Genomic DNA, 85197 nt, shown 5'->3' on the forward strand with positions numbered 1-85197 from the left:
GAGCTGCGGGCATGGTTCGCGATCAGCACGTCAACGTGCCCGAACCGCTGGACAGCCTGCTCGATCACCCACGCCGGCTTCAGCGGATCGGCGAAATCGGCCTGGACATGCGCCAGCCGGTCGCCCAGGCCGCCCAGGGCCTCGAGCACGCCGGCCATCCCCGCCGGGTCGCTGCCCCACGGCTGACCAGCGTCATGAGGTGTCCATGACTGCACCAACACCCTGGCACCGGCGGCCAGCAGCTCCCGCGTCAGGGCGAACCCGATCCCGGCCTGCCGGCTCACGCCGGTCACCACCGCGACACGGCCAGCCAGAGGACCTCGCTGCGCGCTTGCGCTCTCTTCGATGGTCATCTGGCGATGATCGCTGGTCCGGCTGAACGCCACCACTCCTTTATCGTCAGACAACTCGGACCTCGGTGCGGCAACGCGGCCAGCACACTTGCCTGACATGCCTTACAAGCCTTCGTGCGGCTGACCAGCTACTTCGCTTGAGAACACTAGATAACCATCGAACACGACCCCACCGCCCGCCGGCGCTCCCGCTCACTTCACCTTCGGAAAGCGGCGCTGACCAGGGCTTACGACCCTCGAATGTACTTCGTCGCAGCGCTGTTAACGACAGGCCATCTTCCCCAGCCCACGGCTCATCAGCGCAGCGTAAGTGTTGAGGCGTTTCGGCGTGCACCGCCTCAACACTCACCGCCCTCGGCCCACTTGCCTAACGTGCCTTAACCCTGACCAGGCCGCTGAACTGCAGGTTCACTTGAGAGCCCAAGATAAGAGCGGAACCATCGAGATCAATCTGACACGCCCGAGTGCGCTTGGAACGCCAGGAGCCGCCGATGTGCTTCCTTCGCCGCTGCGGCGAAGATCTGGTTGAGCCTGTCGCGGTTGCGGCCCTGGGTGACCAGGCCATGGCAGTTGCGGCACAGGGCCAGCGCGGCGACAGGGTGGTCGCGCGCTCCGCGGGCGAACGCGGCGGTGGGATCGCCATCGGTGTGGTGCACCTCCAGCAGCGCTTCACCAGCATCGGTGACGTCCTGCTGGTAGCCGGTGTCGGTACAGGTGGGATTCTCACACCGGCGGCCACTGCGCTCCAGCAGTGCGGCGCGGGTGCGTTGCTCTCTGATCCGCTGCTCACGGATAGTCAGTTTCCGCCGTTGATCCTGGCCGACACGCTCGGCCTGTTCGATCTGAAGGCACCACTGCCGATACCGGCTCGGCGCCGTGGCGGCCATCGCTGTCAGTGTCTCCCTCGCCGCCTTCGCACGCTCGATCGCCCGGGCCGGTTCGGTCACCCGGTCGACAAGGTTGGGCTGGCATCGGTTGTCCCACTGGCCGGCGAATCGAGAGCGGGCCAGGCGCAGGCAGGCGAACCGGGCACGGCTCCACCTGTGGAGCATAGCCTTGTGGTCGGGTACCAGCATGCCGTTGCCTTCGGGTGGGTAGCCGCCGTTGGCGCACAATTCCAGTTCGCAGAACAACACGCCGTAGGTACGGGCTCGATCGAGGCACACCACCTGTCGTCCCCGCAGCATCGCGGCCACCGTGGCATGGACTTCGCGGAAGGCCGGGGCGGCTCGCACCTGCTTGGGCGTGACGTGGTGTCGTGCGAGATCCGCGGACGGAAGAACGTCACCGGGAAGTGGATTGATCAGCGTGTCCAGCAATGTCTCGCCCGTGCTGCTGTAGATCGCCAAGTCGCACAGCATGGCCCGCTCGTGCTGGTTGTCGACGGGCTTGTCGATCTCCCCCCAGGTGCCGACCTCCAGGATGACGCTACCGGGATCGGCAAGGACGTTCGTCGCCCACGTGGCCGCTTCCCAGCGATCCTCAGCGCGTTCGGCTGCTGTGGGCGGCCGGTCGTGGGGCAGCGCCTGGTCGTGTCGATACAGGGCACGTACGGGATACCGGTCAACGACGGCGGGAAACTCGCCGGGGATGCCCAAAGATGCGGCCACGAGAAGATGGTGGTCGTCGATGAGGGCGTTCTGTACGGATTGGGGCACGGAAGCTGGACGACCGTTCACGTGAGCAGGGCCGATGAGAAACGCGTCGGGACGCAGCGCGTTGCGCGGACGTAGGTCGCACCCGGCCAGATGCTCGGCGGTGGCCAGCTCGGCCGGTACGGCCGGCCATAGCTTCCCGTAGTGGCGTTGCGCCTCGTGGACCACCCAGCCCTTAAGGTCGGCCGAGAAGATCGGCACATCCCATCCGGTGGGCAAGCCCCACCACAAAGGCTGCCAGCCTGACGGCTCAGGCGGAGCAAGCGGCATGGCGAGATCGGCATCCGTCCATACAACCGAAGGGCGCATGCAGCCGATTCCACTGCGCTGGGATCGTCTGTGGGGCGAAGTGCTCAACTCGTGATCTGATGCTCCTCCCTGGCGCAGGGATCACGTACGGGACAGGACCGTGGGGGTGCCGCCGATCGCTTCCGTGCCGCCTACCAGTCGGCCCCGGACGCCGCGACCCTGCGCCGCGCCCGCGGATGGGCAGTGCTCCGTGCCTTCAACGGCATCCTCATCGGCGAAGCCAGCGTCCGCGCGGGACGCGTCCGGCCGCGGGCGGTGTTGCATGGGTCGCCCATGAAACAAGCCGCAAGCAGGGCGGTTTCTTGCGGGACGCTCCGGGTGCCCTGGTCGACGTCCTAGCGGTCGCGGGCGGCCAGGCCAACCAGCCGCCCGGCGGCGTACAAGTCGCTGTTGTCGGCGCGGGCGCGAAGATCATTCGCCGCCGGGAGACCTTATACTCCTTCAATCTTGCAATCTTCATACAATATTCTTGTACTCATGCAAAAAATGTTGCATGCTTCTCGTATGACTTCACGGGAGATGCTTACTGATCTCGCGGCGATCCGCCACCCGATGCCGGTCGCCACCGAGCACGACGAGACCACATCCGAGTCGTTCGACATTGCGGTCGCCGGTGTCGAGGAAGCTCGCGCCGCGTTCGTCGAGAGCCTGGACGCGGCATGGGACGCCAGCGGCCCCGGGTTCGATCCCCTGCTGACCGCCATCGAGGATCTGGTCGCGGTCAAAAAGGATGCCGACACTCAGATCCGGCTCCTCCTCGCCTACGGCCGCGCCTACGTCACCCCACGCCCCTACACCCTGGAAACCCTGGGGCAGGCCGCCGACCTCAGCCCCTCCGGCGCCAGCCGCGCCTTCGGGGCCGACGAGGTCGTCGAGGTTGGCGACCGCACCGGCCTGCGCCCACCCGCCGCCAAAATCGAGGACTACGACCCCGACGATCCCCGACTCGGCAGGGCCAGCCGCACCCGCTGCACCTGGGGCGGCGGCGACCGCAACAACCCCTGCCCCAACCACCCCAAATACACCGTTACCGACAAGTCCGGCACCCGCTGGGCCTGCTGTGACGATCACCTCCCCCGCTACCTCGCCTCCCGGCCCCCGCGCTGAACCAATACCAGGGAAGCCGAGCGGGCAGCTCGGGCGGTCTCCCCGGCCGCATACAGACCTGGGAAGAGTCCAGGATTTCGTGGGGTGGCCGCGATCGCAGAGGCTGACCAGACCAACCCCAGCCCCTGAGAGCGGCCCGACCGGCATCGCGAGCTCGGCCGAACTGAATCGCCCCGGATTTGATGGAGACCTCAGCGGTTGATTGCGATGGGTTCGTTGGGGTGGTGTTGAGCGTAGTAGAGACCTTCGAACTCCTCTGGTGGTAGGTGACCGATCGCTGAGTGCAGGCGGGTGGCGTTGAACCAGGCGACCCATTCGGCGGTGGCAAGCTCGACGTCGGCCAGGCTGCGCCAGGGGCCTCGGGGCTTGATCAGCTCGGTCTTGTAGAGGCCGATCTGCGATTCCATCAGGGCGTTGTCGAGCGCGTCGCCGACGGTGCCGATGGAGGCGTCGATCCCGGCCGCCAGCAGGTGCGTGGTGAACCGGAAAGACGTGTACTGACTTCCCGCGTCCGAGTGATGGATCAAGCCCTGCTCGACCGGATGGCCGGCGCGTTCGCGCCGCCACAGGGCCATGTCCAGGGCATCCAGTACGAGGGTGGTGTGCTTGGTGAGTGAGGCGGCCCAGCCGACGATCGCCCGCGAGTAAATGTCGACGACGAACGCCACGTAGACCACCCCGCACCAAGCGGAAACGTGGGTGAAGTCGGCGACCCAGGCAGCGTTCGGCCGCTGGGCGGTGAAGTCGCGCTGCAGCCGGTCGCCGGCCCGCTCATGCCCGGGGTCGGGTGTCGTGGTTCGCACCTTCTTCCCGCGACGGGCACCTTGCAGGCCCAGGACACGCATGCGCCGCTCGACGGTGCAGCGGGCCACCCGATGCCCCTCCCGCTGCAGCTGGTGCCATATCTTGCGGGCACCATAGACGCCGTAGTTATCAGCGTGGATGCGAGCGATGTGCTCGTCCAACTCGGCGTCCCGCACCGCCCTGGCCGAGGGCGGTCGGTTCTTGGCGGCGTAGTACGTACTGGTGGAGATGGAGCAGCCGTGCTCGGTCAGGACACGGCAGATCGGCTCGACACCGAACACCTCGGCGTGCTGGTCGATGAAGGTCACGAGTGCGTGTGTGGCCGGTCGAGCTCGGCCGCGAAGAAAGCCGACGCGGCCTTCAAGATCTCGTTCGCCCGCCGCAGTTCGGCGTTCTCCCGGCGCAGCCGCTTCAGCTCGGCCGACTCATCCGTCGTGCGGCCTGGCCGGCTGCCCTCGTCGGTCTGGGCCTGGCGGACCCAAGTGCGCAGTGTCTCCGCAGTGCCGATGCCGAGCTTGGTCGCCACCGCGTTGATCGTGGCCCACTCGGTCGGGTAATCCGGCCGTACTTCGGCGACCATCCGCACCGCTCGACGGCGCAGCTCGGCGGGATAGGGAGACTTACCTGGCATGGACTCGATCCTCTCAAGAGATCAAGTCTCCACCGAACCCGGGACGATTCAAACACCCTGGCACGCCTTCGATGCAACGTGCCTTCGAGGCCGGTCCACGTGCCTTACGTGCCTGACAAGATCATCGATCTCTGACCTGCGGGAAGACACCAAAAACCCAAAATAACCATCGTAGTGCGAGCACAACATCACGTACAGCGACTTGACGCGACAGAACATCACGATTCGGCGCTCGGGCAGCCTGGCGCGGCGATCCCTTGAGCAGACACGCATCCGCCGCATACCACGTCGCGGACGCCAGCCCATGTGCCTTTACGTGCCTGACAAGATCATATGGCTTAGACCTGTGGGAAGAGGTCGACAACCCAAGATAACCATCGAGGCGCCCTGTCCGGCGAGGCCTTCGCCGGACGTATCGGTAGGGGCCTGGCGGTCGTCGTGGCGGTCGTCGAAGGGCGGGACCTGAGCCCGGGCCGGTGCGGTGCGCCGGTTCGCGGAGCTCCGACTCGCGCGCCGGGCTCGGTGGACGCCGGACGCGGGGCCGGGTTCGGCAGCCGGGCGGGTGTGTCGCCGCCTGCAGGGCCGTTGCCTGCGGGCTCCTGGAGGACCTGTTCGTCGAGTTCGTCACGGTGACTCGGTTGAACTCACCGCCTGAGGGCGGCCAGATCTCTACCGAAGGCACAGACAACAAGCCCGCTGTCCGTGACGGCAACGCCTGAACACTCACTCGGCAGATGAATGACGTCCGCAAGGTGCCGCATCTGCAGGTCCCAGATCCGCATCGTGTGGTCGTCGGAGCCGGTGACGGCGACCGGGCGGCCGTCCAGCACCGTGCACGCCACCGCGTCCACCGAGCCGGTGTGGCCGGTCAGCGGATCACCGACGAGCCGGCCGGTGGCCAGATCCCAGACCCGCACCGACTGATCGCGGGAGCCGGTGACGGCGACCGGGCGGCCGTCCAGCACCGTGCACGCCACCGCGTCCACCGAGCCGGTGTGGCCGGTCAGCGGGTCACCGACGGATTGACGGGTGGCCAGATCCCAAACCCGCACCGAGTAATCGTCGGAGCCGGTGACGGCGACCGGGCGGCCGTCCACTACCGTGCACGCCACCGCGCCCACCGGGCCGGTGTGGCCGGTCAGCAGATCACCGACGGGCCGGCCGGTGGCCAGATCCCAAACCTGCACCGACTGATCGCGGGAGCCGGTGACGGCGACCGGGCGGCCGTCCACCACCGTGCACGCCACCGAGCCGGTGAGGGCGGTCAGCGGGTCGCCGACGGGCCGGCCGGTGGCCAGATCCCAGACCAGTACATCGTAGGAGCCGGTGACGGCGACCGGGTGGCCGTCCACCACCGTGCACGCCACTGCCATCACGGGGCTGGTGTGGCCGGTCAGCGGGTCACCGACGGATTGACGGGTGGCCAGATCCCAGACCCGCACCGAGTGATCGTCGGAGCCGGTGACGGCGACCGGGTGGCCGTCCACTACCGTGCACGCCACCGCGCCCACCGGGCCGGTGTGGCCGGTCAAGGGGGCGCCGACCGGTTGGCCGGAGGCCAGATCCCAAACCCGCACCGTCTTATCTTGGGAGCCGGTGATGGCGACCGGGCGGCCGCCCAGCACCGTACACGCCACCACCCTCACGGGGCTGGTGTGGCCGGTCAACTGTCGGCCGATCGGCTTGCCGGTGACCAGATCCCACATCCGTACCGTCTCGTCGCGGGAGCCGGTGACAGCGACCGGGCGGCCGTCCAGCACCGTGCACGCCACCGCGTTCACCGCGCTGGTGTGGCTGATCAGCGGGTCACCGACCTGCTGGCCGGTGGCCAGATCCCAGACCCGCACCGTCTTATCAGTAGAGCCGGTGACAGCGACCGGGCGGCCGCCCAGCACCGTACACGCCACCACCCCCACGGGGCTGGTGTGGCCGGTCAACTGTCGGCCGATCGGCTTGCCGGTGACCAGATCCCACATCCGTACCGTCTCGTCGCGGGAGCCGGTGACAGCGACCGGGCGGCCGTCCAGCACCGTGCACGCCACCGCGTACACCGGGCCGGTGTGGCCGGTCAGCCGATCACCGACGGGCTGGCCGGTGGCCAGATCCCAGACCCGCACCGTCTTATCAGTAGAGCCGGTGACAGCGACCGGGCGGCCGCCCAGCACCGTACACGCCACTGCCATCACGGAGTGGGTGTGGCCGGTCAGCGGATCACCGACGGGCCGGCCGGTGGCCAGATCCCAGATCCGCACTGTCTCATCGGCAGAGCCGGTGACAGCGACCGGGCGGCCGTCCAGCACCGTGCACGCCACCGCGTACACCCACTCGGTGTGGCCGGTCATGGTGTTGCGTGCCGGTCGGGACAACTCTGTTCCGGTCGCCCATACCGGTTTCCAGGCGTGCGGGCCCGCCATGCTGTTGAGGGCGGTCAGTAGGGCGGGGATGTTGTAGCGGGCGGCGTCCAGGGCGAGGATCTGGCGGCGGGTTTCGGGGGTGGCGTGCCGGTGGGTGCCGATCGAGGCCTGGTAGACGGCGGCGTGCTGCTCGGCGACCGGAGTGTGCACGGTGTGCAGGTGGGGGATCAGGGTGTCGGGATCGGCGTGGACGAGGTATTCGGTGTCGGTGATGAGGTCGTCCAGCAGTCCTGCGCGGGCGGCGTGGGTGGCCAAGTGGTGGTGGCTGTAGGGGTGGGCGCGAGCCCAGTCGTGGTCGCCGTCGGCGGTGTAGGGAACGCGCTGGGTCAGGGCGCGGGTGAAGGCGGTATGCACGGCAGCCTCACCGATACCCTCGCGCAGGTGTTCGGCCAGGGCCTGGTGGTACAGCCGGTAGGCCGACCGGCCGGATTCGATGGCCTCGACCACGTAAGAGCCGGCCGCGCGTCTCAGCCAGTGCAGGTCGTCGTTGGTGTAGGTGCGGCCGGCCATCTCGGTGGCCATCTCGGTGGCCACTGCCGGCCACACGTCTTCCCAAGGCAGGCCCTGCCCTTCGGCGAAGGCCAGCGGGCGCAGCAGGTCTGCGGCGCGTCCGGCGTCCGGGCCCAGGCGGCGTTCCAGGTCCTGGCGCATGGCCTGGGAGGGCAGCCGCGGCAGGCTCGCCCGCCACGCACCATCATCGGGGTCGGGCAGGCGCTCCTCGGCGGCCAGGGTGCCGGCGGTGATCCGGGCGACCAGGAATGACGGGTGCGCGGCGGTCGCCACCGCGGCGGCGATGCGGGCGCGCAGCGGGCGGTCGCAGTCCCAGTAGGGGGAGTCGTGGCGGGCCTCCATCAGGTTGCGGATGGTGTAGACCTTCAGGGCGTGCGGGTCGGCGTAGCGGTCGGCGTCCAGATCGATCTGCTCCTGCCGGCGCAGGCCCAGCCGCTCCAGCAGGTGCGGGCGGGTGCCGAGCAGCAGCCGCAAGCGGCCGCCGGAGTGCTTGATCAAGGGCCCCAGGACGCGGTCGCACAGGCTGTCGGGGGTGGCGGCCTCGTCGAGGGCGTCGATGAGCACCGTGAACGGCCGGGCCCGGCGCCCGGCAGGGGGGAGCGCGTTCAGCAGCTGCCCGACGCTCTCGGCCTGCACGTGCGCGGCGGCGGCGATCCCGGCCAGGACCTGCTCGTCGGTCAGGCTCTGGGCGTAGATGACCACATCCACGTCCCCCACCGCCGGAAGGACGTGCCCGGCCAGGCCGATGCTGTCGATCGGGACGCTTCGGCGGTGTTCGGGGTGGGTCAGCGTGGCGATCAGCCCGAGCACCGCCGTCTTGCCTGAGCCAGGCCCTGCCGTGACGGCCAGGGCCGCATGGTCGCCGGGGGAGGCGTCCGGGGCCGGCGGGAGGCGCTCCGATGCCGTATCGGGCCGGCGCAGCCAGCCGGTGATGTCGGCGACGACTTGCTGCCGACCGGTGAACCACCAGCTGTGGCCCTTGCCGGCGCTGCCCATCGCCCGCACCAGCAGGCGGGTGCGGAACTCGATCTCACGCCGCTCGGCCTGGGCATCCCACTCGGCGGCCTGCTGGATCGCCAGGTCCACCTCCGTCAGCCGGGCGTCATGGCGAGGATTGAGCAGGAAGCCGGGGATCGTGCCGGTGAGCCCGACCAGGTTCAGGCCGATGTGCTGGTGGCCCGGCCGGTCCGGATGCTCGGCCATGTGCTGCACGACCGCGTCCAGCGGCAGGCTAGCCGGACCGTGCCCGGCGGTGGCCCGGCTGGTGACGGCCTGCTCGAGCAGGTGAGGCAACGCGCCGGTGCGGGCGAGCTCGTTGGGCTGGGCGGAGGTGATGACGGCGAACCCGGTACCGCTCTGCTGCCCCCATCGGGTGTCGAGCTGGGCCAGGGCGCGGGCGGCGGCCTGGTTGCCGCCTTGGCCGGAATAGCAGGTGTCCAGGATCAGCAGCAGCCGGCGCACCCGGGTTTTCTGCAGCATCTTCTTGGCCAGCGTCAGGGTCGGCAACGCGTCGGCGACATCGTCGGGGTCTGTGTCGGAGGTCAGCAGCACGTGCTCGCCGATGTCGTCAAGGACCTCGCCGTGCCCGGCGATGTAGACCGCGATCAGGTCGTCCTCGCGCCGCTCGGGCGAGATGCAGAACGCGCGCAGCTGGGAGGTGAGCTGCTCGGCGGTCGGATCCAGCCCCAGACCGGTGACGTGCTGGTAGCCGAGCTGGCGGGTGAACAAGCCGATGATCGTGTCGCGGGCCTGCACGAGATCGGGCCGGTCCCAGCCCAGGTCCGCCGGTGCTTTCGGGTAGCGGCTGATCACCGTGGCGATCAGATACCGGCGCGCCTGCCTCTCGCCCCCATCATCTCGGGAGGAGGATGAGCGGGCGGTGGCCGGCGCCGCGTCGTCAGGGCCGGTCATTGCAGGCCTGCGCGGATGGCGGTGCCGGTGCGCTGGTCGGTGAGGTAGCGGGTGGCGTCGTGGGCGTGCGCCCCGTTGTGCACCACCTGCCCGATCACCCGCTCACCGAAGTACGGCCGCAGGTCCTTCACCAAGGCCACGACGTCGCCGTGATCGACCACGTTCGTCCACACCAGCCCGTCACCGCCGGGCCAGCAGCCGACCGGATCTGGTCCGGGCTGCAGCCGATCGAAGATCATGCGCATGCCCAGCGGGGAGCCTAAGGTGACCAGCGCGCGCACCCCATGCCCGCCGCCCTTGTGACCGCCCTCGTGACCGCCTGCGTGCTCGTCCTGGCCGGCGGCCAGCGCGCACAGCGCCTCGTAGGCGATCACCGAGCCGAGCGAATGCGCCACCACCACCCGCGTGTCCGGCCCGATCAGCGCCGCCACCCGGTCCCGGGCCGCCTGCCGCAGCCGCGGGTCGGTCAGATACCGGCGCACCTGCTTCAGATCGAACACCAGCGCCCGCAACGCCAGGTCGGCGAAGAAACGTGAGGTCTGCAATGCCCGCAACGCGGCCTGCACCGAACGCGGCGTCCGGGCCAGGGTGTCACCCCCGGGCGGCGCAACTTCCGGATCGACCTCGGCGGCGGCCTGCCACCAGGCCAGTAGCAGATCGGTCTCCAGGCCGTCGTCCACGTCGGCGGCAGTAAACAGTGGGTCCCCCACCGCCAGCGTCTGGCCCGGCGGCCGGAACAGGTCGCCGTAGAACGCCATCGCCACCTCGCTGTCGGCCGGCGCCGGGCCGCCGGCCCGGCGTAGCCCGTCCAGCAACGCCGGCCGCCACTCCTTCAGCAGCGACCGCTCGCCGAGCAGTTGCTTGCCCACCCCGTGCACCGCCACGATCCGCGCCATCGCCCCTGCCCGCGCTCGTCTCGCACACCCGCCTGAGCCGACGGTAGTGCGATCACAAGGTCACGTACAGCGACTTGACGCGACAGAACATCACGATTCAGCGCCCGGGCAGCCTGGCGCGGCGATCCCTTGAGCAGACACGCATCCGCCGCACGCCACGTCGCGGACGCCAGCCCATGTGCCTTACGTGCCAGACAAGATCATATGGCTCTGACGTGCGGGAAGAGGTCAACAACCCAAGATAAGCTCTGCGGCCTGCGCCTTCGCCGCGCTCCTGTTCAAGGTGGTCAGCAGCCCAGAGGTACAGGAGATGCTGAAGTCCCTCATAGACCGAGCGCTCAAGATGACCGGATGACCCTCCACCAGACGCGGAACGCCGCCACCAGGAATCGGTCGGCATCACGCGGTTCGGTGACGGCCGAGACCGCCGCCATGCTGCCCGCGCTCATGATCGTCCTGGCAGCCGCGCTCTGGGCCATACAAGCGGTGAACGTCCAACTGGAATGTGTAGACGCAGCCCGAGCGGCAGTGCGCGCCGCAGCCCGAGGTGAGCCGCTGGACCAGGTCCGCGAGCTCGCCCGCTCGGCCACTCGCCCAGACGCCCACGTAGGGATCACCCGCGACGCAGAGTTCACCCACGTAGAGATCGCAGTAGATGTACGACCAGCTTGGGGCGTTTCGCTACCGGCCGTCCCCGTGTCGGCCTCGGCGACAGCCGCCACAGAACCATGACGTCACGCAGGTACTCGCCGAAATGAGATCTGCCAGGAGGACATGAGCCCTCGTGTCCTCCTGGCAGTCGGGGGGCGAAATCTCCAACCCCTACGGCGTCTTCTACCCACAAGAAGAGACAACAACTCCGCGACGCGGCACGGAGATCGTCCGTGCGGGAGGCGCAGAAGCGTCTCAAAGCCGGGCGAAGCGACGAGCTTCACCGATCAATCACTCCGAGGACAAGGATGATCAAGCACAAGGAACGAGGGTCGGCGACCTTATGGGGAGTGGCCCTCATGGGGCTCCTGATGGCGGTTGCCGGAGGGTTGGCCTCCGTGGGGGCGGTTCGGGTGGCTCGCCATCGGGTTGACAGCGCGGCCGATCTGAGCGCTCTGGCCGCTGCCAGAGCGGCGATCATCGATCCGGAGGGCGCTTGCGGCAGGGCGGCCGCGTTGGCCAGAAGGAACGGCGTCCGGCTGGCGGCTTGTGAGATCACGGGAGAGATCGCGGATGTCCGGACCTCTCTGTCGATCACCTTGCCGATCGCCGGAGCACACACTCTTACGGGCAGGTCTCGCGCGGGGCCGGTCACGATGTCACCTGGGTAGCAACCGTTGCAGCAGTCGGCCGTCAGGCCACCGTCCTGGGCCTTGGGGGCGCGTGACCGACCGCGACACGTGCAAGCCTGGGGGCGTGTCGCGCGAGTCCGGCGACCGGCTCCTCAGGCTGAGAAACGCGTGCCGGCGTCGTGGCCCACATGCGTGCAGTCTCTATGGCCGCCCGCTTCGACCGTGATTCAAACTGACGGCGTTGCGCCAGACGCGCTGATCGGGAGAAGGGGCGGCGCGAGCCGAGATGTCGATTCGCCTGCGCCAGCCCCGGTGTTCACTCTGCTGTCAGTCCCTCGACCAGGCCGGTGGTTGGCCTGCCGAGGAGTCGAGGAAGATCGTCACCGACCCGAGCGAAGACTCCGGCGGCGATGGTTTCATCGAGACGTGCCAAGAAGCCGGCCAGTTCGCTGTCCATCCCCGAGTTGATGAGCGCTGCCTGCAATTCTTCGGGAGTGACAGGCCGGTAGGTGACCTCGCGCTTCAGGACGACCGACATTGCTTCGGCTATGTCGGCGTAGCTGAAGTTCGTGTCGCCGGAGAGGCTGTAAGTCACATTGTCGTGCCCGTCTGTGGTGACGACGGTGGCCAACGCCTCAGCCAGGTCCTTCCGGCTGGCTGGGGCAACGACGGCGTTGCCGGTCGCGGCGGCCAGAACGCCGGAGAAGCGGGGGCCTGCCAGCGCCTGGATGTAGTTCTCGATGTACCAGGTGTTCCGCAGGATCGTGTACGTCACGCCGGAAGCGGTGAGAGCGTCCTCTGTCGCTCTGTGGTCCGCGTTGATCTCGAAGCGGTCGTCGTCGGCCCGGACTCCGCTGGTGTAGTAGACGTGTCGGACCTTGGCGTTCTTCGCCGCCTTGACGATCGACTCGTGCTGAGCAAGGCGGTTCGGGTCTCTGTCCGAGATCAACACGATGTCGGAGTGCCTGGCAACCAGCGCTGCGACGCTGGCCGAATCCGACAGGTCGACGGCGGCGGTGCCGAACCCGGTGGAAGCAAGTTCCCCGAGGCGCGCTTGGTTCCGACCGGCCGCGGTGATCGTTCCTGGGCTGGTTCCCCGAGCGACCAGCGCGTTCAGGACGTGGCGACCGAGTGCCCCGGTGGCCCCGAAGACGAGGGTGCTCGCCTCAGGCGCGGTCATGGAGGGTGATCTGGTAGCCGTCGGGGTCGGCGAAGGTGAAGGTGCGGCCGAAGGGGCCGTCGATCGGTGCGGAGACGATGGTGTGACCGTCGGCGACGAGGGCGTCGTGGATGGCCTGGACGTCGGTGGCGTGGAGCCAGATCGCGGCACCGATGCCGGGCTGGGGAACGGAGGCGAGATCGGTGCCGGGAACGACCTCGCGGAGTGCGAACGCGATCGGCTTCGTCTCGAAGACGACGGCGTGCGGAGGACCGGCCTGCGAGCGGACGAGGCCGAGGTACTGCTCGTAGAACGCCTGCGAAGCGTTGAGGTCGCGCGCTTGCAGGGAGATGAAGTCGGGGCCGGTGACGGGCATGGTGATGCTCCTTGTCGTCATGTCAGTTAGCTGACACGTCGCAATGTATGTCAGAATACTGACATGAGTCAAAACGGTGCCGGCGTCGACCTGGACAAATCGCTGGGCTACCTGCTGAAAGAGGCTTCGAGCGCCCTGCGCGCAGCCATGGAGGAGGTGCTGCGGCCACTCGGGATGACCGTGACGCACTACTCCTGCCTGGAGTTGCTGGCTCAACGACCGGGCTTGTCGAACTCCGAGCTCGCGCGTGGCGCGTTCGTGACCCGGCAGTCGATGAACGTGCTGCTCCAGACCCTGGAACGAGACGGCTACGTGACCAGGCCAGCGGAGGCGCCCGTCGGAAAGGCTCTTCCGGCGCGGCTCACGCCTCGCGGACGACGGAGTCTGGAGAAGGCGAGCGCGGCGGTCCGGTCCGTCGAGGTCAGAATGCTGGCCGGCATGACCGACGCCGAGCAGTCGGACGCGTTCCGGATTTTGCAGAGCATGATTCATTCGCTGCGCGATGGTGACGGCGGTGCCTAGTCGTTTCTCGGTGCACGACTCGCCGCGTCGGGTCAGGGGTGCGGGCGGGCGTGGAAATCTGTGCGAGTGACCTCGAAAACCGGCACCTTGTTCTGCGATTGAGTCGATAAATCGTCAGGCGAGCGAATTAGTGAAGGCCCGTGTGGGGGCGAGGCGGAGCCCAGGGTGGCGAAGGTGCCGGGTGGGGCGTCGGGGGAGGCGCCGGTTGTTCTGCCTATCCAGCTGAGCGTGCAGGACTTACGCGCGGCCCAGGAAGTACAGGAGTCAGCCCGTCATGGGGCTCGGCCGGAAACGGGCCGGGAAACGGCGGGGGAGACAGGGCGGGATGTGCGGCAGGAGCCGCCGTGCATCGCATTGCCCAGCTGAGCCGTCACGGACGTTCCCGAGCCCGGCCCGCTGTCCCACCCGCCACCCCTGGAGCAGCGATGGGACGACTACCTGCCCCCGTCGCCCAGGTGCATGGAGGACAGCGGCTTCTGGGAGCGTCCGCTGCCGGGCGCCGGCGACTTCTGGGCCGCCGACGATGACGATGACGCCTACGACGACGAAGCAGAGCGGATGCGTGCGGGGCGTCGGCCGGAGAAGGGTGACAGTTAGGACAGGGGGCCGGGGGTGAGGAGGATGTCCAGGAGCTGGAGCGCGCCGCGTTTGTGCAGGGGCTCGTTGCCGTTGCCGCACTTCGGGGACTGGATGCAGGACGGGCACCCGCGCTCGCACTCGCAGGACGCGATCGCCTCACGCGTGGCCGTCAGCCAGTCGGTGGCCCGCGCGTAGCCGCGTTCGGCGAAGCCCGCGCCGCCTTCGTGGCCGTCGTACACGAAGACGGTGAGCAGGCCGGTGTCGGCGTGCAGTTCGGTGGAGACGCCGCCGATGTCCCATCGGTCGCAGGTGGCGAACAGGGGGAGCAGGCCGATCGAGGCGTGCTCGGCGGCGTGTGCGGCGCCGCCGAGGTCGATGTCCGCCGCCGCGAGCGGCGCGACCGCCGTGGCGGGCAGGGTCCACCAGACCGCGCGGGTGCGGAGGGTGCGGGGCGGCAGGTCGAGGGGTTCGTCGCCGAGCATCTCGCCTGACTGCAGGCGCCTTTTCAGGTACGAGACCACCTGCCTGGTCACCTCCACCTCGCCGAAGTGCAGCGTTCCCGGGCCGAGGGAGCGGGAGCGCTGGGTGGCCAGGATGGAGATGTCGGTGATGTCGCGGGCGAACGTGGAGTAGTCGGGATTGGCGGCCTCGACCAGGGCGACTCCGGAGTCCAGGTCGAGGGTCTCCACGAGGAAGGTCTCGCCCTGGTGGATGTAGACCGCGCCGGTGTGGACCGTGGTGTGGGCGGACGGCTCGTCCACGCTGCCGAGCAGGCGGCCGGTCGAGGACTCGACCACCTGGATCGGGGCGCCTCCGCCGCCTCTGATGTCGGCGAGGTCGGTGGCGCGTTCGCGACGGGTCCAGAACCAGCCCGCGGGACGGCGTCTCAGGAGGTTCCGGGCGACCAGGTCTTCCAGGACGTCGGGGGTGGTGGTGCCGAAGACGGGCAGGTCGTCGTCCGTCAGCGGGATCTCGGCGGCGGCGGCGCACAGATGTGGGCCCAGGACGTACGGGTTGTCCGGGTCCAGGACGATCGCCTCCACCGGCCGTCCGAACAGGGCCTGCGGGTGGTGGACGAGGTAGGTGTCCAGGGGATCGTCCCTGGCGATGAGCACGGCGAGGGCGTCCTGGCCGTCGCGTCCCGCCCGGCCGGCCTGCTGCCAGAGGGAGGCGCGGGTGCCGGGCCAGCCGGCGATCAGTACGGCGTCCAGGCCCGAGACGTCCACGCCGAGTTCGAGGGCGTTCGTGGTGGCCAGGCCCATGAGGGTGCCGGCGCGCAGGGCCTTCTCCAGGAGACGGCGGTCCTCGGCGAGGTAGCCGGCGCGGTAGGCGGCGACCTTGTCGGGGAGGGCGGCCAGGTCTTGGACGTCGTCGGGGATCGCCCAGGTGAGCGGGCTCGCGGGGATGGGGTGGCGCGGGTCCTGGGCGCCGGAGGCGGCGCTTCCGGTGCGGGAAGCGGAGTCCTGAGAGGTCGAGGAGGAGGCGAGCGGCGGGGGCTCGGCGCTGGGGGAGAAGTCCGCGGGAGCGGTTTCGGGGGTGGCTTGGGGAGGCCAAGGCGCGGTGACGGAGAAGGCGACGTCGGCGAGTTTGGCGCGGGCGGACAGGGCGACCGTCTCCGCGCCGCGTCGCGAACGCACGAATGCGAGCGTCCGTACGTTCGCCAGAACCAGGTCCGCGAGGAGGTCAGCGGTCTCCGCGGTCGCCGTGCGACGCACAGGAGCCCCTCCCTCGCCCCGCAGATCCGTCAGGGGCGGTTCCCAGAGCGCGATGGTCGTGGAACCCTTCGGCGAGGCATCGGTGGTCACCTCGTCCATCTCAAGCCCCGTCAGCCTCATGGCGAACACGCCGGGCTCGCTCGCGGTGGCCGAGGCGAGCACGAACGTGGGGCGCGAGCCGTACCGGGCGCAGACCCGGCGCAGGCGGCGCAGGATCTGGGCCACGTGCGAGCCGAAGACGCCGCGGTATCCATGGCACTCGTCCACGACGACCATGCGGAGGCGGCGGAAGAACGAGGACCACTGCGCGTGCCGGGGCAGGACACCGCGGTGAAGCATGTCCGGATTGGTCAGGACGTAGTTGGCGTGCTGGCGGACCCACGTACGTTCCTCGAAAGGGGTGTCGCCGTCGAAGCAGGCGGCGCGCACCTGCGTGATGCGCAGTTCGCGCAGGCCGCGGAGCTGGTCGGCGGCCAGGGCCTTGGTCGGCGTCAGGTACAGGACGGTGCCGCCGTCGAGGCAGGAGGCCACCGCCGGCGTGAGGTACGCCAGGGACTTGCCCGAGGCCGTTCCCGTACTGATGATCACGTTTCGGCCACGGAAAGCCAGGTCGGCGGCTTCGTACTGGTGGGGCCAGAGTCCTGTAACTCCACGGTTCGCCAAGCGCGTAACCAGGACTTCCGGAGCCCAGTCCGGCCAACGGGCTTGACCCGCCTGACGTGCTGGAACATGCTCCACATGGGTGACACGCTCATGACGTGCGGGAACTCCGAGCAGGTGGGCGAGGAGTGGACCTGCCTGTTGTGGGGAGGATGCCGAGGAAGTCACTGTTTCCAGTCTTGCATCGATGGGCAAAGTCGCCGGGAATCGTGATTTCGTATAGACACAAGCCAGACGCGTGGTTGAATGCCGCGCGTCAGGGTCGGACAGTCTGGGGCCACGCTCCAGATTGCCAGGCCCGCAAGAGTACTTTCGCAGGCGAGGCGCTGGAGGATCTGTGGATCTGAAGTTGGATCACCGCACCGAAGACCGACTCACCATCGTGGAGGTCGAGGGTGAGATCGATGTCTACACGGCGCCGAGATTGCGTGAGCTCCTCATCGACCTGGTGAACAAGGGCAACTTCCACCTTCTGGTGAACATGGAGAAGGTCGACTTCCTCGACTCCACGGGGCTGGGAGTGCTCGTCGGAGGGCTCAAGAGGGTCCGGGCGCACGACGGCTCGCTTGAGCTGGTGTGCACCCAGGAGCGCATCCTCAAGATCTTCCGCATCACCGGTCTGACCAAGGTCTTCGGGATTTACGCTTCCGTCGACGAGGCCAAGGAAGCTCACGGCAAAGACAAGTAGCATGGCTACCGTCGAGCTGACGTTCAGCGCTCTCCCCGCGCACGTGCGGACCGCCCGGCTGGTGGCCACGGCGATCGCCCGGCGTACCGGCGTGGAGGAATCGCTGCTGGACGAAGTCAGGCTCGCCGTGGGTGAGGCATGCTCCCGGGCGGTCGAGGCGCATCGACTTCACTGCCCGGGCGAGCCCATCCGCATCGAGCTACGTGACGACTCCGGGCGTTTCGAGGTCACGGTCAGCGATCTGGCCCCCAGTGACGAGATCAAGCAGGAGCAGCCGCTCGATCTGGGCATGCTCTCTGACTCGTTCATGTCAGGCTTCGGCATCGCCGTCATCTCGGGTCTGGCCGATGACGTCGAGGTCTTCCCCAGCCCCAAGGGGACGAACATCCGGATGAGCTGGCCCGCCTCCAACGGGGTGGGTTCCTGACCTGACATCGCTTGGATCGGTCCCTTGTCTCCCTAGGGGCGTGTTCGAGCTGGTCGGGTGTGGTTTTAGGGGCGATAGACGGGGATGAGGGGATGTTCGGTTGTGGCATGCCTTCATCCCTGTCGAGTCGCGCCATGTTTCCGCATGTCCTGACGAGGTCGCTGAGTGCCTCGTTCTGTCGGCATGCCCGGACGGCCTGCGCCGCTCTGCGACAAGCGGCAGCGCGTGTGCGCGCGGACGTCGGACGGCCCGGCCGCCGGATTCGGCCACGCCCGGTGCGAAGCTCGGCGAAGTCTGGTGCAGGGGTTCGGCTGGAGCGGTTCAGCGAGCTCCGGTGCAGGGCTCGGTGCCGCAGGGACTTCGGCGTGTACCGGCCGAAGCGGCTCAGGGCGGTCCGGTGCGGGGCCTGGAACGGCGTCGAAGCAGTGTGAGGGGCGCACGCCTCTACGCCTGACGCCTCTACGCCTGACGCCTCTACGCCTGACGCTTCTGCGCCTGACGCTTCTACGCCGCACGCTTACGGAGCTTTGGCCTCGGAGCAGGCCAGAGCCCGGCTTCGCACGTTCAACCGCTGTGTCGTGCGGCGAGACGCCCAGGTTCCGATCGGGCGGTTGCTCAGGGGGCGGACTGCGGGCCGGCTGTGCAGGCGGCTCCGCAGGGCGCGGGTCAGTGGCTGGGGTCGAAGGGCCAAGGTCTACGGCGGCAAAGGCCGAAGGTCAGTGCGGCGAACGCCTCGGCTGAGGGCTGAAGGCTCAGTCGCTGCGAAGGCTCCGCGTGGCGCGGTCGCGACCGAGGGTCGAAGGCCAGGGCGGCAAATACGGCCTGGGCCTGCTTGGGGTGTTCTGGTGGAGCGATGCGACTGCCCCATAGGATCTTGCTCCCCCAGTGGTGTCTGTGGAAGGTGGCGAGAGTTATCCACAGGCTGTGGATGGGCGGGGGATAGTCAGCCGGGTCGTCATGAGGCCTCGCGGTGGGGCGGCAGGGGCATGGGGTTGAGGTGGGTGACTGGCGGCGACTGGAAGGAAGGCGTGGCGGCCGCACATGGGGCTGTCAGGACCGACATCCGGAGGGCCGCGTGGGAGCTCCAGGTCGAGATTGAGGCATCGGGTTTGGCTATTGGCTGGCGTAGCTTCTCGGCCGCCGCAGGGGCTTTGAGGCGGTGTAGAGCCTTTCGGGCCGACGCGCGAGCTGTCGGCTGTCGGGGAGGTGGCCTGAAGGGGCGGGGCGGTGTCGGCCAGGGGCCCGATCGGCGCCCGGCCGGAGGTCAGGGACGGCGTACGGCTCCAGGAGGCGGTGGGTGGCCGGGTCGCCGGGCCCGCGTCGGTTGGCCGCGTCCGGTGGGCCGTGTCGCGGGAGGCGCGGCGGCCGGGCAGCTCCGGCGGGCCATGTCATCGGGCTGCGTCGGCCGGGTGTCCCTGCGAGGCCGTGTCATCGAGCCGTGTTGGCCGGGACGTGTCCTGGCGGGCTGTGTCATCGGGCCGCGTTGGCCAGGGTGCGTTCGGCGGGCCGTGTTGCTGGGGCGCGTCCGTCGGTCGTGGTGCCCCGCCGCGTCTCGCGGAGGTAGCACGGAGGTGGCGCGCGGAGGTAGCGGGGAGGTGGCACCTGGCGGTCGCGCCTGGAGGTCGCGCCTGGAGGTCGCGCCTGGAGGTGCTGCCAAGCGGTGCTGCCATGCGGTGCTGCCATGCGGTGCTGCCAAGCGGTGGTGCCGGGGTGCTGCGGGGGGGGCTCGGGTGGCCGGTGGGGAGTGTGGGTGGGGTGGGTCGGCGTGTCGTGGGGATTAAATCTGGGTTTCGGGCGGTCCGATTTGTGGGGTTGTCATGCCCGTAAACCTGAGGAAATTTCGCCTGTCAGATCTCAAACCGGCCCGCTGTCAGGGGATTACTGAACGCCCGCGCAAATAGCCGCCCCGAGAGCCTTCATATCCGTTCAGTGCCTGCGTAGACTCCCGGCACCGGCCAAGGTGATCCGGCGGAACCGCGGATTCAACCGGAAGCGGCACCCACAACCCGGATGGTGCCGCACCCGCCCGCCGAGAAATCCGCAGCACCGTTCGGGCAGGACGACCGGTCTTGCCGAGGAGAACGATGAGCAGGCACATGCTGGCATTGGCGCCAGCGCCCAATCTGTCCCTGAGCGGTAACAATCTCACCATCGTGATCGTGGTCGCCGCGGTCGCGCTGATCGCGCTAGCCGTCGCCGGCGGCCTCGTACGCGAGGTGCTGTCCGCCGGCCAGGGCACCGAACGCATGCAGAACATCGCGCGAGCCGTGCAGGAAGGCGCGGCTGCCTATCTCACGCGCCAATTCCGCACACTGGCGGTCTTCGTGATCGTCATTCCCTTCCTGTTGCTCTTGCTGCCGGGCGAAATGGACGTACGCGTCGGTCGCTCGATCTTCTTCGTGGTCGGTGCGGTGTTCTCCGCATTGACCGGATTCATGGGCATGTGGTTGGCAGTGCGCGGAAACGTGCGCGTCGCCGCCGCGGCCAACGAGTCGGGCGAGAAGCGCGCCATGCGCGTCGCCTTCCGCACCGGCGGCGTCGCCGGCATGTTCACCGTCGGCCTCGGGCTGCTCGGTGCGGCCGTGGTCGTCTTCATCTACCAGGGCGAGGCGCCCCACGTTCTCGAAGGCTTCGGGTTCGGGGCGGCGCTGCTGGCGATGTTCATGCGAGTCGGCGGCGGCATCTTCACCAAGGCCGCCGACGTCGGCGCCGACCTGGTGGGCAAGGTCGAGCAGGGCATCCCCGAGGACGACCCGCGCAACGCCGCGACGATCGCCGACAACGTCGGTGACAACGTCGGCGACTGCGCGGGCATGGCGGCCGACCTGTTCGAGTCGTACGCGGTCATGCTGGTCGCCAGCCTCATCCTGGGCAAGGTGGCCTTCGGCGAGCAGGGCCTGATCTTCCCGCTGATCGTGCCCATGATCGGCGTGCTGACGGCGATCATCGGCATCTTCGTCACGGGGCTGCGCGACCGCGACCGCAGCGGCATGGCGGCGATCAACCGCAGCTTCTTCATCTCGGCCGGGATCTCGGCGGTGCTGGTCGCCGCGGCGGCCTTCTGGTATCTGCCCAGCAGCTTCGGCGCCCTGTCGGGCTCGACCGTCACCTCCGACGCCGACCCGCGCCTGATCGCGGTGGGCGCGGTGCTGATCGGCCTGGTCCTGGCCAGCGCGATCCAGCTGCTGACCGGCTACTTCACCGAGACCAACCGCCGTCCGGTGCGCGAGATCGGCGAGAGCTCGGCCACCGGGCCGGCCACCGTCATCCTCGCCGGCATCAGCGTCGGCCTGGAGTCGGCCGTCTACTCGGCGCTGATCATCGGCGGCGCGGTCTACGGGGCGTTCCTGCTCGGGTTCGGGAACGTCACGATCGCGCTGTTCGCGGTGGCCCTGGCCGGCACCGGCCTGCTGACCACGGTCGGCGTCATCGTCTCCATGGACACCTTCGGCCCGGTCTCCGACAACGCCCAGGGCATCGCCGAGATGTCCGGCGACGTCGAGGGCGAGGGCGCGCGGGTGCTCACCAGCCTCGACGCCGTCGGCAACACCACCAAGGCCATCACCAAGGGCATCGCCATCGCCACGGCCGTGCTGGCGGCGACGGCGTTGTTCGGCGCGTTCCGCACGGCGGTGGAGGACCAGCTCTCCAAGGCCGGCCAGGACATCAAGGCGGCGCTGGGCGCCTTCTCCACCTTCAGCCTCAGCATCGACCAGCCGAACGTGCTGGTGGGGCTGATCGTCGGCGCCGCGGTGGTGTTCCTGTTCTCCGGCCTGGCGATCTCGGCGGTCGGCCGCGCGGCCATGCGGGTGGTCTTCGAGGTACGCGACCAGTTCCGCAACAAGCCGGGCATCATGGACGGCACCGAGAAGCCCGAGTACGGCCGCGTCGTGGACATCTGCACCCGCGACTCGCTCCGCGAGCTGGCCACGCCCGGCCTGCTGGCGGTGATGACCCCGATCGCGGTCGGGTTCGCGCTCGGCTACGCGCCGCTCGGCGCGTTCCTGGCCGGCGCGATCGCCTGCGGCACCCTGATGGCCGTCTTCCTGGCCAACTCCGGTGGCGCCTGGGACAACGCCAAGAAGCTGGTCGAGGACGGGCACCACGGCGGCAAGGGCTCCGAGGCCCACGCCGCCACGGTCATCGGCGACACGGTCGGCGACCCGTTCAAGGACACCGCGGGCCCGGCCATCAACCCGCTGATCAAGGTGATGAACCTGGTGGCGCTGCTGGTCGCGCCGGCCGTCGTCCTGTACGCGGGCAACGCCGCGCTGCGGATCGGCATCACGGTGGTGGCGGTGGCGGTGGTCGTGGCAGCCATCGTCGTCTCCAAGCGCAGGTCGGTGACGAGCGAGCCGGCCAACAACGACCGCGAGCACGAGCCCGTGGCCTCGTAACGACCGATCGACGAGACGCCCGTCCCGGCCAGGGGCGGGCGTCTTCGCATGCGGGCGGGTGGCGCGGGGGACGGCGGGGGCGCGGTGGGAAACTGGGCGGGTGGAAGAGGACAACCGGCCCTCGGGCGGGAAGACGCTGGGCCTGATCCTGCTGGCGATGCTGGTCATCCTGGGCGTGATCATCGGGCTCGGGATCTGGGCGTCGAAGGGATGACGTGCCAGACGATGACATGCCCGATGACATGCCCGATGACGTGCCAGATGATGACGTGCCGGGTGATGACGTGTCGAGGGGATGACGTGCCGAGGTGATGACGTGATGCGGACCCTGATACTGCTCCGCCATGCCAAGGCCGCGCAGGTGCCCGGTCTGGCCGACCGCGAACGTCCGCTGACCGAGCGCGGCGAGCGGGACGCCGGCCGGGCCGGCGACGAGATCAGAGCGGCCGGGCTGAGCCCCGACGCGGTGCTCTGCTCACCGGCGCTGCGGACCAGGCGCACCGCCGAGCTGGCCTTCCCCGGCATGGAGATCAGCTACGAACGCGACATCTACCAGGCCTATCCCGAAGAACTGCTCGAACTGCTCCGCAGGACCGACCCGGAGCTGGGCACGGTCGTGTTGTGCGGGCACAATCCCGCGGTGCACGAGCTGGCCCTGCAACTGGGCGGCGGCGACTACGGCTTCCGGCCGGGGGCGTTCGCGGTGATCCAGGTGGAGGCGGCGTGGGTAGACCTGTGGCCGGGGGAGGGACGCCTGGTCACGCACTGGGATCCCAAGGAGCACTGACCGGGGACGACGCCTATGCGGGGGGCCGCCAGAGCGCTGCGTGACGGCTTCTCGCTGCCCGCGCGCCCGCCCTGGGGGTACGGGCTGCTGTGCGGGCTCGCGGTGGCCGGGCCGCTGCTGGCCGGGGTGCTGGCGGGCCGGCCGCAGTCGGGGGCGTTCCTGGCCCTCGGGGCGTATCTGACGGCGTTCGGGGACATGTACGGGCAGCCGTACGCGGCGCGGGCGCGGTCCATGGCCATCAAGATCGTGCTGATCGCCGGCGGGTGCTGGCTGGGCCTGTACCTGGCGGATCGGCCCTGGTGGGCGGTGCTGGCGCTCGGAGCGGTCGCCGCGGCGGGCGGCCGGTGGCGCACGGTCGGGACGCCGCCCGCGTTCGCCCTGGTCACCGGGTTCTACCTGGCGGTGCCCGCGGGGTTCGGGCCGCCCGAGCTGATGGTGCTCGGCGGCCTGCTGTACGCCGTGCCCGCCCTGGCCCTGTGGCCGTTGCGCCGGTTCGACCCGTTGGCGACGGCGCTGGGCGAGGCCGTCCGCGGCGTGGCCGGGCTGCTCGACGGGCTCGCCGGCGACGACTGGGACGTCCGCAGGGAACGCGCGTCCAAGGCCCTGGAGACGGCGGCCACGGCGTCGGCGTCGTTCGAGAGCATGGACGCGGCCGGCCGGTCCGCCGACGCGTACGTCGAGGCGCTGGTCCGGATCTTCCACGAGACGGTGGCGCTGCGCGCCCTGCGCGCGGCCGCCCCGGACGAGCAGGACGGGATCGACGACGTGGCCACGACGCTGGCCGCGGACCTGCGGGAGGCCGCGGACGGGCGGCGGGCCGGGGTGGTGGAGGCGCTGGCCGTCACCGCCGACTACGCCGAGCGCCTGGGCGCGCGCGAGCCGGGCGCCGACCCGGCGGCGCTGCGCAGCGGCGCGGTGCTCGGGCAGGCCCGGCGCTGCCTGGACCGGATCGCGGTGGGGGTGCGCACCGTCGGCCTCCTGGCCGCCCGGCACGTGCCCCCGGCCGGCCGCGGGCTGCTGCCCGGATTGCCGGGAAAGCCTCCGGCGGGCCGCGGGCTGCCGGCGGGGTTGCCGGATGAGCCTGCGGCGGGCCGCGGGCTGCTGCCCGGGAAGCCTGCGGCGGGGCGCCGGCTGTTCGCGCGGCTGCCGTGGAAGCCGCCGCCGGGCGGTTCGGGGCCCGAGCACGCCGGGCGGCTGGGGCTCACCGCCGCCGTGGCGATGGCGCTGATGCTGGGGGTGCACGAGCAGTACGGCAAATGGTTCGTGTTCACCGTGCTGCTGGCGGTGCGGCCCACCTACGGGGACACCGTCGAGCGGGTGGTGGTGCGGGTGGCCGGCACCGTGGCGGGGGCCGCGGCGGCGGCGCTGATCCTGGCGGCGGTGCCGGGGCCGTACACGATCGTGGGGACGGTGCTGGTGTTCGGCACGCTCGGGTTCGCCCTGCGCGAGGTCAGCTACGGCTACTGGTCGATCTTCGCGACGCCGCTGGCCATGATGCTCACCGACTTCTCGACCCGGCTCGACTGGGAGGCGGCGGGGATCAGGCTGGCGCTCACCGCGGGCGGCGGCGTGCTGGCGCTGGCGGCGGCCCGCCTGCTGTGGCCGCGCGGCCAGGCGGGACGGCTGCGCGGCCTGGCCGCCGAGCTGCTGCGCGAGCACGCCTGCCTCGTCCGCGCGCTGGCCGAAGGCGACCTGGACCGGCTGCCCGACCGTACGGAATCGGCCGGGACGGCGGCCGACCGGCTGCGCGAGTCGCTGGACAAGCTGGACAAGGAGCCGGGCGGCAGGGCGCCGGCCGAGCTGCGGGCCGCGCTGACGCTGGCCAGGAAGCTCAGGGACGACGCGATCCTGCTCGGCGCCGTGCTGCGCGGGGCCGAGCCCGGCTCGGACGCCACCGCCGGCGTGCTCGACGCGGTGGCCGACCGGCTGGACGCCGTGGGGCAGGCCGTACGGGAGCGCGAGCCGCCGCCCGCCGCCGACGCGTTCGAGTCGCAGCTCGACGAGGTGGCGCGGGAGGTCAGCTCGCTGATGGAGGAGGCGGCGGCGGGCGTGAGCACGGCCGTGCGCAGGCGGCTGCGGCACGCGGTGACCGCCCACCCGGCGCTCAGGTCGCTCTGCAAGGACGCGCTCGACCTGGCCGCCGAGGTCACCGCCCGGTTCAGGACGTGAGCACGCCGTCCTCGGCGTCGGCGGCCTCGACCTCGTCCCTGGAGATGCCCAGGAGGTAGAGGATCGAGTCGAGGTAGGGCGTGTTGACCGCGGTGTCGGCCGCCTGCCGGACGACGGGCTTGGCGTTGAAGGCGATGCCCAGCCCGGCCGCGGCGATCATGTCGAGGTCGTTGGCGCCGTCGCCGATGGCCACCGTCTGGGAGATGGGCAGCCTGGCCTCCCTGGCGAACCGCTCCAGCGCACGGGCCTTGCCCGGCCGGTCGACGATCTCGCCGACGACCCGCCCGGTGAGCTTGCCGTCGATGACCTCCAGGACGTTCGCCGCCGAGTAGTCGATGCCCAGCTCCTCGACCAGGGCGTCGGTGATCTGGGTGAAGCCGCCGCTGACGATGGCGAAGCGGTAGTCGAGGCGCTTGAGCGTACGGACGAGGGTGCGGGCGCCGGGGGTGAGCACGACCTCCTGGCGCACCTGCTCGAACACCTCGGCCGGCAGCCCTTCGAGCAGCGCGACGCGGCGGCGCAGCGACTCGGCGAAGTCGAGCTCGCCGCGCATGGCCTGCTCGGTGACCCGGGCGACCTCGTCGAGGCAGCCGGCGTGCGCGGCCAGCAGCTCGATGACCTCGCCCTGGATGAGGGTGGAGTCGACGTCCATGACGATGAGCCGCTTGGCCCGGCGGGACAGGCCGGTGCGCTGGACGGCGACGTCGACCTCCTGGGCGGCGGCCTCGGCGGCCAGCTCGACGCGCAGGGCGGTCGGGTTGGCGCCGGAGACCGACAGCTCGATGCAGGTGACGGGCCACTGGGCGAGGCGTTCGATGCGGTCGATGTTGGCGCCGGCGGCGGCGATGCGGCCGGCGATGCCCGCGATGGCGGCGGGCTGGAGGGTGGCGCCCAGCACGCTGACCGACAGGCGGCCGCGGCGGCGCTGTTCCTTGGCCTGGGAGCCGGTGGAGAGCTCGACCTCCATCCCGAGGTCTTCGGCCACCCGTTCGACGGCGGTCCACATCGCGCCGAGGGTGGTGCCCGTGCCGGTGGACGGGCCGCCGGCGTAGGCGACGAGCACGCCGAGCGTGAGTCTGCCGCGGATGACGACCTGTTCGATGTCCGCGACCGTCACCGGGAACCCGGACAGCACGGAGAAGAGCCTGGAGGTGACACCGGGCCGGTCGGGGCCGGTCAGGGTGATCAGGAGGGTGCGCTGGTCCACATCCAGCCACGGTACTGCGCCCGGTCCGGTGCCCGCGCAGCAGGCTCGCCATTCGGACACGGGCGCAGCGGCCGCGGGACTAGCGGACGATCTTCGTCTTGGCGGTCTTGGCGTAGCCGTGCTCAGGGATGCCGAGGCGCTCGAGCTCCTCCTGGGCCAGGGACCACGTGCCCTTCTCCTGGTCCCACATGCCCTGCTGGACGTCGTAGGTGACCACGCCGAGGGTCGCCTTCTGCGTGCCCACGGCGCTCTTCTTCAGCTTGGCGTAGAACTCGAGGCGGACCCAGTCGTCCTTCTCCAGGACGTAGGGGACGCTGCAGTACAGGGCGCGGCCGTCGAGGGCGCAGATGGTGCCCTTGGGGGCGCTGTAGCGGATCTTCCGGAGGTCCACGCCCTTCGGGAACTGGCCGCCGACGAACCAGGCGTCGGCCGAGTACGGGCCGGTGTTGGTCGCCTGGAGGCTGTACTTGATCTGGCCGCCGGCCTTGGCCGTCTTGGACGCCTTCAACTTGATGTCGAAGACCGCGAAGGGGGCGTCGGCGGCCTTGGCGGCCGTGGCGGTGTGGGCGGCGGTGGTCGTCGTGGCGGACGCGGGCACCGCCGGGACAATCAGTGCACCGGCCAGCAAAGCCAGCGAGGCGACCTTAGTGAGGGAGTTGCGCATTAACGTCTCCGGAGAGGAAGTGGCACGGGGACGCGCTTGAACAAGCCCCCGTAAATGTCGGCTGTTCCTATCACGAGGGCAAAATGTGTGTAAAGCTTATTTATCCAGAATCAGGTGCGTGTCGCCGAACTCGTGCCACAGATATCCCTTCCGCAGCGCCTCTTCGTACGCGCGGGCCAGCGCCCTCTCGCCGGCGATCGCCGTCAGCATGAGCAGGTGGCTGGAGCGAGGTTCGTGCAGGCCGGTGATGAGCCCGGTGACCGCCCGTACCCCGGTGGCCGGGGTGACGACGTGGCCGGTCCAGCCGGAGGCGGCGCCGACCAGGCCGTCCGGGCCCACGGCGGTTTCCAGTGCGCGCACGACGGTCGTCCCCGCGGCGATCACCCGGCCGCCGTTCCGCCGGGTCAGGTTGACCAGCCGGGCGGTGGCGGCGGGCACCTCGTACCGCTCGGCGTAGGGCCGCTCGTCCTTCTCCGGCGAGGCCACGCCGGTGTGCAGCGTGACGGGCGCGATCGTCACGCCCCGCGAGACCAGCGCGGTGACCAGCTCGGAGGTGAACGGCCGGGCCGCGCTCGGCATCTCCGCGCTGCCCGGCACGGTGGCGAACACCGTCTGGTAGGCGTCGATGGGCCAGTCGGCCGGCACGTACGAGTAGCGGATCGGACGGCCGTGCTCGCGCAGGTACGGCAGCACGTCCCGGTCCAGCCGCGCCCGCCACAGCCGCGGCGTCTCCCGTTCGATCAGCCGCAGCGTGGCCCGGCCGGGCAGCGGCAGCCACTCGCCCGGCTCGCCGCCCCCGTACGGCTCGGACGCCTTGGCCGTCCTGCGGCGCAGCTCGACCAGCCAGGTGCCGTCCTCGCGGGCGGTGGAGAAGTGCACCGCGAGCCGGTCGAGCCGGACCGCCGCGGGCAGCGTCGCCGAGTTGTTGACCACGATCAGGTCGCCGGGGTCGAGCAGTCCGGGCAGGTCGCCGAACCGGTGGTGGGCGGGCTCGGCCTCGCCGCGCGAGACCATCAGGCGCACCGCGTCCCTGGCCAGCCCGCGCGCCTCGGGCGGCTCGTGGGCCGACAGGTCGTCGGGCAGCGCGAAGTCCAGCAGCGCCGTCATTGCAGGCTCACCTTCCCGCCGGCCGGACGGGACGTGACCAGGTCGCGCAGCGCCGCGGCCACCTTGGCGGGGTCGGTGGCCGACGACGCCTCCTCGGCCCCGACGGCGTCGGCGAGCATGCGGGTGTTCATCTCGCCGGGATCGGCCCACCAGACCCGCAGGCCGGGCTCCTCGGCGGCCAGCACGTTCGACAGCTGCTCCAGGGCGGCCTTGGTCGCGCCGTAGCCGCCCCAGCCCGCGTAGGCGCCGGTGGCGGCGTCGGAGGTGATGTTGACCACGGCTCCGCCGGCCGCGCGCAGGGCGGGCAGCGTGGCCTGGATGAGCGCGAGCGGCGCGGTCACGTTCGTCTCCAGCAGGACCCGGAACGCCTCCAGCGGGTAGCCCGCCAGCGGCGGCAGCGGGGTCACCCCGAGGTCACTGGCGTTGTTGACCAGGAGGTCCAGCTCGGGCACGGCCCGTCCCAGCCGCGCGATGTGCTCGGGGTCGGTCACGTCGCCGGGGATCGCGGTGGCGCCCAGCTCGTCGGCGATCCGGCGCAGCTCGTCGGCGCCGCGGGCGGTGAGCACGAGGTTCCAGCCCGCCTCCGACAGGGACCTCGCCAGGGCGAGGCCGAGGCCGCGGGAGGCGCCGGTGATGAGAGCGGTGTTCGTCATGACATCGACGCTAGGATCGGCGCGCCGCGCCGGCATCGGGCGCAGGGCCCGCTCCCGCCTGGGCACATCGTCCTAGGACTCCGGAGCGGGACCCTAGAGTGGGTCCGTGAGCTCATCGGACCGGGACGAGATCCTGCAGGCGGTGAGTTCCGCCGTGCTCGCGGTCACTCGCCATCTGTCGGTCCGCGAGGTGCTCCAGGTCATCGTACGGTCGGCGCAGCGCCTCCTCGACGCCCGCTACGCCGCGCTCGGCGTGCCCGACGACGACGGCTCGTTCGCCGAGTTCGTCGCCGAGGGCCTCACCGACAAGCAGTGGGCGGCCATCGGCCCGCTGCCCAGGCAGCACGGCATGCTCGGCGCGATGCTCCGCGAAGGCACCCCGGCCCGGCTGCCCGACCTGCGGGAGGACCCGCGGTTCGAGTGGTGGCCGAAGGCGCACCCGGTGATGAAGGACTTCCTCGGCGTCCCAATCCGCGACGCCGACCAGGTGATCGGCATCATCTTCCTGGCCAACAAGCGCACCCCCGGCGGGTTCACGCAGGAGGACCAGGAGCTGCTGACGCTGTTCGCCGCGCACGCCGCCATCGCGCTCACCAACGCCAGGCTCTACGAGCGCGGGCGCGAGCTGGCCATGCTGGAGGAGCGCAACCGGGTGGCCCGCGAGCTGCACGACGCGGTCACCCAGAAGCTGTTCTCGCTCCGCCTGACCGCCCAGGCCGCCGCCACCATGCTGGACAAGGCCCCCGAGAAGGCGCACGCCGAGCTCGAACGCGTCCAGCGGCTGGCCGGGGAGGCGCTGTCGGAGCTGCGCGCGGTGATCGTCGAGCTGCGCCCGGCCGAGCTCGACCGCCACGGGCTCGCCGAGACGTTGCGCAAGCACGTGCGCATGCTCGACCGGCTCCACCCCTCGCTGGTCACCTTCGAGTGCGACGAGCTGCCGCCGCTCGACTCGGCGGTGGAGGTGGCCGTGCTGCGGGTGGCCCAGGAGGCGCTGCACAACGCGCTCAGGCACTCCGGGGCCTCGCGGGTGTCCGTGCGCCTGGTCCTCGACGGGGGGACGCTGGCGCTGACCGTCCACGACGACGGCGACGGCTTCGAGCAGGGGGAGTCGCACGGCCTTGGCCTGGTGTCGATGCGCGACCGGGCGGAGTCGGTCGGCGGGGCGATGACGGTCTCCTCGGCCCCCGCCCAGGGGACCACCGTACGCGTGGAGGTGGGCGTGTGATCCGGGTGCTGATCGCCGACGATCATCCGGTGGTCCGGCAGGGGCTGCGGACGTTCCTCGACCTGCAGGACGACATCACCGTCGTCGGCGAGGCGGCCGACGGCGCGCAGGCCGTCGAGCTGGTCGGCGAGCTGACGCCCGACGTGCTGCTGCTCGACCTGAAGATGCCGGTGCTCGACGGGCTCGGCGCGCTGGAGCGGCTGGCCGGCTCGGCCACGCGGGTGGTGGTGCTGACGTCCGTGAGCGACCGGTCCGACGTGGGCCCGGCGATGCGGGCGGGGGCCGCGGGCTTCCTCTACAAGGACGTCGATCCGTCCGCGCTGGTCCAGGCCGTGCGGGCGGTGCACAACGGTCAGGTGCTGCTCGCGCCGGAGGCGGCCGAGGCGATGTTGTCCGCCCCGGCGCCCGTGGCCGTCGTGCCGGGGCCGGCGCCGCTGACCGAGCGCGAGCGCGAGGTGCTCGCCCTGATCGCGGCCGGGCGGTCCAACAGGGAGATCGCGCGCAGCCTCGCCGTCGCGGAGAAGACGGTCAAGACCCACGTGTCGAACGTGCTGATGAAGCTGGGCGTCCAGGACCGGACCCAGGCCGCGCTGTACGCCGTGCGGCACGGCCTGGCCTGATCAGCCGGTCAGGTGTCCTTCTTCTGGTTGGACTCCTCGTGGCTGGCCGGCGGGTTGTACTCCTTGACGGGCGGCGGCGGCGTCCAGTGCTTGGTGGGCTTGCGCGGCGGGACCACGATCTTGGTCTTGGCCGTCCTGAGCCAGGAGTAGCCCTTGATGCCGAGGCGCTTGAGCTCTTCCTTGTCGATGTTCTCCATGCCCTGGTCGACGTCGTACGCGATGACGCCGAGCTTGGCGACGGCCACGCCCCTGGTGCCCTTCTTCAGGGTGACCTGGAAGTTCAGCCAGTCCGTCTTGCCCTTCGGCAGGACGAATTTGCCCCAGCACCAGAACCAGCGGCCCTCCCAGGTGCACTTCGTGCCCTTCGACGCCCCCCAGCGCAGCGTGGGCACCACGCCCTTGGGCACCTGTCCGCCGATCCAGTAATAGTCGGCGTAGTACGGCCCCAGATTCTTCGCTTTGAGGTAGTAAGTTATCTTTCCGCCGCTTCTGGTGCGGTTGTTGTACTTAACGGAGATCTTGAAGTTCGAGAACGGCTTGGCCCTGGCGGCGACGGCCTGCGTCGTCGCGGTTGTCGCGGTGGTCGCGGTGGTCATGGCCTCTGCCTGGGCCGGGGCCACCAACGGCACGGCGGCCAGGCCGCTGACTAAGAACAGGCTGAAGCTCTTGCGCATGTGACGGCTCCCCGTACGGTGCTGGAAATCCCCGATCTTCTCCGTGATTATTGCGTAGGGCAAATTTTTCGCAAAGAGCGATGATCTTTCGTGACTTGGGATGGCTTGCGGGCTTTTCGCATGGTTCATCACGCTTCGATCGGGGGTCTCAGCGCAAGGGGAGGACCAGGTGCCGGAGACGCACCCATTACAGCCCGGCGATCCGCGATCTCTGGGCGCCTACCGGCTGCTGGAGCGCCTCGGCAAGGGGGCCCAGGGGGTCGTCTTCAAGGCGGCGGGGCCCGACGGGCGGCTTGTCGCGATCAAGCTGCTGAACACGCTGCTCGACCGGCCCGGACTCGACGGGGAACGGTTCCTGCGTGAGGTCGCCGCCGCGCGCCGGGTCGCCCAGTTCTGCACCGCGCAGGTGCTGGGGGCCAACCTGGACGGCGAGCAGCCGTACATCGTGAGCGAGCTGGTCGACGGGGTGTCGCTCCAGGTCGTGGTGCAGCGGGAGGGGCCGCGCCAGGGCGGGGCGCTGTACCGGCTGGCCGTCGGCACCGTCACCGCGCTGGCCGCCATCCACCGGGCCGGGATCGTCCACAGGGACTTCAAGCCGAGCAACGTGCTGCTGGGGCCCGACGGGCCGCGCGTGATCGACTTCGGCATCGCCAGGGCGCTGGACTCGGCGATGACGATCAGCAGCGGGGTGGTCGGGACGCCGGCGTACATGTCGCCCGAGCAGATCTCGGGCGAGCGGGTGGGGCCCGCCGGCGACATGTTCAGCTGGGCGCTCACCATGCTGTACGCCGCCACCGGGCGGCCCGCGTTCGGCCAGGACAGCCTGCCCGCGGTCATCTACCGGGTGATGAACGAGGAGCCCGATCTGTCGGCGCTGCCCGGCGAGCTGCGGCCGTTGGTGCAGGCGTGCCTGAGCAAGCGCGCCGAGGACCGGCCCACGGCGGCGGACGCGCTGTTCGCCCTGCTGGAGAACCAGGGGGCGGCGGCCCAGCGGGACGCCGAGGTCGCCCTCAACACCGGCTCCCAGCTCGCCGCCGACCACCCCCAACCCGCCGCCGACGGCCCCGGCCCTTCGGTCCCGCCGCCTTCGGGTCCTTTCGCTTCGGGTTCCCGGCCCTCGGGCGCCGGGCCGTCCGGGCCCGCGCCCGCCGGCGGAGTGAGGGATCCGGGGCCCGTGGGGGCTCGGGGGCCGCAGGGGGCGCCCGCGCCGACCGGGTGGGCCAATCCGTCCGGGGCGTCCTACACCCCGCCGCCGCCCGCCGCCCGCCCGGCGGTCCCGGGCCCACCTGCGGCGGGTGGGGCCGGGGGAGGGCCGGTCGGTCCCGGGGCGCCGTTCGGAGGGGCTGGGGCGGGCGGCGGGCAGGAGGGGGTCACGCGATACGTCCGGCAGGCGCCTGCGGGACCCTACGGGCAGCCGCCGCGGCTTCCGCCGCCGTACCCCATGGGGCCGCGGCAGGCGCCGGGCGGGAGCGGCAACGACGCGTTCTTCAGGCACGCCCCCGCCGTCGAGCCGCCCGGGGAGGTCAGGGCCAGGCGCAGGCGGGCGATCATGGTGGCCGGCGCGCTCGCCGTGGCGCTCGCGCTGGCCGGCGGCGTGCTGTTCCTGGGGCCGAGGATGTTCGGCCCGGAAAACCCGCCGAGCCCGGGCGCGGCGGCCGAGGCCACCACGTCTTTGGCCCCGAGCCCCGGTCTGCCCACCGTCCGGCCCACGGCGCCGCTGCCCGCCACCGCCACCGCCACCGCCACCGCCACCCCGCCGTCCACGCCGGTCCCGAGTCCCACCGTCACCCCCATGCCCACACAGACGGTCCCGCCGCCGCAGGCCGTCGCCGCCATCGGCAAGCAGGACGGCAAGTCGCTCAAGGGCCACACCAAGGGCGTCCAGACGATCTCCGCCCTGTCCCTGGGCGACGGCAGGACCTGGCTGGTGTCCGGCGGCCAGGACGGCCGCGTCCGCCTGTGGGACCTGGGCAGGCACAAGCCGCTGGCCACCATGAGGGGCCACAGCGAGGAGGTGTACGCCGTGGCCGCCGTCATGATGGGCAAGACGCCCATGGCGGTGTCCGGGGGCTACGACGGCAGCGTCCGCCTGTGGAACCTCAAGACGCACAAGGGCAAGGTCCTCGGCTGGCACGGTGACGCCGTCTACTCGGTCGCGCTGACCAAGGCGGGCGGCAAGTGGATCGCCGTGACCGGGGACGCCAACGGCTGGCTGCGCTTCTGGGACCTGAAGAGGCGCAAGGCCACCGGCAGGGCCGTCAAGGCCCACCGCACCTCCGTGAACTGGCTCAACGCCACCCACCTCGGCGACCGCGCGATCGTCGTCTCGGCAGGCGAGGACGCGACCCTGCGCCTGTGGGACGTGGCCCGCCACAAGCCGTACGGAAAGGCGTACAAGGGGCACGCGAAGGGCGTGTACGCGGTGGCCACCGGCAGGCTAGGAGACCGGACGGTGGTCGCGTCCGGCGGCAAGGACCGGAAGATCCGGATCTGGGACCCGAAGACCGGCAAGACCATCGGCTCGCCCCTGTCGGGCCACAAGAAGATCATCTACTCCTTGTCCTTCGGCACGCTGGGCGGCCGCACGGTCCTGCTGTCCGGCTCGACCGACGGGACCATCCGGCTCTGGGACCCCGACACGCACAAGCCTCTGGGCAAACCGGTCAAGGCCCACAAGCGCGGCGTGTACGCGGTCGGGATCGTCCCCTCGGACGGGGGCCCGGTCGTCGTGTCGGCCGGCAAGGACAAGGTCATCCGCGTCTGGAAGCCGAAGGAGGAGGCCGGGTCCTGAGCCGCCTACGAGTGGCGTACCGGCTCGAAGATGGCGTGATGGGCGGCCACCAGGGCGCGGCGGACGGCCCGGTCGAGCTCCCGCAGGGCCGTGGCCCTGGCCGCGACCTGCGTCGAGGTGAGCCCGCGGTCGTCGGCCAGGACGAGGACGGCGGCCAGCCGGGTGGCCAGCGTGGAGACGCGGTGGGCGCGGGCCGGGTAGCCGGGGGCCAGCTCGCCGCCGCCCTGGGGCCGGTCGGGCCGGGCCTGGGCCGGGCCTTCGACGCCGGTCAGCGCCTCGGTGGCGGCGCGCATGGCCGACGACAGCTCGTGCTCGGCCTCGGCCAGCGAGGGCAGGTCCTGGCGTACGGGCCCGGCGTCGTGCACCTCCAGGCGGGTCCCCACGTACGAGGAGCCGCGCCGGTCGGGGACGGGCACCAGGCCGAGCCGCCGGTCGCGCAGCACGGCGACCGCGGCCTGCCCGGCGTCGACGGCGGAGGAGTTGAACGTCGCCGGCCCGGACAGCCCGAGCGGGTCGCCGGGCGCGGGAAGGGCGAGCCGGAACTCGTGCAGGCCGTCGGACCGCAGGTTTGCGAGGTATTTACGCAGCGGCACGTCACCGGCGACGACGGGCCCCGCGACGGCTTCCACGTGGTCAGCCGCCTCGTCGAGGCCGACGTGACCGGAGAGCCACGCGTTGCCCCAGGCGACGAGCGAGGGACAGACAGGTGATTCAGGGTGCACCGATCCACGATAAGCGCTCGCCCTGCAATAGGTTTGTCCCCAGGGTGACTCCAAAGGTCCCCAGGGTGACTCCAAGGGAGGGAACGGGGATGGGTGGTCAGGTGCTGCGGCTCCAGGACGTCGCCGTCAGGCGCGACGGAGCGGCCCTGCTGCGCGGCATCGACTGGACGGTCAACGAGGACGAGCGCTGGGTCGTCATCGGTCCCAACGGCGCGGGCAAGACCACGTTGTTGCAGGTCGCCGCGACGTTGCTCTATCCGACCGAGGGCGTGGTCGAGGTGCTGGGGGAGCGGCTGGGGCAGACCGACGTGTTCGACCTGCGGCCGCGCATCGGGCTGGCGAGCGCCGCGCTGGCCGAGCGCATCCCGCCGGAGGAGAAGGTCATCGACCTCGTCCTGACCGCCTCGTACGCCATCATGGGCCGCTGGACGGAGGAGTACGACTCCAACGACGTGACCAGGGCCGTCGAGCTGATCGACATGATGGGCGCGGCCCACCTGATCAGGCGGCGGTTCGGCACCCTGTCGGAGGGCGAGCGCAAGCGGGTGCAGATCGCCCGCGCGCTCATGCCCGACCCTGAGATCCTCCTGCTCGACGAGCCGGCCGCCGGCCTCGACCTGGGCGGCCGGGAAGACCTGGTGCGCCGGCTGTCGGCGCTGGCCGGCGACTACCGCTCGCCGACGCTGGTGCTGGTGACGCATCACGTCGAGGAGGTGCCGAGCGGGTTCACGCACGGCCTGCTGCTGCGGCACGGGTCCGTGGTGGCGCAGGGGCCGCTCGACCACGTGATGACGGCCGACAACCTGTCCCGTACGTTCGGGGTGCCGCTGACGCTCGACCGGAGTGCCGAGGGCCGCTGGTACGCCCGGGCATACTGACCTCACTGGATCACCATTTATGCGGATATCGGTCGCCTAAAGGTGAAACGAAATATCATGCACCGAGTCGGTCCCCTCGACTCCGGAGCTTCGCCATGTCGACCGAGCAGCTCGTCGTCGCCCTCGTCGTGGTCGCGGCGATGGGCTTCGTGGTGGCCCGCAGCATCCGCATCATCCCGCAGGCCACGGCCGCCGTCATCGAACGGCTGGGCCGCTACCACCGCACGCTGACGCCCGGGCTCAACATGGTGGTCCCGTTCGTCGACCGCATCAAGGGCCTGATCGACCTGCGGGAACAGGTGGTCTCGTTCCCGCCGCAGCCGGTGATCACGTCCGACAACCTGGTGGTGTCGATCGACACGGTGATCTACTTCCAGGTCACCAACCCCAAGGCGGCCACGTACGAGATCGCGAACTTCCTGATCGGCGTCGAACAGCTCACCGTCACCACGCTGCGCAACGTGGTCGGCGGCATGGACCTGGAACGCACGCTGACCTCGCGCGAGGAGATCAACACCGAGCTGCGCGGCAGCCTCGACGAGGCCACCGGCAAGTGGGGCATCCGGGTCAACCGGGTCGAGCTGAAGGCCATCGACCCGCCCGTCTCCATCCAGGACTCGATGGAGAAGCAGATGCGCGCCGACCGGGACAAGCGCGCCGCCGTGCTGGCCGCCGAGGGGCAGCGTCAGGCGGCGATCCTGGCCGCCGAGGGCGACAAGCAGGCCGCCGTGCTGCGCGCCAGGGGCGAGGCGGAGGCCGCCGTGCTGCGGGCGCAGGCGGACGCCGAGGCTCAGGCCATGCGCGCCAAGGGCCAGGCGGACGCGATCGGCATGGTCTTCAAGGCCATCCACGACGGGAAGCCCGACCAGCGACTCCTAGCCTACCAGTACCTCCAGACCCTGCCCGAGATCGCCAAGGGCGACGCCAACAAGGTCTGGATCGTGCCCTCGGAGATGGGCAAGGTGCTGGAAGGGCTGGGCGGGCTGTTCGCCCCGCCCGCACCGAAGAACCCCGAAGAATAACTCAAACACATGTACGGATAAATACCGGCCTAAGTGGGTATAAATCAGTACATGAAGGGTGATCGGGTGGAGATCGTCATCGACGCGGGCGGCTCCCCGCGAACCTACGAGGTCACGGCCACCCGCGCGGGCCGGCGCGTCGAGGTGGCCAACCGGCGCGGGCTGGTGGAGGTGAGCGAGGTAACCCGGAGCGGCACGCCGGTGCGCACGGCCCGCTTCATGTCCAGCCGGATCCTCGCCCTCGTGGAGCATCCGGCCGACGAAGCCGCCGGGGACGACTAGCGGAAGTCCGCCACGTGGTCCTCGGCCCACTGGCGGAAGGTCAGCGCGGGCCGGCCGAGCAGCCGCTCCACCGTGTCGGTCACCCGCTCGGGGTTGTGCACCGCCGCCCCCCAGCCCTTCAGCGCGGCCTCCACGAACCCGGGATCGCCCCAGGCGGCCGTCAGGTGCTCGCGGGCCTCGTCCAGCGGCTGCTCCTCCCAGCGCACCTCGTGCCCGGCCACCTCGCCGATGATCCGCACCTGCTCGGCCTGGGTGAGCTGCTCGGGGCCGGAGAGCACGTACTTGCCGCCCGTGTGGCCGGCCGAGGTGAGCACGTGCGCGGCCACCGCGGCGATGTCCTTCTCGTGGATCAGCGCCCTGACCGCCTGCCCGAACGGCCAGCGCACGACGCCCTGCCGGATCTGGGCGGCCCAGCCCAGCGTGTTGGCGGCGAAGCCGCCGGGCCGCAGGAACGTCCAGGCCAGGCCGGAATGCCGGATCAGCCGCTCGACACTCTGGTGGAACAGCGTCGGCTCCTCGCCGTCGGCCAGGTCCTCGACGTCGGCGGACAGGTAGACCACGCGGCGGGCGTGCCTGGCGAGGATCGTCACCGCGCCCGCGGTCGCCGCCTCGGAGTAGCCGGGCCACAGCAGGAAGACGCTCTCGACGTCCCGCAGCGCCGGTTCAAGGGTCTCGGGCACGGTCATGTCGCCGCGCACGGCCTCCACGCCCTCGGGGAGCCGGGCCTTGTCGGGGTTCCTGACCAGGGCCCGCACGTCCAGGCCCGCCTCCGCGAGCTGGGAGACCACATGTCTGCCCACATTGCCGGTCGCGCCGGTCACCAGAATTTTGCTCATGGCCCCGACGGTAGGACCTCAAGTTAAGTTCAGGTCAATCCCGGCCGTACCTGGATCGTGCCGTCGCGGCGGACGCGGGTCTCGAACATGGGCGCGGGCGCGGTCGCGGGACCGTGCTTCACCGAGCCGTCGGCCAGCCGGAACGTGCTGCTGTGCCACGGGCAGACCACGCACGCCTCGCCGTCCTCCATGACCAGCCGGCCCTGGTGCAGCGGGCCGGCCAGGTGCGGGCAGCGGTCGGCCAGCACGGTCACCCCGTCGCCCTGGCGCAGCACGAAGAGCTGGATGTAGCCGAGCCGGCGCGCGACCGGCCTGCCGTCGGGCAGGTCCTTGAGCGGGCACAGGTCGTGCCAGCCCAGCGGTACGAGATGGGCGACCTGCGGCGCGTGGTTGGCCCCCGCGGCCTGCCGGTAGGCCATGTGGCCGCCGAGGTAGCCGCCCAGCCCGCCCAGCCCGAGCCCGACGTAGGACAACACGCGCCCGGCCCGCTCGGCGCCGCGCAGCCGGGCCACCAGCGAGGCCGACATCAGGCCCAGGGCGGTCATGTTGGCGGCCATGTGCACGAAGCCCACGCGCTGCTGCTCGCGGTGGAGCGAGGACCAGTCGGTCAGCCCGGCCGCCGCCGTGGGCAGCGCGTTGACGATGCCCGTGGCCAGGAGCAGCCTGCTCGCCCTGGGGTCGGCGTGGGCCAGGTCGAGCACGGCGGCCGACAGCCAGCAGCCGAGCGTGACCGTGGCCAGCGGCGGGTGCAGCGGTTTCCCCGTGGGCACGCCGTGCAGCAGGTCGCGCAGAGTGCCCTGACGCAGGCGCTCGCGGACGACCTTGGCCAGCCCCCGGATCGGTTTGTCCATCGCCTTCGACTTCTCAAGTCGATCGGCGAGGTCAACCGGACCGACGAAACCCCGCAATTGCCGACGTCTCGCTCGCACTGTCTCTTTCACGACAAGTCCCCTACCCCGGCCTTGACGGGATCACTCGGAGAGGTGTCCCCTGGCCACGGAGAGTTCTACCAGCTCCAGCGCGTACGCGCCGAGAGAGGCCGATCCCTCCTGGATGATCCGCACCTTCTCCCTGACCTCGCCGGCCGTCACCTTGAACAGCGGCCACGTGCCGCCCTCGGTGTGGTGGTTGGCCAGGATCGGCGCGAACCGGTCGAGCGCCTTGGCGAACCTGGCCTCCGGCGTCTGCCTGGCCTCGAACTCGTCCCAGAGCTCCCGCAGCCGGGCGCCCTGCTCCGCGGGGAGCAGGCCGAAGATGCGGTCGGCCGCGGCGGTCTCGGCGGCGGCCTGGGCGGCGACCGCCACGTGGTCGTAGACGAAGGTGTCGCCGGCGTCGATCTCGACCAGGTCGTGCACGAGTAACATCGCCACCACCCGCTGGAGGTCCGTTCCGGGCGGGGCGTGCTCGCCGAGGACCATCGCCAGCGTGCCCACGTACCAGGAGTGCTCGGCGGAGTTCTCCCGCCGCGACCCGTCGATCAGATGGTTGCGGCGGATGATCCGCTTCAACTTGTCGATCTCGACGGCGAACGCGATCTGGGCGTACAGGCGGTCCTCTTCTGGCGCGATAGTCACGCGCGACACCCTAATGTGCGGTGATCACCCCGGTTGGTGAAATCGTGACCGGAACTCCGTTGAACACTGCGTTACCACTTGGGATATCCAGGGCGGATTCGTCCGTCAGCACGTTCGTGTTGACACCGGCGTGTTGGGCCGCCACCTGCTGCGTGCTGCCCGCGTGCCCCCAGCCGTGCGGCAGGCTCACCACGCCCGGCATGATCGTGTCGGTGGGCTCCAGCGTCACCGTGAGACTTCCGGTGGCCGAGGTGACCACGGCCTGGCCGGCCAGGCCCAGCCTGGCCACGTCGGCGGGGTTGATCTGCAGCGTGCAGGTGTTGGTGCCGCCGACCAGCGGGCCCACGTTGTGCAGCCAGCTGTTGTTGGAGCGCAGGTGCCGCCGCCCGATCAGCACGATGTCCGGCGGCTCGGCCGCCAGCCCGCCGCGCAGGCGCTCGATGTCGTCGAGGAGCTGCGGCGGGGCCAGCTCGATCACGCCGGAGGCGGTCTTCAGCACCTCGGGCAGCCGCGGCTCCAGCGCGCCGAGGTCCAGGCCGTGCGGGTGGTCGAGCAGCTTGCGCAGCGACAGGTCGCCCTTGCCGGCCCATTCGCCGTACGGGCCGAGCCGGAGCATGAGGTCCAGCCTGCGCTCGGCGCCCGTCTCGCCCTCCAGCGCGGCCCGCAGCGCGGCCACGTCGTGTCCCTCGACGCCGGAGCCGGGCGTCTGCACGGCCTTGCGCAGCATCTCGCCGATCAGGAACTCGTCCAGGTCCGCCGCCGGCCCGTCCGGCCCTCCCGGCCCTTCCATGCCGGACGCGATCACGGCCAGCCTGGCCAGGATCCGGGCCTCGCTGGGCCGTCCGTCCAGCGGCAGCGCGGGGCGCGAGTAACGGGCGTAGTTGCGTACGGCGAACCCGAGCAGCGCGAAGTCGTAGTGGCCCGACTGCAGCACCCGCGGCGGCGGCAGGATCACGTGCGCGTGCCGGGTGGTCTCGTTCAGGTACGGATCGACGCTCACCATGAAGTCGAGCCCGGCGAAGGCCGCCTCCAGCCGGTCGCCGTGCGGCGCGGACAACACCGGGTTGCCCGCGACCGTGACCAGCATCCTGACCTGGCCCTCGCCCGGCGTCTCGATCTCGTCGGCCAGCGTGGCCACGGGCAGCTCGCCGTTGGACTCGGGCAGCCCCCGCACCCGGCTGCGCCACCGGCCCACCGCGTACGGCCGCCGCCGCGCCCCGAACTCGGTCGCCGGCTTGGGGAACATGGCCCCGCCGGGCCGGTCGAGGTTGCCGGTGAGCACGTTGAGCACGTCCACGAGCCACTGGGCCAGCGTGCCGAACTCGGTCGTGCAGGTGCCCATCCGGGCGTACACGGCGGCCGTCCGCGCGCCGGCCAGCTCCCTGGCCAGCCGGACGATCGCCGCGGCCGGCACGCCGGTACGCCGGGAGACCGCCTCCGGCGGGAAGTGCTTGGCCGCCTCGCGCACCTCGGCCAGCCCGTTGACCTCGTGCCACGGCCTGGCCAGGTCCTCGGCGAACAGCGTGTGCACGATCCCGAACAACAGGTACGCGTCCGAGCCCGGCCGGACGAAGACGTGCTCGTCGGCCAGCGCCGCCGTCCTGGTCCGGCGCGGGTCCACCACGACGAGCCTGCCGCCGCGCCGGCGCAGGGCCTTCAGCCGGCCGGGGAAGTCGGGGGCGGTGCACAGCGAGCCGTTCGACTCCAGCGGGTTGGCGCCCAGCATCAGCAGGAAGTCGGTCCGGTCCAGGTCGGGCACCGGGACGGCCAGCGGGTGGCCGAACATCAGGCCGCTGGCGACGTGCTTGGGCATCTGGTCGGCGGTGGCGGCGGTGAAGACGTTCCGGGTGCCGAGCGCCTTGACCAGCGGCCCGGCGTAGAGGCCGCCGGCCATCGTGTGGGCGTTGGGGTTGCCCAGGTAGACCGCCACCGACCGGCGTCCGTGCCGCTCGGTGACGCGGGCCAGGCCCTGCCGGACGGCCTCGAACGCCTCCTCCCAGCTCGCCTCGCGCCACTGGTCGCCCTCGCGGATCAGCGGCTTGCGCAGCCGGTCGGGGTCCTCGTCGAGGCGGCCCAGGCTCGCGCCCTTGGGGCAGATGAACCCTTTGCTGAACGGGTCGTCCCGGTCGCCGCGGACGCCGGTGACGTGACCGCCGTCGTCGAGGGTGAGCGTCAGGCCGCAGACGGCCTCGCAGAGGGGACAGGTGCGGTGGACGGTCGAGGTCATCGCGACTCCTGAGTTCGCCAGGTGAACTCATCTTGGCCCGTCCCGTGCGCATGGGGAAGCCCCGGGAGCCCCCGCGGTCCCCGGGGCCGTTCCTAGGGAGATGTCCCGCTTTCCCTAGGTCATCGGACGACCTGCGGCAACGCCGGCGGCGTGCGCAGATCGTGCGGCTCCTCAAGGCCGGACCGCAGCGGCGTCCAGGAGCGGCGGCCGTACAGGCGGTCCAGGCCGGGAGCGGTCACGCCGGGCAGCTCGTCCCGCCGGACGATCTCCACCAGCAGCAGGTGGGCCCGGTCGCGGTGCCTGTGGACGGTCGCGCTCCTGGCCCAGCAGGCCGCCGCGATCTCCTCGGCGTACGCGTCGAACTCCTCGGCCGAGATGCCCGCCCGCGTCATGACCAGCGCCTTCTCGCCCCTGGCCGACGGCGTGATCCAGAGCACCAGCGGGATCCGTCCCGACCGGGTGTGCATGGTCGTCTCCAGGCAGAGCCGCTGCAGGCGGTGGCGGGAGACCACGCACCAGAAGTGGGCCAGGGCCCGGTTGCGGCCGGCCCTGGTGGCGGCGGGCACGGAGACGGCGCTGCTCAGCAGGACGAACGGCACCCAGTGGCCGCCCCGCGCGACGCCCAGCAGAGCCAGGACCAACAGCCCCAGCCCGCCGAGCGCCATGAGCTCGCTCCGGACGCGCCAGATCCGCGTCAGCGGGCCCCCGCCGCCCGCGCCCGGGAGGTCCTCGACGGCCGGGTAGATCTGGTTGCGCGGGTTCCTCGACACGTCAGGACACCTCCTCGGGCACCCGTGACGCCACCGTGAGCTGGTCGAAACGCGGGTCGCGGTAGGCGCGGGCGCCGAAGCCGGTCCTGGTGACCGTCCAGCCCCGGTAGATGGCGAACTCGTCCGGCTCCATGCAGATCTCGCGGTCCGTCCATGCGATCAGATCCCGGATCCGGGACTTGATTCGGCCGAGCCCCTTGGTACCTTGTGAGTACATAGAAGACCCCTTTCGCGGCATTTCCAGAGGTGGCTTCTTCGCCGGGTCGCAGGTCGGGTCCCGTCCCGCCGCAGGGTGGCAGCCCATATGCGGCGAACGCGGATCCGGTCTCGGCCCGGCAATTTCTTCGTGCTCCGATGAGCGACACGCTTTTCAGGCGATGGGACGGTCCTTCCGGCAAGCGGCCTCCCTTGGCTGGACATTCGAATCCGGGACGGCTCCGTTGCCGGTGAGGCGGCCCTCGCGCGGGCGCCCGATCGTGAGCGGAGAGTCCGACGTGCGGGGCCGTTTCGTCATCCCGGCCTCCCCTCGTCGGACGAGAACCCTCCTGGCTCGATCGTCCTCCGCGTTCGGTGATGCTGCAATACATCGAGCAAGGGAAGAATTAAGTTTCTTCGCAGATTGCCGTTCTAGTTGCCGTGCAACTTGCACGCGTTCTGTCAGGCGCACACGGGACCTCCAGGACGGCCGTAAATCCTCCCCCTGACCTCTATACCTACGTGAAGCCTTGTCTTGCTCCCACGCTCTCTCCGTGAAAGCCTTCGGGCAACCCCATGCGGCAGAGTTCGTGCAAGTTGCAGTGTAAGATTGAGTGAACGGCCCACAAACCGGGTTGCCAAACGATCCGTTCCCGCCACACCTTCATTCCCGACAAGGAGAGTGGACGGTGCCATCGCAGCAGGGCAGTCCGACAGTGCGCAGGCTCCGCCTAGGCCAGGAGTTGCGCCTCCTTCGCGAACGACGGAAGTTCACCGGGGCCCGGGCGGCGCGCGAGCTCGGCTGGTCGGCCAGCAAGGTCAGCCGCATCGAAGCCGCGAAGACCATGCCCAGCGCCGCCGACATCAAGGCGTTGGGCGAGCTCTACAGCCTCGACGGCGACAGACTTGACGAACTCTTCGGCCTCCTGCGAGATGCGGAGCAGCGTGGGTGGTGGGAAGATTATGAAGACTCCCTTCCCGAGGAGTACATCAGGCTTCTCGGGCTGGAGGCGGAGGCGACGGTTCAGCGCAACTGGGAACCCCAGTTGGTGTCCGGTCTCCTCCAGACCGAGGACTACGCGCGAGAGGTCATCCTCTCCGCGCGCGGAATCGTCCGGATCACGCACAGCGGCGTGCGCAGTCGCGTCGAGGCCCGCCTAGACCGGCAGCAACGGGTTCTGCACCGGCCCGATCCCTGCCGCCTCAACGTGGTGCTCGACGAAGCGGTGCTGATGCGGCGCTTCGGGGAGCCCTCGGTCATGCGGGAGCAGATGGAACACCTCATCGAGGTCTCCCTGTTGCCGCACGTCAACGTCCGGGTGTTGCCGCTGGACTCGCTCCATCCGGTCAATACCGGGGCGTTCATTCACCTGAAGTTCACCGGTTTCGACGATGTCGTCTATTTGGAGCACTTGTACACTGCTCACTTCGTAGAGGACCTCGAACGAGTCGCCGGTTATGAGAACGCTTTTGACCACATGTGGGCAGAGGCACTCGACGAGGACGAATCCCGCGTACTCATCCAACGCAAAGCCATGTTGTGGCGGCGCTAGAGCGCGGTCTCAGTAGGCGGGCAATGGGGCCCGCTTATATCCTTTTGGGGAGAAAATGCACACCAGTACGATCCCGAGCTGGCGAAAGAGCACCTTCTGTAATGGTGCGACCGCTTGTGTCGAGGTTGCACCGCTGGCAGACGGCAACGTCGCCCTGCGGGACAGCAAGGTGGAGGACGGCCCCGTGCTCGTCTTCACGCCGTCCGAGTGGGCCGCCTTCACCGCAGGGGTGCGTGACGGCGAGTTCGACCTGCAGACCCTCGCCGCCGGGTGAACAAGCGGCCCTGACGAGTTGACGACACAACCTTCAGGGCCGCCCACGACGAGGCTCGGTCCGAGTTCGCCGGCTCGTCCCGCCTCGTAAGGTTTCCCAGATCCGGCCCCCAGCCGCCGCCGCAGCGTTCAGCACGGCAGGACGAGCGGGGCCGACGAGCAAGTGATCCGGCCCTGATGTCCTGCTCTGCCGCCAGGCGTCGTCGATCGCGTCGACGAATCGCAGGGCGGTTTTGTCGTCCGCGGTCGCGCGTCGGTAATCACGCGTGCTCTCCCAGAAGCGCCCGCCTGCCGAGGTGGAGAAGAACTCGTTGCGGGCATGCGCGATGAGCACGCGCTCGGACATCTCGCCGAGCACAAAAGCCGCTTCCCAGTGCGACATGACAAGGTTGAGGTAGATGTGCAGACGCGGGTCGAGGCCGTTGGCCGGCAGCCCCAACCCGCGTCGCAACACCGGATGGGTCATCTGGAGCTGCATGAGCTGGAGGTGGTGGGCGCGGTTGGCGGCCGAGCGTGACAGCCGCATCTCCTTGGCCTGCACGAGACCTATGGAGCCGCGGCGATGAGGCAGGCGGCTGCTGCCAGGAGGAGGGTCAGCAGGGGCGACCGCCGCGGAGATCGGGATGCCATGCCTACATGGTGACGAAGGGTCCGCGGCCCGTGAAGGCGAACCGGCGACGTCGGCGACCGGGCGGGAGCGATCGTCGCCGGCCGGCACGTCAGCGGCGGCGGATCAGGAAGAGGCTGCTCAGGCCCGCCAGGACGGCCAGGCCCGCCATCGCGACGGCGGCCATGAGGGAGGCCGAGACGGTGCCGTGGCCCTGGCTCAGCGAGATGAACAGGGTGCCCACGGTCGAGACGCCGATGACCTGGCCGAGCTGCATCACGGTGAGCAGCGCGCCGCTCGCGTCCGCCGCGTACGCGCCGTCCACCTGCTCGGTCGCCATGTTGGTCACCGCCACCTGCACGCCGAGCCCGGCGCCGATGAGGGCGCTCATGGCGGCGTACAGGACGCCGCCGTCGGCGGCGAGGCCGAGGCCGAGGTAGGCGGGCGCGGCCACCACGTAGCCGACCGGGACGAGCGGGCGCTGCAGCCCAGCCGGCAGCCGCGGCCACAGCAGGCCGACGATGCCGAAGGCGAGCGCGCACGGCACCAGCATCATGCCCGAGCCGAGCGGGGACAGGTGCAGGTCGCCCTGGAGGTGCAGGGCCGAGGTGAACAGGAACGCGCCCCACGTCGCCGGGCCGAACAGCAGGATCGCCAGGCCGGGACGCATGCCGGGCGCGGCCAGCACCTTGGCGTCCACCAGCGGACGCCCGCCCCGGCCGGTCACCCAGCGCTCGACCCGGACGAACGCCACGAACATCACGACACTGAGCCCCATCGACACCCAGCCCCAGACGGGCCAGCCCAGGTCACGTCCGAGCACCAGCGGCACCACGAACAGCAGCACGGCCGCCGACAGGGTCACCAGGCCCCACGGGTCGAGCCCGGTCCTGCCGCCGCCCTCGTCGGCGGGCAGGGCACGGAACCCGATGCCGAGCAGCACCGCCCCGACCGGCACGAGCACCAGGAACACCACCCGCCAGCCGGCGCCGAAACCGAGCAGGATGCCGCCGAGCGCCTGGCCCACGACGATGCCGCCGCTGATCACCAGTGACCAGAGCCCGATCGCCCGGCCGCGGGCCGCGCCCTGGTAGTTGCGCTGGATCAGGGTCAGCACCTGCGGCATCATCATGGCCGCGCCGGCGCCCTGGGCGAGGCGGAAGCCGATCAGCCAGCCCGTCGAGGGCGCGAGACCGGCGCCGAGCGTGGTGACGGTGAATACGGCCAGACCGCCGAGGAAGGCGTTGCGATAACCGAAGAGGTCGCCGATCCGGGCGCCGGTGATCAAGAGGACGGCATAGACAATGGTGTAACCGGCGACGATCATCTGCAGCCCCGCGCCGGAGGAGTGCAGGTCCGCCTCGATGGTCGGGGTGGCCACGTTGACGATGTTGACGTTGAGGATGGCCAGGAACTGCCCGACGAGGATCACTGCGAGGAGCAGACCGCTGGCCTTGGCCCTGTCCGGTGGGGTGACCTGGACAGGAGTGGTGACAGTGGCGGATTCGGTCATGTGTTTCATTATTGTGCGAATCCGATACCAGTAACGAGAGTCCCTTTATACTGGTATTGGCGGCACCTGGATAAGTGTGCGCGGATGCCCCCATAGTGGAGGTGTGACCGTGACCGAGGCAAGACGTACGGATCTGGCGGCGTTCCTCCGGACCCGCCGGGAGCGCATCACCCCCGAGATGGTGAACCTCGCGCCGGGCCCCCGCAGGCGTACGCCGGGGCTGCGCCGCGAGGAGGTCGCCCAGCTCGCCGGGGTGGGCGTCACCTGGTACACGTGGCTGGAGCAGGGCCGGCCGATCAACGTCAGCGGCCAGGTGATCGACGCCGTCGCCCGTACGCTCATGCTGGACAACGCCGAGCGTCAGCACCTCTACCGGCTCACCGGTCAGGCCGAGCCCCCCGCCGTCGCCGACGCCAGTCGCATGCCGCCCGAGATGCAGGGCATCCTCGACCAGCTCGGCGACATGCCCGCGTCCGTCACCAACAGCCGTTCTGACCTGCTGGCCTGGAACGCCGCCTACGCCACCCTGTTCCCGCACGTCGTCGGGGCCCCGGACGGCGAGCGGAACTCGTTGTGGCAGACGTTCGTCAACCCGCACGCCGCGACCACCCTCGTCAACCGCGAGTCGGAGCTGCCGCGCGCGGTCGCGGTCTTCAGGGGCGCCTACAGCCGGCACGCCGACGACCCCTGCTGGCAGGACTTCGTGCGGCGGCTGAGCGCGGAGAGCGCCGAGTTCGCCCGCATGTGGGCCAGGCAGGACGTGGCCGAGCCGGGCCCCCGCGTGAAGGTCTTCAAGCACGAGGTCGCCGGCGACCTCCGCTTCAGCACGACCAGCCTGAACGTCTCCGCCGCCCCGGAGACGCGGCTCGTCGTCTACAGCCCCAAGGACGACGCCACTAGGTCCGCTTTGACCTGGTTGATGGGTACCAAGTCCTAATCTGCCGCCCATAGAATGCTCGATCCGTAAAAGTCTGGATCGAGCGGAAATGGCGGTAGATGAGACTCCCCCGTGTCCTACCGGTGCTGGTCGTCGCCGCCTCCCTCGCGGCATGTTCGTCGGCACCTGACAAAGAGCCGCAGAGCAAGCAGGTCGAGCAGCAGGCGGCCGAGTCGCCGAGCTCGAAGCCGAAGCCCGCGCGCCGGCCGTTCACCATCTCCTTCGGCGGCGACGTGCACTTCGAGGGCGTCCTGCGCGGCAGGCTCGCCAACCCGGGCACCGCCCTCGGGCCCATCGCGAACGTGCTGCGCAAGGCCGACCTGACGATGGTCAACCTGGAGACCGCCATCACCACGGCCGGGACGCCCGCGCCCGGCAAGCAGTTCACCTTCCGCGCGCCGGCGACCGCGTTCAACGCGCTCAAGGCGGCCGGGGTGGACGTCGCGTCCATGGCCAACAACCACGGCATGGACTACATGGAGAGCGGCCTGGCCGACTCGCTGGCGGCCATCAAGCGCAGCAAGTTCCCCATCGTGGGCATCGGGGCGAACGCCGCGCAGGCCTACAAACCCTTCCACAAGACGGTGAACGGCAACCGGGTGGCGATCATCGGCGCGACGCAGGTGCTCGACGCCGAGTTCATCCAGTCGTGGACGGCCACGGCCGACAAGGGCGGACTCGCCTCGGCCAAGGACGAGGCGAGCCTGCTGAAGGCGGTACGCCAGGCGCGCAAGAACTCCGACACCGTCATCGTGCACCTGCACTGGGGCACCGAGATGCAGAAGTGCCCCAACGAGGCCCAGCGCTCGCTCGCCCCCAAGCTGGTCGCGGCGGGCGCCGACGTCGTGGTCGGCGGGCACGCGCACATCCTGCTCGGCGCCGGATACCTGGACAACGCCTACGTCAGCTACGGCATGGGCAACTTCGTCTTCTACAACTCCACCCCGGGCACCACGGGCAGGACGGGCGTGCTGACGTTGACGATCAACGGCCGCAAGGTGCTCAAGGACCAGTGGACCCCGGCCACGATCCAGGGCGGCATCCCGATCCCGATGACGGGCACGGCCAGGACCCAGGCCGTGAGCGACTGGAAGGCGCTGCGCGCGTGCTCGGGGCTGGCAGCGCGGCCATGATCGATCTATCCTCTGGACAGTCCGTCCAATAGGAGGTCGCCATGCGGCAGGTCGAGTCCGGCGGGGCGCGGCCGGCGGTGACCGCCCGGCGGGGCGGCCGGCCGTGGCCGACCGTGGCGCCGCACGGTTGAGGCCGGCCACTGGACGCAGCGCAGCCACCCGCGCGACGACGGCGCGGCCCGGCATCGCCGTTATCGCTCGAATTGAAGATTATTCGCGAAATATCGTCTCGCAATACAGTGTGCCGGGATTGTGTCGAACAATATGACGGTCCCCGTCGGGGAACGTTTATCGAACATATCATCGGCGGGCTGTTACCCGGGGCCTCGTCTCGCCGGAGCCGCGCCGGGCCACCAGGCGTCCGCGCTGGGCCGCGGGCCGCGCGCCGGGCCGGATTCGGCGCGCCGACCAGTACGGAAATTCGGTTATGCCGGCCCGTGGATTTCGCCACGGGCGACCCGGCAGGCAGTCATCCGAGAAATCCCGCAAATGAGTAGGTAACGATCGTGCAGACGAGAGAAGATGAATCCGTGTCTTCGCCGCAAATGGATGATGACTGCGTCCACCCCAAAGCTCTCCGGCGGCAGCCGGCCCAACGCCGCAGCGCCCGGCGCGTCGAGCGCATGCTCGACGCCTGCGCCGAACTCCTCGACGAGACCGGCTACGAGGCCCTGTCCACCACCCGCATAGCCGAGCGGGCAGGCGTCGCGATCGGTTCGGTCTACCAGTTCTTCCCCGACAAGCGGGCCATCACCCAGGAGCTCACCCGGCGCAACGTCGAGCAGTTCGTGGCGCGGGTGGGGCTGCGGTTCATGGAGGAGGAGTACCGCGGCTGGTGGGAGGCCGTCGACGCGATCATCGACGAGTACGTCGACATGCACCGCACGGTCCCCGGCTTCCGGAGCCTGCACTTCGGCGACGTCGTCGACCTCAACCTGCTCGACTCCGACTCCGAGAACAACACGGTCATCGCGGGCAGGCTGCGCGGGCTGCTGCTCAAGGAGTTCGGCCTGGCCGACAGCGAGACGCTCGACCTGGCCGTGCTGGTCGCGGTCGAGGCCGGCGACGCGGTGCTCAAGCTGGCCTTCCGGCGCGACCCCGCCGGCGCGCCCGACATCATCGACGCCGCCAAGCACCTGATGCGGGGGTTCCTGTCGCGTCAGCTCAAGTCGTGGTCGCCGCACGTGCTGACCGAGGGCGAGGGGGGACGCTGACCGAGATCTGGGCATGACAGCGACGAGCGATCGTCACTGTCCGTCACGGGTCTTCCGGAGGTGAAGATGTACGATCTTCCGCCGTCCGCCTTCAAGCGCAGTGCCCCTTTCGACCCCCGCCACAGGCGTGGGCCGGTCCGCGTCGCGCTCGGGCTCGCCCGGGCCGTGCGGTCCGTGGTCGCCGGCCGGATCACCGGGCCGTGCCGGCGATGACCGGCCGCCGGGCGCCGGGCGCGGCCCGCTGCCGCGCCTCGGGCACCTGCTGGATGCGCGGCGTCACCGGCGTACGCAGGCAGGGCAGGGGGAACGACACCGGCCGGACGTCCCGGGCCTGCCGGACGTCGAGCCTGGCCTGCAGCGCGTGCAGGTTGCGTTCGGCCGTGCGGATCGCGTCCAGCCGGGCGGACAGGTACCCGGCCACGCCGGGCCCGAGGGCCGAGAGAACGACGGCGCAAGCCAGCGTGAAGGTCATCTGCCTGGACATGCCCATTACAGCCCCCTCCGCCCGCGTACCGCAAAGCATGCCGTATATGCCCGCTGACCTGCGCATACACGCGCAGCGTGACCAGCCTTGGACGAGACGTTGCCGAATTTGCATGTGACCGGCGATGCGCATTGACCGGGCAAACCGCCTGGCGGCTCGGTAGTCTCGCGGGTGTGGCGCATGTGACCCGAGAGCACCTTGATCGTCTGCTGGAGCAGGCCCTGCTGGCCGACGACCACAGTTCCTTGGCCAGTCGGCTTTACGACGTCGCGCTCGGTTATTCGTCCGGCGACGTCTCCAGGGCGTCCATCCTCGTCCTGGCCGCCGAGGAGTGGCGAGCGGCGGGACAGCCCGCACGCGCGATGGAGTGTTTCCAGCGCGCCGTGGAGGACGGCGGCGACGCGGGCTTCGACCCGCGCGCGGGCATCGCCGACACCCTCTTCGAGCTCGAACGGCCCGACGAGGCCCGGGAGCTCATCGAGACCATCCGCGCGGAGGGCGACGTCTCCACGGCGACGGCCCACACCATCGCGGAGACCCTGGTCGCCTACGGCGATCTGCGGGGCGGCCTCGAATGGGCCACCCAGGCCGTGCTGGGCTGCGAGGAGGGCGACCCCGAGCAGGTGGCGCTGCTGCGGACGCGATACCGGATCAGGGTCGACCTCGGCCTTCCGGAGGACGAGCTCGACGAGCTCGTCTCCTAGTCGCGGGGGCCGGCCGGCGGGCCCCAGCGCGGGGCCCGGCTTGTCGCGTGCCCGCGAAGCCGGGCCGGAGGGGCCGCGACAGTGCGCGGCCACGGCCCCTCCGGTTGAGGAAGCCGGGCGCGGCAGGCACGACCCGCGCCCGGACACATTGGCTCAGTGCAGGTCGAGACCGGGCAGCAGGCGGCTGAAGCCGTCGATCGCGGGGTAGCCGCCGGGCAGCGTCGACGCGCCCTCGATGCTCTCCACGGCCCTGGGCAGCAGGTTCGAGATCAGATCGCCGCCGACCTCCCGCACCGGCTGCCGCGCCCGGCCCGGCGACTTCGCGGCGCGGGCCGAGGCGGGGGTGGTCGGCTTCTCGCCGAGCGTCATCTCGGCCGGCACCCGGGCCACGACGGGCGTCTGCGGCAGCGCGGGGAGGGCGGGCAGCGCGGGCACCTGCAGCGTCGTGGCCAGATCACGCATCCCGCTGTTGCCGGAGGCCGCGGGGAACAGCGCGGGCGAGGCGCTGTTCAGCGAGGGCATGCCCCACGTCGCCCCGACGCCGCCGAGGTCGGCCAGCGGGCCCATGGCGGACCTGGCGGCCGCCAGACCCGTCAGGCCGAGCCGCCTGGCCATGTCACCGGCGGCCATGGCGAGCTTGCCGACCTCCTCGGTGACGACCCGGTGGCCGTTCGTTCTGCCCTCGTTGAGCTGGAGCTTGGCGTGGCCGTCGCAGTACGAGGCGACCGCCTCGGAAGGCGGCCGGCAGGTGTCGGCCACCGAAGGACCGGCGACCGGCCAGGTGACGCCCACGGTCAGAACGGCCACCGTGAGGATGCTTCGGATCTTACGAGATGACACCGCACGTCCCTCTGATCGGAATCGGTGATCTGACGAACGCCGAAGCTAGCCACGTGTCCGGCCGGTCGCGTGCGGCTTGTCCGAAGGGTGGCGGGAACCTTACCCCGCGGCGACGGGATATGACCCTGGCATGACATGCCGGAGCCCGGAGATCGCGGGGATCCCCGGGCTCGCTGGCACCGCCTCAGCCGCGCTGGATGAGCAGCTCGTCGTCGCCGAGCTCCACCCTGACCTTGTCGCCGTCGGCGATCTCGCCGGACAGCACGGCCTTGGCCAGCTTGTCGCCGATGGCCGACTGGACCAGGCGGCGCAGCGGGCGGGCGCCGTACAGGGGGTCGTAGCCGGTCAGCGAGAGCCATTCGCGGGCGGCCGGGCTGACCTCCAGCGTCAGGCGGCGGTCGGCCAGCCGCTGGGCCAGGCGGTCGACCTGGAGGTCGACGATCTGGGCCAGCTCCTCGGAGCCGAGCGCGTCGAAGAGGATGACGTCGTCGAGCCGGTTGAGGAACTCCGGCTTGAACGAGCCGCGCACCGCCCCCATGACGGCCTCGCGCTTGGCGTCGTTCTCCAGCTTCGGATCGACCAGGAACTGCGAGCCGATGTTGGAGGTCAGGATCAGGATCGTGTTGCGGAAGTCGACCGTGCGGCCCTGGCCGTCGGTCAGCCGTCCGTCGTCGAGCACCTGGAGGAGGATGTCGAACACCTCCGGGTGCGCCTTCTCCACCTCGTCCAGCAGCACCACCGTGTACGGCCGCCGCCGGACGGCCTCGGTGAGCTGGCCGCCCTCCTCGTAGCCGACGTAGCCGGGAGGCGCGCCGACGAGCCTGGCCACGCTGTGCTTCTCGGAGTATTCGCTCATGTCGATGCGGGTCATCGCCCGCTCGTCGTCGAACAGGAACTCCGCCAGCGCCTTGGCCAGCTCGGTCTTGCCCACACCGGTGGGCCCGAGGAACAGGAACGAGCCCGTGGGACGGTCGGGGTCGGCGATGCCGGCCCTGCTGCGGCGCACGGCGTCGGAGACGGCCTGTACGGCCTGCTGCTGGCCGATGAGCCGCCGGCCCAGCTCCTCCTCCATCCGCAGCAGTTTGGCCGTCTCGGCCTCCAGCAGGCGGCCGGCGGGGATGCCCGTCCAGGAGGAGATGACCTCGGCGATGTCGTCGGCGCCGACCTCCTCCTTGACCATGGCGTTGTCCGGCGGCGCGGCGTCGGAGGCGGCCTGGAGGGCCTGCTCCAGCCGGGGCACCTCGGCGTACATGAGCCGGGAGGCGGCCTCGAAGTCGCCGTCGCGCTGGGCCCGCTCGGCCGCGCCCCTGGCCTCGTCGAGCTGCTTCTTCAGCTCGCCGACCTTGTTGAGCCCGGCCTTCTCGTGCTCCCAGCGGCCGACGAGGGCGTTGAGCTCCTCCTGGCGGTCGGCCAGCTCCTGGCGCAGGCGGTCGAGCCGCTGGACCGACGCCTCGTCGGTCTCCTTCGTCAGGGCCAGCTCCTCCATCTTCATGCGGTCGACGCTCCGCTGGAGCTGGTCGATCTCCACGGGACGGGAGTCGATCTCCATGCGCAGCCGCGAGGCGGCCTCGTCGACCAGGTCGATGGCCTTGTCGGGGAGGAAGCGGTTGGTGATGTAGCGGTCGGACAGGGCGGCGGCGGCGACCAGCGCGCCGTCGGCGATCTGCACCTGGTGGTGCGCCTCGTAGCGGCCCTTGAGCCCGCGCAGGATCGCGATCGTGTCCTCGACCGTGGGTTCGCCCACGTAGACCTGCTGGAAGCGGCGTTCCAGCGCGGGGTCCTTCTCGATGCGCTCGCGGTATTCGTCGAGCGTGGTCGCGCCGATCATGCGCAGCTCACCGCGGGCCAGCATGGGCTTGAGCATGTTGCCGGCGTCCATGGCGCCCTCGGCGGCCCCCGCGCCGACGACGGTGTGCAGCTCGTCGATGAACGTCACGATCTGCCCGTTGCTCTCCTTGATCTCGGAGAGGACGGCCTTGAGACGCTCCTCGAACTCGCCGCGGTACTTCGCGCCGGCCACCATCGCGCCCAGGTCGAGCGAGATCAGCCGCTTGTTGCGCAGCGACTCGGGCACGTCCCCGGCCACGATGCGCTGGGCCAGGCCCTCGACGACGGCGGTCTTGCCGACGCCGGGCTCGCCGATCAGCACCGGGTTGTTCTTGGTGCGGCGGCTGAGCACCTGGACCACGCGGCGGATCTCCGAGTCGCGGCCGATCACCGGGTCGAGGCCGCCGCCGCGGGCCCGCTCGGTCAGGTCGACGCCGTACTTCTCCAGCGCCTGGTAGGTGTCCTCGGGCGTCTCGCTGGTGACGCGGGCGTGGCCGCGTACCTTCTCGAAGGCGTCGAGCAGCGCCTGCGGGGTCGCGCCCTGCGCCTTGAGCAGCTCGGCCATCGGGCCGCCGTCGGCCGCCAGGCCGACGAGCAGGTGCTCGGTCGAGACATAGAGGTCTTCGAGGCGGTTGGCGTGCTGGGCGGCGGTGTTCATGACGGTGAGCAGCTGCCGCGAGCTCGACGGCGCGCCCACTGTCGCGCCCTGAGCCTTCGGCAGCGCCGCGAGCTGCTCCTCGACGCGCGCCCGCAGCGTGCGCCAGTCGGCGCCGACCGCTTCGAGCAGCGGCACGGCCGTGCCGCCCGTCTGGGAGAGCAGCGTGGAGAGCAGATGGGCCGGAGAGATCTCCGGGTTGCCCTCGGCGGCGGCGCGCCGCATGGCACCCGAGAGAGCTTCCTGGCTCTTCTGGGTGAGCTTGTAGTCCATAACCTAGGCCCCCGGTGGCAGCTCGTAGCGGATCAGCGCCCTGACCATCCGCATCTCGGCGCGCAGGCGGTGAACCTCCTCACGCAGCCGCAGAGCTTCGTTCTCGAGCTCGAGGATCCGCTTGATGCCCGCGAGGTTGATGCCCTCCTCCTGGGAGAGCCGCTGGACCTCGCGGAGCTGGATGATGTCTCTTGTGGAGTAGAGGCGGCCGCGCCCGGCGGTGCGGCCCGGGCTGACCAGGCCGAGCCGGTCGTACTGGCGCAGCGTCTGCGGATGGAGCCCGGAGAGCTGCGCGGCCACCGAAATCACATAAACAGGCGTGTCGTCGGACAGGTCGAAATAGTTGGCGTCCATCGGCTACTCGCTTCTGGCTCGCTGAATGAGATCGGCGCGCGGGTCGTCGCCCGCGGTCGCGGTGTTGAACTCGGTGAGGAGCTCGCGCGACTTGTCGTCGAGCGTCTTCGGCACGAGCACCTCGACGCTGGCGAGCAGGTCACCCTTGGTGCCGTCCTTGCGGGTGACGCCCCTGCCCCGCACGCGGAACGTGCGGCCGTTGGGCGTGCCCGCCGGGACGCGCAGGGTCACCGGCATGCCCTTGAGGATCGGCACCTTGATCTCGGCGCCCAGCGCGGCCTCCGAGAACGTCACGGGAACCGTGATCGTGAGGTTGTCGCCCGTCCGGCCGAACACGTGGTGCGGCTTGACGTGCGTCAGGATGTAGAGGTCGCCGGCCGGGCCGCCGTTCTCGCCCGGCGCGCCCTTGCCCTTGAGCTTGACCCGCTGCCCGTCGGCCACGCCGGCGGGGATCCTGGCCTGGATCGTGCGGGTGCTCTTGGCCCGGCCGTTGCCCTCGCACACGGGGCAGGGGTCGTCCACGAGCAGCCCGCGGCCCTTGCAGTCGCGGCAGGGCTCGGAGAAGGCGAAGTTGCCCAGGTTGCGGCTGGCCGCGCCGGTGCCCTCGCAGGTGGGGCAGACCCGGGGGGTCGTGCCCGCCTTGGCGCCGGTGCCGCTGCACGCGGTGCAGGCGGCCGAGCTCGTCAGCCTGAGCGAGACCGTGGTGCCCTCGACGGCCTCGGTGAACGAGAGCGTGACCTCGGACTCGACGTCCTGGCCGCGGCGCGGTCTGGTCGCGCTCGTCGTGCGGGTGGAGCCCCCCGCCCCACCGCGGTTGAACAGCCCGCCGAACAGGTCGCCGAGCCGCTCACCGGCGCCCCCGCCCTGCTGGCCGGCGGTGCCGCCGAACAGGTCGCCGAAGTCGAACGGGAAACCGCCACCGCCGGGGCGCTGTCCGCCCACCCCGGACCCGAACAGCGTGCGCGCCTCGTCGTACTCCTTGCGGCGCTTGCTGTCGGACAGGATGTCGTACGCCTCCGAGACCTCCTTGAACTTGGTCTCCTTGGCGGCGTCGCCCTGGTTGGTGTCCGGGTGGTACTGCCTGGCCAGCTTCCGGTACGCCTTCTTGATCTCGTCGGCGGTGGCGGTCTTGGGCACACCAAGGACGGCGTAGTAGTCCTTTTCCAGGTAGTCCTTGGTGCTCATCTACGGCCCTTCGTCCTTTTGTCAGTTTGCTTCGTCGTCATTGGACGCGGGAGGAGCGTCCTCGGGCTCGGCCACCGCCACCCGCGCCGGGCGCAGCACCCGCTCACCCATCCGGTAACCGGGCTGCAGCACCTCGATCGCAGTGGGCTCGGTCACGTCGGGCGAGTAGCTGTGCATCAGCGCCTCGTGGACCGTCGGGTCGAACGGGTCGCCCTTCTGGCCGTAGGCGCTGAGGCCCAGCTTGGTGAGCACCGACTCCAGCGACTCCGCCACCTTCGCGAAGCCACCGGTCAGCTCGCCGTGGTCACGGGCCCGTCCGATGTCGTCGAGCACAGGGAGGAGCTCGGTCAGCGCGCCGGCGACGGCCTGCTCGCGGACCGCGACCCTGTCGCGCTCGACCCTTCTGCGGTAGTTCGTGTACTCCGCCTGGAGGCGCTGGAGGTCGGCGGTCCGCTCGGCGAGCTGGGCCGCCAGCTCACCGTCGTGGGCCGCCGCCGGCGCCTGCTCGGCGGGCGCCTCGGGCTGCTCGCCCGAGGTCTCCCGAACCTCGCCCGTCTCCGGGTCGATCTTGCGCTTGTCGCGGATCACCGGCTCCTCGTGCCCGTTGTCGCGCGCCGGCATCACTGGTCCTTCTTCGGCTGGTCTTCGTCGACGATCTCGGCCTCGACCACGTCGTCGTCGGCCTTGGCGCCCTGACCGGCCGTGGCGTCCTGCGGAGCGCCCTCGGGACCGGCCTGCTGGCCCTGGCTGGCGGCGTAGATGGCCGAGCCCATCTTCTGGCTGACCGTGGCGAGCTTCTCCGCGGAGGTGCGGATGACGTCGGTGTCGGTGCCCTCAAGAGCCTTCTTCAGCTCCGCCAGGGCGTCGTTGACCTCGGTCTTGATGTCGCCGGGGACCTTGTCGTCGTTCTCGCGGAGGAACTTCTCCGTCTGGTAGGCCAGACCGTCCGCGTTGTTGCGGACCTCGGCCTCCTCGCGGCGCTTCTTGTCCTCCTCGGCGTACGACTCGGCCTCGCGCATCATGCGCTCGATGTCGTCCTTCGGCAGCGCGGAGCCGCCGGTGATGGTCATCGTCTGCTCCTTGCCCGTGCCCAGGTCCTTGGCGGAGACGTTGACGATGCCGTTGGCGTCGATGTCGAAGGTGACCTCGATCTGCGGGATGCCGCGCGGCGCAGGGGCGATGCCGGTCAGCTCGAAGGTGGCCAGCTTCTTGTTGTACGAGGCGATCTCGCGCTCGCCCTGGTAGACCTGGATCTGCACCGACGGCTGGTTGTCCTCGGCCGTGGTGAAGACCTCCGAGCGCTTGGTCGGGATCGTCGTGTTGCGCTCGATGATCTTGGTGAAGATGCCGCCCTTGGTCTCGATGCCCAGCGACAGCGGGGTCACGTCGAGCAGGAGGACGTCCTTGACCTCACCCTTGAGCACGCCGGCCTGGAGAGCGGCGCCGATGGCGACGACCTCGTCGGGGTTGACGCCCTTGTTGGGCTCCTTGCCGCCGGTCAGCTCGCGGACGAGCTCGGTGACGGCGGGCATGCGGGTCGAGCCGCCGACGAGCACCACGTGCGCGATGTCGGAGACCTTGATGCCGGCGTCCTTGATGACCTGGTGGAACGGGCCCTTGGTGCGCTCGAGCAGGTCGGCCGTCAGGCGCTGGAACTCGGCCCTGGTCAGCTTCTCGTCGAGGTGCAGCGGGCCCTCGGAGGAGGCGGTGATGTAGGGCAGGTTGATGTTGGTCTCGGCCTGGCTGGACAGCTCGATCTTGGCCTTCTCCGCGGCCTCACGCAGGCGCTGGAGGGCCATCTTGTCCTTGGCGAGGTCGACGCCGTGGGCGTTCTGGAAGCGCTTGACCAGCTCGTCGACGACGCGCTGGTCCCAGTCGTCGCCACCGAGGTGGTTGTCGCCGGAGGTGGCCTTGACCTCGACGAAGCCGTGGCCGTCCTCCTGGCCGACGTCGAGCAGCGAGACGTCGAAGGTGCCGCCGCCGAGGTCGAAGACCAGGATCGTCTGGTCCTGCTCCTTGTCGAGCCCGTAGGCGAGGGCCGCGGCGGTCGGCTCGTTGATGATGCGCAGGACGTTGAGGCCCGCGACCGTGCCGGCCTCCTTGGTGGCCTGGCGCTGGGCGTCGTTGAAGTACGCCGGGACGGTGACCACCGCGTCGGTGATCTTCTCGCCCAGGTACGCCTCGGCGTCCTGCTTCAGCTTCTGCAGCACGAAGGCGCTGATCTGCTGGGGGGAGAACTTCTTGCCGTCGATCTCCTGGGACCAGTTGGTGCCCATCTCGCGCTTGACCGAGCGGATCGTCCGGTCAACGTTGGTGACGGCCTGCCGCTTGGCGACCTCGCCCACCAGGACCTCGCCGTTCTTCGCGAAGGCGACCACGGACGGCGTGGTCCGCGAGCCCTGCGCGTTGGCGATGACGGTGGGCTCACCGCCCTCGAGGATCGAGACGACGGAGTTGGTCGTCCCAAGGTCGATACCTACCGCACGTGCCATGAGTACGTCCTTGTAGTCAAAGTTGAGTCGGTTGGACTCAAGCTACGGATTCGTGTCGTCTTTGTCAAACGACTTGAGCCTACCCGACTCAACCCCTGTGAGCGTGACGGCATTCCCGACAATCGGGCACCAAACCGTGATTCTCCACAACCCGCGTAACGGGGGCGGGCGCCCGCTGGTTCCACCTGATCACCAGGCCGGCCGCAAGGATGAGCGGTTCCCGTGGGACCACGCCGCGGGTCCCTGCTCCGGTGATCGCAGACGGAGGGCAAGCCAGACTGCCGGGACCATGGCGTTCCCGGAGTCGTTCCTGACGTACGGCGTCGGCCGGTTGCCGAGCCTGCCCAAGGCCGGGGCCGCGGGGGACGTGCCGTACCTGCCGGGAACGGCGGGATCGACGCGCGCCCGGCCGTTCCCGAGGGCTGCCGGCGCCTCGGGCGCTAGGGCTTCGCGCCGTCCACGAGCTTGCGCTTGCCGAGGGCGTGCTTGAGCTTGACGGTCGTGGTCTTCTCCAGGGCCAGCATGATGCAGGACACGTCCTTGGCCTTCGGGGACGTGCCCTCGTACAGGGTGATGGTGACCTTCTTGGCGGTCTCCTTGACCTTGACCTTGTCCAGCACGGTGCACGGCTCCACGCCCGACCACCAGGTGAGCCTGACCTGCTTGCCGCGTGCGACGGCCGTGGCCTTGGTCCAGCGGACCTTGTGCACGTTGATGGCGTCGCCGGTGGGCTTGACCGGCTCGGGGGCCTTGCTGGGGGCGGTGGTGACCGGTGTCACGACGTGCTCGGCGGGCGTCTGCGGCAGCGGACGGGCGGCCGGCGGCGATGTGGCACAACCCGTCGCGAGCACCAGAGAACCGGCGAGAAGAGTCGCTGTCGTCATTGTGCGCATATCCATAAGACGAAAAGGGCAGGTCCGCGGTTCAGCGATATACCCGGGAAGTGGGCGGTTAGTGTGGGTCACGTGCTCCGTCAGGCAATGCTCGCCGTCTCCAAGAGCGAACGCGCCGAACGCGTCATCACCACATCGCCGCTGACCAGGGACGTGGTCAAGCGATACGTCGCCGACGACGTCGGCGAGGTCATCCGCGGGCTGGCCCACGAGGGCCTGCTCGTGACCGTCGACCACCTGGGCGAAGAGGTGACCGACAGGAGACAGGCCGAGGCGGCGGTGCGCGAGTACCTGTCGCTGCTCGACCGGCTGCCGCCGGGCGGCGACGCCTCGGTCAAGCTGACCGCGCTCGGGCTGCGGCTGTCGGAGCAGGTCGCGCTCGACAACGCGGCCACCATCTGCGAGGCGGCGGCCCCCCGCGGCATCACGGTCACGCTCGACGCCGAGGAGCACGACACGATCGGCGGGCTGCACTTCGTGCACGCCACCCTGCGCAAGGAGCACCCCGACGTCGGGATCGTGGTTCAGGCGTACCTGCCCGACGCGCTCGAACGCTGCGAGAAGCTGGCCGGCGCCCGCGTGCGGCTCTGCAAGGGCGCCTACACCGCCCCCGGCGCCTACAGCAGGCCGGCCGACGTCGACCGCTCGTTCGTCCGCTGCCTCAAGATCCTCATGGCGGGCACCGGCTACCCCATGATCGCCACGCACGACCCCAGGATGATCCAGATCGCCTCCACCCTGGCCGTGCTCGACGGCCGCGACGTCAACGGCTTCGAGTACCAGATGTTGTACGGCGTGCGCCCCGGCGAGCAGCGCCGTCTGGCCGGGCTGGGCGGCCAGGTGCGCGTGTACGTCCCGTACGGCGCCGACTGGTACGCCTACCTCATGCGCCGCCTGGCCGAACGCCCCCGCAACCTGGCGTTCTTCCTCAGATCGCTGCTGTCGCGGGGCTAGTAGGCTGGGCCGGCGTCCGTTCCCCTTCGAGAGGTCGAGATGATCGCGATTCTGGGCACCGGCAAGATGGGCGAGGCCCTGCTGTCCGGGCTGCTGCGCGCCGGGTTCAAGCCGGGCGACATCATGGCGACCAGCCGCCGTCCGGAGCGGGCGCAGGCGCTGCGCGAGACGTACGGCGTGCGCACGGTCGACAACGCCGAGGCGGCCAAGTCGGCCGACACCCTGATCCTGGCCGTCAAGCCCCAGGACATGGCGACCCTGCTGGCGGAGATCGCCCCCTACGTCCCGGCCGACCGCCTGGTCATCACGGCGGCGGCCGGCATCACCACCGCGTTCGTCGAGCAGCGGCTCGGCGTCGAGGTGCCGGTGGTCCGGGTCATGTCCAACACGCCGATCAAGTTCGACGAGGCGATGAGCGTGATCTCGGCGGGCGCGCACGCCGGCGAGGAGCACCTCAAGCTCACCGAGGGCCTGCTCAAGCCGGTCGGCAAGGTGCTGCGCATCCCCGAGTCCCAGCAGGACGCCGCGACCGCGCTGTCCGGCAGCGGCCCCGCCTACTTCTTCTACCTGGTCGAGGCCATGGTCGACGCGGGCATCCTGCTCGGCATGCCGCGGGCCGCCGCGCTCGACATGGTCACCCAGTCGATCGTCGGCGCGGCCGTGATGCTGCGCGACTCCGGTGAGCACCCGGTGATCCTGCGGGAGGCCGTCACCTCGCCGGGCGGCACCACGATCGCGGCCATCGCCGAGCTGGAGCGCCACAGCGTGCGCGCCGCCTTCCTGGCCGCCATCGAGGCCGCCCGCGACCGGGGGCGCCAGCTCGCCTCGGGCTGACCGGCGGCGGGGGAGCCCGGCCGCCGGGTGCGGCTCAGGCGTCCCGCCGCTGCAGGAGCACGGCCCCCGCCACCACCGCGACGGCGACCCACAGCGCGTAGACGCCGAGCCCGCTCCACGGCCCCAGCGGGTTCCCGGGCTGGTCCAGCACGATCTCCATACCGGCGTTGGTGGTGAAGTGGTCCGCGACGGCCTTGCCCCACGCGCCGGGCAGCGCGTTGGTGAGCTGCGGCAGCACCATCATCAGCGCGATGGCCGAGACGATCGCGCCCGGCGTGTGCCGGATCACCGTGCCGAGCCCCAGCCCGAACAGGCCGCAGGCGGTGAGGTAGAGCCCGGCCCCGAACACCGACTGCGCCGCGGTGCCCACGTCGACCGAGTCCGGCCGGAGGATCGCCACGCCGACGGCCACCGCGGCGGCCGCCGCGACGGTGGAGACGACCAGCGCCGTCACGGTGAACACCACGATCTTGCCGGTGAGCAGCTTCAGCCGCCGCGGCACGGCCAGCAGCGACGTGCGGATGCCGCCGGTCCGGTATTCGCTGGAGATCACCAGCACGCCCAGCGTGGCCATGGACAGCGCGGCGAACATGATGCCGGTCAGGCTCGTCATGACGGCCTGGTCACCGGTGATGGGCTGCCCGTCGGCCGTGGCCCTGGACGCGACCGACAGCAGCCCGCCCAGGCCGATCAGGAGCACGGCGGTGACGGCGAGCGTCCACACCGTCGAACGCACCGAACGGATCTTGGTCCATTCGGACCTCAGGATGTCGGTCATGACGAGTACTCCACACTGTCCTTGGTGAGCTCCATGTACGCCGCTTCGAGCGAGGGCTGCACGAACGTCAGCTCCTCCAGGGGGATCCCGGCCCGAGCGGTCAGGGTGCCGATCTCCAGCGTGCTCATCGCGGTGACGCGCAGGTGGTCGGGGTACAGGTCGCCCACCTTGACCAGGTCGGCGACCTCGGCCAGGCGCGGGGAGCGCACCCGTACGTAGCCCTGCGAGCTGCGCCCGATGAACTCCTGCACGCTCGTGTCGGCGATCAGCCGGCCCCGGCCGATCACGATCAGGTGGTCGGCCGTCTGGGCCATCTCGCTCATGAGGTGGCTGGAGACGAACACCGTGCGCCCTTCGGCGGCCAGTTTGCGCATGAACGTGCGGATCCACAGGATGCCCTCGGGGTCGAGCCCGTTGACCGGCTCGTCGAAGAGCAGGATCTCGGGGTCGCCGAGCAGCGCGGCCGCGATGCCGAGGCGCTGCGACATGCCGAGCGAGAAACCGCCGATCCGCCGCCGCGCCACCTCGCGCAGGCCGACGGCCTCCAGCACCTCGTTCACCCGGCCCGCCGGGATGCCGTTGCTCTGGGCGATGGCCAGCAGGTGGTTGCGGGCGCTGCGGCCGCCGTGCACGGCCTTGGCGTCCAGCAGCGCGCCCACTTTGCGCAGCGGGTGCCGATGCTCCTGGTACGGCCGCCCGTCCACCAGCACGGACCCGCTCGACGGCCGGTCGAGGCCGAGGATCATCCGCATGGTCGTGGACTTGCCGGCGCCGTTCGGCCCGAGGAACCCGGTCACCTGGCCGGGCTCGACGTCGAACGACAGGTCCGCGACGGCATGGGTGGCGCCGTAGCGTTTGCTCAGGTTGGTTGCGCGAATCGCCGTCATGCCACCAAGCGTGCCGCCCGGGGCCTGCCGTTCTCTTCGGCCGTGAGGACGTTCTTGCCGGGCGCGGCCTGGGAGCCTGGTCCTAGTCTCCAGGTTTGATCAGCGCCGCCTCGTACGCGACGATCACGGCCTGCGCCCGGTCCCTGACCCCGATCTTGGCGAACAGGCTGGTCACGTGGTTCTTGACGGTCGAGGGGGAGACGGCCAGCTGCCCGGCGATCTCGGTGTTCGACCGGCCCCTGGCGATCAGCACGAGGATCTCCCGCTCGCGCTCGGTCAGCGCGTCCAGCACGGGCGGCGCGGGCGCGGCCGGCGGCCTCGACGCGCGGACGAACGTGCCGATCAGCCGGGTCAGCAGCCGCGGCGCGACCGCCGACTCGCCCCGGTGCACCACGCGCACGCCCTCGATCAGCTCCTCCGGGGAGACGTCCTTGGGCAGGAAGCCGTCGGCGCCCGCCCGCAGCGCCGCGAGCACGTTCTCGTCCAGGTCGAAGGTGCTCAGCGCGAGCACCCGCACGCCCGGCAGCTCCGAGGTGATCAGCTCGGTGGCCCGCACGCCGTCGAGCCCCGGCATGTGCAGGTCCATCAGCACCACGTCGGGACGCAGCCGCCGGCTCAGCTCGACGGCCCGCTCGCCGTCGCCGGCCTCGCCCACCACGGACAGGTCGGGCTGCGCGTCGAGCATCAGCCGGAACCCCTTGCGGACCAGCTCGTGGTCGTCGACCAGCAGCACCGTGATCATGTTGCCTCCAAGGGGATGCGGGCGTGCACCCGGAATCCTCCCCCGGGACGCGGGCCGGTCGAAAGCTGGCCGCCGCACAACGCGACCCGCTCGGCCATGCCGCCCAGCCCGAACCCCGGCGCGCCGCCCTGCTGCGGCACGCCGTCGTCGAGCACCTCGACCTCCACCGCCTCGGACCCGTAGGCCAGGCGCACGCTGGCCCTGGCGCCGGCCGCGTGCTTGCGGGTGTTGGTCAGCGCCTCCTGCACGATCCGGTAGACGGCGTGGTCCACGGCCGAGGGCAGCGCCACCGGCTCGCCCGTGACGGTCAGGCTGGCGGGCAGCCCGGCGCTCCTGGCCTCGCCGATGAGTGCGGGCAGGCGGTCGGCCCCCACGCCGGTCGCGGCGTCCGGGCCGTCGTTGCCGTCGGCCCGCAGCACGTGCAGCAGCCGGCGCATCTCCGACATCGCCTGGCGGGCGGTCTGCTGGGCGCTCTCCAGCGCCTCGCGGGTGACCTCCTGCTCGGGCGCGAGCGTCGCCCGCGCGCCGCCGACCAGGGCGTTGATCACCGTGATGTGGTGCGCGACGACGTCGTGCAGCTCCCTGGCGATCCGCCGCCGCTCGGCCTGTACGGCGGCGTCGGCGGCCTCCAGCCTGCTGCGTTCGTTCAGCTCGGCCCTGGCCTTGACCAGCGCGCCGATGCCGGCCGGGATCGCGACGACGAAGGCGCCGGCCAGGAACTGCCCGAGGCCCGGCCCCTTGATCTCCATCACCGTGCCGTAGACCACGATCCCCACGACCGTCATGACCAGCGACGGACGGCCGGAGGAGTGCCGCACCAGGCTGTAGAAGGCGATGCCCTCCGGGATGGTGGCCGACGTCACGAGTCCGGCCGCGATGCCGACCACGTCGAACGCCGTCACGGCCCCGGCCACCAGCACCGGCCTGCTCCGGCGGACCAGCAGCAGCACGCTGGTCAGCAGGAAGTGCGCCGACCCCAGAGCCCCGTCGGCCCCCGTCTGGACGGACGACACGATCACCCCGAGGCCCGCGAACAGGGCGAGCACGACCACGATCGTGGTGTCGAAAACCCGGGGACGTCGGAAGAAATGGAAGATTCTGCGGAAAGGTCGCGCCCAGCGCACCATAAAACACTAAGTCACGAATTTTCTGATGCGACCGAGAGCATCCCCGACGATCACCCGGGCTACAACCGGAACAGGGCGCTGCGGTAACGTCGGCGCAAGGTGAGGGACGCGCGGAGGGCGGGGCATGAGCCGAACGGCACGAGTCATCTGGGACGACGCTCTCACCTCCTACAACTTCGGCCCGAGCCACCCGCTGGCGCCCATCAGGGTCGAGCTGACGATCGCGCTCGCCCGCGCGCTCGGCGTCCTCGACAAGGTCGAGATGGCCGGCTGCGCGCCCGCCGGCGACGACGAGCTGGCCATGGTGCACGACCGCGGCTACATCGAGGCGGTCAAGGGCGTCTCCGTGGCCGGCGTGCCCGACCTGCGGGCGGGGCTCGGCACCACCGACAATCCGGCCTTCAAGGGCGTGCACGAGGCGTCCGCGCTGATCGCGGGGGCGTCCCTGGCGGCGGCGCGCGCGGTCTGGGAGGGTGCGGCCGAGCACGCGGTCAACGTCGCGGGCGGGCTCCACCACGCCATGCCGGCCGCGGCCAGCGGCTTCTGCGTCTACAACGACCCGGCCCTGGCCATCGCCTGGCTGCTGGAGCAGGGGGCCACTCGGGTGGCCTACGTCGACGTCGACGTGCACCACGGCGACGGCGTGCAGGCCGTCTTCTACGACGACCCCCGGGTGCTGACGATCAGCCTGCACGAGAGCCCGCGCACGCTTTTCCCGGGCACCGGCTTCCCGCACGAGACCGGCGCGGAGGGCACGGCCGTCAACGTGGCGCTCCCGGCCGGCTGCGGCGACTCCGGCTGGCTGCGCGCCTTCCACGCGGTCGTGCCGCCGCTGCTGCGCGAGTTCGGCCCGGAGATCCTGGTCACCCAGCACGGCTGCGACAGCCACGCGCTCGACCCCCTCGCCAACCTCATGCTCAGCATCGACGGCCAGCGCGCCGCCTACGCGGCCCTGCACGACCTGGCGCACGAGACGGCGGGCGGCCGGTGGATCGCGGTGGGCGGCGGCGGTTACGAGCTCGTCCAGGTCGTGCCGCGCATCTGGACGCACCTCATCGCCGAGGCCGCCGGGCATCCCGTCGATCCGGCCACGCCCACCCCCGACGCCTGGCGCCAGTACGTCAGGGAGCGCACCGGCGAGGCGCCCCCGCTGACCATGACCGACGGACGTAACCCGGAATTTCGCGACATCTCCGGCGGTTATGACCCAGCGGACCCCATCGACCGTGCGGTCATGGCGACCCGGCAGGCGGTGTTCCCTCTGCACGGCCTCGACCCGATGCCCTGACGACCGCCCCGACGACGCTCGACGTCCTCGATGCCCCTGATGAGGAAGACCTGTGCTGAGCCGCGACGAACTCCGCCGACACCTGATCCACAGCCGTATCGCCGGTGACGTCGCGACGTCGCGCGAGAACAACCTCGACCACTACAGCTCGCTGGCCAACCGCGACCCGTACTACATGCTCGGCCTGACGTTCGAGCAGCCGTGGACCTTCCGGGACGTCCTCGACCTGATGGCCAAGTCGGCCGGCGTGGTCGCCGATCCCGGCCACCGCCGCGGCCAGGACACCATCGACCCCGACCTGACGATCGACGCGATCGACGCCATGGCGGCGCGCATCGCGTCGGTGTTGTCGCGACCGGCCCCGCGGGTGCTGTTCGCCACCGGCCACCCGACCGGGCTGCTCGCCGTCCACCTGCCGCTGGCCAGGTTCGCCGTCGAGCGTGGCGCGACCCTGCTCACCCCGGCCGAGGGCTGGACGTACGCCGGCTCCGGCTTCGGCCGTCCGCGCCGCATCCGCTACCTCCAGGACGTCGCCATGCTCGACGACCGCGGCGGCTTCGTGCACACCCACGACTCGGCCCCGATGCGGCACATGCTCGACGAGCTCGAAGTCGGGCTGCCCGACCTGGTGATCGCCGACCACGGCTGGGCGGGGGCGGCGGGCGAGGCGGGCGTGCCGACGGTGGCCTTCGCCGACAGCAACGACCCCGGCCTGTTCCTCGGCGAGGCCGAGGGAAAGATCGACGTCGTCGTGCCACTCGACGACAATGTGCTACCCCGCTATTACGCTCCGCTGACCGAGCGGTTGGTCACTCTGGTCTCACGAGCCCTTTGAGTCGAAAACGGCCCTCCCCATACCGTCTTTTCGCGCCTGCATTCCAAGAGGCTCGCTGTCCCTTTGCCAACTTTTGATGGGGCTTGGGCGACTCTTATGTGTGGCAACTTGGACAGTTCCAAGGTCCAGGCGAGGTGCTCGGCCTGGCTGCTAACCAGCGACTTTACTGGTCCGGCTGACAGGTGGCTCCGCGGGCTGAGAAAATAGGGGGTTTGCGCACCCGGAGTCCCGACTTACGCTGACGGCAGTACACGTGCGTGAGCAATGGCACCAGTGGGGATAACCCGGAAACACGTGCGGAAGAGGCGTCCGATGGGTGCAGGCGAAAGACCTCTCAGCGAGGTGAAGTTCCTGACCGTGGCTGAAGTCGCGACGGTCATGAGGGTGTCCAAGATGACGGTGTACCGGCTCGTCCACTCAGGGGAGCTGCCGGCCATCCGAGTTGGCCGGTCGTTCCGAGTGCCCGAGCAGGCGGTCCACGACTATCTGCGGGAGGCCTACATCGAGGCAGGTTGAAGTAGCGGCGCGCCCGAACGCGCCGTGAATTCGGTCGCGGGAGAAGCCCGGCCTGCGCACCACGAGGCCGGGCTTTCACCCCCCAAGGGGCGATCCACCCCCGATCGCCGGTAGTCTGTCACCCGGTGTGCGCTCGCACATCGATTCAGACTTGCTATCAGTACCTGGGGGTCCCGTGGGCTCTGTGATCAAGAAGCGCCGCAAGCGGATGGCCAAGAAGAAGCACCGCAAGCTGCTCAAGAAGACGCGCATCCAGCGGCGTAACAAGAAGTAACCGACGCAGCTGCGAGGCGCTGATGACCCACACCGTGCTTGTCACCGGGGTCTCGCGCCACATAGGCGCCCGGGTGGCGAGCGTCCTCGCGGCTGACCCGGAGATCAGCCGCGTCATCGGAGTGGACACCGTGCCGCCCCCCTCGCTGACGCGGGACGGCGGCATCACTCTGGGCCGGACGGAATTCGTCCGGGTCGATCTGCGCAGCCCCGACATCGCCGAGGTGATCGCGGCCGCGGACATCGACACCGTTGTGCACATGAGCCTGGTCAGCGCCCCGTCCAAGGGCGATGGCAGGGCCGCCATGAAGGAGCACAACGTCATCGGCACCATGCAACTGCTCGGTGCCTGCCAGCGGTCGTCGACCGTGCGGCGCGTGGTGGTGCGCTCCACCACCGCCGTCTACGGCTCGTCCCCGCGCGATCCCGCGGTGTTCACCGAGGACCTGGAGCCGCACGTCGGCCCGGTCCACGGCTACGCCAAGGACGCGGCGGAGGTCGAGGGCTACGTGCGCGGTTTCGCGCGCCGCCGCCCCGACGTGACGGTGTCGCTGCTGCGTTTCGCCAACTTCATGGGTCCGGGCGTCGACTCGCCGCTCACGCGGTACTTCACCCAGCCCGTCCTGCCGACGGTGTTCGGCTTCGACCCGCGGTTGCAGTTCGTCCACGAGGACGACGCGGTCGAGGTGCTGCGCAGGATGGCGAACGAAGACCACCCCGGCACGTTCAACGTGGCCGGGGCAGGCGTGTTGCTGCTGTCGCAGTGCGCGCGTCGGGCCGGGCGGGCGTCGCTGCCGCTGCTCGCGCCCGTCTTCCGCACGCTCGGCAACACCGTGCGCAGGCTCGGCCTCGTCGAGTACTCGCCCGAGCAGCTGCGGCTGATGAGCTACGGCCGGGCGGTCGACACCGCCAGGCTGGAGGCCGAGCTGGGCTGGCGGCCCAAGTACACCACCGCGGCGGCCTTCGACGACTTCGTGCGTTCACGGGGTATGCATCCGTTCGGAGGTGTGCGTCCGTGAGCGTGCCGCACGAGGAGGAAGGCCGGGTGATCCCGATCAGCGCCGCGCCGTCCTACGAGGAGCCCGACCCGCTGGCCCGGCTGCTGGCGTTCGTCCGCCGGCGCATCACCGGCGACTACGAGGTCGACGAGTTCGGCTACGACCCCGAGCTGACCGACAAGGTGCTCCTTGAGCTGATCAGGCCGCTCTACCACCGCTGGTTCAGGGTCGAGACGGCCGAGCTGAAGAACGTGCCCGCCGAGGGCGGCGCGCTGGTGGTGGCCAACCACTCCGGCACGCTGCCGATCGACGCGCTCATGATGCAGGTCGCCCTGCACGACGAGGCGGGCCGGGCCGTCCGCCTGCTCGGGGCCGACCTGGTCTACCAGCTCCCGCTGCTCGGTCACCTGTCCCGCAAGACCGGCCACACGCTGGCCTGCCCCGAGGACGCCGACCGGCTGCTGCGCAAGGGCGAGCTGGTCGGCGTGTTCCCCGAGGGCTTCAAGGGCGTGGGCAAGCCGTTCTCCGAGCGCTACAAGCTGCAGCGGTTCGGCCGGGGCGGGTTCGTGGCCTCGGCGATCCGCGCGGGCGTGCCGATCGTGCCCACGGCAATCGTGGGGGCCGAGGAGATCTATCCGAAGATCGGCGACCTGAAGTTCCTGGCGCGCATCCTCGGCGTCCCCTACCTGCCGATCACGCCGTTCTTCCCGTTGCTCGGGCCGCTCGGGCTGGTGCCGCTGCCGTCCAAGTGGATGATCGAGTTCGGCGAGCCGATCCGCACCGACGAGTACGAGCCCGCCGCGGCCGACGACCCGATGCTGGTGTTCAACCTGACCGACCACGTGCGCGAGGTCGTCCAGCAGATGCTCAACGAGTTGCGGCTGCGCAGGGGGCCGGCCTTCCCGCCGTTCCTGTGAAGGGTGCAACCGGTCGCGTCCGGCCGGTGTTCTTGCGGGTGCAGTCATTGACACCCGAGAGGAACCTCTTCGATGGATCTCCAGCTTTCCGGCCGTGTGGCCGTCGTCACCGGCGCGTCCAAGGGCATCGGCCTGGCCGTCGCGCGCACCCTGGCGGAGGAGGGCGTGCACGTCGTGGCGGCCTCGCGGACCGCGCCCGACGCCAAGGTGACGCACGTCGCGGTGGACCTGATGGACCCGCAGGCGCCCGCCCGGGTGATCGCCCGAGCCGTCGAGGAGTTCGGCGGGGTGGACATCCTGGTCAACAACGCCGGCGGGCCGCCCCCCGGCGTGACGCTGCCCCGGGTCGGGTTCATGGCGCCGGGCGACGACGACTGGCAGGCCATGTTCGAGTTCAACCTGTTCGCGGCCGTACGCATGATCCGCGCGGCCGTGCCCCTCATGGTGGAGCGCGGCGGCGGCTCGATCGTGAACATCTCCTCCGGCTCGGCCCGCCAGCCCGGGGCCATGAACGTGGACTACGGCGCGGCCAAGGCCGCCATGAACCACGTGAGCAAGGCCGTCTCGGAGGAGTACGGCCCGCAGGGCGTCCGGGTGAACACGATCTCGCCCGGCCCGGTGCTGACCGACTGGTGGACCAAGGACGGCGGCGCCGCCGACGTCATCGCCGGAATGGCCGGGGCCTCGAAGGAGGACGTCATCGCCCAGGTCGCCCCCGGCATGATGAAGCTGGCCACCGGACGCCTGGTGAGCCCGCAGGAGATCGCCGACATGGTGGCCCTGCTGGTCTCGCCGCGCTCGGGCAGCACGACCGGCGCCGACATCGCCGTGGACGGCGGGTTCCTGAAGGAGATCTGAACCCTCTTGGCGGGTTGTGGCAAGACATCCGTGACCGATTCTCCACAGAAGGGCGGAGATGATCACGCAACCCGCCACCAGGGGGGCGGACTCGGAGCTCATGAGCGCCTCCCTGACCGAGCCGGAGGCGTTCGCCGAGCTGTTCGACCGCTACTCCGCCATGCTCTACCGGTACGTCTCCAAACGCCTCGGCCCTGAGCCCGCCGAGGACCTCGTCGGCGAGACGTTCCTCGTCGCGTTCTCCCGCCGCAAGAGCTACGACCTGTCCTGCCCCGACGCCAGGCCGTGGCTCTTCGGCATCCTCACCAAGCTCATCTCCCGCCACCACCGCAAGGAGGCGGCGCGGTACCGGGCGTTCCTGCGGTCCCCCCTCGACCAGGACGTGGAGTCGCCCGCCGACCGCGTCGCCGCGGGGGTCACGGCGCAGGCCGCCCGTCCCCGCCTGGCGGGCGCGCTGGCCGCGCTGCCCGCCAAGGACCGGGACGTCCTGCTGCTGATCGCCTGGGGCGACCTCACCTACGAAGAGGTCGCCCGGGCCCTCGGCATCCCGATCGGAACCGTGCGCTCCCGCCTCAACAGGGGCAGGCGGAAGGTGCGGGCCGCGCTCGGCGACACCAACCCCATGCTGGCGGAGGAGTGACCATGGACGACCTGCGGATGCTCCGCGACCTCGGCGGGGAACTGGAGCACGAGCCGCCCCCGACGCTCGCCCGCCAGCGCGACCGCCTGCTGCGGGAGCGCCCGCGCCGCCGATGGAACGCCTACTGGACGGCCGGCCTGGTCGCCTTGGGCACGGCCGCGGCCGTCGCGGTGCCGACCATGCTGGTCAACAGCAACATCGTGGCCGCTCCGTCGACGGGCGTGCGGCCGGTCGACATCACCGGCGCCCGCAACATCCTGGTGATCGGCTCCGACACGCGCGGCGGGCCGGGCAACGCCGACTACGGCCCCGCCATGGCCAGGACGCCCGACAAGGGCGGCAGGCGCTCCGACACCATCCTGCTCGTGCACGTGCCCGCCGACCGCGGCCAGGCCGTCGGGGTCAGCGTGCCGCGCGACTCGATCGTGCAGATCCCGTCGTGCGGGTCCGACCCGGCGCGGAAGGACATGATCAACTCGGCGTACAACACCGGGGGAGCGGGCTGTCTGGTCAAGACGCTGGAGAAGCTCACCGACGTCCGCATCGACCACACGGTCGAGGTCGACTTCGCCGGCTTCAAGGGCATGGTGGACGCGCTCGGCGGCGTGCAGATCACGCTCAGGTCGCCCGTGGACGACAAGGCGTCCAAGCTGAAACTGCCCGCGGGCAAGGTCATGCTCAACGGCGAGAGCGCCCTCGGCTACGCCCGCCTGCGCCGCTACGGCGACGGCTCGGACGTCCAGCGGATCAAGCGGCAGCAGATCCTGCTGCTGGCGATGCTGAAGAAGGCGAGGAGCACGGCCGCCGACCCGGCCCGGCTGCGCGACTTCGTCGGCGAGGTGCGCAAGTCGGTCAAGACGGACCTGAGCCTGGAGGCCATGGTCGAGCTGGCCAGGGCCACGTCCGCGACGCGGGTGGCGTTCGTCACCGTGCCCTGGAAACCGGCCCAGGACGACCCCAACCGGATCGAGTGGCGGCAGCCGGACGCCCAGAAGCTGTTCGAACGCCTGCGATGACCGGCGCCGGCGCGCGCCCGGCCGTGGACGTCAAGGAGCCGTCCACGCCGCCGGGCCGCGCCGGTGGCCCCGTCGGCGGCCTCGTGGGCGGGCGGTCAGTGGGAGCGGTAGTGCCTGCGCAGGGCGATGCCGGCCGCGACGCCGCCCGCGATCGCGCCGACCCCGGCCGCGATCGGCAGTGCGGTCATGGTGGCCTTGCGGCCGGTGCGGAAGTCCTTCACCGGCCAGTCGTGCTTCCTGGCGTGCTCGCGCAGCTCGCTGTCGGGGTTGATCGCCACCGCGCTGCCGACCAGCGACAACATCGGCAGGTCGTTGGCCGAGTCGCTGTAGGCCGTGCAGCGGGTCAGGTCGAGCCCTTCGCGGCGGGCCAGCGCGCGCACCGCCTCCGCCTTGGCCGGGCCGTGCAGCAGGTCGCCCACCAGGTGGCCGGTGTAGACGCCGCCGGCGGTCTCGGCGACCGTGCCGAGCGCGCCGGTGAGGCCGAGCCGCTGGGCGATGACCCGGGCCAGCTCGACGGGCGTGGCCGTGACGAGCCAGACGCGCTGGCCGGCGTCGAGGTGGCTCTGCGCGAGCGCGCGGGTGCCGCCCCAGATGCGGTCGGCCATGACCTCGTCGTAGATCTCCTCGCCGAGGCGGACGACGTCGTCGACCTTGGCGCCCGCGACGAAGGCGAGCGCGGTCTCCCGGGCGACCGCGATGTGCTCCGGGTTCTCGTTGCCGCGCAGCCGGAACACGGCCTGGCCGACGGCGAACTTCAGCAGATCGGATGTGGTGAACATGCCGCGCGTGGCCAGCCCGCGGGCGAAGTGGTAGATGGACGCGCCGCGCATCATGGTGTTGTCGACGTCGAAGAAGGCCGCCGCCTCCAGGTCCGGCTCGACCGGCTCGGTGGGCGCGACGGTGACCGCCGCCCGCGCCGCGGCCTCGCCGGCGGCCTCGGCCCCAACCTCGTGTCGTCGTCGCATTAGCCGCCACATGCGGTTCAGCTTACCTAGCCGGTGCCACGAGCCCCTCGATGTAGTCGAGGTAGCCGGCGGCCTGTCCCTTCTGTGCCTCGTTGAGGTGGTCCAGCATCGGCTCGACCGTCTCCCGCTGCTTCTGGGCGAACTTCTTGATCTTGGACGAGCGGGGCTGCGTACGCGTCAGCCGGCTGATCCCGGAGCGGGTGGAGTCCTCCATGTCCTTGAGCGTCTGGCCGACCAGCGGGCTGTCGGTGGACGAGCCGAGCAGGCTCGCGACCTCCTTGGCGCGGGTCTCGGCCGAGGCCAGCTCGCGCTCGCCGCGTTGGGCGTCGTCGGTGCTCAGGTGCACGAGGGTGCTCTCCGCGGCCCTCTTGAGCGGGTAGAGCGTGTCGCCCGGGACCGCCTGGTACGTGGCGAAGGACGCCACCATCATGGCCCCCGCCAGGCCGAGCGTGGCGACCTGGGACAGCAGCGGACGGCGTCGGCGGCGTACGGACGGCACGGCCGGGACCGGCGCGGGCTCCTCGTCGGGGGCCGTCAGCAGCAGGCGGCCGGAGACCAGGTCCTCGCGCAGGCGCTCGCGGAACGCCGCCTCGGGCCCGCCGCCCAGAGACGGGCCGTGCAGCTCCGTGAGACGCTCGATGACGAGCTCCCGCCGCCTGCGCGCCCTACTCATGACAGCTCCCTGAGGGATCCAGCCGTGCCAACTGGCCTAACGAGGTGCGGGTGGGAGAGGTTACGCCAGGTCGTGCTTGAGTGCCCTGGCGAGCGTTCGAATGGCCCGAAACTGCAGCGCTTTGATCGCTCCACTCTTCTTCCCCATGATCAACGCGGTTTCCGCGAGCGAGAGGCCGTGCAGGAAGCGCAGCACCACGCATTCCTGCTGGTCGGGATTGAGATCGCGGACGGCGCGCAGCACCCGGTCGTTCATGATGGCCGTGACCACCGCGTTCTCCGGGATGTGCGCGCCTTCGAGCGGCACGTCGATCAGCTCTCCCGTCGGGATCTCCAGTCGGTAGCGGCCGGACTTGAAGTGGTCGGCCACCAGGTTCCTGGCGATGGTGACGAGCCAGGCGCCGAAGTCGCGGCCCTGCCAGGTGAAGTCGCCGATCCTGCGCAGCGCGCGCAGGAAGGTCTCGCTGGTCAGGTCCTCGGCGAGCTGGTGGGAGCCGACCCGGAAGTAGATGTAGCGGTAGACGAGGTCCACATAGCGGTCGTAGAGCGTGCCAAAGGAGTCCGTGCATCCGTTCTTGGCGTGCAGCACCAGCGTGCGGATGTCGTCGGGCACTTCTTCGCGCACGCCAAGCTCGCCCGTCCGGGCAGGTCCAGCGACCGCTGGAGCAAGCAGCCCGGCGAACGGCCACGAATCAGGCATCCGGTATCCCTAGGGGTAAGGGGTGCGGCGTGCTCGAATACTCTAGAAATCAACTGGAAATTCCACAATCCGCGCCTGCTGGCCTGGCTACGAGTAATCGCCCTATACCGTATAGGCGCCTACCCCACAGCCTGCGGCGAAGCCCCTCATGGAGCGCCTGTTTCCTCTTCGGCTACCGGCCGGGAGGCATCGTCCGGCAGCATTGGAGTCACCATGGAGATCCTCGTTGCTGTCATAGCCCTTGCCGGTGCGCTCCTCGCCGCCGTCGCGACCGGAGCCCTGATCCGCCGGCTGCGCGACGAGCCCGAGGGGTGGTTGATCGCCTGGACCGTTGCAGCTGGAGCCCTGTGCCTGTCGCTGGCCGCGATCGGCGTCGGTTACGTCCTGGGGTTCGGGCCGGTCACGTTCCGCCTCTACCAGGTGACCGGGTCGCTGCTCGCGCCGCTCTGGCTGGCCGTGGGCCTGATCCAGCTGCTGTCCGACAAGGTGCCGCCGAGGTTCCTGGCCTGGCTGTTCGGCATCGCGCTCACCGTCGTCTCCGTCGCGATCCTGACCTTCGACCCGCTCAGGTCCACCGACCTGGGCAAGTCGCTGCCGTCCGGCTCGGCCATGTGGGGGCTCATCCCGGACAAGCTGCTCATCGGCGTGCACACGATCGACGTGCTCGTCCTGCTGGCGTGCGTGGTGGTGGCCGGGCTCAAGTGGCGCGGCGGCGACGAGTACGACACCGACAACCTCCATGCGGTCCTGGTCATCGCGCCGTCGAGCATCGCCCTGGTGGGGGCCATGCGGTTCTCGGTGCCGCCGCTGTTCACCACCGCGCTGCTCGCGGTGGGCGCGGCGGCGATCTGGTACACCGTGCTGCGCCCGCTGGCGCCGTACGAGGACGACGAGGACGACCTGGAGACGCCGCACGACGACGTGGAGCGCCGACCGGGCCGCAGGGTCGCGCCCGAGCCCGTGCCGGTGCCGGTGCCGGCCGCCGAGCCGCCTCCCGTGGCGCCCCCGCGCCGCTCGCCCGGCCTGGGCGACCTGGTGGCCGAGTACCGGGCGGGCGACCAGCAGGTCGACTATGCCGCCAGGATGGGGGCCGCGCCCGACTCGGGCCCCGCGACCGGCTACATCATGAACGGCTCCCCGCCCCCGCGCATGGACACCTCCCCGCGCATGGACGCCCAGCCCTCCCGGCCCGACTACTCGATGCCCGGCACCGGCGTGGCCTACCCGGGCGCCGAACTGTTCGCCCCGTCGCAGCCCCAGCAGGCGGGCGGCAGGCCCTCGCCCAGCATCTACGGCCTGCTCACCGTCTTCACGATCATGGACGGCGCCGGCGACGCGTTCGACCGCCTGGCCGAGGCCACCGTCGAGGCCGTGCGCCGCGGCGAGCCCGACACGCTCGTCTACGCCTGCCACGCCGTCAAGTCGGCGCCCCTGCAGCGCATCGTCTACGAGCTCTACCGCGACGAGGTCGCCTACCGCGACCACCAGCGCCAGCCGCACGTCGAGCGGTTCCTCAACGAGCGTCAGGCGATGGTGCTGGCCACCAACGTCATCGAGCTCAACGTCAACGCCGCGAAGGTGGTGCCGCTGCCCACCGTCATGTTCTGACCGTCGTGTCCTAGGCGAGGGCGGCGCGCAGGCGGGCCTCGTCGACCCGCCAGAAGTCGTGCTGCACGCCGTCGATCAGCGTCACCGGGATCATCTCCCAGTACTTCTCCCTGAGCTCCTCGGAGGAGTCGATGCTGACCTCCTCCCACGGCACGCCCAGCTCTCCGGCCACCCTGGCGATGACCGCGCGGGCGTCGTCACAGAGGTGGCAGCCGGGTTTGCCGAGCAAGGTGATGCGATGCATGTCCCCAACCGTAGCGCCCCTACTTTGTGCATCGGTTCACAAAGGGATTAACCTGAAAGACGGTTCTAATCCGTTCAGCGGTCCCCACCGCCCGTTCCCTGGAGCTCCGGCACGTGAAGAGCACGTCCCAGTCCCGTGACCGCGGCATCCCCGAGGCGACGGTCGCCAGGCTTCCGTTGTACCTGCGGGCGCTGCACGGGATGGCGGAGCGCGGCGTCGCGACCGTGAGCTCGGAGGACCTGGCCGTGGCCGCGGGCGTGAACTCGGCCAAGCTCCGCAAGGATCTTTCGCACCTCGGCTCGTACGGCACCCGCGGCGTAGGCTACGAGGTGGAGTACCTCGTCTACCAGATCTCCCGCGAACTCGGCCTGACCCAGGACTGGGCGGTCGCGATCGTCGGGGTCGGCAACCTCGGCCGCGCCCTGGCGAACTACGGCGGCTTCGTCTCCAGGGGCTTCCGCGTGGCCGCGCTCTTCGACGCCGACCCCGAAGTCGTGGGCGACACCATCGCGGGGTTGAATGTGGAGCACATCGACGAACTGGAAGCCGTCATCAAGCGGCGTGGAGTCTCGATCGTGGTACTGGCGACACCGGCGGTAGCGGCGCAGGAAGTGTGCGATCGTGTTGTCGCCGTGGGCGTGACCAGCATCCTGAACTTCGCCCCAGTCGTTCTCACCGTTCCGGACACCGTCGACGTCCGGAAGGTCGACCTGTCAATCGAACTGCAGATTCTCGCGTTCCACGAGCAACGCAAAGCTGGGGGGCCACTCATGGCGGTGGACGGTCAATGAGTGTTCTGGCGATCGGACTCAGCCACCGGACCGCTCCGGTGGCGCTTCTCGAACGCGTCTCGGTGACCGGTGACGCGCTGGTCAAGCTGCTGCACGACGTGCAGCAGGACACCAGCGTCGCGGAGGCCATGGTGATCTCGACCTGCAACAGGGTCGAGATCTACGTCACGGTCGACCGCTTCCACGCCGCGGTCACCTCGATCAGCGGGCTGCTGGCCGTCCACTCCGGCGTGCCGGCCGACGAGCTGACCCCGCATCTCTACGTGCACTACGAGGAGCGGGCCGTCGAGCACCTGTTCTCGATGGTGTGCGGCCTCGACTCCATGGCCGTCGGCGAGGGCCAGATCCTGGGCCAGGTCCGCCAGGCGCTCAAGCTCGCCCAGAAGCACGGCACGGTCGGCGCGACCCTCAACGAGCTGACGCAGCAGGCGCTGCGCGTCGGCAAGCGCGCCCACACCGACACCGGCATCGACCAGGCGGGTCCCTCGCTGGTCTCGGCGGGCCTCGCGCTCGCCGGCGACCTGGCCGGGCGGCGGGCGCTGGTGGTGGGCGCGGGCTCGATGAGCTCGCTGGCCGCCGTCACGCTGCAGCGCGCCGGGGTCACCGACATCGTCGTGGCCAACCGCACGTACGAGCGGGGCGCGCGGCTGGCCGAGTCGGTCGGCGGCCGGGCTGTCGCGTTCGCCGCCGTGCGCGAGGAGCTGGCGGACGCCGACATCGTGATCACCTGCACCGGCGCCGGGCGGCACGTCATCACCCCCGACATGCTGACCAGGGGCGCGTTCCTGCTCGACCTGGCGCTGCCGCACGACATCGACCCGGCCGTGCGCGAGGTGCCCGGCGTCACGCTGGTCGACCTGGAGACGATCCAGGAGTCCGGCGTCGGCTCGCGCGGCGGCGACGCCGTGGAGTCCGTGCGCGCGCTCGTGGCCGAGGAGCTGAACGCCTACCTCGACGCCGCCCGCGCCGCCCGCGTCACCCCGACCGTGGTGGCGCTGCGCAGCAAGGCGGCGGGCGTGGTGGAGTCCGAGCTGGGCCGCCTGATGATGCGCATGCCCGATCTCGAGGACAAGGCCAGGGACGAAATCGCCATGACCGTGCAGAGGGTCGTTGACAAACTGCTTCACGAGCCGACTGTGCGTGTCAAGCAGCTCGCCGCCGGTCCAGGGGGCGATCATTATGCGGAAGCCCTGCGTGAGTTGTTCAATCTCGATCCGAAGATGCCCGCGGCCGTGAGGGAGGTGGAGCTGTGAACCTGCGGTTGGGCACCCGCCGCAGCATGCTGGCGACCACGCAGTCCCAGATGGTGGCCGACGCCCTCACCGCGCGCACCGGGCACCCGGTCGAGCTGGTGGGCGTGACGACCTTCGGCGACGTGACCAAGGCGCACCTGGCGCAGCTCGGCGGCACCGGCGTGTTCGTCAGCGCGCTGCGCGACAAGCTGGTCGAGGGCGAGATCGACTTCGCCGTCCACTCGCTGAAGGACCTGCCGACCAAGCAGGACCCGCGCTTCACGCTGGCCGCGCTCCCCGAGCGCCACGACCACCGCGACGCGCTGGTCGGCTCGCACAAGTTCGCCGACCTGCCCGCAGGGGCCAGGGTCGGCACGGGCTCGCCGCGCCGCGTCGCCATGCTGAGCGCGCTCCGCCCCGACCTGGAGTACGTCCCGATCCGCGGCAACGCCGACACGCGCATCGGCAAGATCGCCGCGGGCGAGCTCGACGCCGTCGTGCTGGCCAGCGCCGGGCTCACCAGGCTCGGCCGCGGCGGCGAGATCGCGCAGATCTTCGAGGTCGAGGAGCTGCTGCCGGCCCCCGGCCAGGGCGCGCTCGCCGTGGAGTGCCTGGCCGCGCGCACCGACCTGATCGAGACCCTCTCCGTGCTCGACGACCCGCGCACGCGCAGCGCGGTGACCGCCGAACGCGCCGTGCTGTCCGCCCTGGAAGCAGGCTGCGCCGCACCCGTGGGTGCTTTCGCGGCCGATCACGGGCACACTCTGAACCTGACCGCAGTGGTCGTCTCCATCGACGGCCGCGAAGCGGTCCGCAAGTCCGCCGCCGGTTCTCCTTCGGAGGCTGCACAGCTGGGCCGCCTCCTGGCGGCCGAGATGATCGCCGAAGGGGCCGACAGATTGATGGGGGAGCAATCCCATTGAGCTCCGATAGTCCAACCTCCGGTTTCGTCGCCTTCGTGGGGGCGGGTCCCGGTGACCCCAACCTGCTGACGCTCCGCGCCGCCGAACTTCTCGGCAAGGCGGACGCCGTCGTGCTCGACGACGAGCAGTCCGGCCCGCTGCTCAAGCACTGCCGCGAGGGCGTCGAGGTCGCCGAGGGCGACTACGTCCAGCGGGCCAAGGCCGGGCAGCTCGTGGTGCGCCTGTGCGCGGGCGACCCCATGTTGTTCTCCTCGATCGACGACGAGGTCGCGGCCTGCGTGGCGGCGGAGGTGGACTTCGAGATCGTGCCCGGCGTGCCGCCCGCGACCGCGGTGCTCACCTACGCCGGCATCCCGGCGGCCACGGCCGTGCCCGAGTTCCGCGTCGTCGACGCCGCTCAGGAGCAGGACTGGTCGTCCCACGCCGCCACCCGCGGCACGCTGGTGATCTACAACGGCATCGCCGAGGCCGTCGCCATCGGCAAGGCGCTGATCGCCGGCGGCAAGCCCGACACCACGCCGGTCGCCGTCAGCAGCGGCGGCACCACCACCGAGCAGTACACCGTCGTGTCCTCGCTCGGCCGGCTCCAGGCCGACCTGAAGCACGCCGGGTTCACCGAGCCCGCGCTGATCGTCGTCGGCGAGGCCGTGGGGCAGCGCGAGCGGCTGTCGTGGTTCGAGACCAAGCCGCTGTTCGGCTGGCGGGTGCTGGTGCCGCGCACGAAGGAGCAGTCCCGCAGCCTGTCCGAGCAGCTCGTGGCCTATGGCGCGGTGCCCGAGGAGGTGCCGACCATCTCGGTCGAGCCGCCGCGCACGCCGCAGCAGATGGACCGCGCCATCAAGGGCCTGGTCACCGGCCGCTACGAGTGGGTGGCCTTCACCAGCGCCAACGCCGTCAAGGCGGTGCGCGAGAAGTTCGAGGAGTACGGGCTCGACGCGCGGGCCTTCGCCGGGCTCAAGGTGGCCGCCGTGGGCGAGGCCACCTCGCGGGCCCTGGTCGAGTTCGGCGTCAAGCCCGACCTGCTGCCCTCGGGCGAGCAGTCCTCCGAAGGGCTCGTGGCCGAGTGGCCGCCCTACGACTCGATGCTCGACCCGATCAACCGGGTGCTGCTGCCCCGGGCCGACATCTCGACCGACACGCTGGTGGCCGGGCTCACCGAGCTGGGCTGGGAGTGCGACGACGTGACGGCGTACCGGACGGTGCGCGCCGCGCCGCCGCCCGCGCCCATCCGCGAGGCGATCAAGGGCGGCGGCTTCGACGCCGTGCTGTTCACCTCGTCCTCCACCGTGCGCAATCTGGTCGGCATCGCGGGCAAGCCGCACAACGTCACCGTGATCGCGGTGATCGGGCCGCAGACGGCCAAGACGGCCGAGGAGTTCGGGCTCCGGGTCGACGTCATGTCCGACAAGCCATCCGCATCAGCCCTGGCCGCAGCGCTGGCCGAGTTCGGTGCCAAGCAGCGCCAGGCGGCCGTGGCCGCGGGTGACAGCCCGCGCAGGCCGTCCCAGAACCGCCGTGGCGCCAGGAGGAGAGCCAAGTGAGCGCCCAGTACCCCGTCGCACGTCCCCGGCGCCTGCGTCGCAGCCAGGCGCTGCGCCGGATGGTGTCGGGCACGCGGCTGCACGCCGCGGACCTGATCCTGCCGCTGTTCGTCAAGGAGGGCATCGACGCGCCGCAGCCGGTGTCGTCCATGCCGGGCGTGTTCCAGCACACCCGCGACTCGCTGCGCAAGGCCGCGCACGACGCGGCCGAGGCGGGCGTGGGCGGCCTGATCCTGTTCGGCATCCCCGCGGTCAAGGACGCGACCGGGTCGGCGGCCGACGACCCCGACGGCATCCTCCAGGTCGCGCTGCGCGAGGTGACCGCCGAGGTCGGCGACGCCCTCGTGGTCATGGCCGACACCTGCCTCGACGAGTTCACCGACCACGGCCACTGCGGGATCCTGACCCCGTCCGGCGAGGTGGACAACGACGCCACGCTGGAGCGTTACGCCTCCATCGCGCTGGCCCAGGCCGCCGCCGGCTCCCAGATGATCGCGCCGAGCGGCATGATGGACGGCCAGGTCGGCGCCATCCGCGCCGCGCTCGACGGGGCCGGCCACGCCGACGTCCCGATCCTGTCCTACTCCGTCAAGTACGCCTCCGCCTTCTTCGGGCCGTTCCGCGAGGCCGCCGAGTGCGCGCCGCAGTTCGGCGACCGCAGCACCCACCAGCAGGACCCGGCCGGGCCGCTGGAGGAGGCGCTGCGCGAGGTCAGGCTCGACCTGGCGGAGGGCGCCGACGCCGTCATGGTCAAGCCGGCGCTGGCCTACCTCGACGTCATCACCCGGGTGCGCGACGCGGTCGACGTGCCGGTGGCGGCCTACCAGGTGAGCGGCGAGTACGCGATGGTCGAGGCGGCGGCGGCCAACGGCTGGATCGACCGCGACCGGACGATCATGGAGTCGCTGGTCGCCATCAAGCGCGCCGGCGCGGACATGATCCTCACGTACTGGGCGACGGAAGTGGCGCGCCAGCTCTAACCAAGGGGTTTCCCGTCAACTCCTGAGGCGTGTGCGTTAGAGTGCGATGACAAGTGCTGGTGTGTCCCGCGGTGTGCGAACGGCCCGGAGCCGGGACCTCCTCAGGCGCTGACTCGACGGGAGACACCATGGTGGGGGTACCACTGGCTCGGCGTACCAGAAAGCGGTCGCGCCCGACACGCATCGATTCCGTGCTGGAGTACGCGTCCCTGGGCTGGCCCGTGGTGCCGGGAGCCTTTCCGCTGCGGCACGGCCCGCGCGCGTGTTCGTGCGACCGCGTCGGCTGTCCCGACCCCGGCGCCCATCCGCTCTCGCCCGCCTGGCACATGCAGGCCACGACGGACACGACGCTGCTGACCCGCTGGTGGGAGAGCGAGCCGGAGGCCAACGTGATCCTGCCCACAGGGCGCGTGTTCGACGTGTTCGACGTACCGCTCGCCGCCGGCCTGTCGGCCCTCACCAGGATCGACGCCGCCGGAGCCCACCCAGGCCCGGTCGCCGCTCAAGGCGACCGGGTCTTGTTCTATGTGGCCACCCGCGGCAACCCCGAGGACGAGGACGAGTGGTGGTCCTGCCAGCTCGACTGCGACCCGGCCACCATCGACGACACGCCGGGCCTGCGCTGGCACTGCCGCGACAGCTACGTGCTCGCGCCGCCCTCCATGCTGCCCTCGGGCCAGCCGGTCTCCTGGCTCCGGCCCCCGGACGGCCGTCCGCTGCCCGACCCGCTGCGCATCCTGGAATGGCTCGCCGACTGAGCACGCCCCGCGGCGGGGGCACGGACCTGCGGGACTAACCTGGGTCGGGTGAGCCGTACACAGAACTCCGAAGGTCTTTTCACCCGCGCCAGGGAAGTGGTGCCCGGCGGCGTCAACTCGCCCGTGCGCGCGTTCGGCGCGGTGGGCGGCACGCCGCGTTTCATGGCCTCGGGCCAGGGGCCGTACATCACCGACGTCGACGGCAACCGCTACGTCGACCTGGTCTGCTCCTGGGGCCCGATGATCCTCGGCCACCGGCATCCCGCGGTCGTCGAGGCCGTCTCCGGCGCGGTCGCCCACGGCTTCTCCTACGGCACCGCCACGCCGGGCGAGGTCGAGCTGGCCGAGGAGATCGTCTCCCGGATGGCGCCGGTCGAGAAGGTGCGCCTGGTCAGCTCCGGCACCGAGGCGACGATGAGCGCGGTGCGCCTGGCGCGCGGCTTCACCGGGCGGTCCAAGGTGATCAAGTTCGCCGGCTGCTACCACGGGCACGTCGACGCCCTGCTGGCCTCGGCCGGGTCGGGAGTGGTCACGTTCGGGCTGCCGGACACCCCCGGGGTGACCGGGGCGTCGGCGGCCGACACGATCGTGCTGCCGTACAACGACATCCAGGCGGTGGCGGAGGCGTTCGCGGCCGCCGAGGTGGCCTGCGTGATCACCGAGGCGTGCCCGGCGAACATGGGCGTCGTCCCGCCGCGCGACGGGTTCAACGCCCGGCTGCGCGAGCTGTGCACGGCCAACGGCGCGCTGCTCATCGTCGACGAGGTGCTGACCGGCTTCCGCGTCTCGTCCGCCGGCTGGTACGGCCTCGACCCGGTCGACGCCGACCTGATGACGTTCGGCAAGGTCATGGGCGGGGGCCTGCCCGCTGCGGCGTTCGGCGGCCGGGCCGACGTGATGGCCTTCCTGGCTCCGGAGGGCCCGGTCTACCAGGCGGGCACGCTGTCCGGCAATCCGCTGGCGTGCGCCGCGGGCCTGGCGACCCTGCGCGCCCTCGACGCCGACGCCTACGCGCGCATCGACGCCGCGGCGCTCGCGGTGGGCGACGCGGCGGCCGAGGCGCTGGCGAAGGCGGGCGTGCCCCACCGGTTGCAGCGTGCCGGCAGCCTGTTCTCGATCTTCTTCGCCGAGGGCGAGGTGACGAACTTCGACCAGGCCAAGGCACAGAACACGGCGGCCTTCACCGCGTTCTTCCACGCGATGCTCGACCAGGGCGTCTACCTGCCGCCGTCGGCGTACGAGGCGTGGTTCCTGTCGGCCTCGCACGATGACGAGGCGCTCAACCGGATAGCCGAGGCCCTGCCGGCAGCGGCGAAGGCGGCCGCGGCGGTTCTGTAGCCCGGCGCGGCCTGGTGCCGGCGTACAGCACGCCGGCGACGATGAGGGCCGCGGCCAGCAGCTCGGTCCAGGACAGGGGCTCGCCGGCCACCAGCGCGGCCGAAGACATGCCGAACACCGGCACCAGCAGCGTGTACGGCGCCACGGTCGAGGCGTCGTACCGGCGCAGCAGCCAGCCCCACACGCCGAACCCGCCGAGCGTCGAGACGAAGGCCACGTAGGCCAACGACAACCAGCCCTCGGCGGGGGCCGTCAGCACGGGCGGCCCCTCGACCAGCAGCGACAGCAGCAGGAGGGGCGGCGCGGAGAACGCGCTCACCCACACCATGAACCGCAGCGAGTCCGGCGGCGCGGCCCTGCGCTGCACCACGTTGCCGAGCCCCCAGGCCGCGGCGGCGGCCACGCACAGGGCGAAGGCGCCCAGCGGGCCGGACACCCCGAAGTCGAACGCGACCAGGGCCAGGCCGCCGAAGGCGACCGCCAGGCCGAGGACGCGGCGGGCGGTGAGCCGCTCGCCGAGCAGCGTCACCGCGAACAGCACGGTGAACAACGCCTGCATCTGCAGGACGAGAGAGGTCAGTCCGGCTGGCATGCCCGCTCGCATGCCCACCAGCAACAGGCCGAACTGACCCACTCCGAGAGTGGCCGCCACCCCGGCGACCCAGCGCCACGGGACTCCCGGCCGCCCCGCGAGCAGCAGGGCGGGGAACGCCGCCAGGGTGAACCTGATCCCCGCGTACAGCAGGGGAGGGAAGTGCTTCAGGCCGACCTGCATGACGACGAAGTTGAAGCCCCACACGGCCGCGAGGCCGACGGCGAGGGCGAGGTGGCGGGGGCTCACGCAGAGCGGGTCTTCTGGTACCGGTTGCGCTGCTCGCGAGCCTGCTCGGCGAGGACCTTCAGGTACGAGGTGGAACGGGTCTCGGGCTTCCTGCTCTTAATGATTCGCATGCATATATTTTCATCTGCTTCAGATACAAGGACAAGCGAGACTTTCTACGCTAAACCCTTTAGTCTGGCTTACATGTTGGACCTGAACCGGCTCA

Annotated in this window: 80 protein-coding genes and 1 pseudogene; 42 read left to right on the forward strand and 39 right to left on the reverse strand. The window is 70.7% G+C overall.

Going from position 1 to position 85197, the window contains the following annotated elements; genetic code table 11:
• Together ACWCSD_RS00800 and ACWCSD_RS00805 are read right to left on the reverse strand one after the other, a co-directional pair.
• On the reverse strand, positions 1 to 353 hold a 353-nt coding region (locus ACWCSD_RS00800; RefSeq protein ID WP_449912257.1), incomplete at its 3' end, for an SDR family NAD(P)-dependent oxidoreductase.
• A 446-nt stretch (positions 354 to 799) separates the two neighbouring features.
• Entirely contained in the window at positions 800 to 2317 is a 1518-nt protein-coding gene (locus tag ACWCSD_RS00805; protein WP_449912259.1) for a hypothetical protein, read from the reverse strand.
• A gap of 504 nt (positions 2318 to 2821) precedes the next feature.
• On the opposite strand from ACWCSD_RS00805, the gene ACWCSD_RS00810 reads away from it, so the two are divergent.
• The gene (locus tag ACWCSD_RS00810; protein WP_449912261.1) at positions 2822 to 3424 is read left to right on the forward strand and encodes a hypothetical protein; all 603 of its coding nucleotides are present in this window, start codon (positions 2822 to 2824) and stop codon (positions 3422 to 3424) included.
• A gap of 191 nt (positions 3425 to 3615) precedes the next feature.
• Here ACWCSD_RS00810 and ACWCSD_RS00815 read toward each other — a convergent pair.
• The 3 genes from ACWCSD_RS00815 to ACWCSD_RS00825 form a co-directional block, all read right to left on the reverse strand.
• Positions 3616 to 4859 (reverse strand): IS3 family transposase gene (locus tag ACWCSD_RS00815; protein ID WP_449912263.1). Its coding sequence is split into 2 segments (ribosomal slippage): positions 3616 to 4577 and positions 4577 to 4859, totalling 1245 coding nucleotides; the frame shifts between segments, so codons are not numbered across the junction.
• A 644-nt stretch (positions 4860 to 5503) separates the two neighbouring features.
• Complete coding sequence (locus tag ACWCSD_RS00820; protein ID WP_449912265.1) at positions 5504 to 9595, reverse strand: caspase family protein; 4092 nt, start codon at positions 9593 to 9595, stop codon at positions 5504 to 5506.
• Positions 9596 to 9690: 95 nt separating this feature from the next.
• Positions 9691 to 10590: a hypothetical protein gene (locus ACWCSD_RS00825; protein ID WP_449912267.1), complete on the reverse strand. Its 900-nt coding sequence runs from the start codon at positions 10588 to 10590 to the stop codon at positions 9691 to 9693.
• 241 nt (positions 10591 to 10831) lie between these two features.
• Here ACWCSD_RS00825 and ACWCSD_RS00830 point away from each other — a divergent pair, with 241 nt between their 5' ends.
• The 3 genes from ACWCSD_RS00830 to ACWCSD_RS00840 all read left to right on the forward strand — a co-directional run bounded on the left by ACWCSD_RS00830 (position 10832) and on the right by ACWCSD_RS00840 (position 11912).
• Positions 10832 to 10945: a DUF4244 domain-containing protein gene (locus ACWCSD_RS00830; RefSeq protein WP_449912335.1), complete on the forward strand. Its 114-nt coding sequence runs from the start codon at positions 10832 to 10834 to the stop codon at positions 10943 to 10945.
• Positions 10946 to 11037: 92 nt separating this feature from the next.
• Positions 11038 to 11322 carry a TadE family type IV pilus minor pilin gene (locus ACWCSD_RS00835; RefSeq protein ID WP_449912337.1) on the forward strand — a complete coding sequence of 95 codons (285 nt, stop codon included), beginning with the start codon at positions 11038 to 11040 and terminating at the stop codon, positions 11320 to 11322.
• Between the two features lie 227 nt (positions 11323 to 11549).
• Positions 11550 to 11912: an Rv3654c family TadE-like protein gene (locus tag ACWCSD_RS00840; protein ID WP_387677916.1), complete on the forward strand. Its 363-nt coding sequence runs from the start codon at positions 11550 to 11552 to the stop codon at positions 11910 to 11912.
• A 277-nt stretch (positions 11913 to 12189) separates the two neighbouring features.
• Here the strand turns inward: ACWCSD_RS00840 and ACWCSD_RS00845 are convergent, their stop codons facing one another.
• Both ACWCSD_RS00845 and ACWCSD_RS00850 read right to left on the reverse strand, forming a co-directional pair.
• Positions 12190 to 13053 (reverse strand): NAD(P)H-binding protein, encoded by an 864-nt coding sequence (locus tag ACWCSD_RS00845; protein ID WP_449912269.1) that lies wholly within the window; start codon positions 13051 to 13053, stop codon positions 12190 to 12192.
• Positions 13040 to 13408, reverse strand: a complete 369-nt coding sequence (locus ACWCSD_RS00850; RefSeq protein WP_397154696.1) for a VOC family protein — start codon at positions 13406 to 13408, stop codon at positions 13040 to 13042. The genes ACWCSD_RS00845 and ACWCSD_RS00850 overlap by 14 nt, the downstream gene beginning before the upstream one ends.
• A 63-nt stretch (positions 13409 to 13471) precedes the next feature.
• Here ACWCSD_RS00850 and ACWCSD_RS00855 point away from each other — a divergent pair, with 63 nt between their 5' ends.
• Together ACWCSD_RS00855 and ACWCSD_RS00860 are read left to right on the forward strand one after the other, a co-directional pair.
• A complete protein-coding gene (locus ACWCSD_RS00855) occupies positions 13472 to 13930 on the forward strand; it encodes a MarR family winged helix-turn-helix transcriptional regulator (protein WP_358290429.1) in 459 nt (152 codons plus the stop codon).
• Between the two features lie 459 nt (positions 13931 to 14389).
• Positions 14390 to 14527: a hypothetical protein gene (locus ACWCSD_RS00860; protein WP_449912272.1), complete on the forward strand. Its 138-nt coding sequence runs from the start codon at positions 14390 to 14392 to the stop codon at positions 14525 to 14527.
• Here the strand turns inward: ACWCSD_RS00860 and ACWCSD_RS00865 are convergent.
• A complete protein-coding gene (locus ACWCSD_RS00865) occupies positions 14524 to 16812 on the reverse strand; it encodes a DEAD/DEAH box helicase (RefSeq protein WP_449912274.1) in 2289 nt (762 codons plus the stop codon). The two genes, ACWCSD_RS00860 and ACWCSD_RS00865, sit on opposite strands and share 4 nt — an antisense overlap.
• 409 nt (positions 16813 to 17221) lie before the next feature.
• Here ACWCSD_RS00865 and ACWCSD_RS00870 point away from each other — a divergent pair, with 409 nt between their 5' ends.
• From ACWCSD_RS00870 to ACWCSD_RS00890, 5 genes are all read left to right on the forward strand, one after another.
• Complete coding sequence (locus ACWCSD_RS00870) at positions 17222 to 17572, forward strand: STAS domain-containing protein (RefSeq protein ID WP_043629845.1); 351 nt, start codon at positions 17222 to 17224, stop codon at positions 17570 to 17572.
• 1 nt (position 17573) lies between these two features.
• Entirely contained in the window at positions 17574 to 17999 is a 426-nt protein-coding gene (locus ACWCSD_RS00875; protein WP_358290423.1) for an ATP-binding protein, read from the forward strand.
• Positions 18000 to 20083: 2084 nt separating this feature from the next.
• Positions 20084 to 22396 carry a sodium-translocating pyrophosphatase gene (locus ACWCSD_RS00880; RefSeq protein ID WP_397154688.1) on the forward strand — a complete coding sequence of 771 codons (2313 nt, stop codon included), beginning with the start codon at positions 20084 to 20086 and terminating at the stop codon, positions 22394 to 22396.
• A gap of 319 nt (positions 22397 to 22715) precedes the next feature.
• On the forward strand, positions 22716 to 23183 hold the full coding sequence (locus ACWCSD_RS00885; protein WP_449912277.1) for a SixA phosphatase family protein: 468 nt from the start codon (positions 22716 to 22718) through the stop codon (positions 23181 to 23183).
• Between the two features lie 15 nt (positions 23184 to 23198).
• Positions 23199 to 25352, forward strand: a complete 2154-nt coding sequence (locus ACWCSD_RS00890; protein ID WP_449912279.1) for an FUSC family protein — start codon at positions 23199 to 23201, stop codon at positions 25350 to 25352.
• Here the strand turns inward: ACWCSD_RS00890 and serB are convergent.
• From serB to ACWCSD_RS00910, 4 genes are all read right to left on the reverse strand, one after another.
• Positions 25342 to 26559, reverse strand: a complete 1218-nt coding sequence (gene serB, locus ACWCSD_RS00895) for a phosphoserine phosphatase SerB (protein WP_352357394.1) — start codon at positions 26557 to 26559, stop codon at positions 25342 to 25344. The genes ACWCSD_RS00890 and serB overlap by 11 nt on opposite strands.
• Positions 26560 to 26638: 79 nt before the next feature.
• A complete protein-coding gene (locus tag ACWCSD_RS00900) occupies positions 26639 to 27223 on the reverse strand; it encodes a hypothetical protein (RefSeq protein WP_397154682.1) in 585 nt (194 codons plus the stop codon).
• A gap of 96 nt (positions 27224 to 27319) precedes the next feature.
• Positions 27320 to 28330 carry an S-adenosylmethionine:tRNA ribosyltransferase-isomerase gene (locus ACWCSD_RS00905; protein WP_358290408.1) on the reverse strand — a complete coding sequence of 337 codons (1011 nt, stop codon included), beginning with the start codon at positions 28328 to 28330 and terminating at the stop codon, positions 27320 to 27322.
• Positions 28327 to 28983, reverse strand: coding sequence for an SDR family NAD(P)-dependent oxidoreductase (locus ACWCSD_RS00910; protein ID WP_387677940.1), 657 nt, complete (start codon positions 28981 to 28983; stop codon positions 28327 to 28329). The genes ACWCSD_RS00905 and ACWCSD_RS00910 overlap by 4 nt, the downstream gene beginning before the upstream one ends.
• A gap of 106 nt (positions 28984 to 29089) precedes the next feature.
• Between ACWCSD_RS00910 and ACWCSD_RS00915 the strand changes: the two genes are divergently transcribed.
• Together ACWCSD_RS00915 and ACWCSD_RS00920 are read left to right on the forward strand one after the other, a co-directional pair.
• Positions 29090 to 30208: a GAF domain-containing protein gene (locus ACWCSD_RS00915; RefSeq protein WP_449912283.1), complete on the forward strand. Its 1119-nt coding sequence runs from the start codon at positions 29090 to 29092 to the stop codon at positions 30206 to 30208.
• Entirely contained in the window at positions 30205 to 30828 is a 624-nt protein-coding gene (locus ACWCSD_RS00920; RefSeq protein ID WP_449912284.1) for a response regulator, read from the forward strand. The genes ACWCSD_RS00915 and ACWCSD_RS00920 overlap by 4 nt, the downstream gene beginning before the upstream one ends.
• An 8-nt stretch (positions 30829 to 30836) precedes the next feature.
• On the opposite strand, the gene ACWCSD_RS00925 is transcribed toward ACWCSD_RS00920, so the two are convergent.
• Positions 30837 to 31502 (reverse strand): hypothetical protein, encoded by a 666-nt coding sequence (locus ACWCSD_RS00925; protein WP_449912286.1) that lies wholly within the window; start codon positions 31500 to 31502, stop codon positions 30837 to 30839.
• A gap of 169 nt (positions 31503 to 31671) precedes the next feature.
• Between ACWCSD_RS00925 and ACWCSD_RS00930 the strand changes: the two genes are divergently transcribed.
• The gene (locus tag ACWCSD_RS00930; RefSeq protein WP_449912288.1) at positions 31672 to 34293 is read left to right on the forward strand and encodes a protein kinase domain-containing protein; all 2622 of its coding nucleotides are present in this window, start codon (positions 31672 to 31674) and stop codon (positions 34291 to 34293) included.
• A 5-nt stretch (positions 34294 to 34298) separates the two neighbouring features.
• Here the strand turns inward: ACWCSD_RS00930 and ACWCSD_RS00935 are convergent, their stop codons facing one another.
• On the reverse strand, positions 34299 to 35015 hold the full coding sequence (locus ACWCSD_RS00935) for a hypothetical protein (protein WP_397154673.1): 717 nt from the start codon (positions 35013 to 35015) through the stop codon (positions 34299 to 34301).
• An 89-nt stretch (positions 35016 to 35104) separates the two neighbouring features.
• On the opposite strand from ACWCSD_RS00935, the gene ACWCSD_RS00940 reads away from it, so the two are divergent.
• The 3 genes from ACWCSD_RS00940 to ACWCSD_RS00950 all read left to right on the forward strand — a co-directional run bounded on the left by ACWCSD_RS00940 (position 35105) and on the right by ACWCSD_RS00950 (position 37197).
• The gene (locus ACWCSD_RS00940) at positions 35105 to 35893 is read left to right on the forward strand and encodes an ABC transporter ATP-binding protein (RefSeq protein WP_358290392.1); all 789 of its coding nucleotides are present in this window, start codon (positions 35105 to 35107) and stop codon (positions 35891 to 35893) included.
• 95 nt (positions 35894 to 35988) lie between these two features.
• The gene (locus ACWCSD_RS00945) at positions 35989 to 36915 is read left to right on the forward strand and encodes an SPFH domain-containing protein (RefSeq protein WP_449912290.1); all 927 of its coding nucleotides are present in this window, start codon (positions 35989 to 35991) and stop codon (positions 36913 to 36915) included.
• A 51-nt stretch (positions 36916 to 36966) separates the two neighbouring features.
• Complete coding sequence (locus tag ACWCSD_RS00950) at positions 36967 to 37197, forward strand: hypothetical protein (RefSeq protein ID WP_352319104.1); 231 nt, start codon at positions 36967 to 36969, stop codon at positions 37195 to 37197.
• Here the strand turns inward: ACWCSD_RS00950 and ACWCSD_RS00955 are convergent.
• From ACWCSD_RS00955 to ACWCSD_RS00980, 6 genes are all read right to left on the reverse strand, one after another.
• Positions 37194 to 38033, reverse strand: coding sequence for an NAD(P)H-binding protein (locus tag ACWCSD_RS00955; RefSeq protein ID WP_449912292.1), 840 nt, complete (start codon positions 38031 to 38033; stop codon positions 37194 to 37196). The two genes, ACWCSD_RS00950 and ACWCSD_RS00955, sit on opposite strands and share 4 nt — an antisense overlap.
• 29 nt (positions 38034 to 38062) lie before the next feature.
• A complete protein-coding gene (locus ACWCSD_RS00960) occupies positions 38063 to 38884 on the reverse strand; it encodes a Rieske 2Fe-2S domain-containing protein (RefSeq protein ID WP_358290383.1) in 822 nt (273 codons plus the stop codon).
• 120 nt (positions 38885 to 39004) lie between these two features.
• Entirely contained in the window at positions 39005 to 39616 is a 612-nt protein-coding gene (locus ACWCSD_RS00965; RefSeq protein WP_352319099.1) for an HD domain-containing protein, read from the reverse strand.
• Between the two features lies 1 nt (position 39617).
• Positions 39618 to 41834, reverse strand: a complete 2217-nt coding sequence (locus ACWCSD_RS00970) for a molybdopterin-dependent oxidoreductase (protein WP_449912295.1) — start codon at positions 41832 to 41834, stop codon at positions 39618 to 39620.
• Between the two features lie 119 nt (positions 41835 to 41953).
• Positions 41954 to 42604 (reverse strand): hypothetical protein, encoded by a 651-nt coding sequence (locus ACWCSD_RS00975; protein ID WP_397154663.1) that lies wholly within the window; start codon positions 42602 to 42604, stop codon positions 41954 to 41956.
• A 1-nt stretch (position 42605) separates the two neighbouring features.
• Positions 42606 to 42821: a hypothetical protein gene (locus ACWCSD_RS00980; RefSeq protein WP_358290371.1), complete on the reverse strand. Its 216-nt coding sequence runs from the start codon at positions 42819 to 42821 to the stop codon at positions 42606 to 42608.
• Between the two features lie 667 nt (positions 42822 to 43488).
• Here ACWCSD_RS00980 and ACWCSD_RS00985 point away from each other — a divergent pair.
• Positions 43489 to 44352: a helix-turn-helix domain-containing protein gene (locus ACWCSD_RS00985; protein ID WP_352319091.1), complete on the forward strand. Its 864-nt coding sequence runs from the start codon at positions 43489 to 43491 to the stop codon at positions 44350 to 44352.
• A gap of 55 nt (positions 44353 to 44407) precedes the next feature.
• Complete coding sequence (locus ACWCSD_RS00990) at positions 44408 to 44626, forward strand: DUF397 domain-containing protein (protein WP_397154661.1); 219 nt, start codon at positions 44408 to 44410, stop codon at positions 44624 to 44626.
• Positions 44627 to 44659: 33 nt separating this feature from the next.
• Here ACWCSD_RS00990 and ACWCSD_RS00995 read toward each other — a convergent pair whose 3' ends face one another.
• Both ACWCSD_RS00995 and ACWCSD_RS01000 read right to left on the reverse strand, forming a co-directional pair.
• A complete protein-coding gene (locus ACWCSD_RS00995) occupies positions 44660 to 45166 on the reverse strand; it encodes a DUF6082 family protein (RefSeq protein ID WP_397154659.1) in 507 nt (168 codons plus the stop codon).
• A gap of 178 nt (positions 45167 to 45344) precedes the next feature.
• Positions 45345 to 46745 carry an MFS transporter gene (locus tag ACWCSD_RS01000; protein WP_449912299.1) on the reverse strand — a complete coding sequence of 467 codons (1401 nt, stop codon included), beginning with the start codon at positions 46743 to 46745 and terminating at the stop codon, positions 45345 to 45347.
• A 109-nt stretch (positions 46746 to 46854) separates the two neighbouring features.
• Here ACWCSD_RS01000 and ACWCSD_RS01005 point away from each other — a divergent pair, with 109 nt between their 5' ends.
• The 3 genes from ACWCSD_RS01005 to ACWCSD_RS01015 all read left to right on the forward strand — a co-directional run bounded on the left by ACWCSD_RS01005 (position 46855) and on the right by ACWCSD_RS01015 (position 50029).
• A complete protein-coding gene (locus ACWCSD_RS01005) occupies positions 46855 to 47682 on the forward strand; it encodes a helix-turn-helix transcriptional regulator (RefSeq protein ID WP_449912301.1) in 828 nt (275 codons plus the stop codon).
• Between the two features lie 59 nt (positions 47683 to 47741).
• Positions 47742 to 48815 carry a CapA family protein gene (locus ACWCSD_RS01010; RefSeq protein ID WP_449912303.1) on the forward strand — a complete coding sequence of 358 codons (1074 nt, stop codon included), beginning with the start codon at positions 47742 to 47744 and terminating at the stop codon, positions 48813 to 48815.
• A 623-nt stretch (positions 48816 to 49438) separates the two neighbouring features.
• A complete protein-coding gene (locus ACWCSD_RS01015; protein WP_387678343.1) occupies positions 49439 to 50029 on the forward strand; it encodes a TetR/AcrR family transcriptional regulator in 591 nt (196 codons plus the stop codon).
• A gap of 190 nt (positions 50030 to 50219) precedes the next feature.
• Here the strand turns inward: ACWCSD_RS01015 and ACWCSD_RS01020 are convergent, their stop codons facing one another.
• On the reverse strand, positions 50220 to 50513 hold the full coding sequence (locus ACWCSD_RS01020) for a hypothetical protein (RefSeq protein WP_397154651.1): 294 nt from the start codon (positions 50511 to 50513) through the stop codon (positions 50220 to 50222).
• Positions 50514 to 50686: 173 nt separating this feature from the next.
• Here ACWCSD_RS01020 and ACWCSD_RS01025 point away from each other — a divergent pair, with 173 nt between their 5' ends.
• Positions 50687 to 51217, forward strand: a complete 531-nt coding sequence (locus ACWCSD_RS01025; RefSeq protein ID WP_352357346.1) for a tetratricopeptide repeat protein — start codon at positions 50687 to 50689, stop codon at positions 51215 to 51217.
• 153 nt (positions 51218 to 51370) lie between these two features.
• Here the strand turns inward: ACWCSD_RS01025 and ACWCSD_RS01030 are convergent, their stop codons facing one another.
• The 7 genes and pseudogenes from ACWCSD_RS01030 to ACWCSD_RS01060 all read right to left on the reverse strand — a co-directional run bounded on the left by ACWCSD_RS01030 (position 51371) and on the right by ACWCSD_RS01060 (position 59727).
• Complete coding sequence (locus tag ACWCSD_RS01030; protein WP_449912305.1) at positions 51371 to 52024, reverse strand: hypothetical protein; 654 nt, start codon at positions 52022 to 52024, stop codon at positions 51371 to 51373.
• Positions 52025 to 52241: 217 nt separating this feature from the next.
• Positions 52242 to 54812: an ATP-dependent chaperone ClpB gene (gene clpB, locus ACWCSD_RS01035; RefSeq protein ID WP_358290347.1), complete on the reverse strand. Its 2571-nt coding sequence runs from the start codon at positions 54810 to 54812 to the stop codon at positions 52242 to 52244.
• A gap of 30 nt (positions 54813 to 54842) precedes the next feature.
• Positions 54843 to 55166: pseudogene (locus ACWCSD_RS01040) on the reverse strand (heat shock protein transcriptional repressor HspR); the annotation flags it as partial.
• Positions 55167 to 55169: 3 nt separating this feature from the next.
• Complete coding sequence (gene dnaJ, locus ACWCSD_RS01045) at positions 55170 to 56351, reverse strand: molecular chaperone DnaJ (protein WP_397154646.1); 1182 nt, start codon at positions 56349 to 56351, stop codon at positions 55170 to 55172.
• A gap of 21 nt (positions 56352 to 56372) precedes the next feature.
• Positions 56373 to 56972, reverse strand: coding sequence for a nucleotide exchange factor GrpE (gene grpE / locus ACWCSD_RS01050; RefSeq protein WP_357966251.1), 600 nt, complete (start codon positions 56970 to 56972; stop codon positions 56373 to 56375).
• Positions 56972 to 58843 carry a molecular chaperone DnaK gene (gene dnaK / locus ACWCSD_RS01055; protein WP_397154644.1) on the reverse strand — a complete coding sequence of 624 codons (1872 nt, stop codon included), beginning with the start codon at positions 58841 to 58843 and terminating at the stop codon, positions 56972 to 56974. The genes grpE and dnaK overlap by 1 nt, the downstream gene beginning before the upstream one ends.
• A gap of 440 nt (positions 58844 to 59283) precedes the next feature.
• Positions 59284 to 59727 carry a hypothetical protein gene (locus tag ACWCSD_RS01060; RefSeq protein WP_397154642.1) on the reverse strand — a complete coding sequence of 148 codons (444 nt, stop codon included), beginning with the start codon at positions 59725 to 59727 and terminating at the stop codon, positions 59284 to 59286.
• Between the two features lie 81 nt (positions 59728 to 59808).
• On the opposite strand from ACWCSD_RS01060, the gene ACWCSD_RS01065 reads away from it, so the two are divergent.
• Together ACWCSD_RS01065 and proC are read left to right on the forward strand one after the other, a co-directional pair.
• Positions 59809 to 60690, forward strand: a complete 882-nt coding sequence (locus ACWCSD_RS01065) for a proline dehydrogenase family protein (protein ID WP_397154640.1) — start codon at positions 59809 to 59811, stop codon at positions 60688 to 60690.
• A 39-nt stretch (positions 60691 to 60729) separates the two neighbouring features.
• Positions 60730 to 61524, forward strand: a complete 795-nt coding sequence (gene proC, locus ACWCSD_RS01070) for a pyrroline-5-carboxylate reductase (protein ID WP_352357328.1) — start codon at positions 60730 to 60732, stop codon at positions 61522 to 61524.
• A 34-nt stretch (positions 61525 to 61558) separates the two neighbouring features.
• Here proC and ACWCSD_RS01075 read toward each other — a convergent pair whose 3' ends face one another.
• The 4 genes from ACWCSD_RS01075 to ACWCSD_RS01090 all read right to left on the reverse strand — a co-directional run bounded on the left by ACWCSD_RS01075 (position 61559) and on the right by ACWCSD_RS01090 (position 64977).
• Positions 61559 to 62302 carry an ABC transporter permease gene (locus tag ACWCSD_RS01075; RefSeq protein WP_397154637.1) on the reverse strand — a complete coding sequence of 248 codons (744 nt, stop codon included), beginning with the start codon at positions 62300 to 62302 and terminating at the stop codon, positions 61559 to 61561.
• Positions 62299 to 63189 (reverse strand): ABC transporter ATP-binding protein, encoded by an 891-nt coding sequence (locus ACWCSD_RS01080; RefSeq protein ID WP_352325260.1) that lies wholly within the window; start codon positions 63187 to 63189, stop codon positions 62299 to 62301. Before ACWCSD_RS01080 ends, ACWCSD_RS01075 begins: the two co-directional genes overlap by 4 nt.
• Before the next feature lie 82 nt (positions 63190 to 63271).
• On the reverse strand, positions 63272 to 63931 hold the full coding sequence (locus ACWCSD_RS01085; protein ID WP_387678005.1) for a response regulator: 660 nt from the start codon (positions 63929 to 63931) through the stop codon (positions 63272 to 63274).
• Positions 63928 to 64977: a sensor histidine kinase gene (locus ACWCSD_RS01090; RefSeq protein WP_449912312.1), complete on the reverse strand. Its 1050-nt coding sequence runs from the start codon at positions 64975 to 64977 to the stop codon at positions 63928 to 63930. The genes ACWCSD_RS01085 and ACWCSD_RS01090 overlap by 4 nt, the downstream gene beginning before the upstream one ends.
• Before the next feature lie 205 nt (positions 64978 to 65182).
• Between ACWCSD_RS01090 and ACWCSD_RS01095 the strand changes: the two genes are divergently transcribed.
• From ACWCSD_RS01095 to ACWCSD_RS01135, 9 genes are all read left to right on the forward strand, one after another.
• A complete protein-coding gene (locus ACWCSD_RS01095) occupies positions 65183 to 66346 on the forward strand; it encodes an acetoin utilization protein AcuC (protein WP_358290323.1) in 1164 nt (387 codons plus the stop codon).
• A 52-nt stretch (positions 66347 to 66398) separates the two neighbouring features.
• Positions 66399 to 67181, forward strand: a complete 783-nt coding sequence (locus ACWCSD_RS01100; RefSeq protein ID WP_449912314.1) for a phosphatase — start codon at positions 66399 to 66401, stop codon at positions 67179 to 67181.
• 312 nt (positions 67182 to 67493) lie between these two features.
• Entirely contained in the window at positions 67494 to 67697 is a 204-nt protein-coding gene (locus ACWCSD_RS01105) for a helix-turn-helix domain-containing protein (RefSeq protein WP_026214222.1), read from the forward strand.
• A gap of 175 nt (positions 67698 to 67872) precedes the next feature.
• On the forward strand, positions 67873 to 67971 hold the full coding sequence (locus tag ACWCSD_RS01110; RefSeq protein ID WP_018654693.1) for a 30S ribosomal protein bS22: 99 nt from the start codon (positions 67873 to 67875) through the stop codon (positions 67969 to 67971).
• A gap of 22 nt (positions 67972 to 67993) precedes the next feature.
• Positions 67994 to 68989 (forward strand): NAD-dependent epimerase/dehydratase family protein, encoded by a 996-nt coding sequence (locus ACWCSD_RS01115; protein ID WP_358290316.1) that lies wholly within the window; start codon positions 67994 to 67996, stop codon positions 68987 to 68989.
• Positions 68986 to 69885: a lysophospholipid acyltransferase family protein gene (locus ACWCSD_RS01120; RefSeq protein ID WP_397154628.1), complete on the forward strand. Its 900-nt coding sequence runs from the start codon at positions 68986 to 68988 to the stop codon at positions 69883 to 69885. The genes ACWCSD_RS01115 and ACWCSD_RS01120 overlap by 4 nt, the downstream gene beginning before the upstream one ends.
• A gap of 72 nt (positions 69886 to 69957) precedes the next feature.
• Positions 69958 to 70743, forward strand: a complete 786-nt coding sequence (locus tag ACWCSD_RS01125) for an SDR family NAD(P)-dependent oxidoreductase (RefSeq protein ID WP_358290313.1) — start codon at positions 69958 to 69960, stop codon at positions 70741 to 70743.
• 58 nt (positions 70744 to 70801) lie between these two features.
• On the forward strand, positions 70802 to 71383 hold the full coding sequence (locus ACWCSD_RS01130) for an RNA polymerase sigma factor (RefSeq protein WP_397154625.1): 582 nt from the start codon (positions 70802 to 70804) through the stop codon (positions 71381 to 71383).
• 2 nt (positions 71384 to 71385) lie between these two features.
• Positions 71386 to 72399, forward strand: a complete 1014-nt coding sequence (locus ACWCSD_RS01135; RefSeq protein ID WP_449912317.1) for an LCP family protein — start codon at positions 71386 to 71388, stop codon at positions 72397 to 72399.
• A 95-nt stretch (positions 72400 to 72494) separates the two neighbouring features.
• Here the strand turns inward: ACWCSD_RS01135 and ACWCSD_RS01140 are convergent, their stop codons facing one another.
• From ACWCSD_RS01140 to ACWCSD_RS01150, 3 genes are read right to left on the reverse strand one after another with little or no spacing between them, the layout of a single operon-like run.
• Positions 72495 to 73376, reverse strand: coding sequence for an HAD family hydrolase (locus ACWCSD_RS01140; RefSeq protein ID WP_449912319.1), 882 nt, complete (start codon positions 73374 to 73376; stop codon positions 72495 to 72497).
• A 10-nt stretch (positions 73377 to 73386) separates the two neighbouring features.
• The gene (locus ACWCSD_RS01145; RefSeq protein WP_449912321.1) at positions 73387 to 74037 is read right to left on the reverse strand and encodes a DUF5667 domain-containing protein; all 651 of its coding nucleotides are present in this window, start codon (positions 74035 to 74037) and stop codon (positions 73387 to 73389) included.
• Between the two features lie 60 nt (positions 74038 to 74097).
• The gene (locus tag ACWCSD_RS01150; RefSeq protein ID WP_357966288.1) at positions 74098 to 74661 is read right to left on the reverse strand and encodes a sigma-70 family RNA polymerase sigma factor; all 564 of its coding nucleotides are present in this window, start codon (positions 74659 to 74661) and stop codon (positions 74098 to 74100) included.
• A gap of 288 nt (positions 74662 to 74949) precedes the next feature.
• On the opposite strand from ACWCSD_RS01150, the gene ACWCSD_RS01155 reads away from it, so the two are divergent.
• Entirely contained in the window at positions 74950 to 76344 is a 1395-nt protein-coding gene (locus tag ACWCSD_RS01155; protein WP_449912323.1) for a putative quinol monooxygenase, read from the forward strand.
• 10 nt (positions 76345 to 76354) lie between these two features.
• Here the strand turns inward: ACWCSD_RS01155 and ACWCSD_RS01160 are convergent, their stop codons facing one another.
• On the reverse strand, positions 76355 to 76588 hold the full coding sequence (locus tag ACWCSD_RS01160) for a glutaredoxin family protein (protein WP_352322537.1): 234 nt from the start codon (positions 76586 to 76588) through the stop codon (positions 76355 to 76357).
• Positions 76589 to 76701: 113 nt separating this feature from the next.
• Here ACWCSD_RS01160 and ACWCSD_RS01165 point away from each other — a divergent pair, with 113 nt between their 5' ends.
• The 7 genes from ACWCSD_RS01165 to hemL all read left to right on the forward strand — a co-directional run bounded on the left by ACWCSD_RS01165 (position 76702) and on the right by hemL (position 84151).
• A complete protein-coding gene (locus ACWCSD_RS01165; protein WP_449912326.1) occupies positions 76702 to 77379 on the forward strand; it encodes a redox-sensing transcriptional repressor Rex in 678 nt (225 codons plus the stop codon).
• The gene (locus tag ACWCSD_RS01170; RefSeq protein ID WP_449912328.1) at positions 77376 to 78632 is read left to right on the forward strand and encodes a glutamyl-tRNA reductase; all 1257 of its coding nucleotides are present in this window, start codon (positions 77376 to 77378) and stop codon (positions 78630 to 78632) included. Before ACWCSD_RS01165 ends, ACWCSD_RS01170 begins: the two co-directional genes overlap by 4 nt.
• Entirely contained in the window at positions 78629 to 79534 is a 906-nt protein-coding gene (gene hemC / locus ACWCSD_RS01175; RefSeq protein WP_364327342.1) for a hydroxymethylbilane synthase, read from the forward strand. Before ACWCSD_RS01170 ends, hemC begins: the two co-directional genes overlap by 4 nt.
• A 35-nt stretch (positions 79535 to 79569) precedes the next feature.
• A complete protein-coding gene (locus ACWCSD_RS01180) occupies positions 79570 to 81075 on the forward strand; it encodes a bifunctional uroporphyrinogen-III C-methyltransferase/uroporphyrinogen-III synthase (protein ID WP_352322533.1) in 1506 nt (501 codons plus the stop codon).
• Entirely contained in the window at positions 81072 to 82055 is a 984-nt protein-coding gene (gene hemB, locus ACWCSD_RS01185; protein ID WP_397154615.1) for a porphobilinogen synthase, read from the forward strand. Before ACWCSD_RS01180 ends, hemB begins: the two co-directional genes overlap by 4 nt.
• A gap of 128 nt (positions 82056 to 82183) precedes the next feature.
• Positions 82184 to 82813 carry a bifunctional DNA primase/polymerase gene (locus tag ACWCSD_RS01190; RefSeq protein WP_352357287.1) on the forward strand — a complete coding sequence of 210 codons (630 nt, stop codon included), beginning with the start codon at positions 82184 to 82186 and terminating at the stop codon, positions 82811 to 82813.
• Positions 82814 to 82861: 48 nt separating this feature from the next.
• Positions 82862 to 84151: a glutamate-1-semialdehyde 2,1-aminomutase gene (hemL, locus tag ACWCSD_RS01195; protein ID WP_397154613.1), complete on the forward strand. Its 1290-nt coding sequence runs from the start codon at positions 82862 to 82864 to the stop codon at positions 84149 to 84151.
• Here hemL and ACWCSD_RS01200 read toward each other — a convergent pair.
• The gene (locus ACWCSD_RS01200) at positions 84093 to 84992 is read right to left on the reverse strand and encodes an EamA family transporter (protein ID WP_449912333.1); all 900 of its coding nucleotides are present in this window, start codon (positions 84990 to 84992) and stop codon (positions 84093 to 84095) included. The genes hemL and ACWCSD_RS01200 overlap by 59 nt on opposite strands.
• Positions 84993 to 85197 lie beyond the last annotated feature (205 nt).

This window comes from Nonomuraea sp. NPDC001684, from assembly GCF_053596515.1.

What these genes read in the sequence shown, in the direction of transcription:
- ACWCSD_RS00860 (WP_449912272.1), top strand. Translation starts at nt 14,390, where the DNA reads ATGGAGGACAGCGGCTTCTGGGAGCGTCCGCTGCCGGGCGCCGGCGAC.
- ACWCSD_RS00960 (WP_358290383.1), bottom strand. Translation starts at nt 38,884, where the DNA reads ATGGACAAACCGATCCGGGGGCTGGCCAAGGTCGTCCGCGAGCGCCTG.
- ACWCSD_RS00950 (WP_352319104.1), top strand. Translation starts at nt 36,967, where the DNA reads ATGAAGGGTGATCGGGTGGAGATCGTCATCGACGCGGGCGGCTCCCCG.
- ACWCSD_RS00970 (WP_449912295.1), bottom strand. Translation starts at nt 41,834, where the DNA reads ATGACCTCGACCGTCCACCGCACCTGTCCCCTCTGCGAGGCCGTCTGC.
- ACWCSD_RS00850 (WP_397154696.1), bottom strand. Translation starts at nt 13,408, where the DNA reads ATGCCCGTCACCGGCCCCGACTTCATCTCCCTGCAAGCGCGCGACCTC.
- clpB (WP_358290347.1), bottom strand. Translation starts at nt 54,812, where the DNA reads ATGGACTACAAGCTCACCCAGAAGAGCCAGGAAGCTCTCTCGGGTGCC.
- ACWCSD_RS00885 (WP_449912277.1), top strand. Translation starts at nt 22,716, where the DNA reads ATGCGGACCCTGATACTGCTCCGCCATGCCAAGGCCGCGCAGGTGCCC.
- ACWCSD_RS00835 (WP_449912337.1), top strand. Translation starts at nt 11,038, where the DNA reads ATGATCGTCCTGGCAGCCGCGCTCTGGGCCATACAAGCGGTGAACGTC.
- ACWCSD_RS00910 (WP_387677940.1), bottom strand. Translation starts at nt 28,983, where the DNA reads ATGACGAACACCGCTCTCATCACCGGCGCCTCCCGCGGCCTCGGCCTC.
- ACWCSD_RS00810 (WP_449912261.1), top strand. Translation starts at nt 2,822, where the DNA reads ATGACTTCACGGGAGATGCTTACTGATCTCGCGGCGATCCGCCACCCG.
- ACWCSD_RS01000 (WP_449912299.1), bottom strand. Translation starts at nt 46,745, where the DNA reads ATGACCGAATCCGCCACTGTCACCACTCCTGTCCAGGTCACCCCACCG.
- ACWCSD_RS00940 (WP_358290392.1), top strand. Translation starts at nt 35,105, where the DNA reads ATGGGTGGTCAGGTGCTGCGGCTCCAGGACGTCGCCGTCAGGCGCGAC.
- ACWCSD_RS01020 (WP_397154651.1), bottom strand. Translation starts at nt 50,513, where the DNA reads ATGTCCAGGCAGATGACCTTCACGCTGGCTTGCGCCGTCGTTCTCTCG.
- ACWCSD_RS01085 (WP_387678005.1), bottom strand. Translation starts at nt 63,931, where the DNA reads ATGATCACGGTGCTGCTGGTCGACGACCACGAGCTGGTCCGCAAGGGG.
- ACWCSD_RS01160 (WP_352322537.1), bottom strand. Translation starts at nt 76,588, where the DNA reads ATGCATCGCATCACCTTGCTCGGCAAACCCGGCTGCCACCTCTGTGAC.
- ACWCSD_RS01155 (WP_449912323.1), top strand. Translation starts at nt 74,950, where the DNA reads ATGGAGATCCTCGTTGCTGTCATAGCCCTTGCCGGTGCGCTCCTCGCC.
- dnaJ (WP_397154646.1), bottom strand. Translation starts at nt 56,351, where the DNA reads ATGAGCACCAAGGACTACCTGGAAAAGGACTACTACGCCGTCCTTGGT.
- ACWCSD_RS01170 (WP_449912328.1), top strand. Translation starts at nt 77,376, where the DNA reads ATGAGTGTTCTGGCGATCGGACTCAGCCACCGGACCGCTCCGGTGGCG.
- ACWCSD_RS01135 (WP_449912317.1), top strand. Translation starts at nt 71,386, where the DNA reads ATGGACGACCTGCGGATGCTCCGCGACCTCGGCGGGGAACTGGAGCAC.
- ACWCSD_RS01095 (WP_358290323.1), top strand. Translation starts at nt 65,183, where the DNA reads ATGAGCCGAACGGCACGAGTCATCTGGGACGACGCTCTCACCTCCTAC.
- proC (WP_352357328.1), top strand. Translation starts at nt 60,730, where the DNA reads ATGATCGCGATTCTGGGCACCGGCAAGATGGGCGAGGCCCTGCTGTCC.
- ACWCSD_RS01190 (WP_352357287.1), top strand. Translation starts at nt 82,184, where the DNA reads ATGGTGGGGGTACCACTGGCTCGGCGTACCAGAAAGCGGTCGCGCCCG.
- ACWCSD_RS01080 (WP_352325260.1), bottom strand. Translation starts at nt 63,189, where the DNA reads ATGACGGCGATTCGCGCAACCAACCTGAGCAAACGCTACGGCGCCACC.
- ACWCSD_RS00980 (WP_358290371.1), bottom strand. Translation starts at nt 42,821, where the DNA reads ATGTACTCACAAGGTACCAAGGGGCTCGGCCGAATCAAGTCCCGGATC.
- ACWCSD_RS00890 (WP_449912279.1), top strand. Translation starts at nt 23,199, where the DNA reads ATGCGGGGGGCCGCCAGAGCGCTGCGTGACGGCTTCTCGCTGCCCGCG.
- ACWCSD_RS00945 (WP_449912290.1), top strand. Translation starts at nt 35,989, where the DNA reads ATGTCGACCGAGCAGCTCGTCGTCGCCCTCGTCGTGGTCGCGGCGATG.
- grpE (WP_357966251.1), bottom strand. Translation starts at nt 56,972, where the DNA reads ATGCCGGCGCGCGACAACGGGCACGAGGAGCCGGTGATCCGCGACAAG.
- ACWCSD_RS01145 (WP_449912321.1), bottom strand. Translation starts at nt 74,037, where the DNA reads ATGAGTAGGGCGCGCAGGCGGCGGGAGCTCGTCATCGAGCGTCTCACG.
- ACWCSD_RS00875 (WP_358290423.1), top strand. Translation starts at nt 17,574, where the DNA reads ATGGCTACCGTCGAGCTGACGTTCAGCGCTCTCCCCGCGCACGTGCGG.
- ACWCSD_RS01060 (WP_397154642.1), bottom strand. Translation starts at nt 59,727, where the DNA reads ATGACGACAGCGACTCTTCTCGCCGGTTCTCTGGTGCTCGCGACGGGT.
- ACWCSD_RS00805 (WP_449912259.1), bottom strand. Translation starts at nt 2,317, where the DNA reads ATGCGCCCTTCGGTTGTATGGACGGATGCCGATCTCGCCATGCCGCTT.
- ACWCSD_RS00880 (WP_397154688.1), top strand. Translation starts at nt 20,084, where the DNA reads ATGAGCAGGCACATGCTGGCATTGGCGCCAGCGCCCAATCTGTCCCTG.
- ACWCSD_RS00955 (WP_449912292.1), bottom strand. Translation starts at nt 38,033, where the DNA reads ATGAGCAAAATTCTGGTGACCGGCGCGACCGGCAATGTGGGCAGACAT.
- dnaK (WP_397154644.1), bottom strand. Translation starts at nt 58,843, where the DNA reads ATGGCACGTGCGGTAGGTATCGACCTTGGGACGACCAACTCCGTCGTC.
- ACWCSD_RS00925 (WP_449912286.1), bottom strand. Translation starts at nt 31,502, where the DNA reads ATGCGCAAGAGCTTCAGCCTGTTCTTAGTCAGCGGCCTGGCCGCCGTG.
- ACWCSD_RS01010 (WP_449912303.1), top strand. Translation starts at nt 47,742, where the DNA reads ATGAGACTCCCCCGTGTCCTACCGGTGCTGGTCGTCGCCGCCTCCCTC.
- ACWCSD_RS01140 (WP_449912319.1), bottom strand. Translation starts at nt 73,376, where the DNA reads ATGTGGCGGCTAATGCGACGACGACACGAGGTTGGGGCCGAGGCCGCC.
- ACWCSD_RS01105 (WP_026214222.1), top strand. Translation starts at nt 67,494, where the DNA reads ATGGGTGCAGGCGAAAGACCTCTCAGCGAGGTGAAGTTCCTGACCGTG.
- ACWCSD_RS00905 (WP_358290408.1), bottom strand. Translation starts at nt 28,330, where the DNA reads ATGACGGCGCTGCTGGACTTCGCGCTGCCCGACGACCTGTCGGCCCAC.
- ACWCSD_RS00855 (WP_358290429.1), top strand. Translation starts at nt 13,472, where the DNA reads ATGAGTCAAAACGGTGCCGGCGTCGACCTGGACAAATCGCTGGGCTAC.
- ACWCSD_RS00845 (WP_449912269.1), bottom strand. Translation starts at nt 13,053, where the DNA reads ATGACCGCGCCTGAGGCGAGCACCCTCGTCTTCGGGGCCACCGGGGCA.
- ACWCSD_RS01015 (WP_387678343.1), top strand. Translation starts at nt 49,439, where the DNA reads ATGCTCGACGCCTGCGCCGAACTCCTCGACGAGACCGGCTACGAGGCC.
- ACWCSD_RS01075 (WP_397154637.1), bottom strand. Translation starts at nt 62,302, where the DNA reads ATGACCGACATCCTGAGGTCCGAATGGACCAAGATCCGTTCGGTGCGT.
- ACWCSD_RS00840 (WP_387677916.1), top strand. Translation starts at nt 11,550, where the DNA reads ATGATCAAGCACAAGGAACGAGGGTCGGCGACCTTATGGGGAGTGGCC.
- ACWCSD_RS00990 (WP_397154661.1), top strand. Translation starts at nt 44,408, where the DNA reads ATGCACACCAGTACGATCCCGAGCTGGCGAAAGAGCACCTTCTGTAAT.
- ACWCSD_RS00900 (WP_397154682.1), bottom strand. Translation starts at nt 27,223, where the DNA reads ATGCGCAACTCCCTCACTAAGGTCGCCTCGCTGGCTTTGCTGGCCGGT.
- ACWCSD_RS01130 (WP_397154625.1), top strand. Translation starts at nt 70,802, where the DNA reads ATGATCACGCAACCCGCCACCAGGGGGGCGGACTCGGAGCTCATGAGC.
- ACWCSD_RS01115 (WP_358290316.1), top strand. Translation starts at nt 67,994, where the DNA reads ATGACCCACACCGTGCTTGTCACCGGGGTCTCGCGCCACATAGGCGCC.
- ACWCSD_RS00825 (WP_449912267.1), bottom strand. Translation starts at nt 10,590, where the DNA reads ATGGCGCGGATCGTGGCGGTGCACGGGGTGGGCAAGCAACTGCTCGGC.
- ACWCSD_RS01125 (WP_358290313.1), top strand. Translation starts at nt 69,958, where the DNA reads ATGGATCTCCAGCTTTCCGGCCGTGTGGCCGTCGTCACCGGCGCGTCC.